We start from the raw sequence: 114,144 nt of genomic DNA on the forward strand, positions 1-114,144 counted from the left end.
GCTGCATGCACGGTTCGATGTCGACATACCAGAATCCGACTACGGCCGCCTCGTCACCCTGCGCGACCTGACCGACTACCTGGCCGCTCGGACACCGGGCTAGAGGGGAAGGTCGTCGTGGCCGATCGAGCGGCGCGAGGGCAACCGGTGCGCTGGCGCCGAGCCCTCGAGCCCGCGCTCCTGGTCGTCACCGCCAGCGCACTCGCGGCCGGCGCCCTCGCCTGGCTCGTCGGTGCATCCACCCTCGCGGACCGGTGCTGGATCGCAGGGACCCTGGCCGCAATCGTCCCGTCCGTCTGGTGGGTCGTCGACGCGATGCGCCGCGGCCGGATCGGGGTGGATCTGATCGCCGTGCTCGCGCTGATCGGCACGCTGCTGGTCGACGAGTATCTCGCCGGCGCACTCATCGCGGTCATGCTGGCGACCGGGCGCAGCCTCGACGCCGCGGCGACCCGCCGCGCGTCCAAGGACCTGCGCGCCCTGCTCGATCGCGCCCCACGCTCGTCCCGCCGTCGTGTCGGGGACGACGTCGAGACCGTGCCGATCGACCGGATCCGAACGGGCGACGATCTGGTCGTCGGCCCCGGCGAGACCGTCCCCGTCGACGGCTGGGTCACCGACGGCCCAGCGGTGCTGGACGAATCGGCACTCACCGGGGAACCCGACCCGGTCGTGCGCCGTCCCGGCGAAGCCGTGCGCTCGGGCGTCGTCAACGCCGGCGACGTCTTCGAGATGGAGGCGGGCGCTACCGCAGACGACAGCACCTACGCCGGCGTGGTGCGGCTGGCACGCGAGGCCGCCGCCGAGTCCGCGCCGGTCGTCCGGCTCGCGGACCGGATCGCCGCATGGTTCGTACCGGTGGCGGCCGCTGTCGCGGTGACGGCGTGGGCGGCCAGCGGCTCCGCGGACCGCGCGGTGGCGGTACTCGTCGTTGCGACCCCGTGCCCGCTGCTGCTCGCAGCGCCGGTCGCGATCGTCTCCGGCCTCTCCCGGGCCTCCCGAATCGGGGTGGTGATCCGCAGTGGGGGCGCCCTGGAGAACCTCGGCCACGCGCGCACCCTGGTGATGGACAAGACCGGCACCCTCACCACCGGGCGACCCACGGGCACCGACATCGTGGCGGCCCCCGGCCAGGACCGCGCCGAGGTCCTGCGACTGGCCGCATCCGCCGACCAGCTGTCGCCGCACGTCCTCGCCGCCGCCCTGGTGCAGGAGGCAAAGGTGCGGAAGCTGACCTTGTCGTATCCCGCCGACGTCGTGGAAGAGGCCGGCACCGGAGTGACCGCGACCGTGGATGGTCGCCGGGTGACCGTCGGCGCCCGGCCACTGCCGCCCGACGCCCCCGGCTGGGCCCGCGCGACCCTCGCCCGCAGTGCCCTCGACGGCGTGGGCGTCGCGTGGGTGACCGCGAACGACGAGCTGCTCGGCGCCCTGTTGTTCGCGGACCCGCTGCGTCGAGATGCACCTCGCACCCTGCGCCGACTCCGATCGGCCGGACTGAGCAGACTCGTCATGCTCACGGGGGACCGGCGCGAGCCCGCCGAGGAGATCGGGAAGGTCCTCGGCCTCGATCAGGTGTACGCCGAGCAGAGCCCGTCGGACAAGGTCGCAGGTGTGCGCCGGGAGCGGGAATCAGCGGTGACGGTGATGGTGGGCGACGGCGTCAACGACGCTCCCGCCCTCGCCGCGGCAAGCGTGGGAGTCGCGATGGGTGCTCGTGGCTCGACGGCAAGTTCGGAGGCCGCGGACATCGTGTTGACCACGGACCGCCTCGACCGGCTGGCCGACGCAATGGAGATCGCGCGCCGCTCACGCCGCATCGCGGTGGAAAGCGCGGCGGCGGGCATGGGGCTGTCCCTCGTCGCCATGGGTTTCGCCGCGGCCGGGTGGCTCACACCTGCCCTCGGGGCGCTGCTGCAGGAGGCGATCGACGTCGCCGTCATACTCAATGCACTTCGCGCCCTCCGCGGCGAACGCGCACCGGACAGCGCGGTACCGGTGCAAACCGATCGGCTGCTGCACCGCTTCTCCGCCGAACACGAAGCGATGCGCGACAAGCTGGCCCTGCTGCGCGACGTCGCCCAGTCGGTGTCCGCCGGCGATCAGGCACACGCGGTGACCTCGCTACGCCGAGCCGACGACTTTCTCACCGGAACGCTCCTGCCGCACGAGCGCGCCGAGGAGACGGAACTCTATCCGGCGCTCGCAGGCCCGCTCGGCAGCGGGGAAGCCACCGCCACCATGAGCCGGATGCACGCCGAGATCGACCGGCTCGGTCGCCGGCTGCACTCCCACCGACGACGGGTCGACGCGCGGGGGGGACTCGACCCCGACCAATCCGAGGACCTGCTGGCCTGCCTGTACGGGCTGTACGCATTGCTGCGACTGCACTTCGTCCAGGAAGAGGAGAGCTACTTCACCCTCGCCACCCAGGGAGACGACCCCGGCTGCCCCGGATGACGGTGCCCGCGACTCCCGCCGTCACCGGCGACCCTCGCCCGGTACCACGGTGAACACCGAGTCGGTCGGCCGGCGCGGCGTCTGCCGGGGCGGGAGCTCCCTCGTCGCGACGCCCACCCTGATCAGCACCTGCGGGAACCCGCGGTCGGGGAGGAGGCCGCGGACCAACTCCCGGCTCGGCGTCAGCTCCGTGACATGGGTGAGGGGACAGGTCGCAAGCCCGTCGACGGTGGCCTCGAGCAGCACCACCGACAGCGCCTCCCCGGCACGGAGCCAATCCGGCCGGGCATCCGCGGTGGTGCTCAGCACCAGAACGGTCGACCGGTCGACCTCCTCGGCGGAGTAGTCGTCCTCACCGGCGGGAAACTCACGCCCGATGTCCACCCGGGACCGCTCCTCGTCGGTGGCGAGCGCTTCCGGCGGTATCCCGCCCGATGTGAGGAAATGTCCTGCCCACCAGCGGAGTTCGGCCTGGTACGTGGCGTCGTACCTGCGCGCCGAAGCCGTCGCGGCGGTGGCCTCCGCCAACGTCGGCCGAGCGTCCGCGGGCAGGACCGTCAGCTGGACGCCCCGTCGTCCGACCAGATCCTGCAGGTGCGCGGGGAGCCGTTGCTCACCCCCGAGCGGGCCGAACGGCCGACGATCGGAACTGCGGTGGCGGATCGCGGCAACCAGGTCGAAGTCGTGCGAACGCGGACTTGCGTCCCTCTGGAATCGAACGGTCGAGAGGTGGTCCGACGCCGCCCCCTCGGGGAACCGCTCGACATCCGATCTCCAGCGGAGCGTGGTGAGCGCCGTCTCCAGATGCTGCAAGGCCGCACCACAACTGACCACCAACTGCCTGCCCGACGGATCCATCGACGGCAGGAGCCTGGCACGCTCGGCATACAGCTCCAGCCGGCCGCCCGAGTACGTCCACTGCCACGGCTGACTGTTGTGAACCGAAGGCGCACGCCCCGCGAGATCCACAGCGATTCGGACCACGTTCACGTCGGGAAAGGTGTTCACGATCGTCTCCACTTCCGCCCGATGCGCGGACACGGCCCATGCCGCGGAGCGGGCCCATGCAGTCAGTGTCCCGCCAACCCGGTGCGCCGGGTTAGGGCCGATTGTCACTCGGTGAACGGGCGCGTTGCCGCGGCGCGGATCGGGATCGATGACGTTTGTCCCTTGATCCAGGTCGGTTCGCGCCGCCGCGATCGGGGAGACCACTCGGATTCGCGCGCAGGGCGTGCGGGGGAGGGAATGGCGGGTGAGCGCATCCACGAAGAGCAATTTCCCGCTATCGCCGGTAGCGGCAATTCCTGCCAACTTCCTGCCAGTCGCCTGTCGGTCCGGACCGAGGGTGGGCGTGTGGAATACGCTCCGACCCGGCGTCTCGGCCGAGCGCGGATTCCGGACAGAATGCGCGCGTCGTGACGGCGCGAGGACGACAGAAGGGTGGAAGGAAGTGCGAAGGTCCACGATGGGCAGAGTTGTCACGCTCGCGGGAGCGGCAACACTGGTCGTGCTGTTCGGGCGGCGGCGCGACCGGACCGGCAACATGTCCACGGGGTTCGGCTTCGGTCCGAATGAGTACGGACTCGGTTCGGGGACAGACGATTTCGGCGCAGACCCCGACAGCGACCTGCCGGAATCCGGCCCGGGCCGGCAACACGGCGAGGCATGACGACCCGTCACGACCGACGGGCAGACATCAATCCGGGGGCTGCGGTAAGGATCCATTACCGCAGCCCCCGGTTTACGTTGTGTCGCCTAGCCTTCCAGGGTGGTCGGCGACTCCGAGTCGGAGCTCCCGTCACTGATCTTGGAAATGATGTTGATCAAACCCGAGACCGCCTGGAACAGGCCGATGATCTCCGATGAACCCATGATGAAACCCCCGATGTGCGATGTGAAGTGCGCCGGAACCGGCGCCGGGCAAAGTGTAAGTACGCGCTCCGATCCGTCGCACGACCTAGCTCGTGGAGTGCGACGCGGATCATAACGGCCGGTGAATGTGACAGTGCCCGAACAAGGACACCGCCGCACCGAGGACCGACTCGGGGGCGGTTCGACACTCAACGCGGTTCGGCGTCCTGGTTCCCCCACTTCAATACGTCACTGTGACGTATTGAAGTGGGGGAACCGGAGGCAGGGAGCGAGGGCCGAGGAACCGGGATACCGACTCGGTCACTGTGTGCCGACCAGAGAGGGCGAGACCGACATGTTCGGCCGTGGCGACACAGCCGGCCGAGCCGCGGCCAGGCGCCGCTACGAAGGCCGGCCGGAGCGACGGGTCGGCGGATGCGGTGCGCGACGCACGCCGGTTGCCAACGGCGCCCACGGAGGCCGACGCAAGGACCATCGGACGAACTCCGGCAAGGAACACGTCGACGGCCGCGAACTGCGGATAGCCGGTCGTCACCGAAAGGCCGATTATCACCGCAATTCATGCCCACCCGATAAGGAACATTATGTCAGTTTGAATGGATCAAGGTGTCCCCACGCAGGGCTGCGCACCGAACGTCGGGTATCGGCACCCAACCCGCGGGTCCGTCGTCCAGTCGTCGCGCTCGGACCCGGCCCGGAGGTCCCGACCGCCGGGCCGGCCCCACGACCGAAGTCACACGGACCGAACCGACCCGACGCCCGAGTCGACACGCCCAAGCCACCTGGACGTCGTTGTCATGCACATGCGAGATCTTTCGGGCCGACATCCGGACGGCCGCCGCATCGGCACCGGAACGCCGGACGCGGCTACGCTCCCCACGTGGAGGCCCGGGACCTCGACCGAGTTTCATGGATAATTGCGATTATCCATGAAACATATTGCGCAGCAACAGTATTCACTCATCGTGACTACCCGTGTGAATCGCCGGCATAGTTGGCCAATTGTCAAGATAGTTAACCAACCTCAGATTGCGGGGCAATCATGACGGTCCCAGCGAACTGGCAGTCGTAGCGCACTCGCATACTGTGCGGGTGCGATCTGAGGTGCCCCCTGCCGCTGCACGCACCCTCCCGGGGAGCGTGACCCGCCGGACCATGTCCCGAACAGGCGAAGGATCGCAATGATGAGCCCGAGACGTAGCGTGCGTCAGGGGGCGGCTGGTGTGCTTGCTGCGGTGAACGCGCAGCTGGGCCGTCCGATCTCGACACCTCTGGATGCTGAAGCCATCGCCCGGACTGCGTTCCTCGAGCTTGATCAGCTACCCGTGGCGGACTTGGCCCCGTTGTCCGAACTGTCGAACCTGACCGAACTGCGATTGCATGGGGAGGTAGTGATCGATCTTCGCCCGCTGTCGACGCTGACCGCGTTGCAGAGGCTCGACCTACGCTGGTCGCCTGTGCGGGACGTGTCCCCGTTGGCGGGCCTGAACGGTCTCACCCACCTCTACCTCAGCGCAACGGAAGTCAGTGATGTGTCCCCGCTTGCCGGTCTGACCGGACTGGAGTTTCTGGATCTGCGCTGGACGCCACTCCGGGACGTCGAGCCCCTGGGGGGCCTGAGCGGCCTCACCTGCCTCAAACTCGCGGAGACCGAGGTGGTCGACGTGGCTGCGCTGGCGGGCCTGACGGGCCTGACCTGGCTCGACCTCGAGGGGACCTCGATCACGGACGTCTCGCCACTGGCCGGCTTGCCGCTTCTGGGAATGCTCGAACTCTCCGGATCGCACGTCACAGATGTTTCCTCGCTGCGCAGCATGGCCAACCTGACCATCATCGACGGGTGAGTGGACGGAAGGACGACTGGGTGCGCCAGTGCCGGAAGTCGCATTGGGCCGCCATCACCAGGACTGGAACCCGCGCCTGCGTCAGAGCGAGAAATGAGTACGAGAAAGCCGGCAATGAGCACGATGGCGACTACCAATTTTCCCCGGTGGATCACCTGCAGCGGTGTGCAGGTGATCCACGCAGCCCCACATTCGAGGCTTCCGAAGCCGGCTACGAAGGCCTTTGGTCGTCGATTACCCCGCGACGTCGCGGCGGCGGAATCCCGGTAATGCGACAGCGAGGAGGACCGCCACCGTACCCAGGGAGACCAGGACGGCTGGCACGGATAGTCCGTTGCGGAGGGGATCGTGTCCGGCGTACTGAAAGAACGGCGAGAACCTCTGCCACGGCTCGAGCCAGGACACGACAGGACCGAGGCCATTGACGACGTACGCGAGGACGGCCGCGACGGCAGGCACGGCACGACTGACCATGGTGTGCCCGGTCAGCGCGCCGAGCATGGTCGCGAGTGTGCCGTACACGAGGGCGAGCAGCGACAGGTGCACCATCGTCGCGGCGACGTTGCCGGCGGGCAGGTCCATGTCGACCAGACGTCCCTCCGCGATCAGAGCGACTCCGGTGACGATCCCGAGCAGCGCGACTCCCACCGCCATCGCGGCGAACTTCTCCACGACGATTCGGCTACGGCCGATCGGGCTGGACAACAGCAGGCCCAGGGTGCGACGCTCCTCCTCCCCCGCGACCGCTGCGGCGCCGGTGGCGATCGCGTACAGCAGCAGTAACAGCGGGCCCATGAACGAGAGTAGTTCCACCTGCACGTAGCCGACTGGGGTGGACATGTCCGCACCGGACATCACGAACAGCGCCCGCATCGCCTCCGGCATCTGCTCGACGAAGTCACTGATCGACGGTTGGTCCCGCACGCTCGGCCAGATCGCGACGTACATGGCGACAAGCAACACCAGCCCCACCGCCCAGGCGGGCAGCGACCGCCGCTGATCCCACAGAGATTTGGTGAAGACGGTGCGGGTGGCCACTGCGCGGCTGAAATCGATGTCCGGCATCACGGATCCCCCGAGCCGTACAGCGCGAGGAAGGTCTCGTCGAGGCTCGCCTCAGCGCATTCGAAATCGATGAGGGGGTACCGCGCTACGTGTTTGACGAGACCATCCAGCGCAGACTGCGGTGCGCTACAACGGAAGACAGTTCCATCGATCACGACATCGCGCACGTCCTCGATGCGCCGGAAGTCCTCGACCTCCACCGGATCTGCAAACTCGGCGACCACATGATGCAGCGACTTCGCCTGGAGGTCCTCGAGTGTCTCGACGGCCACCAGATGGCCATCGCGCAAGACACCGACACGGTCCGCGACCCGCTGCACCTCGCTCAGAACGTGGGAGGAAAGCAACACTGTCCCTCCCGCGGTCGTGTGCTCGCGCAGAATCGCGTAGAACTCCAGTTGCACGAGCGGATCCAGGCCGCCCGTCGGCTCGTCGAGGATCAGCAACTCGGGGCGCGTCATCAGCGCGAGCACCAGTGCGAGCTTCTGCCGGTTGCCCTTGGAGAGTGCACGTACCGTCTTGCCGAGTTCCAGATCGAGTCGGGCGGCCATGGCATCTGCGTACTGCGTGTCACGGTCCCTGCGAAGGTTCTGCACGTAGTCGATATGTTGGCGCCCGGTCATTCGTGGATACAGGGCGAGCTCGCCGGGAACATACCCGACGCGTCGACGGACGGATGCCGACGACGTGAACGCATCGATTCCGAACAACTCCGCGGTCCCAGAGGTGGGGCGCAACATCCCCATCAGCAAACGCAGCGTGGTGGACTTCCCGGCACCATTGGGGCCGAGGTACCCGAATACTTCGCCGCGCTCGATACAGAGGTCGACGGCGGAAAGGGCCGTGAGCCGACCGTAGGTCTTTGTCAGCTTCTCGGTCCGCACCATCACATCCGACGCGGAGGCCATTACACGACTCTGTCAGCTTCCACGCAGGGCAGGCCAGAGGCTTTCGGCCTCTCCCGTGATCGGCACCAGGACACCTCGTCGGGAGCTTCGAAACGGGCCCTGTCGTCGTGGCGTCTCATCTCACGGACCATCCAGGTGACGATCCGAAGCCTCTCCACTCTCTGTCCCATTGCGCCAGTCGCAGTTTCGTGTGCAAACTGTGCAGCCCCAGATTCAGACCGGTGCACACCACAGCTGCCGTCACCCACAGCGCGATCGAGTCGTCGATCGCGGCAGCAGCGTTCTCCGCTCCGGTCCGCGGTGCATCGACGGGCGTTCCGCTCCCGTCCACCCAGATGGATACGGTCTGCGCGGCTTTCGCACCGGGCCCGACCGTGATGGTGTCGGAATGATCGATACCGCGCACCTGCCATCGCGCGCGGGCGTGCCCTTGGCCGGCGGCGGTTCCCGCCACAGTGCTCACTGCCACTGCCACGCTGTTGGCATCCTCGAGAAGCACCGCCTGGACTTCACTGTGGGTAGAGCGTTCGGTCCGAGCCTGATCGGTCAAGCGGGTGTAGGTCGCGGTACCGATTGCGGCGAAGATCGGGACCAGGAACAGCAGGATGGCTACGGAGGCGAGAACGGCCCACGCCTCGAGTCGATCGCTACCGCGCATGAGCCGATTGCTGTTCCACGGACGCAATCGCCACAATCGCGCCGGCGTGGTGTTGACCTCCATCATCCAGTTCTTTCACCTCATCCGATTCGAGCGTGAGACTCCCGAGCGGTTATGCATCGAGGTGGACCCGTTCGTGAGTGACTGCCTCGAGATCTGTGGCCGCCGTATCGATCAGCCGATGAGCCAGGTCGGCGAGTGCGCGTGCGACGGCCAACTCGTCGCCGATCTCTGGGATGTCGGCGTCACGTGGGTTGCGACGTGCCACTCCGATGCCGACCAACGATGTGGCGTCCTTCGTTCGGAGCCGGGCCTCCGCCCGGGTCCGGGTTTCACCCGTCGTGGAATCGTGTTCGTCGATGATGATGTCCACCGACCACTTCTTCTCGTGCAGATTCATGATGGCGGTGTCACCTCCCTGCCATGTCAAGGAAAATGCCGAGTCCAGCATGGAGGCATGGCCGTCAGGTGAATAGAGTCGAAGGACCATCTTTGGTGACCTGTTCCTCTGACCACGGCTGGCAACGACGATCAGGTCGGCCGACCGTTGCTCCGGACGCTCGTGGCGGCACATCCGCGGCGTGGACAATGTCGTTGATGCCTTACCCTGCGAGACAGGGCCCGCTGCCGAGGACAGTCAGCGGAGTTCCCCGGCGATCCTGCTCGCCCACGTTGCCACGTCGGCGAAGTCCCGATTGTCACCGTAGTGTGCCCCCAGCAGCCGGATGATCAGCCGTGTACGTCGCTCGGGCGGGCGTTCGAACACCCCAGCAAAGGCGTGATAGTCGTTGACGCCCAAAGTGTCGCGGATTCTGGCGATCGGTTTCGGCACCATCCGCCCCAGTCGTGCGCCCACGGGGCCACGAAGTGCGGGCCCCATGCCCACGCTGAACAACCATGTCGGCCGCGTCGACAACGCAGTATGACGGCGATCGAGATACGCGCGGAACGCGGGAAGGAAGTCTCGGTCGTGGATTGCGCTTCCGAGCACGACCCCGCCGAACGAACGCGGATCGGGGTCCTCGTCCACCGAGGCGGTGTGCACGGATACGTCGGCGGCCGTGAGCGTGGCGGCTATGTGGTTGGCGATCGTGGCTGTCGAACCGTGTGCGCTGGCGTAGACCACGAGAACGTGGGGGTTTTCGCTCATCGCCGCGAGCCCCGTGCCGAGAGACCGCGACGGCTGCGGGTCATGTGCGCCGGGGCGGCCGACTCCCCCTTACGATGGCCCGTTGGACCTCGGCAATCCTGTTCCGTTTCCGGGCGTCTTCCCGTTCCATGTCGGCTGCCGGAACGACGTGCGCGTCCGGGCCGGGGAAGACCAACGCCTCGTGGCCGTCGCGCAGCCATTTGACCAGGTATGGCGGTGTACCGTCCTCCCGTCGCACCCCGAGGATCTGTCCGACCTCGTCTGCGGCACCGACGGTCGTTCCCTTGACGACGAGCCAGTCTCCCGGTACGGCGTACACACCCTTCTCCCTGTCGTCTCCAGCGACACCCTGTCATCGGAGCCGCGGTTTGTGCTGCTCCCCGCGCCGACCAGGTGGGTGCCGGCGGACTGGGCCGGTCGGGCGACAGCATGCCCACGACTTCCTCCCCCACGTCACTCCCCCGACCCGCGTTGGAGTAGGGCCGAGAGTCGTCGGACAGACGACACACGTCACGGTGGAATCGAGAGATCGTCCTGACGTCCGGTGGGAACGCTCGTCAGTGCGCGTGGACGATCAGTAGTGGACGGGCGATGGCGTGCAGTAGCGCCCGGCTCGTGGAGCCGAGCAGAAGGCTCGCGAATCCGCCCCGACCCCGACATCCGACAACCACCAGTTGCGCATGGTCCGACAGCTCGGTCAGCTCGCGAGCGGGCTGGTCCTTGACGACAACCCGAGTGACACGAACGCCCGGGAAGTCCTCGCCGAGACCCGCGAGGCTCTCCGACAGCTGAGCTTCTTCTCGCTCCTGGATCGACAGCCAGTCAAGTCCATGGTCGGCAGTGAAGAGGCTCCCGATGTTGGTGTCGGACCACGCGTGGACCGCGACGAGTTCGGCCCCGCGGAGCGACGCCTCGGTGAACGCCTCCACAAGCGCCGGTTCACTGTGACGGGTCCCGTCCACGCCAACCAGCACCGAACCGCCTTCAGGACCTTCGGGGTCCGCAAGCTCTCGGATCACCGCAACCGGACAGCCAGCGTGAGCAGCGACCGTCGCACTGACCGACCCCAGAAGGCCGCCCGACACCTCCCCGAGTCCCCGAGATCCGACCACCAACATCCGCGCGGCGTGCGCCCGCTCCAGCAGAAGACCGCCCGGGTGACCCCACACCAGCTCTGAATCAACCGCCAGTGGGTGGGGCAACGCCTCCGCACGTGCCACCTCGAGTGCCCGCGCCAATCGGCGCCGTCCGACAACCTCGTGGTCGTCGAAATACGCCGGTGGCAGGCCGACCGGAACGCCGTAGGTCCCTGCGACATACATCGTCGAGACCAGATGCAGGGGTGCGGAGCGGCGAACCGCATCGCGGGCGGCCCAGCGAACCGCGTCGTTGGAGGACTCGGATCCGTCGACGCCTACCACGATCGGGGCATTGGCATCCAATGTGGACTCCTCGGTTCGGGCAAGCGCGTCTGCCTCGAGTTGGGTGTCACGTCATCTTCGCAACGCGGGAAGACACCGCCCAGGGGCGAAGGTCCCTCATCCGGTGGTCATCAGTCGACAGGGTGCAAGGCGATGCACGTGTAGGACCAAGGCTGACGGGGAACGTTCCCGACAGGTCCATAGTCGAGTACTCGGAGGACGTCATGGGTTACGGAAAAGATGTCCAACAGGAGCTACGCGCCCCAGCCCGCGCGTTGCGTCAAGCGATTCCGCAGGTCTACGAGAGTTTCGGGCAGCTCTACGCTGCGTCCTTGGCACCTGGAGCGCTCGATGCCAAGACCAAGGAACTGATCTGCCTGGCGATCGCGGTGACAACGCAATGCGACGGATGCATCGCCACACATGCGCGGGGAGCCGCTACGCAGGGCAGCACCCCAGAGGAAGCAGCAGAGGCCATCGGTGTCGCGATCATGATGGCCGGTGGACCGGGAACCGTGTACGGTCCCCGCGCATTCGCTGCATTTAACGAGTTCCTGGCGGAGCAGCCGTGATCATCGGAATCGACACCGAAGGCGCGTTCGTCTGGACCGAGGCAGCGATCACGCACTGCCACCACCGGTGCCGGGCAATGCGGCCAGGTGGGCGGTGAACCAGTCACAGGCCAGTGCAGCGACTTCTTCGAGTGTTCCAGGCTCTTCGAAGAGGTGCGTAGCCCCTTCGACGATTGTGAGTTCGCGTTCACACCGAAGTCGGTTGAGTGCTTGACGGTTGAGCGCGACGACGGCGTCGTCCCGTCCGCCGACGATGAGCAGCGTCGGGCAGGTGACCCCGTCAAGCCTGACGGCAGCGAGGTCGGGGCGCCCTCCGCGGGAGACGACTGCGAACGGCCCGGCGGCGGGATTGGCGGCAGCCCACAGTGCAGCGCCGGCGCCGGTACTCGCGCCGAAATAGCCGATCTGTGCGGTGGCGGTCTCGGGTCGACGACGCAGCCATTCGGTGACGTCGAAGAGCCGGCGCGCGAGCAGCGTGATGTCGAAGACGCAGCGTCGGTCGGTTTCCTCCTCCGGCGTGAGCAGGTCGATCAAGAGGGTGCCGATCCCGGCCTCGTTCAATGTGCGCGCGACAAACCGGTTCCGCGGGCTGTATCTGCTGCTGCCGCTGCCGTGCACGAACACCACGATCCCGGTCGAATCGGCCGGCAATGCCAGGTGCCCGGAGAGCCAGGCGTCGTCGGTTTGTATGACGACGTCTTCATCCAGGTCCTGCGGGGCATCTCCCGGCGGGGTCACCGGCGTCGGGATCCGATCGGGGGTGGTGCGTTGGAGCAATTGCGCAACCTCAGCGTCCGATACCTGCGGAAAGTGTTGGTACCACTGACCGACGGCATCGAAGGGCGTCGGTGACGCCAGGCACACCACATCGTCGGCGAACTGGAAGAGGTCTGTGGCCGCGACGGGGGGTGCTGCCGGTACGGCGACCACGATCCGGGCGGCGCCACGCGCCTTCACCACCTGACACGCCGCCTTGGCGGTCGATCCCGTCGCCGCGCCGTCGTCGACCACAATGACCGTCTTCCCAGAGAGTGAGATTGCGGGGCGCTCAGGCCGGAAACGGTGCACACGCCGTTTCAACTCGGCACATTCGACACTCACGGCGGCGGCGAGTTCCGCGGGGGTGATTGCGGCCTTGTCGATCACGGACTGGTCGAGCACCTGCACATCGCCTTCTCCGATCGCGCCCATGGCCAGCTCGGGCTGAAACGGCACGCCGAGCTTGCGGACGACGATGACGTCCAGCGGGGCGCCGAGCGCCCGCGCGACCTCCCACGCGACCGGCACACCACCTCGCGGCAGACCCACGACGACGACATCTGGACCGTTCAGGTGTCGCAGTGCCCTTGCGAGTCGAATACCCGCATCGGCTCTGTCTACGAACATCACCCTCGCCTCCTTGCGCACCGCGGTACGGCTGTAAGGGTCGCTGATCCGTCTCACCGACCATCGTCGCCTCGACCTCGATGCGATGCCAGGGCCAGAGTGCCCTTGTGTGGCCCCCGGAGCCCGAGTTCGGCGCCGCCGTCGACGCGGGCCCCCCGACAAGCTGCTGCCTGCGAATGGACCTGTCAAGCGACTTTGTGCCCTGTCATCTCTCGCGGCCGGAGGGAAGGCTCACCGGCAAATCGAGGCGAGAACCCGGACAGGACGTCAGCTCCGGGACACGCCACGCATCAGCCCACCAGATTGACGCGATGACAGTGGCGGCTCCACGCGACGCGTTCGGCCGGATCCGCGGCGTTCGATGATTGCTGGCGAACGTGCCGCCGAGCGGAAGTGCGTAGCCGCTGTCTCGGGTCTTCGCGCATGCCTGCGATGCCGGTGACACCCGTACGGTCAGTCCACGGTCTCGAGGGTACTTGCGCGGCACCCATCCGATTCGTCTGTCGCTGCGAACCGTTCATACGAGAGATCTGGTCATTTCGGTCCCAGCAACGGGAGGAGCCCCGATGATCGACATGCAGCGCGAGCTGACGACCGAAGCGTCAGCCGGCGCGGTGTTCGCGTACCTCGCGGACTTCACCACCACCGAGCGATGGGATCCTGGCACGATCCGCACCGTGCGGATCTCAGGCGACGGCGGCGTCGGAACCCGGTATGCGAACACGTCCCGGTTCGCGGGCCGGACCAGCGACCTGATCTACGAGGTCGTCGCCCTGACACCCGGCAGGTCGATCGAGTTGCGCGGCGCGAACGTCTCGCTGATCGCACTCGACACGATCACCGTCACCGCGCATCCGAGCGGTCGCTGCCTGGTCACCTATCGGGTCCGATTCGCGTTCCAGGGATGGCTTCGATGGGCGGAACCGTTGCTCAGGCGGGCCGTGGCACACCTGCTCGACAGGGGCGCGCAGGGGCTTCGTCGGGAGCTGGCGCAGATCTGACCGTCGGCGGCGGCGTCGAGCCGACGGGCCGAATTTGGTGACCATCGGCCCTGTCGATGCCACCGGAGCGTCCGAGATCATGACGGTGCCGACCCGCGCCTACTTGCGCCAGCGGCCGCGCGTCAGGGCCACGAAAGCCACCGACGCGGCGAACACCGAAATCTGGAGGAAACTCGTGACCATCGCACGAGAAATCATGCACAACGGAGCCACCTGCATCGGTGAACACGACACCCTCACCACCGCAGCAAGGCACATGCGAGACCTCGATGTCGGCGCGCTTCCGATCTGCGGCGACGACGGCCGACTATATGGCATCATCACCGACCGCGACATCGTCGTTCGATGTATTGCCAACGGCCAGGACCCGTCGGCAACCACCGCGATCGAACTCGCTCAGGGGCACATCCACTACATCGATGCGGCAGCGCCGGCCGAGGAGGTCCTCTCGCTGATGGAGGAGTACCGGATCCGTCGGCTTCCCGTCCTCGACGACCACCAACTGGTCGGGATGATCAGCGAGGCAGATCTGGCCCGGCACCTTCCGGAACCCACGGTCGGTGAGTTCGTCGAGTCGATCTGTGCGGCCGGGGAGCTGTCCGGGAAGTGATCGACCCGGGCCGCCCAGGGAATGGGTCACGCGGGGCCGCACTGGTGCCCCCCGGTCGCCCGTCCATCTGCGTCCATGTCACCGATGCTCGGCGCGCCCTCGGGAGCCTCGAAGACCACGTTCGTGATGATCTCGCCGAACGAGCGGGGATCATCCATCAGCCAGGCATGCCCGCCGGGTACGGTGATGGTCCGAGGCTCCCCCAACGCAGCACGCAACGACATGGTGGTGGCCATCGGGATGACGTCGTCTCGGAGGCTCCAGACAACGAAGATGGGCAGTCGCCGGTCCGCGAGGGCGCTGAGTTCCCTGGTGAGGTTTGCGGTCCTCGCGATGCGGGCGACTTCCCACACTCCAACGGGATTTCGCAGCACGTTGGGAACCGCGTCCCGAAGGGCCACCGGTAGCACTCGAGCGACCTGGCGTCTCGGAAGCAGATCAGCGGGAAGGTGCAGACCCCAGTCCCACAGGGGCCTGTCCCGGATGGCGTGTACGAGTCCGCGCCGTCCACCCACGCCGACCCAGATCGAATTCACGAGAACGAGCCGCTCGGCGAGATCCGGCGACCTGTACGCGGCGGCGACGGCGGCGTATCGGACCGGTCGGCCGCTGACGGTGGTCCGGCGCCACCGCACGCGCGGCGCCACGCTGTCACCACGATCCGTGTTCACATATTCGAGCAAACGCTGATCGAACCCATCGCGCACAGAGCCTCGGGCCACAATCCCGCGTGGCGTCGAGGCCGACATTCGGGCCGAAGGCCCCTACCACGTGTGACCGCGGGCCCTACTGATGCCGGCGACTGCACGGTTCACTGAGTCCGATCACACGCTCGGGCCCACCGGGAGAACAGATGTACCGCAGACCAGTTCGCAACGATCAGCCAGTCAACGAGTCAGGTCCTGAGCCGGACGTCGTGTGGCCGGACCCGAGCCCGCTCAGCGGCTGGTGGCAGAGCGTGATGTTCCCCGAACCCATGGCCAGACCGTCGACCGTCCACCGAGCGCACCCGGCGTGACCGAACTCCTGTGGCCCGCCTGGTCGAGCCGAAAATCACAATCCGTTCGCCGCCGGCATTCGGAGAGCACTCGCCCTGTGCGACAACCCAACTGGTGACCTTCGAGTGCCACCAGAGGAGGAGCGATTCATGTTGTCGACGCCGCGGCGCTGGAGGCTATCGGCCGCTGCGGCGATGATGGCTTCGTGCCTGACACTGGGGCCCTCCGTCGCAGTCGGGGCACCGACCGAGGTGTCGTTCATCGATGCCTGCCGGGCATCTTCCGTCATCGACGTCGACGATCTCGGGGCGGATGCGGTCACCGTCGAGGCGCCGGCCACCGTCGAACCGGGACAGCGGTTCACCTATCGAATTCAGACCGGTCCGAGGTCCTACCCGTCCTCGAGTTCGGGGGCGACCACTGTCAGCGTCTCCCGCCTGAAGAACGACTTCGAGATCCCGGCCAACGCGGTGTTCGTCGACGCCACGGTGGTGCCTGGCACGGGCTTCAACCTCGACAACGTGGCACCGAACGTGCTTCGCGTCGACGACAACGGTGTCGCCGACGACGTCTCGGGTGGCGTTCTGCGACTGTCCGGGAACAACGAGGTGATCGGCAACAGCCCAACGTCGAGCACCGACACCGAGGGCGGCATCCTGGTTCCCAAGAACTCCAAGAACCTCGACGGCTCGACCAACCCCAACGGGGACACCTGGTTCCGGATGCCCGCCGTCGAGGTTACGATGACCGCCGGCCAGTCAGGCGTTGTCACACCGAAACTCAGGACTGCGGGCGCGGCCGGAGACTTCGACAACGACGCGAACTTCAACACCTCGCTGGCCAAGGCATCGATGTTCGGGACCCGGTGGGCTGCGACCCGGTGTACACCGCGAGACACGCCCACCGGACCACTGAACGCCGGCGCGGATCCCCTGGCGACCATCACCATCTCGAGCCCGACCGATGTGAGAACGTCGACGGTGATCTCCGTACCGGAGTCGGTGCCCGCCGGGACGTCGATCACCCTGTCTGCCATTGTTTCTCCGACGCCCGGTGGCGGCACTGTTCAGTTCCGCTCGGATGGCGTCGATCTGGACGCCCCGGTCGGTGTCGTCGACGGCCGGGCGTCGGTGTCCCACACCTTCGCCCAGGCCGGGGACCACAAGGTCGGGGCGGTGTACTCGGGCGCTCCCGGGGTCACCGCGTCCACATCGGAGGTGCGCACCGTGACAGTGACGGCTGCAGGCGAGCCGAGCACGAACCGAATTCCGAAGACCGCACAGTTGATCGCCCTCGGCGCCGCCGCCGTCGTGACGCTTCTCGTGATCGCCCGGTCCCGGTCACGCGGAATGTGAGTGCAGGCCGCGCCTCGCCCGGACCGTGGCGGACGAGGTCACAGTCGGCGTGCGATGGACTGCGCGTGCGCGCCCAGCCGCATCATCCGTAGGTCGGTCAACGGGGTGAGCGCGTTCCCCATCCGATTCGTCACGAAGGCCAGTGCCAGACCGGACTTGGGGTCAGCGAATGCGCCGGACCCACCGAGTCCGTAGTGACCGAAGGCTTGTCCATACTGCGTCCGGCTGGCGACAAGGCCGGCGTGATAGCCGAGCCGCCAGTTCATCCTGATGCCGAGGACATAGTCACGGTCAGTGGTCTGCACCTCGCTCAATTGCGCGACGGTCTCCGGTCGCAGGAACTGGATGCCCTCGACGCTGCCGCCGTTGGCGAGCGCCGCGTACATCTTGGCGAGCGCGCGAGCGTTGAAGACACCGTTCCATCCCGGCATGGCGAAGTCGTGGATCGCTGGGTTGCGCACGAGTTCGTCGAATCCCTTCGGCATTCCGGCATCGGCGACGCCCCTGAGCCCCGGGATCCAGGAAAGCGCGAACGAGGTCGTCTCCCACGACAGCCGGAACGGATTGATCCGCGGGAAGGTCTTGGCGATCCGGTATCGCTCCTCCGGCGGAACGACGAACCAGAACTCGGGGACGCCGAGCGGCTCGGCAATCTCCGTGCGCACCAGCTCGGCGAACGGCTTCCCCGTCGCTCGCGCGGCCAGCTCCGCGACCAGCGTGCCGTAGGTGACCGCGTGATACCCGGGCAGCCTCGGACTGCGGGGGTCCGGCGCGCTGGCGGCCAGTGCGGTGGTGACGGCGGTGTGGTCCAGCAACCCCAGCGGACCGGGAACCAGGCCCCGCACCCGGTGCAGCCCGGCGCGATGGCTCATCAGGTCCCGGACGGTGATCGCTTCCTTACCTGCGGCGGCGAACTCGGGCCAGTACAGGGCGACGGGGGCGTCGTAGTCGATGATCCCCCGCTCGGCCAAACGATGCAGCACCGTGCTGGCGACACCCTTTCCGGTCGAGAAAGACAAGGCGACGGTGTCCACCTGCCACCGGTCGACCGGTGTCGCCCACCCCGCCCACACGTCGAGCACCGGCTCACCGTGCAGGTAGACGGCGAGTGCACCACCGCCGTCCTGTGTCTTCTGGAACAGGTCGAAGAACTGGGCTGCCAGTGTCCGGAATCCGGGGTCGACGCGCATCGCGTCTGTCACGAGCGGCGGCGCTGGCACCGGGGTGGGGCGGTCGGGGTGAACGGCCGGGTTGTTCATCATCCATCCACTGCTGTCGCGGTTTCGAGGTCGCACAATGCTTCCTCGAGCACTTCAGTCAAACGCTCGATGTGCGGAACTGATTCCGGTGCCCCGATACAACCGAACTGGAGCTCGTCCGCGTAGTGACAGACGGTGATGTTCAGGTCGATACCGTCGAAGACGACGGAGACCGGGTACAGCTGCCGCAACGGCGCGCCGTTCCAGTACAACCGCTGCCGTGGACCGGGAACGTTCGAGATCACCAGATTGAATGTGGGCCTCAGGTGAGGGTCGATCGGCAATATCGTGGTCAGGTTCGGGACGAGGTCCGGAACTGCCGTCATCAGGGACGGGTACAGGCCCTGCTCGTGAATCCGATTCTTGGCGGCGGTCATCGACCGCACGATCAGGTCCAGTCGATCGAGTGGGTCTGCCAAGTCCGTTCCCAGGTTGCACAGCGCCACCCCTACCGAGTTTCCACCCGAATCGGCGTCCATGCGCCTGCGCTGCGCCACCGGCACCAAGGCGATCAGCGGCGCATGCGGCAGCTCGCCCCGCTCGAGCAGACAGATGCGCAGCGCGCCCGCGCACATCGCGAGGATCACATCACCGCAGGAAGCGCCGGTCGCATCCTGAACGGCCCTGATCCTCGCCTTCGGCCACGACCGGGCAGAGAAAGCCCGCGCTGAGGTGATCTTTGCGTTCAGGACACTCCGAGGGGCCTGCATCGGCAACACCGTGGCCTCGGACCTCAGACCTGCTACGACCTTGCCCGCCTCTCCGAACAGGGCCTTGCCGAGGATTTCCATCGCGGCGACCATCCCCTCGGCGAGGTCGCGGGCCCGGCGGCCGGAGCCGATCAGCCCCCACCCGTCCCGGACAGGACTCTTCACTGGCTCTTCGCCATCGAGCATGAGCGGAACCGGCTTGCCGCGTTCGAGCGGATCGGTGCTCAGCGAACGCTCGATCAGACGTATCCCGGACATGCCGTCGAGGAGCGCGTGATGGATCTTCACGTAGAGGGCGAATCGCCCGCCGGACAGACCCTCGATCAGATGGGCGTTCCACAGCGGTCTGGAGCGGTCGAGCTGGCTCTCGTGGAGACGTGCGACCAATTGGTACAGCTCCGCGTCTCCCGCCGGAGGAGTCAGCACCGACCACAGCAGGTGCCGGCTCATGTCGAGACGGTCGACCGTCTCCCACGTGGGCAGACCGGCCGTGGACAATCGTGCGACAGGCCTGCGCATGAGCGCCGGGTGCACGGTGGTGTAGGTCTGGGCTTGCCGGTAGGCCGCTTCGACGAAGGTCTCGTCCTGGTCCTCGGCCGCGTCGAACACCATCAGGGCAGCGACGTGCAGGGTGCGCGAACCGATCTCTCCCACGAGCAACGCCAGGTCAACGGGTGACATCAATTCCATCAGGCACCTCCGCGGTGCGCACGCATCGCTCCTCAGCTTTACACCCTCGGACTTCTTCCGTCCAGAACTACGGCAACGCACTCATCCGGCCGGCGATCGCCCACCGCCTCCAGCCGGACCGCCCGGACCCGAGGCGGCGGCTCACACCACCAACTCGGTCAGCTGCGGCGGAGTCCACACGGGCCAGCTGATCTCGCCGACCGCGTCCCCGTCGGCGAACTTGGCGACGATCCGCGTGACGTCGGCCGCGGTGTTGTCGTACACGCTCGCGTGGTCGACTCTGCCGATCGCCTCCACCACCAGTGACCACAACCGCCCGAACCGCTCCCGGATCTTCTCCTCCGGAACCCGGTGCCCACCCTCGACGACGCGCTCGGCGACACGAGCGACCGACAGCTCGACCGGCACCAGGACCACGTGCAGCACGACGACGTAGCCGGCCCGGCGCGCACGGTCGATCAGCTCGAGCTTCGACGGGTGTGAGAACACCGTCTCGGCGATGAACGACTCCCCCTGCTCTATCAAGGCGTCTCGGATGGTCGCCGCAATCCGTGCCGCCTCGTACGAGTGCTCCTCGGCGCTGTCTGGCCAGCGGTCCTTCGCGATCATGTCGGCGTTGACGAAGACACTGCCCGGGAGAAGCGGCGCGAGACGCTGCTCGACGAAGGTGGACTTGCCGGCACCGTTCGGCCCGACGACGAGGTCGAGACGCCTCACAGAATGATCTGGGTGCCGTCAGGCAGGTGCTTGACGACGCGGCCCTGCTCGTCGAGCACGATCGTGGCGCGGCCCTGCGCGGCGCGATCGGCGACGTGATTGCCGGTGGCCAGTGACTCCTCGAGCGCGGCTGCGATCTCGGCGTTGAAGACCACGCCTTCCTCGTCGGACAGCTCGCGCAGCGGCAGCCGTCCGGCCAGCGCGGCCTCGACGCGACGGCGCGCCACCTGGCGCTGGTTCGACACCTCGCGACCCACCCGGGCCCAGTGCTCGAGCTGCTGGCGCGCCGAGCGGTTCTCCCGCTCCCCCTCGGCCGCCGCCGCATCGACGAGTTCCGACGAGAACCTGGTCACCTTGTCCGCGACATTCGTCATGACTGCTCCTTCGGGCGACGCCTCACAACTGAATCCAGTGTAGCAATCTGCTACAAACTCGCCCTGGAGGCGGCTCCGTCACGCATCGCGACCGAGGGATTCGCCCACCGTCGGTCACCGACCCTCGAGTTCGTTGCGCAGCTGCGCGAGGGTTCGTGACAGCAACCGGGACACGTGCATCTGCGAGATCCCGACCCGTGTGGCGATTTCCGTCTGCGTCATTCCTCCGAAGAACCGCAGGATCAGGACCGTCCGCTCGCGCTCGGGCAGCCGTTCCAGCGCCGGTCCCAGCGCCACGAAGTTCTCCACCTTTTCCAGCGCGGCGTCATCGGCGCCGATGGTGTCGACAAGTGGAGCGTTGTCCTCGTGGTCGCCGATCGGGGCGTCGATCGACATCGTGTGATACGCCCCTCCGGCGAGCAGTCCGTCGGCCACCTCGGATACGTCGAGTCCGAGTTCGTCTGCGATCTCGCGGGCCGACGGCGCCCGTCCCAGCCGTTGCGAGAGCACGCCGACCGCCCTGGTGATCTCGAGGTGGAGATCCTTCATCCGGCGGGGCACCCGCATCGCCCATCCGACGTCGCGGAAGTGATGGCGCACCTCCCCCATGATCGTGGGGACGGCGAAGGAAACGAAGTCGGTACCGCGGGTGACGTCGAACCGGTCCACCGCGTTGACCAGCCCCAGTCGTGCCACCTGGAGCAGGTCGTCGTACGCCTCGCCGCGGCCGCGGAACCGGCGGGCGATGTGCTCGGCCAAAGGCAGTGCGCGCGTGACGATTTCTTCCCGAACGGCGTCGGTGTCGGTGTCCGGCCGGCACATCTGCACGAACAGATCCGTCAGATTGTCGTAGGGGTCGGACGTGTCTGTTCCGTGCCCCTGCCCGACGACCGCCACTAGGCGTCGCCGCCCATCCTCTTCGTGAACACGATCGATGTGCGGTAGCCGCGGTCATCGGATCCCAGTGGCAGGTGGCTCACCGAGATATCGTCGGTCAGTTCCTGCAGCACATGCCATCCGAACCCGCGCTCATCCGGGATCGTGCGGGACGATGTGTCCACGCACGCCTCGACCTCGATCGCGCCCCCTGCGACGACGAATTTGCAGATCAGGGCGGCGCCGGTGAGTGCGTCCTTGATCAGCTGAGAACAGACCTCGTCGACGGCCAATTTGATGTCGGACACATCGTCGAGATTGAAATCGGCCAGCACCGCGATGGTCTCGGCGACTGCCCGCAAGACGGGCAGACGACCGAAGTCGGCAGCCACCGTCACCTCGACCGGCGAGGTGGCGATCGCGCCGTCCCCCATCGTGACTCCTTCCAGTCCAATCGCCCACTGTCCCACTGCTACCTCCATGTGGTGGGGAGATCAGGTGCGCAAGCTGCCGATTCAGTAGTAATGAGTGCGGCCGCCCACCGCGTGCCCGGCCGCCCCGAGAATCCACAGGATTGCGCCGATGACGATCAGCACGATTCCGATGGTCCACAGGATCGAGATTCCGAACACGAACCCGAGGATCGCGAGAATGACTCCGAGAATGATCACGACCTGACCTCCTTGCCCGCGGGCCGAACTTGCCCGGTTCGCGATCGATTTCCCCGAACCGGCGGATCACAAACCTCGTGCGGCCGAGATCCGCCCGATCACGGAAGTGGCAGTTTTCACCACGGCAACCGTGGGCACCCGGTGGCCATGACCACGATTGCGTCGCCGGCCACGACGAGGACGATCCCCTCGGATCCGATCCCCCAGCCACCCGTGCCCACGCCACCGCCACCCACTCCGCCACCGATCCCGGATCCGGAACCACAACCCCACCCTCCCGGACCTCAGCCGCCGTCGCCTGAACCGGTCCCCGGGCCGGGCCCGGATCCGATTCCACCGGCACCGCCGCCTGCCCCGGGACCTCCGGTGCAGAGTGGGCCCCGGTGAGAACGTCTCTGCGGGACAAGGCTTTCGATGAGTAGTTCGATCGCGGACGCGGCTAACCCGCGAGTCTCGCGGGTCCCACGCACACGCTTTCCACGGCTTCCCGGACCGATCCGAATCGGAGGAAGCGGTCCAGCTGCCCCGCTACGGTGAGCGGCCGGATCACACCACGACCTCCCGGCACGAGAAGCATCTCGACAGCGCTGCGCTCGGCACGGATCTTCTCCACCGCCAGCGCTTGCACCCCGGAGAGACCCAGAAACTCGACGTTGGTCAGATCCACGATCACCGAATGCGACGCTTCTGCAACCCCGGCTTCGATTCGGTCCGTGAAGTTGGCCACCGCCGGTTCGTCGACGTCGCCGGCGACACTGACAACCGTGATTCTCGGCGAGCGCCGCTCCCGGACACCCAGGCAGACATCGAGTGGGTCGTAGCGAAGCGTCTGGATGTGCACGGCTGACCTCCGTGATCGGTTGCGCGTGACTGCGAGCCCCTGAAACGCAGCGAACTGTCGGTTCCATGTCACTCCGGTAACCCGCCCGTCGCGGCGCTCGGCCGGCGGAACGATCAGGGGCAACCTCCTTCTCTTCCTATCACGAACGCTGCAAGGGTGCTCGTCACAGAATCAGACCGACGATCACGATCACGAAGATGACGACGATCGCAGCCACCGCGATCAAGGTGGCCACGCCCGTGGGCGGGAAGCGCTTCCGGGTGCGCGGTTCCGGTTCCGACAGCCCCGAGGTCTGGGCCGATTCCGGCGGAGTCGCGCCGGGCGGAACACCGCCGCCGGAATCCAGGTCAGGGGTACGGGCCGGGTCGGGATCGGGAGGGGGTGTGGTCACGGCGGACCTCCTTCGCTGACAGCTTCTCGGGTACCGGGTACCCAGTTCGGCCGCGAACACACGTCGCGGTTGCTCCTGGACGATCACCCCGAGAGCATCCGGATCACGGCACGCTCGACGATCGCTCGCTCGGCGTCCTCGGACGGCGCCTGCCGCGCGCGCTGCAATGCGTCGCGGATGGTCGTGTTCCGTTCGTACGCCCGCAGGACCCGCGGGTCGACGTACGACTTTCGCGCGACCTGAGGCGTGTTTCCGAGCGCCTCGGCCACCTCCTTCATCACGGCGTTCTCTGCCCGACGTGCTGCGCGCTGAGAGCGGGCAGGCTCGGTGTCGGCCAGGCCGACCGCGGCGATCACCGTGGCATGCCAGGTTCGCAGATCCTTGGCGCTGCAATGCTCACCGCCGAGATCCTCGAATCGGGCGTTGATCTCGGCGGCGTGTAGTTCGTGCCACCCGTCCTCGCCTCTGAAGACGAGCAGACGCTCCGACGGCGACGGACTCCGCAACAGGGACCGGATCGCAGCGGCGAGCGGTTCGTCCTCGACACCGATCCGGCGTCGGATCCCACTCTTGGCCGGGAAGTCGAGGCGGACCTCCCCGCCGTGCACGCTGACGTGGTCGCGTAAGAGCGTCGCAGCCCCGCGAGTGCCGTTGTCCTGCGCGTACTCCTCACCGCCGATGCGCAGCACCCCTCGATCGAGAAGGCGTAGCGCCGTCGCCTCCACCCTGGCGCGGCCCCGGCCACGCAGCCGAAGGTCGCGGTCCACCTCTTCGCGCCACGCGGGCAAGCCGACCGCCATCGCCAGCACACGCTCGTGCTTCTCCTCGTCCCGCCGTGCGCGCCACCCCGGGTGATAGAGGTACTGCCGCCGGCCGGCCACGTCGGTTCCGACCGCCTGGATGTGACCGGCCGAGTCGGGGCAGATCCACACGCGGCGCCAGGCCGGCGGGATCACCAGGGCGTCGATCCGCTCCCTGTCGTCCGCCGACAGCTCCGTGGAGCCCGGACACTCGTAGGTGAAGCCGCGACCACGCCGCCGACGCACGATTCCCGCAGTGGCCGGATCGCTGCGCCGAAGTCGCATGTGCCCGCCTCCACCTGGCGAAATCGCTTCAAGCCCCACGAATACCCACAGGAGTTCGGGCTCACACCGGTGGCCGGGCCCCGTGTCGCGGCACGCGTCGACCGCTCGAGGCGTGCGAGGCTGGGGCGAGTGTTCTTGCGAGAGGAGACCGCACGTGAGCTCAGGACGATCGAGATTGCGGCATCCTCGCCGGCTGCTGCGCGAGGTCGACGCCGAGTTGATGGCCCGTAGTGCCGGACTGGACCCCTCCCCGGCGGACCGGGGCCTGCGGCATCTGAGCCGCGCAGCCAACCACAGCAAGCTCTGGTGGGGTGTATCCGTGGTGCTGGTGGCCGCGGGTGGTCGACCACGCCGGGCCGCGGTACGTGGGCTCCTGGCGGTGGCGGGCGCCAGCGCATTGACCAACGGACTGCTCAAGCCGATCCTCCCTCGGCATCGGCCCGACCTGACGAACCTGTCGGTTCTGCGACGGGCCCGGTCGCTCCCCCGCTCGTCGTCGTTCCCCTCCGGCCATTCGGCGGCCGCGGCCGCGTTCGCCACCGGTGTGGCGCTCGAGTCCCCCGCGGCGGGCGTGGCGGTGGCCCCGCTGGCCGCGGCCGTGGCGTATTCGCGGGTGCACGTCGGCGTGCACTGGCCGTCCGATGTCGTCGCCGGAACCGCGGTCGGGGCGGCGGTCGCGCTCGCGACCAGACGATGGTGGGCGGTGCGCACCGACGAGCCCGCCGAGCTCGGACCTGCCCTCGACGGGCCGCCACTTCATCAGGGACTGGGACTGCTTGTCCTGGTCAATCCAGGTTCCGGCGGCAACGACGACGATGTCCTCGGCCGGATCCGGGACGAGCTGCCGAAGGCGTCGATCGTCGAGATGGATCCGGACCGCGACGTCGGCGAACTGCTCGACGACCGGATCGGATCCGAATCCCCGACCGCACTCGGTGTCTGCGGCGGCGACGGTACGGTGATCGCCGCCGTCGATGCGGCCCTGCGCCATGACCTGCCGCTGACGGTGTTCCCCGGGGGCACCCTCAACCACTTCGCCCGGGACGCCGGCGTCGCCGACGTGCAGACCAGCGTCACCGCCCTGGAGAAGGGGCGGACTGCGCTCGTGGACGTCGCCGAAGTCGCCGTCGGCGGCGCCGACCCGCGGCCGTTCGTCAACACCGCCAGCCTCGGCGGGTACCCCGACTCGGTGCGGCTACGAGAGAAATGGGAACCGCGCCTCGGCAAGTGGCCTGCGGCTGCCGCCGCGATGATCAGGGTGCTGCGCACGGCCGAACCGATCACCCTGACGATCGACGGCGAACGGTTCGACGTCTGGATGCTGTTCGTCGGGAACGGCCGCTACTCTCCTGGCGACCAGGTCCCGATGTCGCGTCCGGATCTGCAGGGCGGCATCCTCGATCTGCGGTATCTACGCGCCGACGTCCCCCTGTCCCGCCTTCGCCTCGCCGCCGCGGCGGCGACCGGAACCCTGGGCGGCTCCCCCACCTACGTGCGCCGCACCGTCGATGCCGTCGACGTCGAGGTACGCGGGCTCGCCGTCGCACTGGCCACCGACGGCGAGGTCGTCGGCGAGGGCACCACTTTCCGATTCGTGAGCAAGCCGAAGGCACTGACCCTGTACCGCTGATGCGGTCGAGTGCCTCCGGTGCGATGAGGTCCGGGCCGAATCCGAGTCGATACAGGTGAATCCCATCGATCCAGGAGGACAACCATGCTCGACCTTCGACCCGCCACGCACGCGGTCGCCGATATCGTCCGAGGTGTCCGTGACGACCAGCTCAGCGCCCCGACGCCGTGCCGCGAGTACACCGTCGCGGATCTGCTCGACCACATCGACGGTCTGGCCCTCGCGTTCACGCTCGCTGCCCGGAAGCAGCCACTCGAGGTCGGTCCGTCCGGGCGCGGAGACCGGCTCCCCGACGACTGGCGCGACCACATCGCGACCCGGCTGGACGAGCTCGCGCAGGCGTGGCGGGACGAGGCCGCATGGTCCGGAAACACCCGCGCCGGCGGGGTCGACCTCACCGGAGGCGAAGCCGGTCGCGTCGCGATGAACGAGGTCGTGGTTCACGGCTGGGACGTGGCCCGCGCGACCGGACAGTCCTACCTCGTCGACGACGCCTCGGTGAACGGGGCGCGGGACTTCGTCGCGCAGTTCAGCGGTCCCGGCACCGAGGAGGCGCGCAGCGGGCTGTTCGGCCCGGAGGTCGCCGCCCCCGCGGATGCCACGCCGCTCGAGCGACTGATCGCACTCACCGGCCGTGACCCGCGCTGGACCGGATAGATCACGCCTGGCGCGGGTGTCGGGGCGAGGCGGGTAGCCGGAGGACGACCACAATGACCCTGTGGATCTCACCCTCATAGCCATCATCGGCGTAGCCAGCATCGTTGCCGTATCGGCCTTCTCACAGCGTCTGGGTCTGGCCGCTCCCCTGAGCCTGGTCGTCGTCGGAATCGGACTGAGCTTCGTCCCCGCGGTGCCCGACGTGGACGTCGAGCCGGAGTGGATCCTCGCCGTGGTCCTGCCTCCCCTGCTGTACTCGGCAGCGGTGACGATGCCCGCGCAGGACTTCCGCCGGAACTTCAAGGCCATCAGCGGGCTGGCTGTGCTGTTGGTGCTGGTCACCACCGCCGGCGCCGGCGCGCTGTTCCACCTGCTGATTCCCGACCTCGGGTGGGCGACGGCGTTCGCGCTCGGCGCCGTTATCAGCCCGACCGACGCCGTCGCCGCGACGTCGGTCGGCCGCAAGCTCGGCCTGCCGTCCCGGCTGCTGACCGTCCTCGAGGGCGAGGGCCTGGTGAACGACGCGTCCGCCCTGGTGCTGCTGCGGTCGGCGATCGCCGCGATGGCGGGTGCGGTGTCGCTGTGGCACGTGGCCGGCGACTTCGTGTTCTCGGTGGTCGTCGCCTCGGTCGTCGGCGTCGTGGTCGGTGTCGTCAACGTCCGCGTGCGGAGCTGGATCAACGACACGGTGCTCAACACCGCGATCTCGTTCGTGGTGCCGTTCGTCGCTTTCGTGCCCGTCGAGGAGTTCGGTGCCTCGGGCGTGCTCGCGGTCGTCGTGACCGGACTGGTCACCGGGCACCTCAGTCCCCGCTTCCTGCGTGCCCAGGACCGCATCACCGAGGAGATGAACTGGCGCACGATCGCCTTCCTCCTCGAATCGGCGATCTTCCTCATCATGGGCCTGAGCCTCGAACACCTCCTCGACGAGGTCCAGGACGCGGGACTGCCGTCCGGGCAGGGCCTGCTGTTCGGTCTCCTCGCCTCCGCCTTCGTCATCGCCGCGCGGATGATCTTCGTGGTTCCGCTGGTGGCCGTGCTCCGCCGGGACGAACGCCGAGCAGCGGCGAGGGCACCGCGCATCGAACGATGGCAGGAACGTCTGCGTGACCTCGACGACGTGGAGAGGCTGAGCCCTGGCCGCAAGGCACTCATCCGCCGCCGCGTGACCCGAACCAGCGCGGACATCGACTTCCTGCTCACCGAGACCCTCGGCTGGCGGGGCGGAGTCGTCCTCGCGTGGTCCGGGATGCGCGGGGCCATCACCCTGGCTGCCGCCCAAACGCTCCCCCACGACACCCCGTACCGCGCCGAGCTGATCCTGATCGCATTCGTCGTCGCGGTCACCACCCTGCTTCTGCAGGGGCTCACGCTGCCGTGGGTGATCCGCTGGGTGAACGTGCCCGCGGACGACACCGCCCGGCTGCGCGCCGAGTACGGCAAGCTGCTCGAGGAGCTCGCGGATGCGGCGGAGGCCGCCCTCGCCGACGCCCCGCACGAGACCGACCCGGACGTGCTGGCCCGCGTCCGCCAGGACAGCCTGATCGGCAAGCGCGAGGCCCGGGGCGGATCCTCCCCCGATCCCGAGCACGATCTGCGCCGCGAGGAGTACCTGCGCGTGCGCCTGGAGACCATCTTCGCCGAGCGCGCCGCCCTCCTCCACGCCCGCTCCCGCGGTACGTACAGCTCCCAAACCCTCGAGGCGGCGCAACGCCGACTCGACCTCGAAGAGACGCGCCTCGAGGCGCTCGGCGAGCAACAGGCCCACTGACCGCGCGCCCCGAGGGCCCGCCCCCTCGGGGCGGGTTCTCGGTCGGCGAGGTTCGTCGGGTTCGAGCCACCCGTAATGCCGATAAGCTGCGTTATGACATTATTTTGCGGGGCCGCGTCGGGGATCTGGAACATATCAGCAGGTCAGACGCACAAATATCGGCGAGGAACGTCCTGCCGCACGGATGGCGGAGAATGACCGTCATGAGCAGGACTGCACTCGTCTGGTTCCGGCGTGATCTGCGACTGACCGACCTCCCCACCCTGCTGTCCGCCGCCGACGACGGCGACTCCGCCGTGGCCCTGTTCGTTCTCGACGACGCGCTGCTCCGCCCCTCGGGCGCGCCGAGGCGCAACTTCCTGATCGAATGCCTGCGCTCCCTCGACGAGGACCTCGGCGGCCGGTTGCTCGTCACCACCGGAAATCCGACTGCGGTGGTTCCCGCGCTGGCGCGGGAGTTCGACGCCGCGTCGGTGCACGTCACCGCCGACTACGGCCCGTACGGCACCCGGCGGGACGACGCGGTCGCGGCCGCACTCGGCGACGTCCCGCTCGTCGCGACGGGCTCCCCCTACGCGGTGGCACCCGGCCGGATCCACAAATCGGACGGCACCGCGTACAAGGTGTTCACACCGTTTCGCAGGGCCTGGCTCGAGCACGGCTGGCGCGCTCCCGCCGCCACCGGACCCGACACCGTCGACTGGATCGACCCGGAAGGTGTCGCGGCGCGGGTACCCGTGCCGCCTCCGCACGACGGGGACGGCCCCCTCCTCCCCCGCGCCGGCGAGGACGCCGCCCTGCAGCGCTGGGCCGACTTCCGGGAAGGCGACCTGGCCGCGTACTCGAGTGACAGGGACCGTCCGGATCGCGACACCACGAGCCGCCTGTCGCCGTACCTGAAGTTCGGCTGCATCCACCCCCGCACCGTCCTGCACGACCTCGCGGGCCGGTCCGACGAGAGCGCGACGACACTGCGCAGCGAACTCGCCTGGCGCGATTTCTACGCCGACGTCCTGTTTCACCGACCCGACACCGCGCGCGGCAACTACAACCCGCGTTTCGATCACATCGCCTACGACACCGGCGTGGACGCAGACCGCGCTTTCACGGCATGGGCCCAGGGGCGCACCGGGTTCCCGATCGTCGACGCGGGCATGCGGCAACTGCTCGCCGAGGGGTGGATGCACAACCGGGTGCGGATGATCGTCGCGTCGTTCCTGACGAAGGACCTGCACCTGCCGTGGTGGCGGGGCGCGCGCCACTTCATGACACACCTGGTGGACGGCGACCTGGCGTCGAACCAGCACGGCTGGCAGTGGACCGCAGGCTCCGGTACGGATGCCGCGCCGTACTTCCGGGTCTTCAACCCGACCGCGCAGGGCGAGAAGTTCGATCCGACGGGCGACTACGTGCGCCGCTGGGTGCCTGAGCTGCGCGCAGTCGCGGGCAAGCGGGTGCACCGGCTCCCGGACGGCCCCCCGGCCGGCTATCCGCACCCGATCGTCGATCACGCGCACGAGCGGCTCGTCGCGCTGGAGCGGTTCGGGCGGATCAGCGGTCCGAGCTGACCCGTCCGAACGGCGGTCGGCACCGAATTCCCGGAACGCACGATCGGAAGGAATTCGCATGGGAATCGAGTACGCGAGCATCGTGTCCGCTCCTCGCCGGGAAGTGTTCGACTGGTATGCCCGGCCCGGCGCGCTGCACCGTCTACTCCCGCCCTGGCAGCCTGTCGGGGCGATCTCGGAGGCCGGTTCGCTCGCCGACGGGCGCGCCGAGTTGTCGTTGCCCGGTGGCCTGCGGTGGATCGCCCAGCACGACGCGTCGGCGTACGACCCACCGCGCCGGTTCGTCGACCGGATCGCGCGGGACGGCCTTGCCTCCCTACCCGCCGGGATGCTGGTGCCGTGGCGACACGTCCACACCTTCGTGGAGGTCGACGCCCGGACCACGCGCGTGGTGGACGACGTGCAGACACCGGTACCCGCGTCGATGCTCCGCCAGATGTTCGCGTACCGGCACCGGCAGCTCGCGGACGACCTGGCCGCGCATCAGGAGGCCCGGGACCGCGGGACCCGGCCGATGACCGTCGCGGTGACCGGCGCCTCCGGTCTGGTCGGGTCCGCGCTGACCGCCTTCCTGAGCACCGGTGGGCACCGGGTGCTGCGCCTGGTGCGTCGGGCGCCGCGGAGGCCCGACGAACGTCAGTGGTTCCCCGCCGCACCCGCGCCGGATCTCCTCGACGATGTCGACGCAGTCGTGCACCTGGCGGGTGCGTCGATCGCAGGCCGGTTCACCGAGGCACACAAGGCCGCGGTCCGGGACAGCCGGATCGAGCCGACCCGCCGGCTCGCCGAACTCGCCGGCACGGCCTCGGACGGACCGACCGCCTTCGTCTGCGCCTCCGCGATCGGCCTCTACGGGTACGACCGCGACGATGAACCGCTCCGCGAGGACGCCGGCCGGGGCTCCGGATTCCTCGCGGACGTCGTCGCCGACTGGGAGGCCGCGACGTCGCCCGCCTCCGACGCCGGGATTCGGGTGGTGCGGGTGCGCACCGGCATCGTGCAGTCTCCCCGAGGCGGGACGTTGCGGCTGCTGCGACCGCTGTTCGCCGCCGGACTCGGCGGCCGCGTCGGTTCGGGGCGCCAGTGGCTGTCGTGGATCGACCTCGACGACCTCGTCGACATCTATCACCGCGCACTGACCGATCCGCGGCTGTCGGGCGCGGTGAACGCGGTGGCACCGGAGCCGGTCCGCGCCGGGGAGTACGCACGGACCCTGGCCCGGGTGCTGCACCGCCCCGCGCTGCTGCCGGTGCCGGGATTCGGGCCGCGGCTCCTGCTCGGCGCGCAGGGCGCGCGGGAGTTGGCGACCGCCAACCAGCGGGTGGTGCCACAGACCCTGCTCGATGCCGGCCACCGGTACCGCCGCCCCACGCTGGAGCCGTCGCTGCGTCACCAGCTCGGGCACATCGCGGAGCCGACGTGACCGCGCCGCTGTGCATCCTCGTCACCGGCGGGACCGGATACATCGGCGGCCGATTGGCTCCGCGCCTGGTCCGGTCGGGGCATCGGGTCAGGGTGCTCGCGCGGACGCCGGACAAGCTCCGCGACGTGCCGTGGGCCGACGACGTCGAGGTGGTGCGCGGCGACCTCGACGACCCCGAGTCGCTGGCGCGGGCATGCCGCGACGTGGACGTGCTGTACTACCTGGCGCATTCGATGGGTGGTCGGGGACGGTTCGAGGACACCGAGCAGCGGTGCGCCCGCAACGTGGTCGCCGCCGCCCGCGATGCGGGAGTGCGCCGGATCGTGTATCTCGGCGGGCTGCACCCGGACACGGGCACGCTGTCCCCGCACCTGCGATCCCGGACACGGGTCGGCCGGATCCTGCTGGACTCGTCGGTGCCCACCCTCGTCCTGCAGGCCGGCGTCGTGATCGGATCGGGGTCGGCGTCGTTCGAGATGATCCGCCACCTGAGCAATCGATTGCCGGTGATGACGACGCCGCGTTGGGTGAACAATCGCATTCAGCCGATCGCGGTCCGCGATGTTCTGCACTACCTGGTGGGCGCGGCGACGGCGCCGTTGCCGCACAGCCGAACCTACGACGTCGGCGGTCCCGACATCCTGCGGTACGGCGAGATGATGCAGGTGTACGCGCAGGTCGCCGGGTTGCGGCGACGGCGGATCCTGGTCCTGCCGGTGCTCACGCCGCGGTTGGCCGGGCTGTGGGTGGGCCTGGTCACGCCGATTCCCCCGAAACTGGGTCGCGCTCTGATCGAGTCGGTCAGCACGGACGCGGTGATGCGTGACCACGAGATCGACTCGGTGATCGCGCCCCCACCGGGCGGGTTGACCGGCTACCGGGAGGCGGTGCGCCTGGCACTGCGCCGGATCGAGCGTGGCGACGTCGAAACCACCTGGGCGAACGCCTCGCCCGTCGGTGCACCCGCCGATCCGTTGCCGTCCGACCCGGAGTGGGCCGGCGATCACGCATTCGTCGACGAGCGGCACATCGACTGTCCCAGCGACCGGGCGTCCGTATGGTCGGTCGTCGAGGCCATCGGCGGGGAGAACGGCTGGTACTCGTTCCCCCTGGCGTGGTCGGTGCGCGGCTGGCTGGACCGCGCGTTCGGTGGGGTGGGGCTGGTGCGGGGGCGCCGTCATCCGCACACCCTGCACACCGGCGATGCGCTCGACTTCTGGCGGGTCGAACGCATCGAGCGTCCGGTGCTGCTGCGGTTGCGGGCGGAGATGCGCGCCCCCGGACGCGCGTGGCTCGAGTGGGACCTGACCACCCTCGGCCCGGATCGGACCCGGCTCCGGCAGCGTGCGGTGTTCCTGCCGAAAGGTGTGGCAGGACGGCTCTACTGGTATGCGCTCGTGCCGTTCCACCGAGTGATCTTCGCGGGGATGCTGGAGAACATCGCCGGCGCCGCCGGGCGGAGCGGGTCACCGCACAGCGGCTCCCCCCATCGGGAGCCGCGTCACCGGCCCGTGCACCGGTCCTGAGCCCGTTCCGGGCCCGCGCGCGGAATGGACCGACCGGTCCGGGAGGCCTTGCCAGGAACTCCGTCGAGGCGTTTGACTGGAACGCGGACCCGAGGGCGTGGCACGGCACACGATGTCGACCGCGGCCCGCCGCGACGAACGTTCCATCGAGGATGCGTCATGCCCACTCATCGAGCAGTGCACGTCCAGTCCCCCGGCGGCGCGTTGACCCTGACCGAGGTCGAGACGACGCCACCCGAACGGGACCACGTCCGCATCGCCGTCTCCGCGTGCGGAGTCTGCGGCACCGACCGCGCGTTCGTGGGCGGCGCCTTCCCGGACATGACGTGGCCGCTGACGCCCGGTCACGAGATCGCCGGAACGATCGCCGAACTCGGCCCCGGCGTCGACGACCACGCCGTCGGCGACCGCGTCGCCGTTGGCTGGTTCGGCGGCCACTGCAACGAGTGCGTGCCCTGCCGCCGGGGCAGCTTCATCCACTGCGAGAAGCTGCAGATTCCCAGTTGGCAGTACCCCGGGGGTTACGCCGAGTCGGTGACGGTGCCGGCCAACGCGCTCGCCCGGATCCCGGACGAGCTGTCCTTCACGGAAGCCGCGCCGATGAGCTGCGCGGGCGTCACCACTTTCGATGCTCTCCGGAAGACCGGGGCGGCGCCCGGCGACCGGGTCGCGGTCCTCGGGATCGGTGGGCTCGGCCACCTCGGTGTGCAGTTCGCCCGGGCGATGGGCTTCGAGACGATCGCCATCGCCCGTGGCGGCGACAAGGGCGAGGACGCCCGACAGCTCGGGGCCCACCACTACGTCGACTCCACGGAGGGCGACGTCGGTGCGGCCCTGCGGAAGCTCGGTGGCGTGTCGGTGGTCCTCGGGACCGCGGCGAACTCGACGGCGATGGCCGACACGATCGGCGGCCTGCAACCCGAGGGTGAACTCGTCGTCGTCGGCGTCACGGCCGACCCCCTTCCGATCAGTCCGCTTCAGCTGATCCAGCCCGGGCTGACCGTGACCGGGCATCCCTCCGGTACCGCCCGCGACGTCGAGGAGACGATGGACTTCGCGGCCCTGTCCGGTGTGCGGGCCCGGATCGAGGAACGCCCCTTGGCCGAGGCGGCGGACGCCTACGGCGCGATGGCGGAGGGCCGGGCCCGCTACCGCATGGTCCTCACCACGCGGTAGCGGCGGAGGTGCCGGGCCGTCAGAGGGTGCAGAGGGGCCGGATGTCCGCGAGCCCGGTGCTGGTCGGCGAGGTCAGCATCAGGCACGAGTTGTAGCCGTTCGCCTCCACGACCTGCCGGATCTCGTGCCAGCGGCCCGGGTCCGCCACGGGACTGCGCGACAGGACGAAGCCGGACAGCCGGGTCGGGTCGCCGACCAGCGCCCACGAGTAGTCGCCGGCGAGGTGGGCGATCAGGTAGTTGCTCGGCCCGTCCGGGTTGTCCTGCCCCGGTACCGACGGGAACGAGACGTGCAACTCGGCCGGGCCGTTGACCCGCGCGTTGCCCACGATCCCGCGGCGGGCACCGGTGACCGTGGTGCACGAGTTCTCGACCCGCACGTCCCGATCGTCGACCGCGCTGTACCGGGCGGTGGTGTCGCGCACGCAGTCCAGGTTGAACGGGGCGGGATTGGCGGCCAGCTGATGCCACGTTCCCAGGTAACGCGTCAGGTCGACGCGGTCCACCGGTGTCAGGGGGCCCAACGGTGCGGCTGCGGTCGTCGACCCCGGCAGCACGACCGCCGCCGCGGCGGCACAGGCCACCGCGACGGTTCGCATCGTCGATCTCATGAATGTCTCCTCGCTGTCGTCTATTGGGGGGATCGGCTACTGGGGAGACAGGACGGAGTCGATCAGGTACACGGTCGCATTCGCGGTCTGGATGCCGCCGCAGATGACGCCCGCCTGATTGACCTTCCAGTCGTCGCCGGATCCGGTGACCTCGACTGTGCCGCCCTGGACCGTGGTCTGGGTGCCCGCGATGTCGGCGGGTGCGATCCGGCCCGGAACGACGTGATAGGTCAAGACATTGGTGAGGGCGGCCGCGTCCGTCTTCAGGGTCTCGAGAGTGGCCGGGTCGACCTTCTCGAAGGCCGCGTCGACAGGGGCGAAGACGGTGAACTGGCCGCCGTTGAGGGTGTCGACGAGGTTGACCTGCGGATTGAGCTGACCGGACACCGCCGCGGTGAGCGTGGTCAACATCGGGTTGCTCGACGCTGCGGCGCCCACCGGCTCCTGCGCCATGCCCTCGACCGAGCCGGGGCCGGTGGGGACCTGCTCCGCGTAAGCTGCGCAGCCCGGTCCGACCAGCGACGCGGACTGCGCGTTCGGCATCGCCGAATCCGTTGCCATCGGCTGCGTCTCGGAGGTCGCCGGGGACTCCGGCGCGGAAGACGTGTCGTCCGAGGAACAGGCGACGGCGCCGAACAGGGCGATCGCCCCCGCCCCGACCAGCGCCAGATTCCTGCGTGTGCTGATTCCCATGATGTGGGTCCTTCCGTGTGGCGGCGGCCGAGGTGCCGCCGACGAGGTTGTGTCGGCTGCGATTCGGGGCCGCTCCGGACCCGGATGGGTCGCGCACCGAGAAAATGTCCGACCCATCCGGACCGGTCCCTGTTCCGAACACCGGTCATGACGACCACTTCGCGTCCCCGCGTTCCGGCGCCCGTTCCCGAACCGCCCGAGCGAGTCGGGCGACGTTCGGTGGCGGTGATCGGCAGTGGGATCGCCGGACTGGCCGCGGCTCACGAGCTGGCCCGACGCGACCGGGTGACGCTGTTCGAGGCGGACGACCGGCTCGGCGGCCACGCCCACACCCACGCCCTGGATCTGGGCGCCGGCAGGCGGGTCGACGTGGACACCGGGTTCATCGTGCACAACGACCGCACCTACCCGACCCTCTGCGCGCTGTTCGACGAGCTGGGCGTCGCCACCCAGGCCACCGACATGTCGATGTCGGTGCGCTCGGACGCGAACGGCCTGGAATACGCCGGCGGAAAGGGGATTTCCGGGCTGCTGCCGACCGTGCGCACCGTCGGCCGCGGCCGGTACCTGCGGATGCTGGGCGAGGTGCCGCGCTTCCACCGGGCGGCGCGGGCACTCCTCGACGACGGACCGGCGGAGACCGAGGAGACTCTCGGGCAGTTCCTGGACCGGTTGAAGTTCTCCCGGTACTTCGTCGATCACTTCACGATCCCGCTGGTCGCGGCGGTGTGGTCGTGCGACCCGGACGACGCGATGCGGTACCCGGCGCGCTGTCTGCTGACCTTTCTCGACCACCACGGCATGCTCACGGTCTTCGGGTCACCGCCGTGGCGAACCGTGACAGGCGGCTCGGCCCGCTACGTCGAGAAGATCGCCGCCGCGCTCGACGAGGTGCGAACCGGCACACCGGTCGAACGCCTCGTCCGCAGCGGCGGCGGCGTGGTGGTCACGGCAGGCGGTGCGCCGCGCCGCTTCGATGCGGCGGTGGTCGCGGTACACCCGCACCAGGCGCTGCGCCTGCTCGCCGAACCGACACCGGCCGAGTCCGCTGTGCTCGGCGCGATCACCTACTCGACGAACCGGGCCCGGCTGCACACCGACGAATCGGTGTTGCCCCGCGCTCGGGCGGCGCGCGCGTCGTGGAACTACCTCGTTCCGAGGGCGGGTGAACGGGCACCGGGCGTCATCGTCACCTACGACATGACCCGGCTGATGCGACTGCGCGAGGCCGGAGGTCGGCGGCTGCTCGTGACCCTCGGCGGCGCGGACCGCATCGACCCGTCGACCGTGCTCGCGGAGATGACGTACGAACATCCGCTCTACACACCGGAATCCGTGGCCGCGCAGCGGCGGCTGCCGGAACTGGACTCCGACACCGTGGCGTTCGCCGGCGCCTACCACGGGTGGGGCTTCCACGAGGACGGCGCCGCGTCCGGAGTGCGCGCGGCCCGCCGGATCGGCGCCCTCGACGGCATCGCGGTGGGAGCGCGCGCGTGAACACCCCGGCGATCTACCGCACTCGGATCCGCCACGTACGCGCCGGCCCGATCCGGCACGCCTTCGACTACCCGGGCTACAGCTGGTTCGTCGACCTGGACGAGTTGCCCGGCCTGCCGGTGTGGTTGCGGCCGTTCGCCCGATTCGACGTGCGCGACCACTTCGATCGGTCGCCGGCGCCGGGCACCCTGCGGGCCGGGCTCGACGCGGTTCTCGTCGACGCCGGCATCGATCCGGGCGGCCTGCGGGTCACCGCGCTGCTCGGTGCCCGCGTGCTCGGGCACGCCTTCAACCCCCTGAGCCTGTATTGGTGCCACGACCGCGACGGCATCGTCGACTGTGTGGTCGCGGAGGTCCACAACACCTATGGCGGCAGGCACAGCTATGTGCTGCGCCCGGATCCCACGGGGCGGGCGGAGGCGGCGAAGGCGTTCTACGTGTCGCCGTTCAATCCGGTGGCGGGCCACTACACGCTTCGGGTCCCGGAGCCTGCGGAGCGACTCGCGATCTCGGTGACCCTGCACCGGGACGGGCACGCACCCTTCGTGGCGACGATGCACGGGAACCGCGTGCCGGCCACCGTCGGCGGGGTGGCAGGCACCGTGCTGCGGGCACCGCTGGCACCGCACCTCGTGTCCGCGCGGATCCGGATCCAGGGCATCGCGCTCTGGCTGCGCGGCCTGCCCGTCGTCCCGCGTCCCCGGTCGTCGTCCACGGCCACCACGTCCCACCCGAAGCCGGAGGTCCTCCGATGAGCGTCACCCGCACCGACGGCGCACCGGCCCTGCCGGGACCCGATCCGGCTCGGTGGCCGGACGTCGCGCGCCGACCGACCGGTGCGATCGCGCGGTTCGGCGCGCCGGTCGCCGCCCTCCTGTTCCGGCGTGCCGTGGCCCGGCTCGACGTACGGGTCGACTATCCCGACGGGACGGTCATCGGCTCACGTGATGCGCACGCGCCGCGCATGATCGTGCATCGCCCGGACGCGTTCGCGCGCCGGGTGGCCGCCGACGGGCTGATCGGATTCGGCGAGGCGTACATGGCGGGCGACTGGAGTTCGCCGGATCCCTCCTCCGCGCTGACACCGTTCGCGGCGTCCGCGTCCACACTGGTCCCGGGCGTCCTGCAGGCCCTGCGTCCGCTGGTGGCGCGTCGTCGCCCCTCCTGGGAGCGCAATTCGCGGGAGCAGGCCCCCTCGAACGTCTCCCACCACTACGACCTGTCCAACGACCTCTTCCGCCTGTTCCTCGACGAGACGATGACCTACTCGAGTGCGCTGTTCGACGGCTGGACCCCCGGATGGGACACCCTGACCGAGGCGCAGCACCGCAAGATCGACCGGCTGCTCGACGCCGCCCGCGTCGGCCCGGGTACCCGGCTGCTCGAGATCGGCACCGGGTGGGGAGAACTCGCGATTCGTGCCGCACGGCGCGGCGCGACGGTCCGGTCGGTGACCCTGTCGGCGGAGCAGCAACAGCTGGCGCGCCGGCGGGTGGCGGACGCCGGGTACGCGGACCGGGTGCGCGTCGACCTGCTCGACTACCGCTCGGTGCGCGGCGAATACGACGCCGTCGTCTCCGTCGAGATGATCGAGGCGGTCGGGTACGAGTACTGGCCGGCCTACTTCGCGGTGCTGGACCGGGTGCTGGTCTGGGGCGGACGAGTCGCACTGCAGGCGATCACCATGACCGATGCGCGGATGCGCGCCACCCGCAACACGCACACCTGGATCACCAAGTACATCTTTCCCGGCGGCCTGATTCCCTCACCCGAGGCGCTCGAGGCCGCCGCCGCGACCACGTCCCTGCGGATCCGGGCGCGGGACCGCTTCGGGGCGGACTACGCGGACACGCTCCGGCTGTGGCGGCAACGGTTCGTCGCCAACGCGGCGGCCGTGGACGCGCTCGGATTCGATGCGACGTTCCGCCGGATGTGGGAGTTCTACCTCGCGTACTCGGAGGCGGGGTTCCGGTCCGGCTACCTGGACGTCCAGCAGATCGTTCTCGCCAAGGACGGGGGTCCGCGATGAGCGCGTGGTCGACCTTCGCGGTGGTCGCGGTGACCGCGCTGGCCGCTGTCGCGGTGGTGCAGGCGGTCGCGTTCGCGGTGAGCCGCCGACTCGACCGCGTCAACGTCGTCGACGTGGCCTGGGGTGCCGGATTCGTGCTGGTCGCACTCGCCGCGGCGGTAATCGGGGACGGCGCAGCCGGGAGACGGTGGCTGCTGTTCGTCCTCGTCGCCGTGTGGGGTCTACGGCTGAGCGTGCACATGTATCTCAAATCGAAGGGCCGCGGCGAGGATCCGCGCTACCGCGACCTGCTCGACCGCGCCGGGGGCGCGAGTACCCGCACCGTGGTGACCCGGGTCTTCGCGACGCAGGGCGCCGCGCAGTGGTTCGTGTCGCTGCCCCTGCAGGTGTCGGCGGTCCTCGGCCCGACCGAGGGTGTCGGTTCCCTCGCCGTCGCCGCGGGTGTGGCGCTGTGGGTGACGGGAGTGACGTTCGAGTCCGTCGGAGATCGGCAGTTGGCGCGCTGGCGTGGTGACCCCGCGAACCGGGGACGCATCATCGACACCGGCCTGTGGGCGTGGACCCGGCACCCGAACTACTTCGGGGACGCGTGCGTGTGGTGGGGCCTGTGGCTGATCTGCGCCTCGGTGTGGCCGGGCGCGCTGACCGTGGCGTCACCGGCCCTGATGACGTACTTCCTGGTGTACGCGACCGGTGCGCGCCCGCTGGAGAGGACGATGTCGCGGCGCCCGGGATACCGGGACTACCAGCGCCGCACGGCGTTCTTCGTGCCGCGACCACCGCGGCGGTGAGGGTCGTGTTGGACAGGAGCACGGCGGATGCCGCCTTGAGCGCCCGGATACCCGCCGATAGGCTTTCGTGCGATGAGTGGACAGGGCCGATGACCGGCGTCAGCGGGGACACCGACACGCTCGCGGCGCTGCTCCAGCGGGTCGCGGACCGGGACGAGTCGGCATTCGCCCGCTTCTACGATCTGACCCGCGCCCGGGTCTACGGGATGGTGTTGCGGGTGCTCCGCGATCCCGGGTACAGCGAGGAGACGACGCAGGAGGTGTACCTGCAGGTGTGGCGGACGGCCCCCGCGTTCGACGTCACCCAGGGTTCCGCGCTGTCGTGGGTGATCACCCTCGCCCACCGGAGGGCGGTGGATCGGGTGCGCGCCGAACAGTCGGGCTCGGATCGGGAATCCCGGTATCGGGCGAGCACCGTCGAGTCACCGTTCGACACCGTGACCGAAGAGGTGACGCGGCGTGAGGATCGGCGCATGGTGGTGCGGTGCCTGGGCACCCTGACCGACCTGCAACGCCAGTCCGTGGAGCTGGCCTACTATCGCGGCCTCACGTACCGCGAAGTGTCCGAACAGCTTTCGGCGACGCTTCCCACGGTCAAGTCCAGGATCAGGGACGGGTTGCTCCGCCTCCGGAACTGTCTCGGAGGTGAGCGGCAATGACCGACGATGCGGTCCCCGGTGTCCGGGGCGTGGAACGGGACTGGCTCGAGCTGGCCGAGGTGTACGCCCTCGACGCCGTCTCGGACACCGAACGCGCACGGATCGAGGCCCGGCTGGTCGTGGCCGGGCCGGCCGAGAAATCCGAGTTCGAAAGCCGCGTCCGCGACGCCCGCGAGACGATGGCCGACGTGGCGGCGGCGACCGCAATCGAACCTCCGGAGCAACTGCGCGGCCGGGTACTCGACGCGATCGCGGACCGGCCCGATGCCTCACCGAACCCGGCCCCACTCGATCTGGACGCACGGCGCGCCGCCCGGCGCCACCGGCTGCGGAACGGGTTGCTGGCGGCGGCCGCGGCCGTCGTGGTCGCGGTGGGAGGCGTCGCCGTGGGTGCGCGGATGTGGTCGTCGGAGCCCGCCCCCACGGCGGAGCAGGTGTTCGCCGCCGACGACGTGCGCACCTCGTCCGGGTCGATCGAGGGCGGTGGCACCGCGACCGTCGTCTACTCGAAGGACGTGGATGCCGGTGTGCTGGTGATGAACAACGTCGCCCCGCCCCAGGAGGGCACCGTCTACCAGATGTGGCTGATGAACGATCAGGGCAGCGCCCAGCCGGCAGGCACGATGGACGCCACCGCGGTGGCCCCGTCGACGACGGCGGTCCTTCAGGGCATCGGGGACGCGACCGCCCTCGGCTTCACCGTGGAACCGCCGGGCGGCTCGACCCAGCCGACCGGGCAGGTCTTCGCCGAGTTGCCGCTGACCTGATCATCGGGCGGGTCGAGTCGACAACGACCGCCGCTGCCATGCCGGTCGGCTGCCACGACGCGCTGCCAGACGGTCCAGAACGTGACATCGTGAATCCGCCGGAACGACCGCTGCACGTGGACCTACCGGCGCCGGACGATGGTCAGGCTCACTGACAACCCCCGTCTGGCCCCGGAAGCCCGGTCAAGACGCCGCAAACGTGGAGGTGGGACAACTTCCACTCGTTGTCGGAACGCACGAAAGGAATTGGCCCCACCGGATACGGGGCCATGCCATCGACGTAGCCCTGCCCACTCGCATTGACACGGTCCGGTCCGTCAGGTTCCACGGTGGTGAACTGGATGTATTGGGGCATGGGCAGTGCACCCCAGGACCGCGCGATCTGCAAGGTCTGATCGCTTGGACCATCCAAGAGTCGAGACCGATCCTCCTCCCGTATCGAGTAGTTGGTAGTGGCGTTGTACAGCGTGGTCAGCTGCTCGGCGGTGGGAACGAGATCGGTAATCGGCGACGGCGGCGGCGCGAACTGTGTTGATTGGATGAGAACGGTCGGAGATGGCGATTCGTGGTCATCGACCGGCGAACAGGCGCTTGCGGCGGCGATCGCGACAAGGGCACCGGCACACCTGGCGGCTTTCCTCACCATGACAGTGTGCACCGAGAAACGACCGATTCGGCTCTGATCGAACGTCCACAGCCGGGGCGGACCTTCCCAGGTCAGCACAGCGACTTCACAACCTTCACCGGTCAGCGACGGAGTGCCGCCACGCCCGCACCGGTCAGGCCGCTACCGGCGGCGGTACGGCATGTCTGACCGACACCCGTGACTGCTGCCGAGCCTCTCAGCGGCTGACGGCCTTCTTGTACCGGCGAATCGCGAACGGCACGAACACGATCAGCGTCAGCGCGATCCACAGCAGCGACGCCAGGACCGGGTTCTGCAACGGCCACGCCTGCGGCGGCGGCATCATCGGATTGGTGTTGCCGAACAGCTCACGCACCGCCTGCGTCAGCGCGGACACCGGGTTCCACTCCGCGATCACCCGCAGCACCGTGGGCATCGAGGACGGGTCGACGAAGGTGTTCGCGATGAACGACAGCGGGAAGATCACCATGAAGCTCGCGTTGTTGAACACCTCCGGCGTGCGAATCCACATGCCCACCACCGCCATCACCCACGACAGGGCGTACGCGAACAGCAGCATCAGCACGTAGCCGGCGATGGCCTCCCCCAGCGACGAGTGGATCCGCCACCCGATGAGCAGGCCCGTCAGCGTCATCACCACCAGGCTGATCACGTTGATCAGCACGTCGGTGGACGTGCGGCCGATCAGCACCGCCGACGGTGCCATCGGCAGCGACCGGAACCTGTCGATGATGCCTTTCTGCAGGTCCTCCACCATCCCGAGCCCGGTCCACGTGGCACCGAAGATGACGGTCTGCGTGAAGATGCCCGCGATGAGGAACTCGCGGTAGGACATCCCGGGGATCTCGATCGCGCTGCCGAACACGAACGCGAACAGCAGCACGAACATGATCGGCGAGAGGGTCGTGAAGACGATGAGATCGGGAACCCGCTTGATCTTGATGATGTTTCGCTTCGCGATGGTCAATCCGTCGGACGCCACCATCTGCATCGCGTTCATCGAACCACCTCCTCGTCCACGTCCACGTCCTGCGCCTCGTGCCCCGTCAGGGAGAGGAAGACGTCGTCGAGGGTGGGTTTGCGCAACGCGACGTCGGTGACCCGGATGCCGGCCGCGGACAGCCGGGCGAGCGCCGCGGCGAGGGTGTCCGCTCCGCCGCTGACCGGGACGACCACCTTCCGGATACCGGACTCGACCTGGATCTCCCCGGCGGACAGCGGCGCGAGTTCGGTCCGCAGATCGGGCAGCCGTGCGGCGTCCACCAGCCCGAGTTCGATGCGCTCGCCGCCGACCTGGTCCTTGAGTTCGTCGGCGGTGCCGCGCGCGATGACCGCGCCGCGGTCCATCACCGCGATCCGATCGGCCAGCCGCTCGGCCTCGTCCATGTACTGGGTGGTGAGCAGCAGCGTCGTCCCCTGCGCGACCAGTTCGTCGATCACGTCCCACAACGCGAGCCTGGCGCGCGGGTCGAGGCCGGTGGTGGGTTCGTCGAGGAACAGCACCGGTGGCTGCGCGACGAGTGCGCCCGCGAGGTCGAGGCGGCGGCGCATGCCCCCGGAGTAGCCCTTGACCGGGCGGTCCGCGGCGGCGACGAGATCGAACTGCTCGAGCAGTTCCCTGGCCCGGTCGCGGCTGCGTTTGATGCCGAGGTGGTAGAGCCGGCCGACCATCTCGAGGTTCTCGAATCCCGTCAGGTACTCGTCGACGGCCGCGTACTGACCGGACGCGCCGATGCGTGAACGCAGTTCCTGGGCGTCGGCGACCACGTCGAGCCCGTCGACGCGGGCGGTGCCCCCATCGGGAACCAGCAGCGTGGTCAGCACGCGAACCGCGGTGGTCTTGCCTGCCCCGTTCGGCCCGAGCAGAGCGGTGACCGTCCCCGCTGGGACCGTCAGATCGATTCCGTCGAGGGCCGTGACCTTGCCGTACCTCTTGATCAGACCTTCGACGACTATGGCATCGGCCATGAGTCCTCCCCGTGTCCGGTGGTTTCGACTCCCAGTGTGCCCGAGGTCACCGACAGGTTTCGACCGCTGGATCGGCGGGGCCGTCGTGGAAGGCCCGGGCCGCGCGATGCAATTCACCGCTCACCGCGGCGAATGCCGGCTGGGATCCGCTGCCGCGGCGGTAGGCGATCCGGGTCCGTCTGCCGATCGGAAGGGCGGTGAGCACCACACCGTCCGGGACATCGGTCGCCCCGAGCCGGGGAACGAGTGCCACACCGGCGCCCGCGGCGACGAGGCCGAGGACAGCGGCGAAATCGTCGACGCGGTGGGCGACGAGTGGCTCGAAACCCTGGGACTGGCAGGTGCGCACCGTCATGGTGTGGCAGAGGGTGTCCGGGTTGCCGACGATCCACCGGCTCCCGGACTGGCTGCGGACCACATCGGCGGCGGGTACGCCGGGCGCGGCGGACGAGGCCAGGTACACCACCTCGTCCAGCAGCGGTTCCAGTTCGATGCCCGCCCCCACGGTGGAGGGGACGTTGTCGTACTCGTGAACCAGCGCGAGGTCCAGTCGGCCGCCGCGAAGAAGGTCCGGCACGTCGGCCGGATCGGCCTCCGTCACCGTCAGCTCCAGGTTCCGTTGGGCGCGAGCGAGTTCCGTCATCGCGGGCAACACGATCGTCCGCAGGGCGGTGGGAAACGCGCCCAACCGAACCGATGCCGACAGGCCGGCGCCAGTCGCGGCGAGCGCCGCTTCGGCGCGCTCGAGGTCGGCGAGAACCACCTCGGCGTGCTCGACGAGCACGACCCCGGCGGGAGTGAGGCTCACCCGACGGCCCGTCCGCGTCAGCAGGGGTTGGCCGGCCTCCCGTTCGAGCGCCGCGAGCTGTTGCGACACCGCGGACGGCGTGTACGCGAGCGCGTCGGCGACGGCCGCGATGGTCCCGCGATGGGCGAGTTCGCGAAGAAGCCTCAGCTTTCGAATGTCGAGCATCAGTTCAGCTTACGGACAGACGAAGAAACAGTAACTGGATCTTGACTGTACGGACGGTGAGAGTGGGAACATGACCTTCCACCCGTCAGGACTCCTCGTCCCGCTCGTCACGCCCTTCACCGACGGCGGCAAGCTCGCGGTCGCCGACCTCGAACGCCTCGCCCACGACACGATCGAGGACGGTGCGGCCGGGATCGTCGCGCTGGGGACGACCGCGGAGCCGTCCACGCTGAGCCCGCAGGAACGTCGAGAGGTCGTGCGGATCTGCGGCAGGGTGTGCCGCGAACACGGTGTGCCACTGATCGTCGGTGCGGGAGGCAACGACACCGCGGGCACGGTCCGAGCCGTCGAGGAGCTGAACTCGAGCGTCGACGCCGCGGCGGTGCTGACGGTTGTCCCGTACTACACCCGTCCGTCCGAGGCCGGCGTCGTCGCGCACTTCGAGTACGTCGCCGACCGCAGCCCACTCCCGCTGATCGTCTACAACGTTCCGTATCGCACCGGACAGCAGCTCGGCTGGGAGTCCCTGACGCGCCTGTCGCGGCATCCGCGAATCGTCGGCGTCAAGCAGGCGGTCGGCGTGGTGGACACCGACACCGCGCGACTGATCGCGGAAACGGCCTCCCCCGGTCGCCCCGCAGGCTCCGCTCCTGCCAACGCGTTCTCGGTGCTCGCGGGCGAGGACACGCTGGTCTCACCGCTGTTGGCGATGGGCGCGGCGGGCGCGGTCCTGGCGACCGCGAACGTCTGCGGACGCGAGTTCGCCGAGCTGGTCCGGTTGTGGCACGAGGGACGTCTCGAGGAGGTACGCGCGCTGGGAAGTCGACTCGTCGGACCCGCGTCCGCCCTCATGTCCGAACCGAACCCCACGCTCCTCAAGGCCGTTCTCCACGCGCAGGGCCGGATATCGACACCGAACGTCCGGTTGCCGCTGCTTCCGACCACGGCGCCCGCGCCGATCCTCGACGCGCTCCGGGACCTTCGCGCCACCGACGCCATTCCCCGAGACGAGCGCCTGAGCCTGGATCCACCGGTGATGTGACGCCTACTCGCCCAAGGCGATCGGTACCGCCCGAGGCGTCGGGGCGAGTGGCCGGGTCCTGGCCCGCGCGGGGTCGGCCTACTTCGGGCACACGTTCGTTTCCGCCGCCGCCGTCCGCGCCGAGCCTGGTTCTCAGGGGACCGAGAGGATGAACCCACAGATCCGGGCCGCGATTGCATCGATCGACGAGACCGCGTGGGGCGGCCGCGGATGCGCGGCACCGCGATCACGTGATCAACATCCCCGCCCGGATCGCATCGCCAGGCCGGAGACTGACGCTGGAATGTCGCACCGCGGAAGCCGAGCCCGTCGAACCCGGACTGCGGACTCCTTCTCAGTGTCCACCAGCGGTCGACTCGGCCAAGCTCTTCACCACATCGGCACAGGTGCCAGGGTGCAACAGATGCACGTCGAAAATCGAGTAGCCGCATACTCGCGCCACCAACGTGCCCGACGACGAACCTCTCAAGTATCGATCGCTCGACGCCGCATCAAGTCCGCCAATAGGAGGGGACATGTCATTCGTACTGATCAAGGGCGCATTCCGAGCCAAGGGGGCCCAGCCTGACGGGGACTCCGTCCGGTTCATCCCGGACGCGCCCGCCGAGTGGGAACTCGTCGGCGGACCGCATCCGGTCAAACGGACCGCTTCTGGGGCAGCGCAGCTACGCCTGGATGGAATCGACGCCCTCGAGACCCACTACACGCCCAAACACGGCACCCGCACCCACCAACCGCTGGGATTGGGGCACGCCGCAGCCGAAGAGCTGCTCGGCTGGCTCGGTTTCACCAACGTCGAACGCAACAGCGCCGAGACGGTCACCGCTTGCACTCCCGATACCGTCAACGGGTTCATACTGACTCGCGGCGCCGATTTGTACGGCCGCTGCGTAGCATTCGTCTGTCGCGGCGCACCTCCCACCACATCCGGAAGCCCTGTGTTCGTCGATACCACCCTGCTGCGCACCACTCTCAACCATCACCTGCTCAGTACCGGGCTGGCATACCCCACCTACTACCGCAACCTGTTTCCCGCCCTACGCAACGAATTCACCGCCGCAGTCGAGAGTGCACACGCCGCCAAGGACGGGGTGTGGGCCGTCGACGCCACCACCAGCGGCGCAGTGATCGACACGGCAACCACCCTCACCGAGGACGTTGTCATCCTGCCGAAACTGTTTCGCCGCCTGGTCGATTACTTTGAGCTGGATCCCGGCAACCTGTCGTTGGCCGGGTTTGCCTCCTTCCTCTCCCAGGCCCAGGACAAGTTCTTCGTACTCTCCACTGGGCACTCCACCACCGGACTCGACGCCATCGTCGATGTCCAGGCAGACACCGTCCGCCTCACGCACCCTCCAACTGACCTCGTCTTTGACGAGAAATGAGGACGGACGCCAATCCAACGTCCTACCTCATTCGTCGATTGGAGCCCGGAATGTCGTAGACCACTGCGCGGGGACGGACGCAGGAATGGACAACACGGTCGTCGTCGCCATCTACGGACAGCCGGGCTGACAGGAAGAACCAAGAACCCCGAAACGCCTGCAAAGTCGAGTACTCGACTACGCGTGTGCGGCGATCCTCCAGCGCCATACGCTTCGCGATGTGGCCCACACGGCCAATACACAAGACAGACAAGTCGGAGGGACAACCATGTCTGCAAGCTTCAAGCATGCGCTGCTGCCCTTGTCGATAGTGGGGGTAAGCCTGCTGGCGGCGACTACTGGTACGGCGCCGGCCCACGCCGACCATGACCTGCCCTACGGGCCCGACACCTGCGTCCAGGGCTACGTATGGCGGGAGGCTCGGGTCGGTGACACCGTCTGTGTGCCGCCGCAGGTCCGGTCACGCACGGCCCAGGAAAACGCAACGGCCGCAGATCGGGTCCAACCCGGCGGCGGCGCGTACGGGCCGAATACCTGCAAGCAAGGATTCGTCTGGCGGGAGGCCTTCAACGGTGACGTGGTCTGCGTGACTCCCGATATTCGGTCGCAGACCTGGGCCGACAATGCCGCGGCCGATTCGCGCTATCAGCGCAACCAACCCAATCGCCACCCGCAGCAACAGCCCGGTGGTGATCAGGGCGGCGCGGTGCTCAACCTGATCAACCAGCAGCGCGCAGCGAATGGTTGCGGTCCTGTCGCATCCAACGGCCAGCTCGCTGCGGCCGCCAGTCGGCACGCGACGGACATGCTCAACAGTGGTGTGACGGGCCATACCGGTTCGGACGGCTCGTCTCCAGATGCCCGGATCGCGGCCGCAGGCTACGCTCCCGTCGCGCGGTGGGGCGAAATCGTCTACTGGGGTACCGGCGGCGGTGCAACACCCGAGGCGGCGGTCAACTGGTGGATGAACAGCCCGGGCCATCGTGCCATCATCACCAACTGCGCTCTTACCGACGCCGGCGTCTCCACCTCTTCGGGCAACGGCAAAATGACCGCGGTCGGTGACTTCGCCACACACTGACCTGATGCGTCCAACGCTCCAGCAGACCGGACTGTTGGGTGGCGTACTGCCACTTCTCATCGATCGCGACGCCCAAGTCTGGGGTGCACCCGGGAATCATGGAAATCCCGACGCGGGGCGGACCGGGCTCCGGCTTTGGGCGGCGAACCGCGCACTTGTCGACTCCGAGTGACCCGCGCTGTTCCAGCTGTACTGCCCAGGGACATTGGTCATGCGGCTGCCCCACACGCGTGCCTCACCGACGTCCGCGGCTCACCGACGTCTCGGTCAGTCCTCGGCCGGGGCGGTCGCCAGGCGCGCGGTCCACCGCTCCTCGATGTGCCCGTACCGCCAGATCGCCAGCGCGGCGACCCAGGTGACCACGAACAGGGCGACGACGAGGTAGCCGAGCAGGTTCAGGTTCAGGCCGGCCAGCCGGTCCCAGACGCCGCCGGTCCAGCCGAGTTGTTCGGCGAGCAGGCCGAGCAGCTCGACGGTGCCGATCAGCAGCGCGACCGCGACGGACAGGAAGGTGATGGTGAGGTTGTAGTAGACCTTGCGGACCGGGTGGGAGAACGCCCAGCCGTAGGCGAAGTTCATGAACGAGCCGTCGATCGTGTCGAGCAGACTCATCCCGGCGGCGAACAGGATCGGCAGGCACAGGATCGCGTACCACGGCAGACCCGCGGCGGCGCTGGTGCCGGCGAGCACGAGCAGCGCGATCTCGGTGGCGGTGTCGAAGCCGAGCCCGAACAGCAACCCCACCGGGTACATCTGCCAGGGCCGCGTGATCGACCTCATCACCCGGCCGAGGACGCGGTTCATCAGCCCCCTGGCGTTCAGTTGTTCCTCGAGCGCGGTCTCGTCGAACCGACCGGCGCGCATCTGGCGGAAGACCCGCACGATCCCGAACAGGATCACGACGTTGATCGCCGCGATCACGTACAGGAAGGTGCCCGAGACGGTCGTGCCGATCAGCCCGGTGTAGTGCTGCAGGGCGGAGTCGTCGTCCTGCACGGGGCCGACGATCGCCTTGATGCCGATCGAGATCAGCACCGCCAGCCCGAACACGATCGTGGAATGTCCGAGCGAGAAGAAGAAACCGACCGACAGCGGCCGCTGGCCGTCGTTCATCAGTTTCCGGGTGGTGTTGTCGATCGCCGCGATGTGGTCGGCGTCGAAGGCGTGCCGCAGTCCGAGGGTGTAGGCCGTCAACCCGACTCCGAGCCCCAGGGTCGTCGTGCCGAGGCTGTAGTGCTGTGGGGCGACGACGAGCGCCAGAATTCCCCATCCGAGCACGTGCAGCACGACGATCACCGCCACCATCGCCGCGACCCGCACCCATTCGGCGGCGGTGAGCCCGGACCGGATTCGGGCCATCCGCGACGTGAAGGGACGGCCGGACGGCGTGGTGGTGTTGCCGGAGGCGGGCATTGATGTCGTCATCGCGATCGTGTCCTCTCCGCGGGAGTTCACGGCACATCCGTCGTCGCCGGTTCGGCGGCGAGTCGTTCGTTCGTGCAGGCGAGCTGGCGGACCGTCCCGGCCGCGAGACGCTCGGCCTCGTCCCCGGTCAGCCGATCACACAGGAAGCCCCAGTGCATCGCGACTTGCTCGCCCACCCGGAGCGCGGGCACGAACGTCCCCGACGCGGTCCGTCGCTGCACGCGCTCGATCCGTTCGGTACCGAGATCCAGACGGGCGCCGTCGAACTCGAGCGGCCGGGTGCGCACGGTGGCCGACGCGGCATCGACGTCGAGCACGATGCCCCAGCGGATCCGGCAGGAATCGAGCACCTGCAACGGCTGCGGCATGCCCGTGTCGAGCAACCGCGACCACGGATACACGCCGAAGACGTGGAAGGCGTGCGTGGGCGCCGCCTCGTCGATCAGCGCCGGCGTCAGGTGCGTCCAGTAGTGCGCGGCCGCGGACCCGAGCCGCTCCAGCAACCGGGTCCCGAACACATGCGGGTCGACGCGGTCGGTCAGGTCGCTCCCGGTCCAGTAGGCCCGGACCACCCGTACGTCGAGGGGGTCCGCGATGCCGGTCAGCTCGGCGAGCAGTTCCTGATAGGGCCAGGCACCGCTGAACCTGCGTGCCGCGTCGGTGACGGCGCCGCCGTCGCCCGCACCGCACGCGGCGTGCTCGAGCGCCGCCACCCCGGCCGGACCGCAGAATCCGAGCGCGTTCGGGGCATGGGCGTAGCGGGCGAACAGCCGCTGACCATCCGTCGGCTCGGTCATCGGTCAGACCGTCTCGCCCTGACCCACCAGCGGCTGCCCCGCCGCGCCGCGCCGTCCCACCAGCTCCGCCGTCTCCCGGTGCAGGCGCCCGAAGTTGTAGTAGGCCGCGCACGCCCCCTCGGGTGAGACCATGCACGTACCGATCGGGGTCTCCGGGGTGCAGGCGGTGCCGAACACCTTGCACTCCCACGGCTTGATGACGCCCTTGAGGACCTCACCGCACTGGCAGGCCTTCGGATCCGCGACCCGCAGACCGGGCATCGAGAATCGCTGCTCGGCGTCGAAGTCGGCGTAGTCCGGGTGGATGCCGAGCGCGCTCTGCGAGATGAATCCGAGCCCGCGCCACTCGAAGTGCGGGCGCAGGGTGAAGGTTTGCGACATCAGGCGCAGCGCCTGCACGTTGCCGTCCGCGCGGACCACGCGGCTGTACTGGTTCTCCACCTCGCACCGCCCGTCCCGGATCTGCCGCAGCAGCATGTGGACCGAGGCCAGGATGTCGAGCGGCTCGAAACCCGCGACCACGATCGGCTTTCCGTACACCTCGGGAACGAAGCGGTACGGCCGCAACCCCACCACCGTCGACACGTGTCCCGGGCCGAGGAACCCGGACAGTCGCAGGTCCGGTGACTCGAGGATCGCCTTGATCGGCGGGACGATCGTCACGTGGTTGCAGAACACGGTGAAGTTCTCCAACCCCAGTTGCCGGGCCCGCACGAGCGTCACCGCGGTGGACGGCGCGGTGGTCTCGAAGCCGACGGCGAAGAACACGACGTGCTTGTCCGGGTTGTCCACGGCGATCTTCAGCGCGTCGAGCGGGGAGTACACGAAGCGGACGTCCGCGCCGCGGGCCTTCGCCTCGATCAGGTTTCCGCGGGATCCGGGCACCCGCATCATGTCGCCGAACGTCGTGAACACCACGTTCGGCTGTTCGGCCAGCCACATGGCGTCGTCGATGCGCCCCATCGGGATCACGCACACCGGGCATCCGGGGCCGTGCACCAATTCGACCGACGGCGGCAGGAGATGTTCGATGCCGTGCCGGTAGATGGTGTGGGTGTGGCCGCCGCACACCTCCATGAACTTGAACTCGTCGGCGGCCGCAAGTTCGGTGATCGACGCCACCAGGGCGCGGGCCGCGGCCGGGTCTCGGAACTCGTCGACGAATCTCATGTCGCTGCCCTGCCTTTCACGCGATGTCCGACGCGTTGAAGGCGTCGATCTCGTTGACGTAGTCGGCGCCCATCCTGCGGACCTGGTCGAGCGTCACCTGCGCTTCGGCCTCGTCGATGCGCGCCATCGCGAATCCGACGTGCACCAGCACCCAATCGCCCACCTGCAGTCCGCTGTCGGCGAGCAGCCGCACGCTGATCGCGCGCTGCACCCCGCCCACGTCCACCTTCGCCAGATGTTGCGCGGGATCGACCATGTCGACCACCCGGCCGGGGATACCCAGGCACATGACGTGACTCCTTTCACCCCGGCAGATCCGGGTTCTCAACAGATACGGGGCAGCGGATCACCGACGAGCATGTCCACGATCCGGCTGCCGCCGAACGCGGTGCGCAGCGCGACGATCCCCTCCGGTTCGGCGAGGATCTCGCCGACCACCGTCGCCTCGGCACCGCCCGGGCAGGCCCGCAGCGCGGCGACCGCGGCGTCCGTCTCGTCCGGGGACACGATCGCCACGAACTTGCCCTCGTTCGCGACGTACAACGGGTCGATGCCGAGCAGGTCGCACGCACCGACCACCGCGGGCCGGATCGGCAGCGACGCCTCGTCCAGGATCACGGCCAGGCCGGTGGCCTGCGCCAGTTCGTTGCACACGGTGCCGACGCCGCCGCGGGTGGGATCGCGCATCCACCGGGTCGACGGTGCCGCCGCGAGCAACGCCTCCACCAGCGAGTGCACCGGGGCGGTGTCCGAGGCGATGTCCGCCTCGATGGCCAGGTCGCCGCGGGCCAGCATCACCGCCATGCCGTGATCCCCGATGGTCCCGGAGATCACCACCCGGTCGCCGGGCCGGACCAGGTCGGCGCCCAGGCGTCGACCCTCGGGCACGATCCCGACGCCCGCGGTGCTGATGTACAGCCCGTCGGCGGCGCCCCGGCCCACCACCTTGGTGTCACCGGTGACGATCTCGACCCCGGACGCGGTGGCCGCGGTCGACATGTCGGCGACGATCCCGCGCAGCCGGTCGATCTCGAAGCCCTCCTCGATGACGAACGCCGCCGACAGCCAACGCGGACGGGCCCCGGACACGGCCAGGTCGTTGACGGTGCCGTGCACGGCCAGATGCCCGATCGAGCCACCCGGGAACGACAGCGGCTGCACGACGAACGAGTCGGTCGAGAACGCGAGCCGCTCCGCGGGGCCCGGGCGCACGGTCGCGGCGTCGCCGAGCTGCTCGAGTTCGGTGTTGCGGAACGCGTCGACGAACACCGCATCCACCAGCGCGGCGGACGCCTTGCCGCCGGCGCCGTGCGACAGCGAGATCACCGTGTCCCGCAGTCGTGGCCGACGCCGCCGGAACGCCTCGATCCGTTCGAGGACCCGGTCCTCCCGCTCGGCCTCGGTACTCATGGTCGACCTCCTGCCTCGGTCTCGGCGCTCATGGTCGACCTCCCACGTCGGTCTCCGCGCTCATGGTCGACCTCCCACGTCGGTCTCCGTCAGGGCTGCCTGCGCGACCGACCACAGCCGGTACCCGAGCAGGGCGTGGCTCTCCTGGATCCGGTGGATGCTCTGCGAGCGGACCGTGAAACAGAAGTCGAGGTGATCGGTCGCGGCCATCCGGCCGCCGTCGTGTCCGGCGAAACCGATCGTGAGCAGGCCGCGGGAACGCGCCTCGGTCAGCGCCGTCATCAGGTCGTCGGAATTGCCGGAGGTGGACAGGGCGATCGCCACGTCGTGCTCGTGGGCGTGCGCGATGAGCTGCCGCGAGAAGATCAGGTCGAAGCCGACGTCGTTGCCCAGAGCGGTCACCACCGCCTGGTCCGCCGCCAGCGACCAGGCGGGTACCGCCCTCCCCCGCGCGGGCCGGCTGAACAGGGTCGCCAGGGTCGCCGCGTCGGTCGAGCTGCCGCCGTTGCCGAAGGTGTAGAGGCGTCCACCACGAGCAAAGCGCTCCGCCATGCGGCGGCCCGCCACGGCGATCGCCACCCCGTACTCGTCGAGCGAGACACGTTGCAGGCGCGCGCTTTCGGTCGCCTTCCCGCGAGCCGACGCGGCGAGGTCGCGCAGCAGCGCGGTGGCATCACGCTCCTGGGCGTCGATGAACGGGTAGAGGAAGTCGGTGTTCTCCGGCGCAGTGTTCGCCGTGTTCTCCGGTTCGGTGGTCACGGCTCCTCCCCACTCCCGCTCGGCCCGGCCTCGAGGTCCCCGGTGTCGAGTCGCGTGATCGCCACCCCGCCGTGCACCAGCACCAGGTCGCCGGCGGCGACGCGGCCGAGCAGCGAGACATCGACCTGCTCCTGCCCGTCCGCGGTGCGCACCGGCGCGGTCCCGGTGTCGTCGGCCACCCACACCACCTCGCCGAGCCTGCCCTCGTCGCTGCAGGTGACACACACCTCGTCGGTGCAGTCGGGAGCGGTCAGCAGTCCGGGATGTTCGAAGCACACGTGGGTCAGTTCCCACAGCAGGTGATAGAGCAGCACGAACCGGCCGGTCGCGGGGACCATCGGGTCGTCCGAGTCCACCCACAGCACGTGGGTGGCGGCGCCGGGCGCCGGGCGGGGACCGCAGCCGATCCAGATCGTGTCGGCGCCCCACGCGGGGGCGCGCCGCACGATCTCGCGGACGGCCTGCTGGTCGGCGGAGGCAACGGCGAGGATCACGTCGCCCGGACGGGTGGCGACGCGACACTGGGCCACGGGGTCCGGCTCCACCAGCGACACCGACGGCAGCGCGCGTTTGCCCATGATCACCGGGTGCACGAACTCGACCGCCACGTGGTGGGCGTGCGGTTCCCACTGCGGGGAGACCACCCACAGGGTGGCGCCGGCGTGGAATCGGCGGGCCAGGGCCAGCGCGGTGTCGGCGAGATCGGCGGCCAGTTCCGGCCCGATGGGGTCGGGGTCGGGGCCGGTGGTCCGGTCGGTCGCGGTCATCGCGCTCGCCCCCTTCCCTCGCGCTCCGCTACCCGACTGCGCGCCCAGGCGGCACCGAGCGCGGCCTGACCCAGCGAGAGACCACCGTCGTTCGGCGGCACCCGCCTGTGGGTGAGGACTTCGAACCCGTTGTCCTGCAACATGCTTCGGATCGCACTCAGCAGCACCCGATTCTGGAACACGCCGCCCGTGAGCCCTATCGTGTGCACCCCGGCCGCGTCGGCCGCCCGGGTCGCCAGCTCGGCCGTCCCGGCCGCCAGCGCGAGGTGGAAGCCCGCGGCGAGTGTCGCGGCGGGGATACCGTGCCGGACACCGTCGACGAGGTGGGCGACGGTGCCCGTCCAGTCGAGTTCCTCGCCGTGCACCGCCCACGGGAGCGCCACCGGGTCCGCGGCGCTGCGCGCCAGTGCCTCGAGCTCGATCGCGGCCTGCGCCTCGTAGCTGATCCGGTGCCGCACGCCCAGCACGGAGGCCGCCGCGTCGAACAGTCTCCCGGCGCTGGTGGTGCGCACGCAGCCGACACCGGTGGTCAGTTGCGAGTCCACCAGCGCGCGCTCGTCCGCGCCGAGCGCGGTCGCGGGCGGCAGGTCGTCGATCTCGGTGATGCCTGCCTCCCGCAGCACGGCCAGCGCGACGCGCGCCGGGGTGCGCACCGCGATGTCGCCGCCGGGCAGCGGGAACGGGCGCAGGTGTCCGACCCGGCGGGAGTCGAGGGGGTCCGGGCCGACCAGCAGCAGCTCACCGCCCCACACCGTGCGGTCGCAGCCGTATCCGGTGCCGTCGAAGGCGATCCCCAGGACCGCGGTCCCGAGCCGCCGGTGCTCGGCGAGCAGGGAGGCGACGTGCGCGTGGTGGTGCGCGGCCGTGTGCAGGTCCAGGCCGTGGGCCTCGGCATGACGTTCGGCCCACTGCCGGGTCGTGTAGCCGGGATGCGCGTCGGCCACCACCACCTCGGGAGTGACCCCGTGCAGCGCGGTCAGCTGCGCGACCGACATCTCGAAGGCCCGCCTGCTCTCGACGGTGCCCATGTCCCCGAGGTGGGCCGAGCAGAAGGCGTAGTCCTGCCGCGTCAGGCAGAACGTGTTCTTCACCTCGGCGCCCACCGCGAGCACCACCGGCGCCGGTTCACCCAGCAGCACCGGCATCGGTGCGAATCCGCGGGAGCGGCGCAGCGGCAGTTCCGCGCCGTCGGCGACCGCGACCACCGAGTCCTCGCAGGGCACGGCGATGTCCCGGTCGTGCAGCAGGAACAGGTCGGCGATCGGTCCGAGCCTGGTCCGGGCGTCGTCGTTGTCGGTGCACAGCGGTTCGCCGGACAGGTTGCCCGACGTCGCGACCAGCAGTCGCGGCACCCGGGCGTCACGGTCGGGCACCGGCGCGAAGAGCAGGTGGTGCAGCGGGGTGTACGGCAGCATCACCCCGAGTTCGTCGAGTCCGGGCGCGACCGCGTCGGCGACCACCGCGCCGGGGCGCGTCCGCAGCAACACGATGGGCCGGGCCGGGCCGGTCAGCACGGCCTCCTCGGCATCGGACAGCGCGCAGAGCGCGGCGACCGCGGCGACGTCCGGCGCCATCACCGCGAACGGCTTGCAGGGCCGGTGCTTGCGGTCCCGCAGACGCGCCACGGCCGCGGGGTTCGTCGCGTCGCACAGCAGGTGGAAGCCGCCGATCCCCTTGACCGCCACGATGTCTCCGGCGGCGAGGGCCGTCTGGACCGTGGTCAGCACCGCGTCGTCGCCGTCGATGCGGATCCCGTCGCGTTCGGCGAAGATCCGCGGCCCGCAGTCCGGGCAGCAGATCGGTTGCGCATGGTAGCGGCGGTCGGTGGGGTCGGCGTACTCGCGGGCACAGTTCGGGCACATCTCGAATCGCGCCATCGTGGTGGCCGGCCGGTCGTAGGGCAGGTCGGTGATCACCGTGTAGCGCGGACCGCAGTTCGTACAGTTGACGAACGGGTGCCGATGGCGCCGGTCGGTGGGGTCGTGCAGTTCCCGCAGGCAGTCGGCGCAGGTCGCCACGTCCGGCGGGATCAGGGTGCGCGCACCGTCGGTGCGGTGGCTGTCCACGATGCGGAAGTCGCGCTCACCCCGTGGGGGTCGCGCCGCGCCGGTCACCTCGGCGAGCAGCGCGAGCGGCGGCGCATCGTCGCGGAGGCGGCGGGCGAACTCGTCCAGATCCGCCGCGTCGCCCTCGATCTCGAGGAACACCCCGCCGTCGTCGTTGCCGCAGTACCCGCCGAGGCGCAGCTCGCGGGCCAGTCCGGCGACGAACGGCCGGAACCCGACGCCCTGGACCACGCCACGGACCGTCAGGCGCCGTCGCTCGACCAGCGACTTCACGGCGAGGTCCCCGGCTCGTCACGCGGGCGGTGCCCCTGATCGCTTCGGGGGCGCCCGATCAGTTCGAGCCCGGCCATCGCCCGCTGCGCGCCGGCCTCGTCCACCCGGTCCATCGCGAAGCCCATGTGGATGACGATCCAGTCGCCCGGGCCGAGGTCGGGGTCGTCGAGCATGCCGATGTTCACTTTGCGCTGCTCACCGGCGACGTCGACGAGGGCGAGTTGCCCGGCGTAGCCGTCGAGCTTTCGGATCACCTGCCCCGGGATGCCCAGGCACATCGGTCAGCCCTCTTTCCCGCCGGCCGCGGCGACACCGACGGTGCCGCGGTCGTCGAGGAGCTTCAGGGTCCGGTGGACGGCGGCGACGGCGGGGTCGACGGCTGCGGCGACCGCGGGCGAGAGGCCGAGGGTCTCGGCGACGTTCGCGACCTGGCACCCGACCACGACGGTGGGCGGCGGGTGCCCGCCGAGCGCGGCGAGGCCGGCGAAAACGGCTGCCGGGTCCATGGCGTGGGCGTCGAGGCCACCGCCGCCGCGGTCGGTGGTGTCGGCCTCGAAGACGCGCAGCGCACCCGGGTCGCCGGTGTCGGGGACGGCGTCGACGAGGACGAGGGCGTCCCACCCGTCGAGCAGGTCGTAGGCCAGGTGCATGCCGCGGATCCCGTAGTCCACCACACGGGTTCCGGGTGCGATCGCCTCGTGGGTGCCGGCCGCCAGCCGTCGCACGACCTCCGGGCCGAAGCCGTCATCGCCGAGGAAGATGTTGCCGATGCCCGCCACCAGGATGCGCACGCGCAGGTCCTCACATCTTCCGGATCCGCAGGTACCGCTGGATGTCCGGCAGCGACTGCACCGTGACGGCGACCGCGGCGGCTGCGGCGGCGGCCAGGGCCAGGGTGGTCAGCTTTCCCATGAATCTCATGACTCCCCATTCCTTGTGATCGGCTCGAGCTCGTCGGGTGCGAAGTACAGGTAGCGCCCGTACCAGTCGTGGAGGTCGGCGGCCGGATCGTCGACGAGCACGACCCCGACATGGGTGTCGCCGTCGACGTCGGCGTGCACGGTGGACACCCGCGCGATGCGGCCGGCGAAGAACAGGTCCTGGGCGTCGGCGCGGCGCGAGGGGTGCAGGCGCACCAGGCTGCCCTTGGCGACGCGCACACCGCCGACGAGCACTCCGTCCGTCTCGGGTCGGACGCTGGTGTCGGCCTCGGGTGTCCACCAGTCGACACCGTCGGGCACGTCGGGAATCAGCCCGCCGTCACCGTGCGGGTCGCACGCGATGTCACCGTGCGGGTCGCGGAGGATGCCGTGCAGGGCCTGCATGTCGGCGGGGGTCATCTTCTCGCAGCGGTCGACGATCCGGCCGGCGCGGGGATCGGTGGCGCGGGCCTCGGCCTTCTCGTCGTCGGTGAGGGTCAGGACCCGCAGGGTGAGGATCTCGTCGATCTCGGTGGCGTCGAACAGGTCCCCGCCGCTCTGATCGGCGATCCGGGGGTGGTCGTACAGGATGATCGGCGACACCAGCATCGTCTCGGCCTCGCCGGGGGTGGCGGGGTCGTGGTCTCCGGCGAGGACCGGGAAGCAGCGCGAGTGCGTGCAGCCGGTCGCGAGATCGGCGGCGTCGGTGGGTGGTTCGAGCAGCGAGATGAACCGCCCGGCGCCGGCGGTGACGATCAGGTGTGCGCCGAGCAGCGACCGACGCAACGCGTCGGTGCCGTCGCCGGGCGGCGCGCCGGTGTTCTCGACGGTGAGGTCCAGTCGCAGCGGGGCGCCGGAACCGTCCGGGGCGGCGGTCTCCACGCGGAGCACGGCACACAGTGGCCACCGCCGGCGCAGCACGCGGCCGGCCGGCGTCCCGTCCGGCGCGGTGAGCGGTTCGACGTCGTCGCCGCCGGGGACGGCGATCGCGATCGTGTGCACCGCCGGTTCGGTCGTCACGGGCAGGGGGCCGATGGGGACCTCGACCTCCACGGCCTCGTCCCAGCCGATCCAGGTTCGGTTCGCGACGGTCAGTTCGTCGACGGTGACGTGGCCGTCCCCGTCCAGGCGCTGCACCGTCCGTGTCTGCAGCTGCAGGAAGCGGAGCGCCACGTCGATCGTCGTGCCCGCGCCGAGTGGGCGCAGCACGCACTGTGCCGCCAGTGTCGGTTCCTCGCCGAATCCGGCCGCGGCGGCACCGGGCGGGCCGAGCACGCCGAACTGCCACCGCGAGTGGTTCTTACGGGAACTCGCCCGGTACGGGTAGAGCAGGTAGCCCTCGTAGAGCACGGCATCGGCGACGGCGCGGACCGGGTCCGGAATGGAGCCCGCGGAACGACCGGCTTCCGGAGTGGCTCCCTTCACGACGCCACCTCCCCCGGTCCCCGCGCCGTGCTCTCGGCCAGCAGGGCGGAGACCGCCGCGTCGAAGTCGGTGTGACCGTGCGCGACCTTGTATCGGGTCAGCGCGGCCAGGGTGTCGTGGCCGAGGCGGGCGAAGCCGGTCGCCGGGAAGTGGGCTCGCACCATCTGGTGCCACACCGTCACCGGCATGTCGAATCGGGCCTCGCGGTCCCAGGGCACGGGCTCGACGACCGTCCCGGTCGGCCCCTGGGTGAACACCATGCCACTGAACAGCAGCAGCAACGGCACCGCGCCGTCGGGCAGAGCGTTCAGATACCGGGTCGCCGCGACCTCGAAGTCGTAGGTGCACGGCAGCGGCAGGTTCGTCTCGCACTCGTCCTGGAATCGGGGCACCATCGTCGCGGTCTGCAGCCACGAGAACGACGACAGGGTGCCGCCCCAGCGGTCGCGGGTGCCGAACAGGTCACCCAGGGTGTCGGCTGCGTCCGGCTCGTAGCGGCGACGTCCCGGTTCCAGACGCACCTGGCAGCGCAGCGCGACGCTGTGCACCGCCGCGCCGGTCGTTTCGCGGATGCGGATGCGGGCCACCAGGTTCGGGGTGGCGGCATACGGTTCGGGCTCGATACGAGAGACCTCGAACTCCAGGGATGTCACGACGGGCCCCTGGCCGGGACGGGCCGGCTGCGCCGCGCGATCTCGGCGAAGAAGGTGTCGAGTTCGGCGCGGGCGTCGGAGCCGCCGTCGAAGCCGCGCCAGACGCGGCGCAGCCGACCCACCAATTCGTAGCAGGCGTCGATGGGCACCAGGTGGCAGTCGGCGGCGCCGCGGCGGGGCGCTCGCAGGAGCAGTGCCTCGACGTCCGGCTGCGGGGTCACGAGCGACGGGTTGTCGGCGCGGACCCGCTCCCAGGTGTCGAGGGGCAGTTCCGATTCGGTCGCGCCGGCCGGTCCGGGGTAGAGCGCGACGGTCCTGCCGAGGACCGAGTTGTGGAAGAAGAACGCCAGGCCCACGGGGATCTCGAGGGCCGCCCACTGTCCGGAGGCCAGCGCGAAGTCCGGGAAGGACAGGTAGCGCTCCGGCACCGCCCGGTAGTGCAGGTCCGCGTCGGGGTCGGTGAACAGCAGATAGCAGGGCCTGCACACGCACATCAGCTGCCGCGCCCGGACGTCGACGACGTGGGCGTGCCCGGCGCCGACACCGACCGCGCACATTTCGCAGCGCTCCCCGGCCGGGCGCGGCGCGGACAGTCGCTGCAGTACCTCGAACGGGGACGACATCACGGCACTCCGGCGGGCATCGCGACGGACAGCACCCCGTCCCGCACCAGGACCGGCACCGGGTCGAGGTGGTCGTCGGTGCCGGCGTCCAGGCGTGCCCCGGCGCCGCGGACGTCGAAGTGCGCCGAGCAGTGCGGGCACCGCAGGACGGCGGCGCCGGCCAACGCTCCGCGGTGCAGCACCGCCCCGGCGAACGTGTGGGTGCATGCCGGGCAGCGGTCGCGGTAGGCGAGGATCTCACCGGAGAGACGACAGGCGAGCACGTGCTGTCCCGCGACGGCGAAGCCTCCCACGTCACCCTCGGCGAGCCGGTCGAGTTCCGGTGCCGCGCACCAGGTTCCCCCGGAGCCCGCGTGCACCCGGGTGAACAGCGCGTCGGCCGGGATCACCGCGGGATCCGGGGCGGCGGCCGTCTCGACCTCGAGTTCGGTGACCTCGGGCGCCGCCGCTCGCACCGCGTCCTGCACGGCGAGTTCGAGGGTCACCGCGGACGACGGGCAGCCGTGGCAGCTGCCCAGCAGACGCAGCCGGGCCACACCTCCACTGACCTCGACCAGTTCCACGTCACCGCCGTGCGATCCCAGATAGGGGCGCACCGCGTCGAGTGCGGTGCGGATCCGGGTCGGCGCGTCGTGCGGGTGCAGGCCGTGTACGAGCAGCAGGCTGGCGACGAGGTCGTCGCGGGCGAGTTCGTCCGTCAACTCCGGGTCTCGGGCCGCCAGGTCGCGGATCCTCGCCAGCCCCGCGCCGTAGAGGCCCATCACCTCCCGGACGAGGTCCTCGGCGCGTTCCCGGGCCGCCGGCCCGGCGGCGGAACTCGCGTCCAGCAACGCCTCGATTCGTTCACCCGACTCCCGCCACCGCTCCATCCGTCACTCCCCGGTGAGCGACTGGGTCGGCGAGTGCAGCTTCTCGAGGGTCTTCCCGCCACCGAGGTACATGTGCACCCCGCAGGGCAGGCACGGGTCGAAACTGCGCACCGTGCGCATGATGTCGATGCCCTTGAAGTGCTCGCGGTCGTTCTCCTCGAAGATCGGCTGCCCCTGCACCGCGTCCTCGTACGGACCGGGGGTGCCGTAGCTGTCGCGGGGGCTGGCGTTCCACGGCGTCGGCGGATACGGGTGGTAGTTCGCGATCTTCCCGTCGCGGATCACCATGTGGTGCGAGAGGACGCCGCGCACGGCCTCGGTGAATCCGCAGCCGATGCCCTCGTCGGGCACCTCGAAGGTTTCCCAGGTCTTGGTGCGGCCGGCCCGGATCTCGGTGAGTGCCTGCTCCGCGAAGTGCAGCGCACACGCGGCGGCGTATGCCTGGAAGTACGTGCGGGCCCGGTTGCGTTCGAGGGTGTTGCTGCCGTGCTCTGGGATCTTCCACTCGAGGGTGACCGGTCCCTTGAGCGCGGTCTTGGGGAGGTTGATCTGCACGCTCGAGCCTGTGGACTTGACGTAGCCGATGTCGACCAGCCCGGCCAGCGCCGTCGACCACAGCCGGGCGAGGGGTCCGCCGCCGGTGTCGAGGGCGAGGTGATCGGTGCCGTCGAACCAGCGCGGCGACATCACCCAGCTGTACTTGTCCTCCAGGTCTCGCTTCTGCGGACGCGGGTTCGTGTGCTGGTTCCAGGGGTGACGTCGGTCCACCGGGTTCCCCAGCGGATCCGTCGCGACGAAGGTCTCCTGATCGGACCAGTCCTCGTAGTACGACGAGCCGAGCAGGATCCGCAGGCCGAGGTTGATGTCGACCAGCGAGGTGGTCACCAGTTTCCCGTCGACGACCACGCCCGGGGTGACGAACATCTTCCGGCCCCAGTCCTCCATGTCGCGGTAGGCGAAATTGCACGCCTCCGGGTCCTGGAACGACCCCCAGCAACCGAGGAGGGTGCGCCGCAGGCCCACCTTCTCGTAGCCCGGCAGCGCCTCGTAGAAGAAGTCGAACAGATCGTCGTGCATCGGGACGACCTTCTTCATGAACTCGACGTAGCGCATGAGCCGGGTCATGTAGTCGGTCATCAACTGGACCGTCGCGACGGTGCCGACCCCGCCCGGGTACAGGGTGGACGGGTGCACGTGCCGTCCCTCCATGAGACAGAACATCTCCCGGGTCGAGCGGCTCACCTGCAGGGCCTCGCGGTAGAACTCCCCGGTGAACGGGTTGAGGGAACGCATGATGTCGGCGACGGTGCGGTAGCCGTGCTGGTCCTCGCGCGGGGCACGGGTGTTCTCGGCCTTCGCCAGGACACCCGGGTTGGTCTCGGACACCATCTTCTCGCAGTAGTCGACGCCGACCAGGTTCTCCTGAAAGATGTTGTGGTCGAACATGTACTCCGCGGCCTCGCCGAGGTTGACGATCCATTCCCCGAGGTGCGGCGGCTTGACCCCATACGCCATGTTCTGCGTGTAGCAGGAGCAGGTCGCGTGGTTGTCACCGCAGATCCCGCAGATGCGGCTGGTGATGAAGTGGGCGTCCCGAGGATCCTTGCCCTTCATGAACAGCGAGTACCCACGGAAGATCGACGAGGTGCTGTGGCACTCGGCCACTTGCTTGTTCTCGAAGTCGATCTTGGTGTAGATGCCGAGGCTGCCGACGATGCGGGTGATCGGATCCCAGGCCATCTCCACGAGGCCGCCGGAATCCGTCTGCTTGTGCGACGGCTCGGGGATGATCTCGGTCATCGATCTGCCTCTCGAGAGGTCGGTCTACCAGGTACGTACTGCTCCCGTTTCCAGCGTCGAGCCCGGGGTACGCCAATGCGGCTCGTCATCCAGCGTGCGAGCGGTGATGCTGCGCAGACGCCGAATGACCGATCCGTACACACCGGAGGCCGTACTCGAGAGCAGGCCACCGGGCGGCTCGTCCATGAACGGCATGAACTTGTCCGGGAAGCCGGGCATGGTGCAGCCGATGCAGATCCCGCCCACATTCGGACAGCCTCCGATGCCGTTCATCCAGCCACGCTTGGGCACGTTGCACTTGACGACCGGACCCCAGCAACCCAGTTTCACAAGGCATTCCGGGGATCCGTACTCGGTGGTGAACTCACCCTGTTCGTAGTATCCGCCGCGGTCGCAGCCCTCGTGCACCGTGGCACCGAACAACCACTGTGGACGCAGCGCCTCGTCGAGCGGGATCATCGGGGCCTGGTCGGTGGCCATGTACAGCAGGTACGTCAGCGTCTCCGACAGGTTGTCCGGCTGGATCGGGCATCCGGGAACGCACACGATGGGGATGCCCGCCTTCGACTTCCATTCCCAGCCAAGGTAGTCCGGCACGCCCATCGCTCCGGTCGGATTGCCTGCCATCGCGTGGATCCCGCCGTACGTGGCGCACGTGCCCGCCGCGACGACCGCAGTGGCCTTGGGCGCGAGCCGGTCCAGCCACTCGCTGGTGGTGATCGGCTGACCCGTCTCCTCGTTGTTGCCGAAGCCGCACCAGTAGCCCTCGTCGTGCAGCTTCTCGTTGGGAATCGACCCCTCGACCACCAGCACGAACGGTTCGAGTTCCCCGCGGTCGGCCTTGCGGAACCATTCGAGGAAGTCGTCCGCGCCGCCCTCGGGGCCGCACTCGAAGTCGATCAGCGGCCAGTGCACCGCCACTTTCGGCAGTCCCGGCAGCGCGCCGAGCGCGATCTCCTCCACACTCGGCTGAGTGGCCGCGGTCAGTGCCACGGAATCGCCGTCGCAACTGAGCCCGGCGTTGATCCACAAGACGTGGATCAGGGTCTCTTCGGCCGCCTGAGCTTGTGATGTGGGCATGCCGACCACCTTTCGGAGCGCACAGCACTCCTACGTTCACTTCGCCGGAGTCGATCATCGAACTCCCTGCGCAACGCTCCTTCTATTAAGGCCCTCGTCGACGGTGGATGTCAACGAATCACGTGCTCGCCCCGCACCCGTCGGCCAGCCAGCGGTACCACCGGTCGAGGCCTTCGCCGGTGGTGGCGGACAGTGCGATCAGCTCCACCTCGGGATTGACCGATCTCGCGTGGCGCGTACAGGTTTCGAGATCGAAGTTCACGTACGGCAGCAGGTCCACCTTGTTGACGATCACCAGATCCGCGGCCGCGAAGATGTGCGGGTATTTCAGCGGCTTGTCCGTTCCCTCGGGTGTGGAGATGACCACCACCTTGGCCCGCTCCCCGAGGTCGAACAGCGCCGGGCACACCAGGTTCCCGACGTTCTCCACGAACAGCAGTGTGCCCGAGGCCGGCTCGAGTGCGGCGAGAGCATCGTGCATCATCTGCGCGTCGAGGTGACAGCCGGCGCCGGTGTTGACCTGCACCACTGCGCAACCGGTGGAGCGGATGCGTTCCGCGTCGAGCAGGGTTTCCTGGTCGCCCTCGATCACCGAGATCTGTGTCGTCGCCCGCAGGTCACCGATCGTCCGTTCGAGGAGCGTCGTCTTCCCCGCCCCGGGCGAGCTCATCACGTTGACCGCCGTCACGCCCCGATCGTCGAGCCAACCGCGGGTACGCGCGGCGAGCAGGTCGTTCTTCGCGAGTACCTGCTGTTCGAGCACGACGGTCTCGGTCCGGGGCCGCGAATGGTCGTGCTCGTGGCCGTGGCCGTGGTCGTGGTCGTGGTCGTGGTCGTGCTCGTGCTCGTGCTCGTGCTCGTGCTCGCCGGGAACCGTCACACGCGGTCCCGCCTCCTCGCCGCAGCCGCAGGTGGCACACATCGCTTCAGCTCACTTCCATCGACACGATTCGCAGCTCCCGACCCGACCGAACCTGGACATCGGCACTTCCGCAGGCGCACAACAGAATCGGATCGGACAGGGGAAAGTCCGAACCGCACGCGCGGCAGTGTCCCGCCCCCGCAGGGGTGTCTATGTCCAGCCGGGCGCCCTCGGCGACGGTGCCCGCGGTGACCAACTCGAAACAGAACTGCATCGAGTCGGGGATCACCGCGCACAGCACTCCGACCTCCACGCGCACGCTGTGCACGCGACGGTCGCCTGCGCGCTCGCACACCGCGTCCACGACGCTCTGCGCGATCGACAATTCATGCATCCGCGGCCCCACTCCACCCGATTTGCCGCTGGTGTCCACGATAGGCCCGACACCGGCACCGGTTACCCGGAATCGCCCTCCGGGTCTTCGGACCCGCGGGCGCGGGCGGCGATCACGCGGTAGTCGGCCCGCCGGTGCGCGATGTGCGAATCGACGCGCATGTGATCGCGCATCGTCGGGATGGCGACGGTGTCGTCCACCGCGACACCCCGGCGGAGCAACCATGCCTGCACCTCACCCCACAGCCAGGTCTGGCCCAGCGTGAGGTTGAACGGCAACGGAAACGGGTCCCCCTGGTGCCGCTGCCCGTTCACCCACAGTGCGACCGCCTGCCTCGTGCAGCCGGCGCGCTGCGCGATCAGCCGACGGTCCACCAGATCCGGTTGCGTGCGTTCGACGTCGACGCCGAGCTCGCTGAGCCGTGCGACGAGGTCGATACCGGCGGCGTATCCGCGATTCCCCTCCCCCGCGACGGTCACCACCTGCAGTTGCCCGTGGTCGTCGATCCCGGCGTCGAGGTCGGCCCGTACCCGTTCCTCGACGCGAGGCGCGATCACCGCGGTGACGAACGAATAGCGAAACCGGTGCGGGTCGAGGTCCATTCGGCGATCGTACTGTTGACAGTCGTCAACAGCAGGCGCGGTATGTGATTCGCCGGTGATCGTGATCGGCATTGACCCGCACAAGTCCACGCAAACCGCCACCGCGGTCGACCCGGACGCCAACCGGGACATCGGATCGGTCCGGACCCGGTCGTCGTTCGAGGACTACGCCCAGCTCATAACCTGGTCCAAGGCATGGCCCGACAGGATCCGGGCCGTCGAGAACGCATCCGGGCTCGGTCACCACCTCACCCAATGGCTGATCAGCCGGGGTGAAGCCGTCGTCGACATCCCGTCGGCCGCGACCGCCCGGGCGCTCGAGCTCTCCCGTGGCGGCCGGCGCAAGATCGCCCGCATCGTCCCCCACTTCGTGGGAGGCATCCCCAGCCGCCGCCGCGGCGTGCGTGGCGTTCAGCCAGGGCGACTTCCGGCCGGTCGCCCAGAAGGCCACACCGACGTCCTCCGAATCCTCCTAGTTCTGGCCCTTGTGCTCGTCCACGCCGGGAATGGGGTGCTCAGGCTGCCGGGTTGGGTAGTGCGGCTCGGTAGCGGTTGTGGAAGTGCGGCCTCTTCGAAGTGACACGGAACGGTGCTTCCGGCGTATGGCCGACTCGCCCTTGCGACCGGCTCGTTGTAACAACAGCAGCACTATCACCCCAGCGACTACGATGCCGATCAGATTGACGCCGAGTTGCGCGAGCGAGCTCAGCACGACATTCCACTTCCCCGCGAACACCGCGACGACAGCCAAACCGGCAGCCGGCACCGTCGTTACCGAGATGAACACGCCCACCAGGGCAGTGGAGGCGTAAGTGACCAGGGCCAGCATGCCTGCCGCCCCCGCCAGCAGCGCCACCACCAGCGAGAATGGCCCCACCTCGTAGATGAAGTCGAAGACGCGAGCGTTCTCGACATCGCCGGTCCCGACCCAGTCGAGACGAATCCACAGCAGGGTGGCCAGCGCGGTGAGCACCATCGCGGCCGGGAACGAGATGGCCAGTGTGCGTGCCGAATTCCTCACGAGCCCGATATCGCGGCGAACCAGCCCCACCGAAAGCGCCGCCAGTGGTCGGAACTCGGGCCCAACCACCATCGCTCCGACCAGGGTAAGCGGCGAGGCCGTCGCCACGCCCACCGCCGACAGCAAGAGCGCGATCGTCAGAAACACCATGAATGTGGGCGTCAGTCGGGCCCCCTCACGCACCTGATCGAGCAACTGGGCCCACACCACAGCTTCTGCAGGGCGTGTAGGAGCCGCAGCTTCCGCCCGCTCCCCGGCGCGGGAAAGCACTGTCCCCGTCTGCTCGAACGAAATCCCGCCTGTCCGCACCAGATCCAGGGCGGTCAACGCCGCAAGCACATCATTCGCGCGGGCACGTGCCACATCCGCCTCGATCACATCGCCGGGCGGATCGACAGCGGCACCGAGTGCGAGCGTCACATGGGTGGCGCCGGGTTCGGCGGCCAGCGTGTCCAGGACTTCTGCGGAGCGGTCGCTCGGCGAAATGACGCGTAGATGCAGCACAGCATTGCCCCCTCTGGCCGGCGGTGGTGTGACCGAGCGACGGCCAGTTCTCGCCAGCAATCGTAGCGGGGCCACCTGGCCACCCTGACTTCGCAACCTGCGCCAGAGAAAGGGCAACCGGTGCGGGCCGACGCTTCCCTCGTCGACCCGCACCGAGACAACGCGGCCTTTGCTCGAATGATCCTGGGCAGACAGCACACGCAGGCCCCTCGCGCCCCACCCACCCCATCCGGCACAATCGAACACGTGACCGAATCCCTGCACGACTGGTTCGAGGAGTTCCTCGTCTACCGCAGCACGGCCAAGCCGTCACCGAACACCCTGCGGGCCTACCGGCAGGACTACCGGGCGGTGGCCGACTCGCTCGCCCGCCTCGCGGGCACCTCCGCCGCGCGGCTCACACCCGACGTCATCGACAAGGCGGCACTGAGAACCGCGTTCGCCGAGTACGCCGACACCCGGCAGCCGGCCTCCATCCGCCGCTGCTGGTCGACCTGGAACATGCTGTGCGACTTCCTGTTCGCCGCAGACGCGATCGTCGCCAACCCGATGTCGTCGGTGTTGCGCCCGAAGGCGCCGAAGACGGTGCCCAAGGCGTTCCATGCGGACGCGGTCGAACGCCTCGTGACCACCCTGCAGGCCCCCGACGAAGGCGCCCGCGCGTGGCCGGAACGCGATTTCGCGCTGATCCTCACCGGCCTGCTGACCGGACTGCGCTCCGCGGAGTTGATCGCCATCGACCTCGGCGACCTGCGCGACGCCGCCGACCAGGCCAAGGTCATCCACGTCCACGGCAAGGGCAACAAGCAACGGGTGGTCACAGTCGAGCCGGTCGTCGTCGACGTCCTCGGCGACTACCTGTCCAGCCGCGCGCAGCGGTTCCCCGGCACCGCGCGCCGGCGTGCGGATGCCGGGCCGTGGCAGCGCTTCGCGGCCTCGGACCCGATGTTCGTCGGGCGCGACGGTTCCCGGATCACCCGAGGCACCCTCCAGTACCGCGTCGAGCGGGCGTACCGTCGCGCGGGGATCAACGGCGATCGCGCGAAAGGCGCTCTGGTGCACCAACTTCGACACACCTTCGCGACGGCGATGGCCGATCAGAACGTCAGCGTCTACACCCTGATGCGCATGCTCGGTCACGAGTCGATGACCACCACACAGCGGTACACCTCGGGTGCGGGCACCGAAGTCAGGGGCGCAGCGGCCCTGAACCCGGCGTACAACCTCGTGAGCCGCACGGCCGGGAACTGAACCGTCGGAACCGAGCGCTCCGGTCGGGTTGCGATCCGGGCGATCTCGGCGATCCGGGCGATCTCGGCGATCCGGGCGATCTCGGCGATCAGGGCAGGCTGGCGACGAATTCGAACACCGCAGGCTGGACCGCGGGGTTCGCGTTCACCACACCGGTGACGGCGCCGATGGTGCCACCGATCGCGGCGCCGAGGGGACATCCGACGAAGAGGAACAGGACGCACCCCACCACCAGACCGATCACGGCGCCGGTGTTCGCGTTCAACTGTCCGCCGTTCAACCAGCCCTTCTGGATCTCGGCGACCATCTTGTCGTAGGCGGCCTGGCTGTACGCGGGATGCACACCGACCGGCGGCATCTGCGGTGTCAGGGTCAGTTCTCTGCCGCCCTGTCCGATGGTGGCGCCGATCGGGACGAGATCGTCCCCGACACCGTAGGCGAGGGGCACCCGGGTCAGGGCGGTGCCCGCATCGTTGACGACGTCGACGGCGGTGCCACCCGCCGCCAGCCGGAAGGCTCCCGAGTCGAGAACGGTCGCCACCGAGCGACCTCCGGGGAGGACCGAGGTCTCGTATCCGACCTGTGTGTCACCTGGCGCCGGAACCGCACTGGCATAGGAGTTGCCTGCGCCGACACCCATCGCTGCAACCACGGCCACGGACAGCACCGCGGCCTTGTGAAGTTTCATGGTGGGGCTCCTACTCCGAAAGCTCGGTGATTCGGTCACCGATTGCGGGAAGACGGCCCCCGAAACGGATTCGTAGACCGTCAGGAACACCACCTAGAATAGAGACCGAACGGCCTCCCGTCTGCCCCCTTTACGGCGTTGACGTGCCGATATACCTGACGAACACCGAAAGGCGCCGGGCGGATGCCCGGCGCCTTTCGGTGTTCGTCTGCGGGGCGGCGAGGCCCCTCACGAGATGCGTGTCAGATGACGCCGAGCGCGAACATGGCGTCGGCGACCTTGACGAAGCCGGCGATGTTCGCGCCGAGCACGTAGTCGCCGGGCTTGCCGTACTCGTCGGCGGTGGTCACGCAGCGGCGGTGGATGTCGCGCATGATCTTCGACAGCCGCTCGTCGGTGTACTCGAAGCTCCACGAGTCACGGGAAGCGTTCTGCTGCATCTCCAGCGCCGAGGTGGCGACGCCACCGGCGTTGGCGGCCTTGCCGGGCGCGAAGGCGACGCCCGCGTCCCGGAAGACCGCGATGCCCTGCGGGGTGGTGGGCATGTTCGCACCCTCGGCGACGACCTTGACGCCGTTGTTGACAAGGGTCTTGGCGGAGGTCTCGTCGAGCTCGTTCTGCGTCGCGGACGGGATCGCCACGTCACAGGGCACGTTCCAGACGTTGCCGCCGGCATAGAACTGGGCGTCGGCGCGCTCGTCGGCGTAGTCGGAGATGCGTCCGCGACGGACCTCCTTGATCTCCTTGAGGAGGTCGAGGTCGATGCCCTTGTCGTCGACGACGTAGCCGGACGAGTCCGAGCAGGCGACGACGGTGCCGCCGAGCTGGTGCACCTTCTCGATCGCGTAGATCGCGACGTTGCCGGAGCCGGAGACCACCACGCGACGGCCGTCGAGGCTGGTGCCTGCGGTCTTGAGCATCTCGGCGACGAAGTACGCGGCGCCGTAGCCGGTGGCCTCCTTGCGGACCATCGAGCCGCCCCAGGTCAGGCCCTTGCCGGTCAGCACGCCCGACTCGTACGAGTTGTTGAGGCGCTTGTACTGCCCGAACAGGTAGCCGATCTCGCGGCCGCCGACGCCGATGTCACCGGCGGGCACGTCGGTGTACTCCCCGACGTGCCGCTGCAGCTCCGTCATGAACGACTGGCAGAAACGCATGATCTCGGACTCGGACTTGCCCTTGGGGTCGAAGTCGGAGCCACCCTTGCCGCCGCCGATGGGCAGACCGGTGAGCGAGTTCTTGAAGATCTGCTCGAAACCGAGGAACTTCACGATGCCCAGGTTGACGCTCGGGTGGAAGCGCAGGCCACCCTTGTACGGGCCGAGCGCGCTGTTGTACTGCACCCGGAAGCCACGGTTGACGTGCACCTGGCCGTTGTCGTCCTGCCACGGCACCCGGAAGATGATCTGCCGCTCCGGCTCGCAGAGACGCTCGATCAGCGCGCCGTCGGCGTAGTTGGGGTGCCGCTCGAGCACGACCGTGAGCGACTCGAAGACCTCGGCGACCGCCTGGTGGAATTCCGGCTCGCCGGCATTACGGCGCACGACCTGGTCGAAGTACTGGTCGACGCGCTCACGGACCTGCCCACTCACAGACAGCCCTCCTCAAGGTGTGAAGAATTGGAAACACAGAGTTAACGCCAAGGTAAGCACACGGCCCGCCTTGATCACCAACCCGGGATGGGTGAAATTTCTCTGATGTGAGATTTCAGTCATCTCCCCGAAGATCGCGACACGCCGCCCACGCGTGCGCTCATCCGGCCACGCGAACGGTCCGGTACTAGCGTTGGCTGCGTCGTCGGCATCTGCGCGAGGAGTGTGCACATGAGCGTCAATTCGGTGGAGTCCCCCCGGCACCGCGTGGTGGTCATCGGCTCGGGATTCGGCGGACTGTTCGGCACCCAGGCACTCAAACGCGCCGACGTCGACATCACACTGGTCGCCCGCACCACCCACCACCTGTTCCAACCACTGCTGTACCAGGTGGCCACCGGCATCCTCTCGGTCGGCGACATCGCACCGGCCACGCGGCTCGTCCTGCGCAAACAGAAGAACGCCCGGGTCCTGCTCGGCGACGTGCGAACCGTCGATCTGACGGCCCGCACCGTCACCTCGCGACTCCTCGGCCGCGACACCGTGACCGAGTTCGACAGCCTCATCGTCGCCGCCGGTGCCGGGCAGTCCTACTTCGGCAACGATCACTTCGCGAAGTACGCGCCCGGCATGAAGACGATCGACGACGCACTCGAACTGCGCGGGCGGATACTCGGCGCGTTCGAGGAGGCCGAGCTGTCCGACGATCCCGCCGAACGTGCCCGGCTGCTGACCTTCGTGGTGGTCGGTGCAGGCCCCACCGGCGTCGAGCTCGCCGGTCAGATCGCCGAACTGGCGAATCGGACGCTCGCGGGCGCGTTCCGGCACATCGACCCCCGCGAGGCCAAGGTGATCCTCCTCGACGGCGCCCCGACCGTGCTGCCGGTGTACGGCGGCAAGCTCAGCGCGAACGCCGCGGCCAGGCTCGAGAAGATGGGCGTCGAGATCCAGCCGAACGCGATGGTCACCGACGTCGACGCCGACGGCCTCGTCGTCAAGGACAAGGACGGCACCGAGCGCCGGATCGACTGCCAGTGCAAGGTGTGGTCCGCGGGCGTGCAGGCCAGCCCGCTCGGCAAGCAACTCGCCGAGCAGTCCGGCGCCGAGATCGACCGGGCCGGGCGGGTGCACGTCAACCCCGACCTGTCGCTGCCCGGACACCCGAACGTCTACGTCATCGGCGACATGATGGCCCTGGACAAACTGCCCGGCCTCGCCCAGGTCGCGATGCAGGGCGGCAAGCACGCCGCCAAGCAGATCAAGGCGACCCTCGCGGGAACCCCGCCGGAGGAGCGGCAGCCGTTCAAGTACTTCGACAAGGGCTCGATGGCGACCATCTCCCGGTTCAGCGCCGTCGCCAAGGTCGGCAAACTGGAGATCACCGGGTTCCTCGGCTGGATCATGTGGCTGGTGATCCACCTGATGTACCTGGTCGGGTTCCGCAGCAAGTTCTCCACGATCCTGTCGTGGACGGTGACGTTCCTCGGCCGCGGCCGGGCACAGATGGCCTCCACCGAACAGCAGGTGTTCGCCCGCACCGCGATCGAGGACCTGCAGGACTACGAGCGGGCGCGGGCGGCGGGCCTGATCGGCGATCCGAGCGCGGTGTTCACCGGGGAGGAACGCGGCAAGGCCGGGTAGGGCGGTCGGACCGCCTTGGCGGTGGTCCGGCAGGTCGAGGTGAGCACGATGCAGCAGTCACGGGATGCGATGCGAGCGCGGTTGCTGCGCGGCTTGCCCGTCACGAGCCGGCACGTCGACATCGCCGGCATCTCGACCCAGGTACTCGAGGGCGGGCAGGGTCCGTCGATGCTGTTGCTGCACGGCGGAATCGAATCCGGCGGCGTGTATTGGGCGCCGGTGCTGTCCCGGCTCGCGGCCCGACACCGGGTCGTCGTGCCCGACCTGCCTGGGCTTGGCGAGTCCGCACCGCTCGTACGTCTCGACGCCGGCTCCTTCGCGATGTGGCTCGCGGCACTCCTGCGCCGGACCTGCCCGGACGGCGCCGCACTGGTCGCACACTCCCTCACCGGCAGCCTTGCCGCCCGATTCGCCGCCGACCACGGCGACCGCCTGCGGCACGTCGTGATCAGCGGCGCTCCCGGCCTCGGCCCCTACCACCTGCCGCCCGGGCTGGCCGTGGCGGCGTTGCGCTGCGCGATCCGGCCCACCGAGCGCGACCTGCAGCGGTTCCTGCCGTGGCCGTTCCTGGATTCGCAGCGGACCGCGGCGCAGGATCCGGAATGGTTCGAGGCGTTTGCCGCATACCTCGTCTCCCGGCAGCGGGTCCCGCACGTCAAACGCGCGATGCGCCAGTTGCTGAGGGCGGGCACGACGAGAGTTCCCGATGATCGACTGCGTCGGATCGCCGTTCCGACGACCCTCGTCTGGGGCCGACACGACCGGATGGCCCCACTGCGGCTCGCCGAGGGCGCCGGCACCCGGTTCGGCTGGCCGCTTCACGTGATCGACGGCGCCGGACATGTGCCGTTCGTCGAGCGGCCCGCCGCGTTCCTGGCCGCGCTCGAGGAGGCGGCCGGGAACTGATTCGGCGCGGCTAGCCGTTCGCGAGCCGGCCGGTGTCCTCGATGTTCGCGAGGCGCACCTGGCCGCGCGCGACGAGCCGCTCCTGCTCGTCGACGATCTGCACCTGCCACAGCTGCTGGGTGCGGCCGCGATGCACGGGTGTCGCGGTGGCGGTCAGGGTGCCGTTGCGGCTGGCGCGCAGGAAGTCGGTGTTGTTGTTCACCCCGACGACGTGACCTCGGTCGCCGAGCCACACGCTGCCGCCGATGCTGGAGAGGGTCTCGATGACCGTGCAGTGGACGCCGCCGTTGACGATGCCCGCGGGCTGGAACAGGTGCGGGCCGACCTCCCAGCGGGCGCACACCCGGTCGCCGGTCACCTCCAGGTACTCGAGCCCGATCGCTTCACAGAATCCCTGGTTCAGGATCGGAGATGCGTCGGCCGGCGTCATCCGCGTCAGTGCGTCCTCCATCGACGGCGCCGTGGCTGCCTGCGAGGTGGTCGATTCACTCATGTGCACTCCCGTACGTCCCGTGCTCGAACAAGATCATGGGCGCCACCTCCGGCCGGGGGCGCAGCCCAAGTCAAACACGCCTACGCCAGCGGGCCCCGCACCGGTGATCGGTGCGGGGCCCGCCGTGGAAGGGACCGGGAGTCTCTGCAGCCCTCAGGACTCCGGCGCGGTCCGGTGGTTCATCACGCCTACGACTATAGGCAAGGCTGCCCTAACTAGCAAGGGCATGCGTCGGGACACGCCGGAGGACGGGCCTGCCGGCCCGTGACCGCACCTGCAATCCCGCGGTCTCGAACGCGTCGAGCAGGGCCTGCCCGCGACGATCGGCCACCGACGGCGCGAGGCCGCTACGCAACGGCACCAGGGTCGCCGCACCGAGCACGGCCTCGCCGACCATCGCCCACAGCGTCGTCCGATCCAGCGGCACCCGGCGGTCGAGCGCGTCGAAGATCGCGGTCAGCGCCGACCGGCACCGGCAGGCCGTCCACATCGCGAGCGCACGCTCGCACGGCAGGGTGACCGCGCTCGGCGACCCGTCCCAGCGATCGCCGGGCAGGACCCGCAGCACGGGGTTCCACACCCCGGCCCAGTCGATGCAGCCGTCGCTGTCCATGTGGATCGACAGGTTGTCCAGTCCGGCGTCCCACGCGCGCCCCTCCAGCACGACCAGCGCGGCGACCCGTCCCACGACGGCGTGAATCAGCGCCGACGCCACCGAGATTCCGGCGGCCTCGCGATCCGGAATGTCCTCCAGGGCACGGGCGAGCATCCGGTCCAGCCGGTCACCCCGGATCCCCTGCTCGACAGCCCACCAGCGCCGCTTCGGCTGCTCGGCCATCTGCGCGACCGCGTAGACCCGCGGATATTCCGGATGCAACGACCGCAGGCGCGTACAGGACTCGACGAGGGCGGCAGCGCCCGCAGCGGCGCGGGTGCCACGCATCGCGATGGCCGGTGCGGGGTCGAGCAAGAGGGTCGTCGGCACTGCCCACTCCTTCGTCGTCGAGCAAGATCGAATGTAGGTTAGCCTAACCACAAGTCAATTGGGCGCTGCGAGCCGGGGTCCCTGGTTTGGATAGGGTTACGTAACCTGAACAACCGTCCCGACTTCAGCCGACGAGGAGCACGCCCGTGACCACCATCCCCGGCGACGTGGACTACGCGGTCCGGGAGGTTCCACGCGGCCCGGCCCCACGCTCCCGACGTGCACTGGCCACCGCGATCGACCTCGCGACAGTCGCCCTGCCGCTGGTCATCGGCTGGTTCATCGTCGACTCGCTGCGCGACACGAACGGCGGCGGCCAGATGGACCGGCTCGTCTTCGGCGTCGTCGCGGTCGCCGTCGCCGCCGGACTGCTCGTCTGGAACCGCGGCGTCCGGGAGGGAACGACCGGCGCCGGCCTCGGCAAGACCTGGCTCGACCTGATCGTCCGCGACGCCACGACCGGCGCCCCACTCGGCACCCGCCGCGCCCTGCTCCCCCGCACCGGCGTCGAAGTCGTCCGCCGCGCCACCGCCCTCGACGAGGGCTTCGTCCCGATCCGCGCCGACAACTCGATCACCGCGATCCGCCGGCGACGCCTCCTCGGGCTCGCGGTCCTGCTGCTGCTCCTGCTGGCGACCGTCGTCGCCTCGATCGCGGTCGGGGCACGCCCGATGGACTTCGGCGAGATCTTCCACGCCCTGTTCCAGGCCACCGGCACCGACACCGACCTCGTGGTGCGCACCCTGCGGATCCCGCGGACCGCGCTGGCCGTCGCCGTCGGCATCGCGCTCGGCATCGCCGGCGCCCTGATCCAGGGCCACACCCGCAACCCGCTCGCCGACGCCGGCCTGCTCGGCCTCAACGCCGGTGCCGCGCTGTTCGTGGTGCTGTCGATCTACCTGCTCGGCTACTCCACCCCGAGCCAGTACCTGTGGTTCGCGTTCGCCGGGTCACTCGCCGCCAGCGTCGTCGTCTTCGGCATCGCCTCCATCGGCGGCAACCGGGCGAGTCCGCTGAGCCTCGCCCTCGCCGGCGCGGCTGTCGCGATGTTCCTGCAGGCGATGACGCAAACCGTGATCCTGCTCGACCAGACCAGCCTCGACGGCTACCGGTTCTGGGTGGTCGGCTCGGTCGCGGGCCGCGGCACCGACGTGCTGTGGCAGGTGCTGCCGTTCCTGGTGATCGGCGTGCTGATCGCCCTGGCCGGCACCCCCAGCCTGAACGTCCTCAGCCTCGGCGACGACGTCGCGCGGGGCCTCGGCACCAACGTCGCCCTCAGCCGCGCCATCGGCATCGTCGCCATCACCCTCCTCACCGGCGCCGCCACCGCAGCCTGCGGACCCATCGCCTTCGTCGGCCTGGTCGTCCCACACGTCGCCCGCTTCGTCACCGGACCCGACTACCGCTGGCTGGTCCCCTACGCCGGACTGCTCGGCGCGATCATGGTCCTGCTCGCCGACGTGATCGGCCGCGTCGTCGTCCGACCGGGCGAACTGCAGGTCGGCATCGTGCTGGCGATGTTCGGTGCGCCGTTCTTCATCGCGCTGGTCCGGCGCAGGAAGCTGGTGTCCCTGTGAGCCTGATCGACGCGAAGACGGGAGCCGCCCCGGAGAACGGGGCCCCGCCGCTGCCCACCACCGTGCCGTCCCGGCCCGCGTTCCGGGTCGGCAACATCTCCCTGGTCCGACGGACCGCGATGGTCACCATCACCGCCGCGCTGCTGGCGGCGGCGTTCGTACTGCTGTGCGTCAACATCGGCCGCGGCGAATTCTCCGTCCCCGTCCCCACCGTCGCGGAGATCCTGTTCGGCGGCGGATCCAAGGTCGAACGCTTCATCGTCATGGATCTGCGCCTGCCACGCGGCCTGACCGCACTGCTGACCGGCGTGGCTCTCGGCATCGCCGGCGCGATCACCCAGTCGATCCTGCGCAACCCGCTCGCCAGCCCCGACATCCTCGGCATCACCGCGGGCGCCAGCGCGGCCGCGGTCACGCTGATCGTGGTCGGTGGTGGCGGCAGCTTCGTCGGCGCGCTCGCCGTCCTCGGCATCCCCCTCGCAGCACTGCTCGGCGGCATCGTGACCGCCGCCGTGATCTACCTGCTCGCCTGGCGCGGCGGGGTCCAGGGTTACCGGATCGTGTTGATCGGCATCGGCGCCAACGCGATGCTCGTCGCGCTCGTCCAGTGGCTCCTGATCTCCGCCGACATCAACGACGTCGCCCGCGCCCAGGTGTGGCTCAACGGCTCCCTCAACGGCAGCGACTGGGCACAGGTGTGGCCGGTTGCGATCGGTGTCGCGGTCGTCGGCACCGCCGCCGTCATCTCGTCGTTCAACCTCGGTGCACTGCGACTCGGCGACGACAACGCCCGCGCCCTCGGGGTTCGCCTGCAGACCGGGCAGGCGGTGCTGCTGCTGGCCGCGGTCGCGCTCGCCGGCATCGCCACCGCCGCCGTCGGCCCGATCGGATTCGTCGCCCTCGCGGCCCCGCAACTGGCCATGCGCCTGCTCCGCACCCCCGGACCACCGATCATCGCCTCCGGGCTGATGGGCGCGGTGCTCGTGCTCGGCAGCGACGTCATCGGACGCACCATGCTGCCCGTCGAACTGCCCGTCGGCATCGTCACCTCCGCGCTCGGCGGCCCGTTCCTGATCTACCTGCTGATCCGCAACAACCGAAAGGTCACCGCATGAGCGCCGACACAGCCAACCGGCTCACCGCGGAAACCTCCGAGGGCGCCGAGACGACCGGGCGGCTCGCCGCCGAGACGACCGGGCGGCTCGCCGCCGAGAACCTCGTCGTCGGCTACGGCGACCGGGTCATCATCGACGGCCTCGACCTGCAGATCCCGGCCGGCGTGGTGACCACGATCATCGGCCCGAACGGCTGCGGCAAGTCCACGCTGCTGCGGTCGCTGGGCCGGCTGCTCAAGCCGCGCAGCGGGCGGGTCCTGCTCGACGGCAAGGCGATCTCGCAGATGCGCACCAAGGACGTCGCGCGGACCCTCGGCATGCTGCCGCAGGCACCGGTCGCGCCGGAGGGGCTCACCGTCGCCGACCTCGTCTCCCGCGGTCGGCATCCGCACCAGTCGTGGCTGCGACAGTGGTCCTCCGACGACGAGGGCGAGGTCGCGAAGGCGCTGGCGCTGACCGGGGTGTCCGACCTCGCGGACCGGGCGATCGACGAACTGTCCGGTGGGCAGCGGCAGCGCGCCTGGATTTCGATGGCGCTGGCGCAGGGCACCGACATCCTGCTGCTCGACGAACCGACCACCTATCTCGACCTGGCGCACTCGGTGGAGGTCCTCGACCTCGTCGACCGCCTGCACTCCGAACTGGGCCGGACCGTGGTGATGGTGCTGCACGACCTGAACCTGGCGATCCGGTACAGCGACCGCCTCGTGGTGATGTCGAAGGGCTCGGTCGTCGCGTCCGGCACGCCGAGCGAGGTGATCTCGCCGGAACTGCTGCTGGAGGTGTTCGGTCTCGAGGCACGGGTGATCGACGACCCGGTGTCCGACCGGCCGCTGATCGTGCCGGTCGGGACCCGGCACGTGTACGGGACCGCAGGCGGACCGGAACAGGTCACGACGCCCTAGGCGGCCCCGGGCGCCGCGGCGTCACCTGCTGCGGATCATCGTGCGCACCAGGCGCAGGCCCTGACCGAACGACACGTCCGGCAGGTAGGCACGCCCGACGGCGTTACCGATGCTCGGCAACGCCGCCGGATCGGCGAACGTCATGTACATCGGCACGTACTCCGGCTGGAACTTCGCCTTGAACGCGAGCAGCGACCGGAACCCGTACACCGGTTCGAGGGTGCGGCCGAGCAGATCGAGCACGGTGTCCGTCACCGCGGCGAACGCGCTCCGCCCCTGCGCCTCCGCCGTGTCCACGGCATCGGTGCCCGCGCCCTCGGAGACCTTCGCCAGCGGCGCCCCGGACAGGCTGACGAACTCGGCGCCCTCCTCCTTCAGCGACAGCGCCGCCGACGCGATCAGGAACTCCATCGCGGGCCGGAACCCCTCCGCCCGACGGCGCATGAAGTCCAGCGTCCATCCGACGACGCGGCCGTCGCGGTACACCGGCATCCACGACGTGACACCGTGCACCGTGCGATGCTCGTCGACGGCGATCAGGCAGCGGACCCGGGGGTCGTCGATCTCGTCGAGACCGCCGAGCGTGAAGCCCATCTCCGGCATACCCTTGTCGGCGACCCACTCCTCCGAGATGGCGGTGATCTGGTCGGTCAGTGCGAGCGGGGCGTCGGGGAAGCGGATCCATTCCGCGTGCACCCCCGACTTCGCGGCGCGGTTGAGGGCGGTGCGGACGTCCTGGAACTTCTTGCCCTTGAACTCGAGGTCGTCGAGGTGCAGCACCGTCTCCTCGGCGACCTGCAGGCCCGACCAGCCGAGCGCGTCGGTGACCGCGCGCAGCTCACCGGTGACCGAGTAGAAGCAGGGGGTCCAGCCGTTTCCGGTGGCGAAGTGGGCGAAGCCGGTGACGGTGCCGGGCAGCGACGTCCGTGGCCCGACCGGATCGCCGGTGGTCAGTGCGACCCCGGAGATCACGCGGTACGCGACGTAGCTGGCCCCGTCCGGCGCGAACCAGTAGCGGTTGCCGCGCCAGGTGGTCATCCAGGACAGCGGGCTGCCCGTGCCCGCCGTGAGCAGCCGCCGGGCGCGTTCGACGTCGTCGGTCCGCGCGCCGTACGCCGGTGTGAGGAAGGTGGCCGCCACCGCGACGCACACCACGATCCAGAACAGCACGCCGGTCCACTCGTAGAGCAGGGTCGTGATCGCGTCGTCGGGCAGGAACCGGGGGTCGAGCCACTGCAGGTAGACGGGCGGGACGAGTCGCTGTGGGTAGTCGGCGAGCAGCGACGCGACCGTCGGCTCCCGGTCGAAACCGCTGCGTACGAGCATCCCGAGGGCCACGTAGACCGCGCCGAGGACCACCGTCGCACCCGCGAGTCGCGACCACAGCCGCCGATAGGTGCCCCGCGGCGCCGACACGGTGAAGAACCGGCGGGTGGCGAGCAGCACCACGAGGACCGCGACCGGGGCGAGGAACGGCGCGAGCGTGCGGTACACGGTCGGCGAGTCGAGCCCGTAGAACAGGGATTCGCCCGGGACGAACCCGACGTAGCGGACCGCGAAGTTCACCAGCGACAGCGCCACCAGCACGACCTGCGCCACGCACGCGGCCAGCCACGCGAACCGGCGGCCGCGACGCAACCCGTCGGCGAGCACCAGCAGCAGCAGTGAGGGCATCAGGCTCAGGATCGTCGGCCCGACCCCTCCGAGCCGCAGGGCGAGTAGCCCGTGACGGCAGTCCTCACCGGTCCGGTTCTGCGCGCACAGGTCGCGCACCTCGGCAGGCGTCAGCCCGACCTCGCGGAACAGGTCACGCAGCACGGCCAGTGGGCCCACGGCGTTCGGGGACAACGCGGCAAGCACCGGGCCCAGCGCGCCGGCCGCGACGACGAGCGCCACGAGGACCCGACCCTCGCGTCGGGTGCCGGCCAGGTGCTCACCGCGCGCGGAGCGGCCGACGATCACGGGTCCGAGCAGGAGCCCGACCACCGCGGCGCAGAGCCTGATCATGTCGAGGAGATGGCCACTGAACAGTGCGAGGGTGATCAGCAGCGCGAGTGTCCCGACGCGGAGGCGGCGCCGCCACAGCGTGTTCATCGAGGAACTCGCCACCATCGCGACGCCGACGATCCACGGGGTGGGGCTCATGGCGGTGCCGATGTGCAGCCGGAAGCCCCAACTCTCGTCGACGACCTTGACGGCCTCCGACACGCCGAGCGCGATCAACGTGCCGAGGACCTGGGTGGCCACGGCAGCGACCGCGAACCGGGCCGATCCGATGCGGTGTTCGATCGGCGCCGCCACCAGCAGGATCGCCGCTGTCGCCACCAGATGGCCTGCGAGGCCGTTCGCCCACAGCCCGGAGGTCAGTGCCGTCCAGACGCGGCCGTGCTCGAACGCCATGATCCCGGCGGCGAACTGGTGGATCACGCGCCGATCGGGCGCGGATCCGAGACCGCCGGTGGCCGCGCCCAGTACCCACAGCAGCACCAGCATCGCGATGCTCACCGGCGCCCCGGTGACACCGAAGCGGACGAGTTCGGTCAGTCGCCGCGCTTGCCTGCGGACGGCGGGCAGCACTGCGGTCACGAGATCAGCCCCACTCTCCGGGAGATCCATTCGAGGTTGTCCGCGAGTCCCGCCGACCACACCGCGAAGCTGTGGCCGCCCGGCAGTTCCCGCAGTTGCACGTCCATCCCCGCCTTCCCGGCGGCAGCGTAGAGGGTGTGCACGCCCGGCGAGAAGTCGTGATCGTCGCTGCCGACGACGAACACACCCGCGCTGCCCGGATAGGTCCGGGTCGCCATCAGGTCCATCGGGTTGACCGCGGTGAACGCCGCCTGATCTCCCCCGAACGCGGCCTCGACGGTGCGCTGCCGGTCACCGAGGGTCGGTTCGAGCTGCCCGGACAGGTCGAGAAACGTCGGGTACGCCTCCGGATGGTTGGTGGCCATCTGCAGCGCGCAGGTGCCGCCGTAGGACAGTCCGCCGATCGCCCACGCCCGAGGATCCGGGTCGACCTGCAGGTTGGCCTTCACCCAGGCGGGGACGTCGGTCGCGAGGTAGGTGGCGACATTGCCGAGCTTCGAGTCGAGGCACAGCGGGTTCGCCAGCGTGGAGCCGGTCCCGTCCGCGACCACGACGATCGGGGCGAGGCCCTGGTGCTGCGCGGCGAATGCGTCCATCGTCTGGGTGAGCCGGCCCCCGGCGAACCAGTCGCCGGGACTGCCGGGCTGCCCGGCGAGCAGCACCAGCACCGGAAGCTGCGGACGCGGGTCGGCGAAGTAGGCGGGCGGCAGGTAGATCTCGGCGTCGCGGGCCGAGAATCCGGACACCGTGCCGGGAATCGGGACCGTCACCACGCGGCCGGCGGAGGGTAGGTCCACGGGCTCGGTCCACTTCGCGTCCACGGGGGTTCCGACGACGGGATCGGCGACCGGCGGCGGGACGTCGGCGAAGGCGATCGCGTTCGCCGCGGGCAGACCCAATGCGTCCCGCACGGTCGGGTAGGCGTCGAAGACGAGATTGACCTGCACCGCGGCGACGGCCACGACGGCGAGCGCGCCGAGTACGGAGGTGACGGCGCGGGTCAACCGCCGGTCGGTGACCAGTCTCACACCGGCGAGGACGATCGCGAGCAGCCCGCACCCGATCCACACGTAGACCCGGAGTTCGACGGGGTCGGGGAACGGGCGCCACCACTTCTCCACCACGACCCACCCGAGGGCGGTCAGTGCGAAGGCGATCGTCGCGCAGACCGGAAGCACGCGCAGCCGGTAGCGGCGGGTGTTGCCCGCCGGCCCGAGCAGCAGCCACAACGCGCCGGCGATCGCGAGTGCCGCCACGACCCAGGGCAACGGCCCCGAGATCAGCGACCGGTCGTAGACCCATTCCACGTGAGCGCCTCTCCACATCTCGCCTGCATGTGCGCATCGTCCCACCCCGCGGGAGGACGTAATCATTAGTACGCCGCAAGAACTACGACTACGAGTAGTACGCACCGGCGTCGGACAGTACGTAGGATGGACCGTATGGCAGGACTTGGCGAGCTCGAGCGAGCAGTGATGGACCACCTGTGGTCCAGTTCCGAACCCCAGACGGTCCGTCAGGTCCACGAGGCGCTGGCAGCCCATCGTGAGCTTGCGTACACCACCGTCATGACCGTGCTCCAGCGGTTGGCGAAGAAGAACCTGGTGATCCAGCAGCGGGACGACCGCGCGCACCGCTACCTCCCCGTGCAGGGCCGCGACGAACTCGTCGCCAGCCTGATGTTCGACGCGCTCGACCAGGCCGACGCGTCCGACGGCCGGGTCGCGGCACTGGTCCACTTCGTGGGCAAGGTGGACGCCGACGAGGCCGCAGCGCTTCGCGAGGCCCTCGCCGCACTGGAGTCGACCGAGGCGAACACGCGTCACCTGCGCAGCATCGACGCCGGTTCCGATCGCGCCAGCTGACCATGCACGTAGTGCATGATGGGTAGGCCATGAACCCCACCACCGCACTGGCCTTCGCCGTGATGGCCTTGCTTCTCGCCGGCCCGGTGCCCGCGCTGCTCGCGCGCGCCACCTGGCCATTCCGCGCCCCCGGCGCGGCACTCGTGCTGTGGCAGGCGATCGCGATCGCCGCGGTCCTCTCGGCATTCAGTTCCGGCCTCGCGATCGCGTCACAGCTGCTCGTACCCGGCCACGACGGCCGGCCGACGACCGCTCCCCTCGAGGAGATCGACGCGCTCGGCCTCCCCCTGTGGATCGCGTACGTCGTGGTGTTCGCACTCACCGTCCTCATCGGCGCGAAGCTCATCTTCTCCATCGCCGCGGTCGCGGTGCAGACCCGGCGGCGGCGCTCCCGCCACCGGATGCTCGTCGACCTCCTCGACCGTGGCGAACCGCACCGCAGCCGCACGTCCAATCTGCGTGTCCTCGACTCCGCAGAACCGATCGCCTACTGCCTGCCCGGACTGCGGCATCGGGTGGTGGTCAGCGCAGGCACCCTCGACAGTCTCGGCCGCGACGAGATCACCGCGATTCTCATGCACGAACGCTCCCATCTGCGGTCCCGGCACGACCTGGTGATCGAGGCGTTCACGGCGGTCCACGAAGCCTTCCCGAAGGTGGTGCGCAGCAAGTCCGCGCTCGGTTCCGTTCAGCTGCTCGTCGAACTGCTCGCCGACGACTCCGCGGTCAAGGTGACGGGTCCGACACCGCTGGCCCGCGCCCTGGTCACCTGCGCCGGATCCAGCGCCCCCGACGGCGCCCTCGCCGCAGGCGGACCGCACACCCTCACCCGCATCAAGCGACTCGCGGATTCCGGCACCGTCCTCCCGATCGCCGTTGCCGCGTACCTGGCATCGGTGGCAATCCTCGTGGTCCCGACGATCGCGGTCGCGGTGCCGTGGCTCGTCGAACTCGAACGACTCTTCCGGGGCTGATCTCCGGCGACGCCGGAAGCGGCTGATCTCCGGCGACGCCGGAAGCGGCTGATCTCCGGCGACGCCGGAAGCGGCTGATCTCCGGCGACGCCGGAAGCGGCTGATCTCCGCCCGTCGCCGCTGAGTCGGACCTCACGTCGCCGCGGGGCACGGGCACACCCCGCGGTCCCGTACACTGGACCGCGGCCCATTTCGCGGCCCATTTCGATTGTTAACCACACTTTCGGCACAGCCATGCCCCGAACCCGGGGCGCGCGTGCCCGGCTCGTCTCTTCTGCGCGGCTGTTGTTTCAGGCTGCACTCCGCGACGCGCCCAACGTCCGGAGAGGTATATCCGCGTGACCGACGCCGTCCCATCTTCTGCTGCCCTCGATCAGGCCACCGCCGATCAGGCCCCGCAGTCCACCTTCGCCGAGATCGGCCTGCCCGCCCCCGTCGTCGCGGCTCTCGCCCGCGACGGCATCACGGTGCCGTCGCCGATTCAGGCGATGTCGATCCCCGATGCGATCGCCGGTCGCAACGTCCTCGGCCGCGCACAGACGGGCTCCGGCAAAACGCTGGCGTTCGGGCTTCCGATGCTGGCCCGCCTGGCCGGACGCGACGACCGGCCCGCGCCGAAGCGCCCGCGCGCCCTGGTGCTGGTCCCGACCCGCGAACTCGCGGTCCAGGTCGTCGACTCCCTGTTCCCGTACGCGTCCGCGGTCGGTCTGCGTGTCCGCTCCGCGGTGGGCGGCATGGTGTTCACCAAGCAGGTCGAGCAGCTCTCCCGCGGGGTCGACATCCTCGTCGCGACACCCGGCCGCCTGGGCGATCACCTGCGGCAGGAGACCTGCATCCTCGACGAGGTGGAGATGACCGCCCTCGACGAGGCCGATCAGATGGCCGACATGGGCTTCCTCCCCGAGGTCCGCTCGATCCTCGAACAGACCCGCCCCGACGGACAGCGGTTGCTGTTCTCGGCGACTCTCGACCGGGAGGTGCAGTCGCTGGTCCGCCGGTTCCTGTCCGACCACGTCGAGCACGCCACCGAGGACGGGCGCGCCAGCGTCGACACGATGGAGCACTACGTGCTCAATGTCGACCGCGGCCAGAAGGACGCGGTGCTCGCAGAGATCGGATCCCGTGAGGGCGGCCGCACGATCATGTTCGCGCGCACCAAGCTCGGCTGCGAGGGCATCACCGAACGCCTCCGTGAGGTCGGCGTCGCCGCCGAGGCACTGCACGGCGGCAAGGCGCAGAACCAGCGCACCCGGGTGCTCGAACGGTTCAAGGCGGGGCGCACCCCGGTTCTCGTCGCCACCGACGTCGCCGCGCGCGGCATCCACGTCGACGGCATCGACCTGGTCGTGCACGTCGACCCGCCGGCCGATCACAAGGACTACCTGCACCGTGCCGGCCGCACCGCCCGCGCCGGCGAGAAGGGCACCGTCGTGTCCGTCGTGCTGCCCAACCAGCGCCGCATGGTGCGGCGGCTCACCGGGGCTGCCGGCGTCGACGCCACCGAGGTGAACGTCGGCCCCGGCTCCGAGGAGCTCGCCGCCATCACCGGTGCTCGCACGCCGAGCGGGGAACCGGTGCGCGAGCGGCGCAGCGAGCGGTCCTACGGCGACCGCCCGCGCCGGGACGGCTACGACCGGCCCCGCCGCGACGGCGGCTACCGCGGTGACCGGCCCCAGCGGGACGGCGGATACCAGCGATCGGGCGAGCGCTCGTACGGCGACCGCCCGCAGCGCGACGGCTTCCGCAACGACCGCCCGCAGCGCGACGGCGGATACCAGCGCAGCGGCGACCGCCCCTCCTACGGCGACCGCCCGCAGCGCGACGGCTACCGCAACGACCGTCCCCAGCGGGACGGCTACCGGTCCGACCGCCCGCAGCGCGACGGCGGCTACCAGCGCAGCGGCGACCGCCCCTCCTACGGCGACCGCCCGCAGCGCGACGGCTACCGCAACGACCGTCCCCAGCGCGAGGGCGGCTACCAGCGCTCCGGCGACCGCCCCTCCTACGGCGACCGTCAGCGCGAGGGCGGCTACCAGCGCTCCGGCGACCGCCCCTCCTACGGCGACCGTCAGCGCGAGGGCGGCTACCAGCGTTCGGGCGACCGCTCGTACGGCGACCGCCCCCAGCGGGACAACCACCGGTCCGAGCGCCCGCAGCGCGAGGGCGGCTACGAGCGTTCCGGTGACCGCTCGTACGGCGACCGGCCGCAGCGGGACCGCGGCTACCAGCGCTCCGGCGACCGCCCCTCCTACGGCGACCGCCCGCAGCGGGACGGTTACCGCAACGACCGTCCGCAGCGCGACGGCGGCCACCAGCGCAGCGGCGACCGCTCGTACGGCGACCGCCCGCAGCGCGGTGAGCGCAGCGGTGCCGCCGGCGGGTTCCGCTCCCGCACGGAGCGCCGCTCCTACGACGGCTTCGACGGTCCGCACCGCGACCGCTGACCGCACCACTCGACGCGATAGCACCGACGCCGCCACCCGCCCCGCGGGTGGCGGCGTCGCGTTTCCCGGCGTCCGGCCATCCCAAGGTGCGAGACCCTGAAGTTTCGCTCGTTCACAGGGCAGGGAATGCTTGACCGCATGACCGACAACACCTCCTCGACTGCGCGGGCCCAGATCGGCGTCACCGGACTTGCCGTGATGGGTTCGAACATTGCCCGCAACTTCGCTCGCCACGGGCACACGGTTGCCCTGCACAACCGCAGCGTCGCCAAGACCGACGCCCTGATCGCCGAGCACGGCGCCGAAGGCGACTTCGTCCGCACCGAGACCGTGGAGGAGTTCGTCGCGGCTCTGCAGCGGCCGCGGCGCGTGCTGATCATGGTCAAGGCCGGCGAGGCGACCGACGCGGTGATCGAGGAGCTCGCGGCGGCGATGGAGCCCGGCGACATCATCATCGACGGCGGAAATGCGTTGTTCACGGACACCATTCGTCGTGAGTCCTCGCTCCGCGAGCGTGGCCTGCACTTCGTCGGCGCCGGCATCTCCGGCGGCGAGGAGGGTGCACTGAACGGGCCGTCGATCATGCCCGGCGGCCCGAAGGAGTCCTACGAGTCCCTCGGCCCGCTGCTGGAGTCCATCGCCGCGGTCGTGGACGGCACGCCGTGCTGCACGCACATCGGCCCGGACGGCGCGGGACACTTCGTGAAGATGGTGCACAACGGCATCGAGTACGCCGACATGCAGCTGATCGGCGAGGCGTACCACCTGTTCCGCGACGCGCTGGGCTTCGACGCCGCGCAGGTCGCGAAGGTGTTCGGCGAGTGGAACACCGGCGAGCTGGAGTCGTACCTGATCGAGATCACCGCCGAGGTGCTCTCGCAGGTGGACGCGAAGACCGGCAAGCCGCTGGTGGACGTGATCGTCGATGCGGCCGAGCAGAAGGGCACCGGACGCTGGACGGTGAAGTCGGCGCTCGATCTCGGCGTCCCCGTCACCGGTATCGCCGAGGCCGTGTTCGCGCGCGCCCTCTCGGGCTCGCGCGAGCAGCGCAAGGCCGCGCAGGGGCTGGCGTCGGGCGTGCTGGGTGACAAGCCCACCGATGCGGAGCAGTTCACCGAGGACATCCGCCGCGCGCTGTACGCGTCGAAGATCGTTGCGTACGCGCAGGGCTTCGACCAGATCCGTGCCGGCAGCGTCGAGTACAACTGGGACCTCACCCCCGGGGACATGGCCACCATCTGGCGCGGCGGCTGCATCATCCGGGCGCGATTCCTGAACCGGATCAAGGAGGCGTACGACACCAACCCGGAGCTGACGTCCCTGATCGTCGAGCCGTACTTCAAGGATGCGATCGAGAACGCGATCGACTCGTGGCGTCGCGTGGTCGCGACCGCGACGATGCTGGGCATCCCGGTTCCGGCGTTCTCCTCGTCGCTGTCGTACTACGACGGCCTGCGCGCCGAGCGGCTGCCGGCCGCGCTGACGCAGGGGCAGCGGGACTTCTTCGGTGCACACACCTACGAGCGCACCGACCGCCCCGGCAAGTTCCACACCCTCTGGAGCGGCGACCGCAGCGAAGTCGAGGCCTGAGCGACGTGAACACGCGGCCCCGGGGCACCCGCCCCGGGGCCGCTGACGCACCGTCAGGACGCCAGGCTCCCGCCCGCCGGCATGCCGAGCAACGGTTGCACCACGTCGCCGCCCGGTTCCCCCTCCCACGGCAGCCGGCCGGCGCAGTCCGCCCACACGGCCTGCAGGGCGCGCACCCGGCGACGCCCGTAGAGGTCGGTGGCTCGCAGCAGCCACTGTTCGGGCCGGCGCACCTCGACGAGATACACGTCGAGCCCGCCCACGGTGAACGTGTCCCCCGCCGCCAAGGGCGGCCCGTCTCCCATCAGGGAGCAGAGACCGCCCAGGACTTCGGCCGACTGATCGGCGACCCGGCCGGTGATCACCAGCTCGGGCCACTCCTTCGCGGTCAGTCCCACCGAGTAGCAGTAGGCCGGATGTATCCCGCTTTCGTCGATCGCCGATTGCACGTACTGCAACGCCCAGCCGTACCGCTGGATCACCCGCCGCAGGTCCTTGCGAAGTCGCGCAGGCGACTTCCCGTCACACATCTCGCACATCTGACCACACCCCCATCGCTCGAATAATCGAAACTGTGTTCGAGTTTCGAGTGTGCCCCGGGGCACCGACACGATTCATGTCCCCCGTACCCGTGTGCGCCAACGCCCGGCGGTGACGCTTGCCGAACCGAGTAGTCTGATGTTGCTGTCGCCGTCGAGGTGATCACACGCACAAGGCACCGTGGGGAGGTCCCGGTGACCGAAGCACATCCACCGGACTCGAATCCGGCACACGATGCGAAGACAAGGCCGAACGCGCAGGCCAGGCCGGAGATCTGCGATGTCTGCATCGTCGGTGCCGGTATCGCAGGCCTCAATGCCCTGTTCGTCGCCGGCCGGTATCTGACCCGCGATCAGCGAGTCATTCTGATCGAACGCCGCCAACGTGTGGGCGGCATGTGGGTGGACACCTACCCGTATGTACGCCTGCATCAACCGCACGGCATGTTCACCGCCGGCAACATCGCCTGGACACTCGACCGCAGCCCGTCCTACTTGGCCACCAAGGACGAGGTGCTCGACCACTTCGAACACTGCCTCGACGTGATCAAGGAGCACGTGCGGGTTGACGAATTCTTCGGCTGGTCCTTCGACTCCTGCGACGAATCCGACGGGATCGTGCGGATCTCCTGCAGCTCGCCCGACGGGCGGCGACAGGTCGTCCTGGCGAAGCAACTGATCAAGGCCTACGGCTTCGACGTCACACCGAACGATCCACTCGCGGTGTCGAGTTCCCGGGTCCGATCGGTGTCCCCCGACCACTGCGACGTACGCGTGGGAGAGATGCGGGAGACCGCCACACCGGTCTGGGTGATCGGTGGCGGCAAGACCGCGATGGACACCGCGTACGCACTCGTCACCGAGTATCCGGGCCGGGAGGTGAACCTGGTGGCCGGCGACGGCACGTACTTCATCCGCCGCGACCGGACCTTCCCGCTCGGGGCCCGGCGTTGGTGGCGCGGCCCCCTACCCAACGCCGTGGCCGCGGAGACGGCGCGACGATTCGACGGAACAAACGAGATGGACGTCGCGCGTTGGCACTGCGCAGAACACGGCATCAGTCTCGTCCCGGGGGCCCGAAACTTCCTGCTGGGCATCCTGTCGGAATCGGAGAACAGGGCGATCGCCGCCGGCGTGAACGACGTGATCATGGATCGGTTCGTGGACGCCGTCGATCGCGACGGCGCCACCGATCTCGTGCTCCGGAGCGGCGCGACGAAGACGATCGAACCGGGAAGCTGGATCGTGAACTGCACGGGGTACGTGAGGTTCGACCGACCCTACGAGCCTTACATCTCCGGCACGGGGTCGGTCGTGTCGGTACAGGCGCGCTCCGCGATCCTCCACCTGCCGTCGTTCATGGGCTACTACCTTGCGCACCTGTTGTTCTCGGGCAGGATTCGCGAGATCCCGCTGTACGAACTCGACGTGGGTGGCCTGCTGAGAAATGGCGGGAAGCCGGTGTTCTCCTACACCGTGATGACGCTGGCGATGTACAACCTCGGCCTCATTGCAGACGCACTGCCGTCCCGAGTGTTACGCGACTGCGGGCTCAACTTCGACCGCTGGTATCCGATGCATCGCCAACTGCAGGGGGCAGCGCGGTTCGCGGTCACCAGTCACCGGGACCGCGAGCACCACCGCCGGACGTTGGACACAGTTGGTGAGCGGTTCGACATCCGGTGCGGCCCGCTGATCCAGGCCTGAACACCGCGTCCAGGTCGGAACGTCGGTTCGGGTGTCGGTAGTGTCGACCTGCGACGATCACTCGTTCCCGGCTTCCAGGAGATTCCATGCCCACCTTCGCCGACCTCGGCCTGCCCGCGACGCTGGTGCAGTCCCTGAGGCGCGAGCAGATCGTCGACCCCTTCCCGATCCAGGCGCTGGTGATCCCGGACATCCTCACCGGCCGTGACGTGCTCGGCCGCGGCCCGACCGGTTCCGGCAAGACCCTCGCGTTCGGCCTGCCGATGCTCCTGCGCCTGAAGGGCTCGTTCAGCGCCCCGAAGCGGCCTCGAGGGCTGGTGCTCGCCCCGACCCGGGAGTTGGCGACGCAGATCGAGCGGGCCCTCGACGAGTCCGCGCTCGCGCTGGGACTGCGGCTGGCGTCCGCGACCGGAGGGGTCGCGACCAAGGGCCAGGCCCAGCGACTCGCGCGCGGGGTGGACCTGCTCGTCGCGACGCCGGGGCGGGCGCTGGACCTGCTGCGGCAGGATGCGCTCGCACTGGACGACGTGGTGGTCACCGCGATCGACGAGGCGGACCACCTCGCGGAGATCGGCTTCCTTCCGGAGGTGACCGCGATCCTGGACCTCACCCCGGAATCTGGTCAGCGGCTGTTGTTCTCGGCAACCCTCGACGAGGACGTGGACACCCTGGTGCGCCGCTACCTGCACGACCCCGTCACCCACGCGACCGCGGCCGCCGCGGCGCCGGTGTCCGCCGGCGACCACCACGTGCTGTTCGTCGACCGGACGGACAAGGCCGCGGTGGTGGCGGAGATCGCGTCCCGTCCCGGCAAGACGTTGCTGTTCGTGCGCACCCAGCACGGCGTGGACCGCCTGGTCGCACAGCTCGCCGCGGTCGGGGTGCGGGCCGGGACCCTGCACGGCGGCAAGTCGCAGGCCTTCCGCAGGCACGCGCTGTCGGCGTTCACGTCGGGGCAGGTCCCGGTGCTGGTCGCCACGGACGTCGCGGCGCGCGGGATCCACGTCGACGACGTCTCCCTGGTCGTGCACGTCGATCCGCCGGCGGACCCGAAGGACTACCTGCACCGCGCGGGCCGCACCGCACGCGCCGGTGCGGAGGGGCGGGTGGTGACGCTGGTGACCGAGGACCAGCACGACGAGGTCGCGTCGGTGATGACCCGGGCCGGGGTCGATCCGGAGGGTGTCCCGGTCCGGCCCGGCAGCCGAAAGCTGGTGGCGCTGACCGGTGCCCGCCGACCGTCCGGGGTGCCGGTCCGGGACGAGGTCCCCCGCCCCGAGCCGACGGCGACCGCGGCCCGGCCCGCGCGCGGCGGGCGGCCCGCCTCCCGGAACGCCCCGTCGGGTCGATCCCGAGGACAACAGCGGCGCGGCAGAGGAAGCTGAGTGCATGCCCGACCTGCCGCTGCCGGCCATCGTCTGCGCTCTCGTGGGGGCGCTGCTGTTCGCGGTCGGCTCGGTGGCACAGCAGTCCGCGGCTGCGGGCGTCGAGGAGGGCGACGCCCTGCTGGGCGAACTGGTGCGCTCCCCACGCTGGTGGGTCGGTGTGGGCGGCGACCTGGGCGGCTACGTCTTCCAGGCCACGGCCCTCGGGTTGGGGTCGGTGCTGGTGGTCCAGCCGCTGATCGTGAGCACGCTGCTGTTCGCGCTACCGATGTCGGCGCGATTCGCGGGCACCCGGATGACGACCCGAACGTGGGTGACGGCGATCGCGTTGGCCGCGTCGCTGGCGGTCTTTCTGGTCGTCGGCAACCCGACCGAGGGCACGGTGACGGCGACCCTGCGGCACTGGGCGATTCCACTGACCGTGGTGGTCGGCGGCTGTGTGCTGGCGGTCGCGGTGGCACTGACCCGGATCCCGTCGGGTCCCCGCGCACTGCTGCTGGGTTCGGCGTGTGGCGCGATGTACGGCGTGGCGGTCGCGTTGACGAAGCCGGTGCTCGACGAGTTCGCGCACGGCCCGGCGGCGGTGCTGACGTCGTGGGAGCTGTGGGCCCTCGCGGCCGCCGGGGCCACCGGGTTCTACCTGCAGCAGCGTGCGTTCCAGGCCGGGTCGCTGGCCGCGTCGCTGCCGGCGATCACGATCGGTGAGCCGCTCGTCGCCGCCTACCTCGGATTCACCGTGCTCGGCGAGCGACTGCGGACAGATCCCCTCGGTGTGGTGGTGGTCGTCGCGGCGGTGATCGTCATGGTCGTCACCACGATCGCGCTGTCCCGGTCGCAGGCGCACGCGAGCGCGGGCGGACCGGCCGCGGAGCCGGTAGCGTCCGAGGCGTGCGCTTCCTCGACGGACAGACCCCGCCCTACGACCTGACCTACGACGACGTGTTCCTGGTGCCCAGCCGCACCGACGTGACGTCCCGGTTCGACGTGGACCTCGCCAGCAGGGACGGATCCGGCACCACGATCCCGATCGTGGTGGCGAACATGACCGCGGTCGCGGGCCGTCGGATGGCCGAGACGGTCGCGCGGCGCGGCGGCATCGTCGTCATCCCGCAGGACGTGCCGGCGGCCGCGGTCGCGGAGACCGTCGCGTTCGTCAAGAGCAGGCACCTCGTCGCGGACACCCCGGTCACCCTCGGCCCGGACGCCTCCGTCTCGGACGCGCTGGCGCTGTTGCCGAAGCGGGCGCACGGCGCGGTGGTCGTCGTCGACGGCGATCGACGCCCCGTCGGGGTGGTGACCGAGGCGGCCTGCGCCGACGTCGACCGGTTCACCCGCCTGAGCGCGGTGGCCGTCACCGACTTCGCGGTCGCGCCGGTCACTGCGTCGGCGCGGGAGGTGTTCGGACTCCTCGAGTCGCGGCACGATCCGATCGCGGTGATCGTCGACGGCGACGGACGCCTGGAGGGCGCGCTGACGCGGACCGGCACCATCCGGGCCGGCATATACGCCCCGGCCCTCGACGCCGACGGCCGGCTGCGCATCGCGGCGGCGGTCGGCATCAACGGCGACGTGGTGGCGAAGGCGAAGGCCCTGGTCGACGCGGGTGCCGACGTGCTGGTGATGGACACCGCGCACGGGCACCAGGAGAAGATGCTCGAGGCGCTGGCTGCCGTTGCGGCGCTGGACCTCGGGGTGCCGCTGGCCGCGGGCAACGTCGTCTCCGCCGCCGGCACCCGGGACCTGGTCGCCGCCGGCGCGAGCATCGTCAAGGTCGGGGTCGGCCCCGGCGCGATGTGCACCACCCGGATGATGACCGGGGTCGGGCGCCCGCAGTTCTCGGCGGTCGCCGAATGCGCGGCGGCGGCACGCGAACTCGGCGCCCACGTGTGGGCCGACGGCGGCGTGCGGCATCCCCGCGACGTCGCGCTGGCGCTCGCGGCGGGCGCGTCGAACGTGATGATCGGCTCGTGGTTCGCGGGCACCTACGAATCGCCGGGCGACCTGCGGTTCGACGAGGAGGGCAACGCCTACAAGGAGAGCTTCGGGATGGCGAGCAAGCGGGCGGTCGCGGCCCGCACCGCGTCGGACAGCGGGTTCGACCGGGCCCGCAAGGCGCTCTTCGAGGAGGGCATCTCCAGTTCCCGGATGCGCCTGGATCCGGTCATGCCGGGCGTCGAGGACCTGATCGACCACATCTGTGCCGGGGTGCGCAGCACCTGCACCTATGCCGGGGCACGCACCATCGAGGAACTGCACGACAAGGCGGTGCTCGGGGTGCAGTCGGCAGCGGGGTTCGCGGAGGGGCGGCCGCTCCCGGCGGGGTGGTGACGGGGTCCGGTCACGGCGAGGCCGCCACGTGACGCGGCTCGCCGTGACCGGACATATCGCCGGCTGTCGGTAGAATGGTTCTCTCGACCAGTGTGCGCCCGGGTCAGCCGGGCACGACGAAAGGACCAAGGTGCCCGAGGCACCCACTTTGACCCGCGACGCCGAGTCCGGCGACGACAGCTCCACGACGGAGGGCTCCTCTACCGAGCCGGGCGACAAACCCGGCGACCCCTCCCCGACCCCCGTACGGGGGCGATAGACCATGCAGATCGCAGTGACAATCGTCAGCCTGCTCGGGTTCCTCGCCCTGACCGCGGGAACCGCCGTGTTCGTGGCGGCGGAGTTCTCCCTGACCGCGCTCGAGCGCAGCACGGTCGACGCGCATGCCCGCGACGGCGATCGCCGCGCGCGTCAGGTCCAGCACGCGCACCGCACCCTCTCGTTCCAGCTGTCCGGCGCTCAGCTGGGCATCACGATCACCACCCTGATCACCGGCTACATCGCCGAACCCGTTCTCGCTCAACTGATCACGCCCGGCCTCAAGGCCGTGGGCGTCTCCGAGTCGGTGGCGTCGGGCATCTCGCTGGCGCTGGCGCTGATCATCGCGACGTCGCTGTCGATGGTGTTCGGCGAACTGGTCCCGAAGAACCTGGCCATCGCGCACCCGCTGGCCACCGCGCGCGCCACCGCGGGCCTGCAGGCGTGGTTCTCGACGGTGTTCCGGTGGGCGATCAACGGACTCAACGGCACCGCCAACTGGGTGGTGCGCCGGCTCGGTGTCGAACCGGCCGAGGAACTCCGGTCCGCGCGTTCGCCGCAGGAGCTGGGCTCGCTGGTCCGCATCAGTGCCCGCAGCGGCACCCTGGACCCGGGCACGGCGCTGCTGGTGGACCGGTCGCTGCGGTTCGGTGAGCGCACCGCGGAGGAACTGATGACCCCGCGCGTGAAGATCGAGACCCTCGACCTGCACGACACCGTCGCCGACCTGATCGACGCCGCGTCCCGCACCGGGTTCTCCCGGTTCCCCGTCGTCGACGGTGACCTCGACGACACCATCGGCGTCGTGCACGTCAAGCACGCCTTCACCGTGCCCGCGTCCTCGCGTGCGACCACCCAGCTGATGGTGCTCGCGCAGAAGGTGCCCGTGGTGCCGTCCAGCCTGGACGGCGACGCACTGATGGAGCAGGTCCGTGCCGACGGCATGCAGGTCGCGCTGGTCGTCGACGAGTACGGCGGTACCGCAGGCCTGGTGACCATGGAGGATCTGATCGAGGAGATCGTCGGTGACGTCCGCGACGAGCACGACGATCCGGAGATCGACGTCCAGCGCAGCGGCGACGGCTGGATCTGCGCGGGCCTGCTGCGGATCGACGAGGTCCGGCAGGCCACCGGGTACGCGGCCCCCGAAGGCGAGTACGACACCCTCGGCGGGCTGGTGCTCGCGCGGCTGGGCCGGATCCCGGAGGTCGGCGACGAGGTGGTGCTGCCCGATCCCGACGGCTCCGATGTCCGGCGCGCGGTCGGCGGCGACGCCTCGGCCGGGGGCTGGATGGCCCGCGTCACCGAGATGGACGGCCGGCGGATCGACCGGGTCGTGCTGACCCCGGTCCCCGCGGAGACGATCGCGGCGCACGTGCTGCGCACCGGCCAGGAGGCGGACGATGAATGACCTGCTGGCCGTCGCGCTGACGGTTCTCCTGCTGGCGGGCAACGCGTTCTTCGTTGCGGCCGAGTTCGCCCTGATCTCGGCGCGCCGTGACCGCCTCGAGGCGCTCGTGGCGCAGGGCAAGACCCGGGCCCGTACCGTGATCCGGGCCGGTGAGCACCTGTCGCTGATGCTGGCGGCAGCCCAGCTGGGCATCACGATCTGTTCGATTCTGCTCGGCCGGGTCGGCGAGCCGGCCATCGCGCACCTGATCGAGAAGCCCCTCGACCTGGTCGGCCTGCCGGACCAGCTGCTGCACCCGATCGCGTTCACGATCGCGCTGGCCCTCGTGGTGGTCCTGCACATCCTGCTCGGCGAGATGGTGCCGAAGAACATCGCGATCGCCGGACCGGAGCGGGCCGCGATGCTGCTCGTGCCGATCCACCTGGGCTTCATCAAGCTGGCGAAGCCGCTGATCGCGTTCTACAACTGGTGCGCGAACTCGGTCCTGCGCCTGCTGCGGGTCGAGCCGAAGGACGAGCTCGACACCACCGTCTCCGAGATCGAGCTGACGGAGATGATCGGCGAGTCCCGCTCGGAGGGGCTGATCGACGCGGAGGAGCATCGCCGGCTGACGCAGGCGCTGCACACCACCGGACGGACCGTCTCGGACGTGCTGATCCCCCTCGACAAGGTCCGGACGGTGCCGCTGACGGACCGCGGCACCACCCTCGGCGCGATCGAGAGGGCGGTCGTCGAGACCGGCTACTCGCGCTACCCGGCGGCCCTGCCGGACGGCACCCTCGCCGGCTACCTGCACCTGAAGGACGTGCTCGACGAGGTGCTCGACGAGTCCGCCGGACCGGACACGGTCGTCCCGCGCGCCGATGTGCGGCCGTGGCCGCGACTGCAGGTCCAGACACCGCTGGACGAGGCCCTCGCCGTGCTGCGGCGGGCGAGCAGTCACCTCGGTGAGGTGGTCGACGCCGACGGCCGGTGCCTGGGCATCGTGGCGCTCGAGGACCTGGTCGAGGAGTTCGTCGGCACCGTCCGTGACGGCACCCACCGGATCACCGACGCCGTGCCCGGCCAGCGGACGCCGTGACACAGGTCCGGACGCGGCTCGGCGGTCCGCTCGTTCTCGCCGAGGACGAGTGGACCGCCGCGCGGGACGCCCACCAGGCCCGGGTGGACGCGCTGATCGGTCCGCATCTGGGTCGGCAGGCCCGCGGGGTGAAGCACCCGGTGGTGGACTTCCTGTTCACCTACTACAGCCTGCGGCCGGCGCAGCTGCGCCGGTGGCATCCCGGCTTCGGGGTGCTGCTCGCCGGGCCGTCGGCCCGCGACTACGCGGAGTTCTCCGGGTACCGCGAACAGGGTGACGGGGTGGGTGCCGACCCGGCCCTGCTCGACCGGCGACGCTCGATGCTCGAGTTCACCGAGCGGGTGCTGGCGGGGACCGCGTCCCGGCCCGCGCAGCTCGGCTGCTTCGGCCTGCACGAGTGGGCGATGGTGTACCGCGGCGGCGAGGAGGCGGTGCGCCATTCCGGCGTCCCGCTGCGGCTCGGCCCCGACGGCACCGACGCCGTCGTCGAGTCGATGAACCTGCGCTGCACGCACTACGACGCGTTCCGGTTCTTCACCCCGGATGCGGTGGGCCGCAACGATGTTCCCCTGTCCCGTGACGATCAGGCGGTCCGCGAGCAGCCGGGCTGCCTGCACGCGGGCATGGACCTGTACAAGTGGTGTTACAAGCTGGTGCCACTGGTCGACTCGGACCTGCTGCTGCGCTGCTTCGAGCTGGCGATGGCCGCACGGGAACTCGACATGCGGGCCAGCCCGTACGACCTGCGTGAGCTCGGGTACGGCCCGGTTCCGATCGAGACGCCGTCCGGCCGCGCCGAATACGTGCGCGCGCAGTCCGCGCTCGCCGAGCGGGCGGCGCCGCTGCGGGCCGAACTGCTGGACACGTGCCGGGCCCTCCTCGACCGATAGGGTCTGGTCCGTGTACACACCCGCAGCATTCGCCCTGACCGAGGACGAGACCGCGTCGGCTCTGCGCCGCGGCGGTTTCGCGCACCTGGTCAGCGCCGGGCCCGGCGGGCTGCTGACCACCTCGCTGCCGCTGCTCTACGACGAGTCGCGGCACGCCATGGTCGGGCACATGGCGCGGGCGAATCCGCACTGGCGTGACGGCGCCGACGCGCAGACGGTCGCGATCTTCTCCGGCGTGCACGGATACGTCTCCCCTCGCTACTACCCGGCGACGGCGCCGACGACGCGGATGGCGCCCACCTGGAACTACGAGATCCTCACGGTGCACGGGCGGCTGGTCGTCCACGACGACCCGGACTGGCTGCGCACGCACGTCACGGCGATGACCGAGGAGCACGAGCGCGGACGCGACAAGCCGTGGCGGGTGACCGAGGTCGAGGAGGAGAACGTGACGGCGATGCTGCGCGCCATCGTCGGCCTGGAACTGCCGATCGAGCGGGTCGAGGCCAAGGCGAAACTGAGCCAGAATCAGCCCGACCGGAATCGGCAGGCCGTGATCGACGCGCTGGCGGTGTCGGACGATCCGGGTGACCACGCGCTCGCGCACCGGATGACCGCGGAGCAGCCACGGAATCCCTGACCGCCGCCGAATCGCTGTCCACCGCGGTGGACCCGAACGAGAACATGAGCCCGGAGGACGTCGACCTTCTCGAACTCGAGGATCCGGCCGTCGACGGCGGATGAGCCCGCGTCACATCCCGGCGTGCGAGAACCTGGTCCGATCGCCGAGCGGCAGCAGCTAGATTCGGGCGCGAGGAATCCGATCGTCCCCGAGCGAAAGCAGCGCAGGTGAATCTCACCCACGAAGACATCGACCGCGACGAGCACGAGCGGCGCAAGGCGCTGTACGGCCCGCTCGCGGAGGCGGTGCGCGAGCTCGTCGACGCGACCATCCGCACCGAGGTCGAGGATGAGGTGATCCGCGAGGTGCATGCGGAGGTCGTCGCCGCCACCGCGAAGCTGCGCACGAGGCAGCTCGAGGGCGCGTTCGGGATGCGGATGACCGCCACGGGCGAGACGTACTCGTGGGGCAACGCCGGTGTGGGACTGCGCAACGCCGTCGCGCCGCCGCTGGTGATCGAGCGCGACGACACCGGTCGGCACTGGACGGACGTCACCCTCGGTGCCGCGTACGAGGGCCCGCCCGGCCTCGTGCACGGCGGTATCTGCGCGCTGGTCCTCGATCACGTGCTCGGCATGACGGGTAGCGCGGAGGAGCGCCGCCTCACGGGCACCCTGACGCTGCGTTACCTGCGCGGCACCCCACTCGGGCCGTTGCACTGCGAGGCGCAGGTGGTGAGCGTGGACGGGCGGAAAGCGACGGTGCGCGGCACCCTCTCCGACGCCGAGGGCGTCACGGTGGAGGCGGAGGGAATCTTCGTCTCACCCTCCCGGTAGCCGACCGGGGACGGTGGCCCGCGCGTACCAGGCGCGGGCGTCGAGCGTGAACGGGCCGTCCGGGAGCTCGGCCCGGCACGCGTCGCGTACCGCCCGCTGCCCCTCCCTCGACAGCTCCCGCAGGTACTGGCCGGCCGGACCGACCGCGAAGGTGAAGGGTTGCCAGAAGTCGTCGAAGTCGAGGTAGCCGACCCGGGCGGTGAGCGCACCGGAGACCACCTCCGACAGTCCGGCGCGGCGCATCCGCGCGGCGATGTCACCCTCGGCGGTTCCCGCCATCGCGGACTCGCCAACGGCGTCGGGGTCGTGGATGCGTACCGCCGTCCAGAACAGGCGGAGCATGGTCATGCCGCCGGCGGTGGTGTCCCACATGCAGGCGGCGACGGCGCCCCCGGGCCGGGTCACGCGGGCCATCTCGCGCACCCCGCGGTCGGGATCGCGCATGAATCCGACCACGAGCGCGGACATCGTGGCATCGAATCGTCCACTCTCCCAGGGCAACTGCTCCGCGACCCCCTCCCGCACGTCCGCTCCCGGGTTCCGCTGACGGCAGGCCGCGACGAACTGCGGCGCCGGATCGATCGCGGCGACGTTCGAGGCTCCGACCCGGGCCACGAGTTCCCGGGTGAGCGCGCCCGGGCCGCAGCCGACATCGCAGACGTGCCAACCGGAGGCCACCCCGGCCGCGTCGGCGAGCGCGGGCGCCAGAGACGCCCCGTAGCGTCCCATGTAGCGGTCGTACTGCTCCGCCGGTGCGGCGAACTGCATGTCGCCAATCAACCGCGCCTGCGGCGCACCGTCAAGTGCTGGACAGCACCGGCGCACCCGCCTAGATTCACACAACAGTCCAGACAGTTGTCCAGAACATCGGTTTGTCCAGAAAACTTGGGAGGTTCGGTGCGGTTCACGCTCGAGGACATCGACGCCGAGGAGATCACCCGCCGCGAGACGGTCTACGGCCCGCTCGCGAACGCGGTTCGCGAGCTGATCGACGCAACGATCCGCACCGAGGTCGACGAGGACTCGATCCGTGAGGTGGAGGACCAGATCCGGTCCGCGACCGCGCGACTGCGCGACCGTCAGATCGACGGCCCCTTCGGGGTGCGTTTCACCCAGGACGGCCACCCCATGCCGTGGGGCAACGCCGTCGTCGGCTTGCGCAACGCCGTCGCTCCCCCGCTGACACTCGAGCGGCACCCGGACGGCTCCTGCACGAGCGAGTTCACCCTGGGCGCCGCCTACGAGGGCCCGCCCGGGCACGTGCACGGCGGCATCTGTTCCCTGGTGCTCGACCACATCCTCGGCATGGCCGCCGCACCCGCCGACAAGCCGAGCTTCACCGGCACGCTGACCCTGCGCTTCCGCCGGGCCACCCCACTGGGACCGCTGCGCGCCGAGGCCCACATCGACCGGGTCGAGGGCGTGAAGACCTTCGTCGTGGGAACCCTCTCCGACGGCGACGGCGTCACCGTCGAGGCCGAGGGCGTGTTCATCCTGCCCGCGTGGGCACGGGAGGCCACCGAAGGCTGACCGGCACTCCGCCCGAGCGTGAGGCGGTCACGGCACCCGGTGGGTCCACTCCGCGGCCGCGAACTTGGTCCGCACCAGCTCCCGCGCGGCGTCCAGTTCGGCGTCGGTGTAGACGCCCGGTCGGGTGTCGTAGCGGGCGCGGAAGTGCGCGGTGAAGGCGGCGATGATGTCGGCGCGGGCCATGCCGGTCTGCGAACGCATCGGATCGACCCGCTTGCCGGAGCTCGTGATGCCCTTGTCGGAGATCTTCTCCCGTCCGATACGCAGCACCTCGGTCATCTTGTCGGCATCGATGTCGTACGCCATGGTCACGTGGTGCAGCACCGCCCCGGCCGAGAACCGCTTCTGCGCGGCACCGGCGATCTTGCCCTGTTCGGAGGCGATGTCGTTGAGCGGCACGTAGCGAGCCTTGATGCCGACGTCGGCGAGCGCGCCCATCACCCACTGGTCGAGGAATTCGTACGAGCGCTCGAAGCTCAGACCGTCGACCAGCGACGTCGGCACCGAAAGGGAGTACGTGATGCAGTTGCCGGGCTCCATGAACATCGCGCCGCCACCGGAGATGCGGCGGACGATCCCGATGCCGTGCCGGGCCGCGGCGTCCTCGTCGACCTCGTTGCGCACCGACTGGAAGGACCCGAGCACCACCAGCGGCGAATCCCAGTCCCAGAACCGCAGGGTGGGAGGGCGCGTGCCTGCGGCCACCTCCCTGGTGATCACCTCGTCGAGTGCGACGTGCAGCGCCGGATCGAGCACCACGGGTTCGATCACGTCGAAGGTGTGGTCGTGCCAACTGGTGGCATGGCCGAGCGCGCGGCGGATCGCGACACCGACGGACTCGGGCGTGAATCCGATCATCGACACGTCGTCGCCGATCTTCTCCGAGATCGCCCGGCCGAGCCGAGCGGCGTCGGCCGTCGCGGGAAGGCCGGTCACCGCGGCGGTGATGTCCCCGAGCGCCTCGTCCGGCTCGAGGAAGAAATCTCCGGACAGCGACACCCGCGACAGGTGCCCGTCGCCCACCTCGACATCGACCACCACGAGTTTGCCACCGGGAACCTTGTACTCACCACGCATGACCGTCAACCCTAGGCGAGTCGGTCCCGGGGTCCGCCGCGCCGGGTCCCGACGGGCAGGACCGGACACACCGGACCGTCCGGGCAACCTCTACGTTGACTGCGGAAGAGGCGCGGCGAGAGGAACGGTGGGATGACGGACGTGACACGGGACGCGGTGGAGGATCTCCAGGCGACGATGTTCGACCTGCTCGGCCGAATCGCCGCGCTGGAGCAGGACGTGTTCCGCACCGTCGGAGGCGGCGGTCCGGAGTTCGAGGCCGCGCATCGTGCCGTCGTCGACTTCGCCGAGTTCACGCTGCGACCGTGGCATCGGGCGGTCGAGGAGTCGCTGTATCCGGCGGCGGCGCCCGTGACGCGGGCCCAGTTGCTGGTCGAGGGCCTGCTCGGCGAGTGGCAGATGGTCGAGCAGGCCTACTCGCGGCTCTCGTGCGTGAGTACGGACCGAGTGCGGGTCGCCGCCGACATCAGCTCCCTGCGAGTCCTGCTGGTGGCGTTGCTCGGCAAATGCATGGACCTGCTGGTTCCCGCGCTCGCCGAGGACGGCGTTCCCCTCGCCGACGCGGCCGGGAAGGTGGCGGTGTCGGTGACGGAGCAGCATCGATAGGGCGGCCGCACGACAGGTCACGGACGGTCGAGCCGAAGGCAGATGTGGCGGCCACGGCTCGGCCCGCCGTGACGCATTACGCCCTGCGACGTCGGCCGCTTGAGTAACATCCGCATGAGCTGGATCCCACGGATGTCGTCACGCAGCCAAGGAGTTCGACGATGGAGCTCTCACGACGTGGATTCTTCGGTCTGGCAGGCTCGGTCGCCGCTGTCGGCTGGCTGGGCGCACCGTCGGCCTCCGCCAGGCCGGGTGTGCCGATACCCCCACCACCGGTCCCGATCCCGGACCTGCCGCCGGCGGGCCCGTTTCCGCTGAACTTCGCGTCGCCGCCACTCCGCCGCTTCGTCACCGACCTGCCGCGCCTGCCGACCGCCGCGGCGTCGGGAACGCTCACCGCGCAGTCCAGCATTCACACGTACCACCCGGATCTTCCTGCGACGACGGTCCTCGGCTACCACGACGGCATCCTCGGCCCCACTCTCGAGGCCCGTCTCGACGTGCCGACGACGGTGTCGTTCGTCAATTCGATCGACGTCAATCCTCTGGGCGACGCCGTCGATCTGACGATGGAGGGTGCCACCGAGGAGGATCGGACGAATCCGCGGACGACGGTGCACCTGCACGGCGCCCGGAGCCGACCCGACTCGGACGGGCATCCGTTGATCACGTGGCGGCGTGGCGGTGTACAGACCAACCACTACGCCAACGACCAGGAGGCCGCGACCCTCTGGTACCACGACCACGCAATGGCGAACACCCGCCTGAACGTGCAGGCCGGACTCGCCGGGTTCTATCTGCTGCGCGACGAGTTCGACACCGGCCGCGCCGACAATCCCCTGGGCCTGCCTGCCGGGGAGTTCGAGGTGCCGATCGTGGTGCAGGACCGCACCTTCAACGCCGACGGAACGCTGCAGCCGATGCTGGCCCGCTACGTGCCGAGCGGCTACAACCAGGGCGGCCAGTTCGGCGACGTCGCCGTGGTCAACGGAGTGGCGTGGCCACGGATGACGGTGCGGCGCACGCTGTATCGGCTGCGGCTGCTGCAGGGCTCGAACTCGCGCACCTACCGGTTCGCGTTCTCGAACGGGATGCCGTTCACGGTGATCGGTGGCGACCAGGGCCTGCTCGACGAGTCCGTCCGCACCGACCACGTCGTGATGACCTCCGGGGAGCGCGCCGACCTGCTGGTCGACTTCGCGGCGCTCGCGCCGGGCGAGTCGGTGACGCTGGTCAACACCGCCCTCAACAGCGTCGGCAATGCCGTGATCGCGATCCCGCCACTGCCCGAGATCATGCGCTTCGACGCGGATCGGGCCGTGGCCGAAACGGTCCGGGTGCCGGCGCGGCTGCGTGGCGGGCCGGGGCTCCCACCGGCGATCGCGCCCGCCACCACCGACGGTGTCGCCCGTACCCGGGTCATGACGTTCCTGGCACGCTTCGACCTGGACCGGACCGCCGCGGTGTTGCCGCTGATGGGCTCGATCAACAATCTGCCGTTCCTCACCGACGACATCGACGTCGCCGGGGCAGGGACGACGGAGATCTGGCACGTCGTCAACACCTTTCCGTTCGAACATCCGGTGCACCTGCACCTGGCCCGGTTCCGGGTCCTCGGCAGGCAGAAGCTGTGGACGGCCGGCTACATGGCGACCTGGCCCCCGCCGCTCGAGGACGGCGTCCGCTGGGCGCCGGACCCGGCGCCGTTCCTCATCGGGGAGCGCGCGTCGCCGGCGTCCTGGGAGGCGGGCTGGAAGGACACCACGCTCGTCGAGTCGGACTCGGTGCTCACCCTGCTCGTGCACTGGCCCTCGGTCGCGGACCTCGGCTTCGATCCGGACGCGCCGATCCCTGTCCCGGCCGATGCTGCGGGCGGCCACGGCGACCACGAGGAGGTCCGCGGGTACACGTGGCACTGCCACAACCTCGAACACCAGGACCACGACATGATGCAGCAGATCCGGGTGCGCGGGTAGGAGCGCACCACCCGTACGCGCTTCGATCCGTGCGCACCGTTCGCCGCATCCTCGCGACCGCTCGCCGCTCCGGACCGGGACCCGACCGCCCGTGTCGCGGTGCCGCGTGTCCGAGATCCTGACCAAACCGTATGATCTGTTTCCGACGGCCGACTCGCCCGTCATGATCGAGACCGTGGCCGGACGCGCACCATACGTCCGCAACGGCCGGCGCCCACCTCACGCGCCTCAGCACCAGTGCTGTTTTCGTCGATTTCCGCCCCGGCTGCGGCCCGGCCCGATCTCCCCGGGAAGCTACCGCCGGGTAACATTGTTGTCGTCCCGTGTAGGCGTCCCGCTGGGCCGCCGCTGGTACCGGAAAAGTGAGGCTGTTCAAATGACTGAACGCGTGCAGGTCGGTGGTCTTCAGGTCGCCAAGGTGCTCTACGACTTCGTGAACAACGAGGCCCTTCCCGGCACCGGCGTGGACGCCGACGCCTTCTGGGCCGGCGCCGTGAAGGTGATCGAGGACCTCGCCCCCAAGAACAAGGCACTGCTGGCAAAGCGTGACGACCTGCAGGCACAGATCGACGGCTGGCACCGCGAGCGCGCCGGACAACCGCACGACGCCGCCGCATACAAGGCCTTCCTGCAGGAGATCGGCTACCTCCTGCCGACGCCCGAGCCGTTCCAGGTCACCACCGCGAACGTGGACGCCGAGATTGCCACCACCGCAGGCCCGCAGCTGGTCGTGCCGGTGCTCAACGCCCGCTTCGCACTGAACGCCTCCAACGCCCGCTGGGGCTCGCTGTACGACGCGCTGTACGGCACCGACGCGATCTCCGAGGCCGGTGGCGCCGAGAAGGCGCCCGGAGGAAAGCCCGGCTACAACAAGGTTCGTGGCGACAAGGTCATCGCCTGGGCCCGCAACTTCCTCGACACCGCCGCCCCGCTCGCGAAGGGCACCCACGCCGACGCCACCCGCTACTTCGTCGACGGCACCGAGCTGAGGATCGAGCTCGGCTCCGAGGTCGTCACCACCCTCGCGCAGCCGGAGAAGTTCGTCGGCTACCTCGGCGAGAAGGACACGCCGACGTCGGTGCTGCTGCGCAACAACGGCCTGCACGCCGAGATCCAGATCGACGCCACCTCTCCGATCGGCTCGACCGACGCCGCCGGCGTCAAGGACGTCGTGCTCGAGTCCGCGATCACCACGATCATGGACTTCGAGGACTCGGTCGCGGCCGTCGACGCCGACGACAAGGTCGTCGGCTACCGCAACTGGCTCGGCCTGAACCGCGGCGACCTGTCCGAATCGTTCGACAAGGGCGGCAAGACCCTCACCCGCACCCTGAACGGCGACCGCACCTACACCGCCGTCGACGGCTCCGAGCTGACCCTGCACGGCCGGTCGCTGCTGTTCGTCCGCAACGTCGGTCACCTGATGACCAACCCGGCGATCCTCGACGCCGACGGGGGCGAGGTGCCCGAGGGCATCCTCGACGCCCTGGTCACCAGCGCGTGCGCGGTCCACGGCCTGACCATCGACGAGGCCCACGGCCCGCTGGACAACAGCCGCACCGGCTCGATCTACATCGTCAAGCCGAAGCAGCACGGCCCCGAAGAGGTCGCGTTCACCACCGAACTGTTCGGTCGGGTCGAGCAGGTCCTCGACCTGCCCGCCAACACCCTCAAGGTGGGCATCATGGACGAGGAGCGCCGCACCACGGTGAACCTCGCCGCCTCGATCAAGGAGGCGTCCGAGCGGGTCGTGTTCATCAACACCGGCTTCCTCGACCGCACCGGCGACGAGATCCACACCTCCATGGAGGCCGGCGCGATGGTGCGCAAGGCCGAGATGAAGAAGCAGCGCTGGATCGCCGCCTACGAGGACTGGAACGTCGACACCGGCCTGGCCGCCGGTCTGCAGGGCAAGGCGCAGATCGGCAAGGGCATGTGGGCGATGACGGACCTGATGGCCGACATGCTCGAGCAGAAGATCGGCCACCCGAAGTCCGGCGCCAACACCGCGTGGGTGCCGTCCCCGACGGGTGCCACCCTGCACGCCACCCACTACCACCAGGTGGACGTGTTCGCGGTCCAGGACGAGCTGAAGGGCAAGCCGCGGGCCACCGTCGACGACATCCTCACCATCCCGCTCGCCCCGTCCACCGACTGGTCGGACGCCGAGAAGCGCGAGGAGCTCGACAACAACTGCCAGTCCATCCTCGGCTACGTGGTGCGCTGGATCGACGCCGGTGTCGGCTGCTCGAAGGTGCCGGACATCCACGATGTCGCTCTGATGGAAGACCGTGCGACGCTGCGGATCTCGAGCCAGCTGCTCGCCAACTGGCTGCGCCACAGCATCGTCACCGAGGCGGACGTCGTCGCCTCGCTCGAGCGGATGGCCCCGGTGGTGGACCGGCAGAACGCCGGCGACGCCACCTACCGGAACATGGCCCCGGACTTCGACTCCAACATCGCCTTCCAGGCGGCGAAGGAGCTGATCCTCGAGGGCGCCAAGCAGCCGAGCGGCTACACCGAGCCGATCCTGCACCGCCGCCGCCGCGAGTACAAGGCCGCCAACGCCTGATCCGGCTCGGTCGACCGACCCGCACCGCCGTCCGAGACCCTCGGACGGCGGTGCCGTCGTTCACGGCCGCCCCCGCGGCGACGCTCGTCCGTCAGGCATGTCTCCGGGCGTCCGTAGACTGGCCGCCGTGGGTCAACATCGCGGCAGTGGAGACGGCAGTGGCAGCGGCGGATTCCGGGGCGTCAGCAAAGGCCCGGTGATCGCCGTCGGCACGGTGCTCGTCCTCCTTCTCGCCGTGCTCGGCTGGTTCCAGTTGCGGGACAGGATCTCCGACCAGGGTGACCAGGCGGCCCGCACCTGCGTCGAGGGAGAGGCGAGCCTGAACGTCACCGCGGATCCCGACATCGCCGCGGTGGTCCGCGATCTCGCCGCCGGATACACCGACACCGCGCCGGTGGTCCGCGACCACTGCATCACCGTCACCGTCACGGACGAGCCGTCCCGGGTCACGGCCGACACGCTCGCCGCGAGCGCAGGCGGAGCATGGACTGGCCCGACTCCCGCACCGGCACTGTGGATTCCGCAGTCGAGCTGGTCGATCTCCACGTTGAACGCCCATCCCGGGATGATCGACGGGCAGCCGAAGCCGATCGCGTCCGCGGCGGTCGTCATCGCCGCGCCGACCGTGGTGGCGCAGGCGATGTCGCGCCCCCTCGTCGGATGGCAGGACCTGCCGCGCATGCAGTCCGATCCGGAGGCGTTGACGACGGCGGGACTGCCGCGCTGGGGCACACTCCAACTGGCGATGCCACCGGACTCCGAGCCGACGATGCTGGCCACCGAAGCCGTCGCAGCCGCGGTCGCCGGGGTAGGCGCGGGGCCGGTCACGGCCGAGCAGGCGTCGTCGCCTCCGGTCAGGTCGGCGGTGACCACCCTCGCCCGCGGCTCCGCGGCGATCCCCGATTCGCCGTCGACCACCGCGGACGCCCTGGCCGCCCTCGGCGCGCAGAAGGAGCCCCGCAGCGGTGCGCTGCACGCGGTCCCCGCCACCGAGCAGCAACTGGCCGCGGCGATCGCGGCGGGCGCGCAATTGCGTGAGGTCGTCCCCGCCGGCGCCACCCCGGTCGCCGACCACCCCGGTGCGGTCCTCGCGGCGGGCTGGACCGACGAGACCCAGCGCCGGGCCGCCGCCGACTTCGCCGACTTCCTCCGCCAACCCGAGCAGGTGGACGCGTTCGTCGCCGCCGGGTTCCGGGCCGGTGACCGTGCCCCGGCCTCGACACCGGAGGTCGCCTACGCGCCGATCCAGACCCCGCTGGTGCCTGCCGCCCCGGAGGTGTCCGCGGAACTGCGGCAGATGATCGCCGCGCCGACTCGGCCCGGCCGGACGACGCTGCTGCTCGACGTCTCGCGCTCGATGAGCAATGTCGAGGGGTCGGGCACCCGGCTGGCGAACACCGTCGCCGCGCTCACCGAGGCGGTCCGCGCCACCTCGGACGACGCGGAACTCGGCCTGTGGGTGTACTCGCGCGGCCTCGACGGGTCGAAGGCCTACAAGGTGCTCGTGACCACGGGACCGGTCGACGAGAGCGTCGGCGGTGTCCCGCGCAGGCAGGCGATCGCCGATGCTCTGGCGGCGGTGACGCCGGCCACCGCGACGTCCACGTACCCCTCGGTGCAGGCCGCCTACTCCAGCGCGGTGAGCAGCTATGCCGCGGACCGGCCGAACTCGGTGCTGCTGGTCACCGACGGACCCAACGACGACACCAGCATCAGCAGCAGCCAGTTCCTCCGGTCGATCGCAGGAACCGCAGACACGGCAGCACCCGTCCGCGTCGACGTCGTCACCATCGGCGAGAACTCCGACGCGACCACCCTCACCCAGCTGGCCGAACGGACCGGCGGGACGATGACGGCGGTGCCGAGTTCGGACGCACCGGAACTCGCGCAGGCATTCACGTCGATGATGCGCTGAGCAATGCTGCGGATCCTCCTGTTCGGTGTGCTCCTGGCGCTGCTCACCTGGTGGCTGTATCGGCGCCTGACCCGTCCGACCGCGCTGGGTGCCCACGGCCGACGCGCCGTCGCCACGGCCCTGGTCGTGCTCACGGCGCTGGCCGTTGTCGCGGCGGGCACCGGTGAGGTCGTCGATCCGACGTGGGCCAGGGTGCCTGCGTTCGCCGGTTGGGTGTGGCTGGCCGTGGTGCTGTACCTGACGCTCGGCCTCGCCGCGGTCGCGGTGGGCGCCGTTCTCGCACGACGGCTCCGGACGTCACGGGCCGACGACCCGCCCGCCGACCCGTCGCGGCGCCGCGTGCTGCAGGGCGCCACCGCCGCCGTGGTGGTCGGCTCGCTGGGCGCGGTTGGATACGGCGTCGCCGAGGCCGCCTCACCCCGCGCGGTCCAGGTCCGGATTCCGTTGCGCCGCCTGCCCGCCGAGTTCGCGGGCACCCGGATCGCGCTCGTGACGGACCTGCACGTCGGACCGGCACGCGGCGTCGAGTTCACCCGCCGCGTGGTCGACGCCGTCATGGCCCGGCAACCCGACCTGATCCTGCTCGGCGGCGACCTCGTCGACGGCACCGTCGCGAAGGTCGGCTCGGCGTTGACCCCGCTCGCGGATCTCCGTGCACCGCTGGGAGTCTTCGGGGTCAGCGGCAATCACGAGTTCTATGCCGGTGACGGTGGCCGCTGGCTCGACCTGTGGGACCGGCTCGGCATCCACACCCTGCGCAACTCACGCGTCGAGTTGCGACGCGGCGGAGCGGTGATCGACCTCGCCGGGGTGCACGACCACAGTTCACCCGCCCCGTTCGCGCCGGATCTGCCCGCCGCGTTGGCCGGCCGCGACCCGGAGCGCGCGGTCATCCTCCTCGCCCATCAGCCGAAGCAGGTGGAGCAGGCCGCCGAACTCGGCGTCGACCTGCAACTGTCCGGGCACACGCACGGCGGCCAGATGTGGCCGTTCCGCTATCTGGTGCCCCTGCAGCAACCATCGGTGACCGGACTCGACCGATTCGACGAGACCGTGCTCTACACCAGCCGCGGCGCGGGCGCGTGGGGGCCACCGGTACGGCTCGGGGCACCCCCGGAGATCACCTTCGCCGAACTGGTGCGAGGACCCGCGGGCGCAGGCTGAACACGCCCGGTGGACGTTCGGTGCACGAGCGGCACCGGGGCCCGTCCGGAACCGAATTCGGTTGTCCCGATTCGGGGCGTGGCACCCTCGGTTGATTGCTACCTTTCGAGAAAACCGGGAGGTGGACACCATGCAGACTTCAGACGCACCATTCGACCTCGTCGTGCGCGGCGGGCTCTGGTTCGACGGCACCGGCGCGCCCGGCGCGGTGCGCGACCTGGGCATCCGCGGCGGGCGGGTGGTCGAGGTCAGCTCCGCTCCGTTGCCCGCAGGTCCGGACACCGAGGTGGTCGAGGCCGCCGGCCAATGGGTGATGCCGGGATTCATCGACGTCCACACGCACTACGACGCCGAGGTGCTGGTGGCGCCCGGGCTGAACGAATCGGTCCGGCACGGCGTGACCACGGTGCTCGTGGGGAACTGCTCGCTGTCGACCGTGTACTCCGACCCGGTCGACATCGCCGACATGTTCAGCCGCGTCGAGGCGTTGCCCCGCGAACACGTTCTGCCCGCGCTCACCGACGGAAAGTGCTGGCGGACACCGCAGGAGTACATCGAGGCGATCGAGGCCCTACCGCTCGGCCCGAATGTCGCGTCCTTCCTGGGGCATTCGGACGTCCGCGCCCATGTGATGGGCCTGGGCCGGTCCACCGATCCCGGCCAGAAGCCGGACCGCGCCGAGATGCGGAAGATCGAGCGTGCCGTCGAGGACGCCATCGACGCCGGGTTCCTGGGGCTGTCCACGATGACGAATCCCTGGGACAAACTCGACGGCGACCGCTACCGGTCCCGATCACTGCCCTCCACCTACGCCCGGTGGAGCGAATTCCGGCGCCTGCACCGGGTGCTGCGTCGGCGGGGCGCCGTCCTGCAGACGATCCCGAACCTGAACACCAAGTACGACATCGTGTTCTTCGCGGCCGCAAGCACCGGGATCCGGCGCAAGCCGCTGAAGCTGTCGGTCCTCGCAGCCGCCGACCCGAAGGCCGAACCGTGGCTGTACCGCATCTTCGGTCCGATCGCGCGGCTGACGAACGGCCTCGGCAAGGGCGCGCTGCGCTGGCAGCACCTGCCGACACCGTTCCAGGTGTACTCGGACGGCATCGACCTCGTCGTGTTCGAGGAGTTCGGCTCCGGTCGGGCCGCCCTGCATCTGAAGGAGGAGATGGGGCGTAACGACCTGCTGCGCGACGAGTCGTACCGGCGGTGGTTCCGCCGTGACTTCGAGAAGAAGTTCTCGTCCCGTATCTGGCACCGCGACTTCGACGACGCCCACATCACCGAGTGCCCGGACGACACTCTCGTCGGCAAGACGTTCGGGCAGGTGGCGCGCGAGCGGAACCTGCATCCGGTGGACACCTTCCTCGATCTCGTCGTCGAGTACGGCACCGCGATCCGGTGGACCACCGTGATCACCAACCACCGACCGGAGATCCTCAACCATCTGATCCGTCAGCCGGGAGTCACCCTCGGCTTCTCCGATGCGGGCGCGCACCTGCGCAACATGGCGTTCTACAACTACGGCATCCGGTTCCTGCGCCGCATCCACGAGTTCGCGGGCCGCGGCGAACCCGTGATCCCCACCGAGACCGCGGTGTACAAACTGACCGGCGAGATCGGGGACTTCTACGGCCTCGACGCGGGACGGCTCCGCAAGGGCGACCGCGCGGACCTGGTCGTGATCGACCCGGCCGGCCTCGACGAGGAAAGCGAACGCTATGCGGAAGCACCGATGGCGGAGTTCGGTGGTCTGCGCCGCATGGTCAACCGCAACGACCGGGCGGTCACGGTCACCGCGGTCGGCGGCAGGGTCGTCTACCGCGCCGGCGAATTCACGCCGGGGTACGGGCGGACCGCGGCCACCGGACGTTTCCTCCGCGGCGGCGAGGCCCACGGCACCGTCCGGGAGGCTCCGTCGCCCGTCAGAGGCACCAGCTGATGTCGGCGGACCCGGGTAGCGGCACGACGAAGCAGATGTTCAGCGAGCCGTTGCCGAGCTCGCGCCGCTCGACGGCCGACGCCGACGGCGCCACCACTGCGCCGAGCGTGAGAACGGCCGCGGTGACGGCGAGGGCACGTGCGATCTTGGCAGGCATTTTCCCGACCTCCGTTGATGGGGTGAGGCGGGGACGGCGCCCCGCCGGGAGACGCGAGATCATCGTCCTCCCGGCGGGACGCCGCGCACAACGACCGTGAGCAACGCTCACGGCCGGGCGATCAGTTGCTGAACGCCTCGATCGGCGGGCACGAGCACACCAGGTTGCGGTCGCCGTGCGCCCCGTCGATACGGCGGACCGGCGGCCAGATCTTGTCGGCGGTCCCGGCCGGGAACACCGCCAGTTCCCGCGAGTACGGGTGGGTCCACTCGCCGACCAGGCAGGCCGCGGTGTGCGGGGCGCCGCGCAGCGGGTTGTCGTCCACCGGCCACTCCCCCGACCCGACGCGGTCGATCTCGCGGCGGATGGCGACCATCGCGTCGCAGAACCGGTCGATCTCGGCGAGGTTCTCCGACTCGGTCGGCTCGATCATCAGCGTTCCCGCGACCGGGAAGCTCATCGTCGGCGCGTGGAAACCGTAGTCCGCCAACCGCTTCGCGACGTCGTCGACGGTCACACCGGTGTCCTTGGTGATCTGCCGGAGGTCGATGATGCACTCGTGGGCGACCATGCCGTTCTCGCCGGTGTAGAGCACCGGGAAGTGCTCGTCGAGCCGGCGGGCGATGTAGTTCGCGGACGCGATCGCGGTCAACGACGCCTCACGCAGCCCCGTGGCCCCCATCATCCGGATGTACGCCCAGGTGATCGGGAGGATCGACGCGCTGCCGTACGGCGCCGCGGAGACGGTGGGGCCGTCGCCGAGTTCCGGGGCGAGCGGGTGACCGGGCAGGAACGGCGCCAGGTGGGAGCGGACCGCGACCGGCCCGACTCCGGGACCGCCACCGCCGTGCGGGATGCAGAACGTCTTGTGCAGGTTCAGGTGGCTGACGTCGCCACCGAACCGGCCCGGCCGAGCCAGGCCGACGAGCGCGTTCAGGTTCGCGCCGTCCACGTACACCTGGCCCCCGGCGTCGTGCACGGCGGCACAGATCTCGGCGATCTCCTGCTCGTACACGCCGTGCGTGGACGGGTAGGTGATCATGATCGCGGCGAGGCGGTCGGCGTGGTCGGCGATCTTGGCGCGCAGGTCGTCGAGATCGACGTCGCCGTTCGGGCGGCAGGCGACGACCTCGACGCGCATACCGGCCATCACGGCCGACGCGGCGTTGGTGCCGTGCGCGCTCGACGGGATCAGGCAGGTGTCGCGATGGTCGTCGCCGCGCGAGAGGTGGTAGTTGCGGATCGCGAGCAGGCCCGCGTACTCGCCCTGGCTGCCCGCGTTCGGCTGCAGGCTCACCCGGTCGTAGCCGGTG

The 114,144-nt window shown here is 69.7% G+C and carries 107 protein-coding genes and 1 pseudogene (2 of these 108 cut by a window edge); 50 read left to right on the top strand and 58 right to left on the bottom strand.

Annotated features, from left to right (window positions below; all coding sequences use genetic code 11):
- Positions 1-103, top strand: partial view of an acyl carrier protein gene (locus ACWDUM_RS21465; RefSeq protein WP_450113631.1) — the end only. Its footprint begins 146 nt before the window's first position; only the last 103 of its 249 coding nucleotides appear in the window; the start codon falls outside the window, past its left edge; it ends in the stop codon at positions 101-103.
- Between the two features lie 14 nt (positions 104-117).
- The gene (locus tag ACWDUM_RS21470; protein WP_450135516.1) at positions 118-2,460 is read left to right on the top strand and encodes a heavy metal translocating P-type ATPase; all 2,343 of its coding nucleotides are present in this window, start codon (positions 118-120) and stop codon (positions 2,458-2,460) included.
- 21 nt (positions 2,461-2,481) lie between these two features.
- On the opposite strand, the gene ACWDUM_RS21475 is transcribed toward ACWDUM_RS21470, so the two are convergent.
- Positions 2,482-3,471, bottom strand: a complete 990-nt coding sequence (locus ACWDUM_RS21475; RefSeq protein ID WP_450135689.1) for an Acg family FMN-binding oxidoreductase — start codon at positions 3,469-3,471, stop codon at positions 2,482-2,484.
- 2,096 nt (positions 3,472-5,567) lie between these two features.
- Between ACWDUM_RS21475 and ACWDUM_RS21480 the strand changes: the two genes are divergently transcribed.
- Positions 5,568-6,176: a leucine-rich repeat domain-containing protein gene (locus ACWDUM_RS21480; protein WP_450135517.1), complete on the top strand. Its 609-nt coding sequence runs from the start codon at positions 5,568-5,570 to the stop codon at positions 6,174-6,176.
- Between the two features lie 234 nt (positions 6,177-6,410).
- Here the strand turns inward: ACWDUM_RS21480 and ACWDUM_RS21485 are convergent, their stop codons facing one another.
- The 7 genes from ACWDUM_RS21485 to ACWDUM_RS21515 all read right to left on the bottom strand — a co-directional run bounded on the left by ACWDUM_RS21485 (position 6,411) and on the right by ACWDUM_RS21515 (position 11,399).
- Positions 6,411-7,241: an ABC transporter permease subunit gene (locus tag ACWDUM_RS21485; RefSeq protein ID WP_450135518.1), complete on the bottom strand. Its 831-nt coding sequence runs from the start codon at positions 7,239-7,241 to the stop codon at positions 6,411-6,413.
- Positions 7,241-8,149 carry an ABC transporter ATP-binding protein gene (locus ACWDUM_RS21490; RefSeq protein WP_450135519.1) on the bottom strand — a complete coding sequence of 303 codons (909 nt, stop codon included), beginning with the start codon at positions 8,147-8,149 and terminating at the stop codon, positions 7,241-7,243. The genes ACWDUM_RS21485 and ACWDUM_RS21490 overlap by 1 nt, the downstream gene beginning before the upstream one ends.
- Positions 8,150-8,264: 115 nt before the next feature.
- The gene (locus tag ACWDUM_RS21495) at positions 8,265-8,873 is read right to left on the bottom strand and encodes an Rv1733c family protein (RefSeq protein WP_450135520.1); all 609 of its coding nucleotides are present in this window, start codon (positions 8,871-8,873) and stop codon (positions 8,265-8,267) included.
- A gap of 46 nt (positions 8,874-8,919) precedes the next feature.
- Entirely contained in the window at positions 8,920-9,207 is a 288-nt protein-coding gene (locus ACWDUM_RS21500; protein ID WP_450113701.1) for a DUF1876 domain-containing protein, read from the bottom strand.
- A gap of 237 nt (positions 9,208-9,444) precedes the next feature.
- On the bottom strand, positions 9,445-9,933 hold the full coding sequence (locus tag ACWDUM_RS21505) for a flavodoxin domain-containing protein (protein WP_450135521.1): 489 nt from the start codon (positions 9,931-9,933) through the stop codon (positions 9,445-9,447).
- 64 nt (positions 9,934-9,997) lie between these two features.
- Positions 9,998-10,276 carry a DUF1918 domain-containing protein gene (locus ACWDUM_RS21510; RefSeq protein ID WP_450135522.1) on the bottom strand — a complete coding sequence of 93 codons (279 nt, stop codon included), beginning with the start codon at positions 10,274-10,276 and terminating at the stop codon, positions 9,998-10,000.
- Between the two features lie 238 nt (positions 10,277-10,514).
- Positions 10,515-11,399 (bottom strand): universal stress protein, encoded by an 885-nt coding sequence (locus ACWDUM_RS21515; RefSeq protein WP_450135523.1) that lies wholly within the window; start codon positions 11,397-11,399, stop codon positions 10,515-10,517.
- A 203-nt stretch (positions 11,400-11,602) separates the two neighbouring features.
- Here ACWDUM_RS21515 and ACWDUM_RS21520 point away from each other — a divergent pair, with 203 nt between their 5' ends.
- Positions 11,603-11,950, top strand: coding sequence for a carboxymuconolactone decarboxylase family protein (locus tag ACWDUM_RS21520; RefSeq protein ID WP_450135524.1), 348 nt, complete (start codon positions 11,603-11,605; stop codon positions 11,948-11,950).
- A gap of 48 nt (positions 11,951-11,998) precedes the next feature.
- Here ACWDUM_RS21520 and ACWDUM_RS21525 read toward each other — a convergent pair whose 3' ends face one another.
- Positions 11,999-13,336 (bottom strand): phosphoribosyltransferase family protein, encoded by a 1,338-nt coding sequence (locus ACWDUM_RS21525; protein WP_450135690.1) that lies wholly within the window; start codon positions 13,334-13,336, stop codon positions 11,999-12,001.
- Between the two features lie 566 nt (positions 13,337-13,902).
- Here ACWDUM_RS21525 and ACWDUM_RS21530 point away from each other — a divergent pair.
- Together ACWDUM_RS21530 and ACWDUM_RS21535 are read left to right on the top strand one after the other, a co-directional pair.
- Entirely contained in the window at positions 13,903-14,337 is a 435-nt protein-coding gene (locus tag ACWDUM_RS21530) for an SRPBCC family protein (protein ID WP_450135525.1), read from the top strand.
- A gap of 175 nt (positions 14,338-14,512) precedes the next feature.
- Entirely contained in the window at positions 14,513-14,947 is a 435-nt protein-coding gene (locus tag ACWDUM_RS21535) for a CBS domain-containing protein (RefSeq protein ID WP_450135526.1), read from the top strand.
- Between the two features lie 26 nt (positions 14,948-14,973).
- Here the strand turns inward: ACWDUM_RS21535 and ACWDUM_RS21540 are convergent, their stop codons facing one another.
- Entirely contained in the window at positions 14,974-15,594 is a 621-nt protein-coding gene (locus ACWDUM_RS21540) for an alpha/beta fold hydrolase (protein WP_450135527.1), read from the bottom strand.
- 500 nt (positions 15,595-16,094) lie between these two features.
- On the opposite strand from ACWDUM_RS21540, the gene ACWDUM_RS21545 reads away from it, so the two are divergent.
- Entirely contained in the window at positions 16,095-17,300 is a 1,206-nt protein-coding gene (locus tag ACWDUM_RS21545; RefSeq protein ID WP_450135528.1) for an Ig-like domain-containing protein, read from the top strand.
- Between the two features lie 38 nt (positions 17,301-17,338).
- Here ACWDUM_RS21545 and ACWDUM_RS21550 read toward each other — a convergent pair whose 3' ends face one another.
- The 10 genes from ACWDUM_RS21550 to ACWDUM_RS21595 all read right to left on the bottom strand — a co-directional run bounded on the left by ACWDUM_RS21550 (position 17,339) and on the right by ACWDUM_RS21595 (position 24,914).
- A complete protein-coding gene (locus ACWDUM_RS21550; RefSeq protein WP_450135691.1) occupies positions 17,339-18,490 on the bottom strand; it encodes a serine hydrolase domain-containing protein in 1,152 nt (383 codons plus the stop codon).
- Positions 18,491-18,558: 68 nt separating this feature from the next.
- Positions 18,559-19,959: a WS/DGAT/MGAT family O-acyltransferase gene (locus tag ACWDUM_RS21555; RefSeq protein WP_450135529.1), complete on the bottom strand. Its 1,401-nt coding sequence runs from the start codon at positions 19,957-19,959 to the stop codon at positions 18,559-18,561.
- Positions 19,960-20,100: 141 nt separating this feature from the next.
- Positions 20,101-20,676, bottom strand: a complete 576-nt coding sequence (locus tag ACWDUM_RS21560; RefSeq protein ID WP_450135530.1) for a zeta toxin family protein — start codon at positions 20,674-20,676, stop codon at positions 20,101-20,103.
- Positions 20,673-21,050 carry a TA system antitoxin ParD family protein gene (locus tag ACWDUM_RS21565; protein WP_450135531.1) on the bottom strand — a complete coding sequence of 126 codons (378 nt, stop codon included), beginning with the start codon at positions 21,048-21,050 and terminating at the stop codon, positions 20,673-20,675. The genes ACWDUM_RS21560 and ACWDUM_RS21565 overlap by 4 nt, the downstream gene beginning before the upstream one ends.
- A gap of 114 nt (positions 21,051-21,164) precedes the next feature.
- Positions 21,165-21,872 carry a SigB/SigF/SigG family RNA polymerase sigma factor gene (locus ACWDUM_RS21570; RefSeq protein ID WP_450135692.1) on the bottom strand — a complete coding sequence of 236 codons (708 nt, stop codon included), beginning with the start codon at positions 21,870-21,872 and terminating at the stop codon, positions 21,165-21,167.
- Positions 21,873-21,946: 74 nt separating this feature from the next.
- Positions 21,947-22,360 (bottom strand): ATP-binding protein, encoded by a 414-nt coding sequence (locus ACWDUM_RS21575; RefSeq protein WP_450135532.1) that lies wholly within the window; start codon positions 22,358-22,360, stop codon positions 21,947-21,949.
- An 81-nt stretch (positions 22,361-22,441) separates the two neighbouring features.
- A complete protein-coding gene (locus ACWDUM_RS21580) occupies positions 22,442-22,597 on the bottom strand; it encodes a DUF6131 family protein (protein WP_450135533.1) in 156 nt (51 codons plus the stop codon).
- A 439-nt stretch (positions 22,598-23,036) separates the two neighbouring features.
- A complete protein-coding gene (locus ACWDUM_RS21585) occupies positions 23,037-23,561 on the bottom strand; it encodes an STAS domain-containing protein (RefSeq protein WP_450135534.1) in 525 nt (174 codons plus the stop codon).
- 40 nt (positions 23,562-23,601) lie between these two features.
- On the bottom strand, positions 23,602-23,829 hold the full coding sequence (locus tag ACWDUM_RS21590) for a DUF6480 family protein (protein ID WP_450135535.1): 228 nt from the start codon (positions 23,827-23,829) through the stop codon (positions 23,602-23,604).
- An 83-nt stretch (positions 23,830-23,912) separates the two neighbouring features.
- Positions 23,913-24,914, bottom strand: coding sequence for a DNA topoisomerase IB (locus ACWDUM_RS21595; protein WP_450135536.1), 1,002 nt, complete (start codon positions 24,912-24,914; stop codon positions 23,913-23,915).
- Between the two features lie 220 nt (positions 24,915-25,134).
- Between ACWDUM_RS21595 and ACWDUM_RS21600 the strand changes: the two genes are divergently transcribed.
- From ACWDUM_RS21600 to ACWDUM_RS21630, 7 genes are all read left to right on the top strand, one after another.
- Entirely contained in the window at positions 25,135-26,544 is a 1,410-nt protein-coding gene (locus tag ACWDUM_RS21600; protein ID WP_450135693.1) for a bifunctional phosphatase PAP2/diacylglycerol kinase family protein, read from the top strand.
- Between the two features lie 84 nt (positions 26,545-26,628).
- Positions 26,629-27,201 (top strand): TIGR03086 family metal-binding protein, encoded by a 573-nt coding sequence (locus ACWDUM_RS21605; RefSeq protein ID WP_450135537.1) that lies wholly within the window; start codon positions 26,629-26,631, stop codon positions 27,199-27,201.
- Positions 27,202-27,262: 61 nt separating this feature from the next.
- Entirely contained in the window at positions 27,263-28,972 is a 1,710-nt protein-coding gene (locus ACWDUM_RS21610; RefSeq protein WP_450135538.1) for a cation:proton antiporter, read from the top strand.
- Positions 28,973-29,175: 203 nt separating this feature from the next.
- Complete coding sequence (locus tag ACWDUM_RS21615) at positions 29,176-30,540, top strand: cryptochrome/photolyase family protein (protein ID WP_450135539.1); 1,365 nt, start codon at positions 29,176-29,178, stop codon at positions 30,538-30,540.
- Positions 30,541-30,598: 58 nt separating this feature from the next.
- The gene (locus tag ACWDUM_RS21620; protein ID WP_450135540.1) at positions 30,599-31,963 is read left to right on the top strand and encodes a TIGR01777 family oxidoreductase; all 1,365 of its coding nucleotides are present in this window, start codon (positions 30,599-30,601) and stop codon (positions 31,961-31,963) included.
- Positions 31,960-33,489, top strand: coding sequence for an SDR family oxidoreductase (locus ACWDUM_RS21625; RefSeq protein WP_450135541.1), 1,530 nt, complete (start codon positions 31,960-31,962; stop codon positions 33,487-33,489). Before ACWDUM_RS21620 ends, ACWDUM_RS21625 begins: the two co-directional genes overlap by 4 nt.
- A gap of 159 nt (positions 33,490-33,648) precedes the next feature.
- On the top strand, positions 33,649-34,665 hold the full coding sequence (locus ACWDUM_RS21630; protein ID WP_450135542.1) for an alcohol dehydrogenase catalytic domain-containing protein: 1,017 nt from the start codon (positions 33,649-33,651) through the stop codon (positions 34,663-34,665).
- Between the two features lie 19 nt (positions 34,666-34,684).
- Here ACWDUM_RS21630 and ACWDUM_RS21635 read toward each other — a convergent pair whose 3' ends face one another.
- Positions 34,685-35,275: a lipocalin family protein gene (locus ACWDUM_RS21635; RefSeq protein ID WP_450113658.1), complete on the bottom strand. Its 591-nt coding sequence runs from the start codon at positions 35,273-35,275 to the stop codon at positions 34,685-34,687.
- Between the two features lie 36 nt (positions 35,276-35,311).
- Positions 35,312-35,968, bottom strand: coding sequence for a fasciclin domain-containing protein (locus ACWDUM_RS21640; RefSeq protein ID WP_450135543.1), 657 nt, complete (start codon positions 35,966-35,968; stop codon positions 35,312-35,314).
- A gap of 147 nt (positions 35,969-36,115) precedes the next feature.
- Here ACWDUM_RS21640 and ACWDUM_RS21645 point away from each other — a divergent pair, with 147 nt between their 5' ends.
- The 6 genes from ACWDUM_RS21645 (at position 36,116) to ACWDUM_RS21670 (ending at position 41,711) form a co-directional block, all read left to right on the top strand.
- On the top strand, positions 36,116-37,465 hold the full coding sequence (locus ACWDUM_RS21645) for an NAD(P)/FAD-dependent oxidoreductase (protein WP_450135544.1): 1,350 nt from the start codon (positions 36,116-36,118) through the stop codon (positions 37,463-37,465).
- Complete coding sequence (locus tag ACWDUM_RS21650) at positions 37,462-38,220, top strand: DUF1365 domain-containing protein (RefSeq protein WP_450135545.1); 759 nt, start codon at positions 37,462-37,464, stop codon at positions 38,218-38,220. Before ACWDUM_RS21645 ends, ACWDUM_RS21650 begins: the two co-directional genes overlap by 4 nt.
- Positions 38,217-39,494: a class I SAM-dependent methyltransferase gene (locus ACWDUM_RS21655; protein WP_450135546.1), complete on the top strand. Its 1,278-nt coding sequence runs from the start codon at positions 38,217-38,219 to the stop codon at positions 39,492-39,494. Before ACWDUM_RS21650 ends, ACWDUM_RS21655 begins: the two co-directional genes overlap by 4 nt.
- Positions 39,491-40,285: a DUF1295 domain-containing protein gene (locus tag ACWDUM_RS21660; protein WP_450135547.1), complete on the top strand. Its 795-nt coding sequence runs from the start codon at positions 39,491-39,493 to the stop codon at positions 40,283-40,285. The genes ACWDUM_RS21655 and ACWDUM_RS21660 overlap by 4 nt, the downstream gene beginning before the upstream one ends.
- Before the next feature lie 89 nt (positions 40,286-40,374).
- The gene (locus ACWDUM_RS21665) at positions 40,375-40,944 is read left to right on the top strand and encodes a sigma-70 family RNA polymerase sigma factor (protein ID WP_450135548.1); all 570 of its coding nucleotides are present in this window, start codon (positions 40,375-40,377) and stop codon (positions 40,942-40,944) included.
- Positions 40,941-41,711, top strand: coding sequence for an anti-sigma factor (locus tag ACWDUM_RS21670; RefSeq protein ID WP_450135549.1), 771 nt, complete (start codon positions 40,941-40,943; stop codon positions 41,709-41,711). The genes ACWDUM_RS21665 and ACWDUM_RS21670 overlap by 4 nt, the downstream gene beginning before the upstream one ends.
- A gap of 148 nt (positions 41,712-41,859) precedes the next feature.
- On the opposite strand, the gene ACWDUM_RS21675 is transcribed toward ACWDUM_RS21670, so the two are convergent.
- From ACWDUM_RS21675 to ACWDUM_RS21690, 4 genes are all read right to left on the bottom strand, one after another.
- Positions 41,860-42,435, bottom strand: coding sequence for a hypothetical protein (locus ACWDUM_RS21675; RefSeq protein ID WP_450135550.1), 576 nt, complete (start codon positions 42,433-42,435; stop codon positions 41,860-41,862).
- A 118-nt stretch (positions 42,436-42,553) separates the two neighbouring features.
- Entirely contained in the window at positions 42,554-43,357 is an 804-nt protein-coding gene (locus tag ACWDUM_RS21680; RefSeq protein ID WP_450113666.1) for an ABC transporter permease, read from the bottom strand.
- A complete protein-coding gene (locus tag ACWDUM_RS21685) occupies positions 43,354-44,325 on the bottom strand; it encodes an ATP-binding cassette domain-containing protein (protein ID WP_450135551.1) in 972 nt (323 codons plus the stop codon). Before ACWDUM_RS21685 ends, ACWDUM_RS21680 begins: the two co-directional genes overlap by 4 nt.
- Positions 44,326-44,371: 46 nt before the next feature.
- On the bottom strand, positions 44,372-45,298 hold the full coding sequence (locus ACWDUM_RS21690) for a LysR family transcriptional regulator (RefSeq protein WP_450113668.1): 927 nt from the start codon (positions 45,296-45,298) through the stop codon (positions 44,372-44,374).
- Between the two features lie 70 nt (positions 45,299-45,368).
- On the opposite strand from ACWDUM_RS21690, the gene dapA reads away from it, so the two are divergent.
- The 3 genes from dapA to ACWDUM_RS21705 all read left to right on the top strand — a co-directional run bounded on the left by dapA (position 45,369) and on the right by ACWDUM_RS21705 (position 48,806).
- A complete protein-coding gene (dapA, locus tag ACWDUM_RS21695) occupies positions 45,369-46,340 on the top strand; it encodes a 4-hydroxy-tetrahydrodipicolinate synthase (RefSeq protein ID WP_450135552.1) in 972 nt (323 codons plus the stop codon).
- A 515-nt stretch (positions 46,341-46,855) separates the two neighbouring features.
- Positions 46,856-47,725 (top strand): thermonuclease family protein, encoded by an 870-nt coding sequence (locus tag ACWDUM_RS21700; protein ID WP_450135553.1) that lies wholly within the window; start codon positions 46,856-46,858, stop codon positions 47,723-47,725.
- A 268-nt stretch (positions 47,726-47,993) separates the two neighbouring features.
- Entirely contained in the window at positions 47,994-48,806 is an 813-nt protein-coding gene (locus tag ACWDUM_RS21705) for a CAP domain-containing protein (RefSeq protein WP_450113671.1), read from the top strand.
- Positions 48,807-49,073: 267 nt separating this feature from the next.
- Here the strand turns inward: ACWDUM_RS21705 and ACWDUM_RS21710 are convergent, their stop codons facing one another.
- The 20 genes from ACWDUM_RS21710 to ACWDUM_RS21805 all read right to left on the bottom strand — a co-directional run bounded on the left by ACWDUM_RS21710 (position 49,074) and on the right by ACWDUM_RS21805 (position 66,701).
- Positions 49,074-50,231, bottom strand: coding sequence for a HoxN/HupN/NixA family nickel/cobalt transporter (locus ACWDUM_RS21710; RefSeq protein ID WP_450135554.1), 1,158 nt, complete (start codon positions 50,229-50,231; stop codon positions 49,074-49,076).
- A 26-nt stretch (positions 50,232-50,257) separates the two neighbouring features.
- Positions 50,258-51,028 carry a DUF6390 family protein gene (locus ACWDUM_RS21715; protein WP_450135555.1) on the bottom strand — a complete coding sequence of 257 codons (771 nt, stop codon included), beginning with the start codon at positions 51,026-51,028 and terminating at the stop codon, positions 50,258-50,260.
- Positions 51,029-51,031: 3 nt separating this feature from the next.
- Positions 51,032-52,198, bottom strand: a complete 1,167-nt coding sequence (gene hypD, locus ACWDUM_RS21720) for a hydrogenase formation protein HypD (RefSeq protein ID WP_450135556.1) — start codon at positions 52,196-52,198, stop codon at positions 51,032-51,034.
- Between the two features lie 16 nt (positions 52,199-52,214).
- Positions 52,215-52,487 (bottom strand): HypC/HybG/HupF family hydrogenase formation chaperone, encoded by a 273-nt coding sequence (locus ACWDUM_RS21725; protein WP_450113675.1) that lies wholly within the window; start codon positions 52,485-52,487, stop codon positions 52,215-52,217.
- A gap of 35 nt (positions 52,488-52,522) precedes the next feature.
- Complete coding sequence (gene hypE / locus ACWDUM_RS21730) at positions 52,523-53,608, bottom strand: hydrogenase expression/formation protein HypE (RefSeq protein WP_450135557.1); 1,086 nt, start codon at positions 53,606-53,608, stop codon at positions 52,523-52,525.
- 60 nt (positions 53,609-53,668) lie between these two features.
- Positions 53,669-54,367 carry a D-sedoheptulose-7-phosphate isomerase gene (locus ACWDUM_RS21735; RefSeq protein WP_450135558.1) on the bottom strand — a complete coding sequence of 233 codons (699 nt, stop codon included), beginning with the start codon at positions 54,365-54,367 and terminating at the stop codon, positions 53,669-53,671.
- Positions 54,364-55,134, bottom strand: coding sequence for a HypC/HybG/HupF family hydrogenase formation chaperone (locus ACWDUM_RS21740; protein ID WP_450135559.1), 771 nt, complete (start codon positions 55,132-55,134; stop codon positions 54,364-54,366). Before ACWDUM_RS21740 ends, ACWDUM_RS21735 begins: the two co-directional genes overlap by 4 nt.
- The gene (gene hypF, locus ACWDUM_RS21745) at positions 55,131-57,473 is read right to left on the bottom strand and encodes a carbamoyltransferase HypF (protein ID WP_450135560.1); all 2,343 of its coding nucleotides are present in this window, start codon (positions 57,471-57,473) and stop codon (positions 55,131-55,133) included. Before hypF ends, ACWDUM_RS21740 begins: the two co-directional genes overlap by 4 nt.
- Complete coding sequence (locus tag ACWDUM_RS21750; RefSeq protein ID WP_450135561.1) at positions 57,470-57,751, bottom strand: HypC/HybG/HupF family hydrogenase formation chaperone; 282 nt, start codon at positions 57,749-57,751, stop codon at positions 57,470-57,472. Before ACWDUM_RS21750 ends, hypF begins: the two co-directional genes overlap by 4 nt.
- Before the next feature lie 3 nt (positions 57,752-57,754).
- Positions 57,755-58,264 carry a hydrogenase maturation protease gene (locus ACWDUM_RS21755; RefSeq protein WP_450135562.1) on the bottom strand — a complete coding sequence of 170 codons (510 nt, stop codon included), beginning with the start codon at positions 58,262-58,264 and terminating at the stop codon, positions 57,755-57,757.
- A 10-nt stretch (positions 58,265-58,274) separates the two neighbouring features.
- A complete protein-coding gene (locus ACWDUM_RS21760; RefSeq protein ID WP_450113681.1) occupies positions 58,275-58,394 on the bottom strand; it encodes a DUF6893 family small protein in 120 nt (39 codons plus the stop codon).
- On the bottom strand, positions 58,391-59,818 hold the full coding sequence (locus ACWDUM_RS21765; RefSeq protein WP_450135563.1) for a hypothetical protein: 1,428 nt from the start codon (positions 59,816-59,818) through the stop codon (positions 58,391-58,393). The genes ACWDUM_RS21760 and ACWDUM_RS21765 overlap by 4 nt, the downstream gene beginning before the upstream one ends.
- Positions 59,815-60,471, bottom strand: a complete 657-nt coding sequence (locus ACWDUM_RS21770; RefSeq protein ID WP_450135564.1) for a DUF6084 family protein — start codon at positions 60,469-60,471, stop codon at positions 59,815-59,817. The genes ACWDUM_RS21765 and ACWDUM_RS21770 overlap by 4 nt, the downstream gene beginning before the upstream one ends.
- Positions 60,468-61,094 (bottom strand): DUF5947 family protein, encoded by a 627-nt coding sequence (locus ACWDUM_RS21775; protein WP_450135565.1) that lies wholly within the window; start codon positions 61,092-61,094, stop codon positions 60,468-60,470. The genes ACWDUM_RS21770 and ACWDUM_RS21775 overlap by 4 nt, the downstream gene beginning before the upstream one ends.
- Positions 61,094-61,963 carry a NifU family protein gene (locus ACWDUM_RS21780; RefSeq protein ID WP_450135566.1) on the bottom strand — a complete coding sequence of 290 codons (870 nt, stop codon included), beginning with the start codon at positions 61,961-61,963 and terminating at the stop codon, positions 61,094-61,096. Before ACWDUM_RS21780 ends, ACWDUM_RS21775 begins: the two co-directional genes overlap by 1 nt.
- 3 nt (positions 61,964-61,966) lie before the next feature.
- Positions 61,967-63,763: a nickel-dependent hydrogenase large subunit gene (locus tag ACWDUM_RS21785; RefSeq protein ID WP_450113686.1), complete on the bottom strand. Its 1,797-nt coding sequence runs from the start codon at positions 63,761-63,763 to the stop codon at positions 61,967-61,969.
- Between the two features lie 24 nt (positions 63,764-63,787).
- Positions 63,788-64,843, bottom strand: coding sequence for an NADH-quinone oxidoreductase subunit B family protein (locus tag ACWDUM_RS21790; RefSeq protein WP_450113687.1), 1,056 nt, complete (start codon positions 64,841-64,843; stop codon positions 63,788-63,790).
- A gap of 118 nt (positions 64,844-64,961) precedes the next feature.
- Positions 64,962-65,765 carry a hydrogenase nickel incorporation protein HypB gene (gene hypB, locus ACWDUM_RS21795; protein WP_450135567.1) on the bottom strand — a complete coding sequence of 268 codons (804 nt, stop codon included), beginning with the start codon at positions 65,763-65,765 and terminating at the stop codon, positions 64,962-64,964.
- A gap of 4 nt (positions 65,766-65,769) precedes the next feature.
- The gene (locus tag ACWDUM_RS21800) at positions 65,770-66,099 is read right to left on the bottom strand and encodes a hydrogenase maturation nickel metallochaperone HypA/HybF (RefSeq protein ID WP_450113689.1); all 330 of its coding nucleotides are present in this window, start codon (positions 66,097-66,099) and stop codon (positions 65,770-65,772) included.
- A gap of 62 nt (positions 66,100-66,161) precedes the next feature.
- The gene (locus tag ACWDUM_RS21805; protein ID WP_450135568.1) at positions 66,162-66,701 is read right to left on the bottom strand and encodes a hypothetical protein; all 540 of its coding nucleotides are present in this window, start codon (positions 66,699-66,701) and stop codon (positions 66,162-66,164) included.
- Positions 66,702-66,756: 55 nt separating this feature from the next.
- On the opposite strand from ACWDUM_RS21805, the pseudogene ACWDUM_RS21810 reads away from it, so the two are divergent.
- Positions 66,757-67,173: pseudogene (locus tag ACWDUM_RS21810) on the top strand (IS110 family transposase); the annotation flags it as partial.
- Here ACWDUM_RS21810 and ACWDUM_RS21815 read toward each other — a convergent pair.
- Positions 67,174-68,226: a DUF389 domain-containing protein gene (locus tag ACWDUM_RS21815; protein ID WP_450135569.1), complete on the bottom strand. Its 1,053-nt coding sequence runs from the start codon at positions 68,224-68,226 to the stop codon at positions 67,174-67,176.
- 246 nt (positions 68,227-68,472) lie between these two features.
- Here ACWDUM_RS21815 and ACWDUM_RS21820 point away from each other — a divergent pair, with 246 nt between their 5' ends.
- Positions 68,473-69,477, top strand: a complete 1,005-nt coding sequence (locus ACWDUM_RS21820; RefSeq protein WP_450135570.1) for a tyrosine-type recombinase/integrase — start codon at positions 68,473-68,475, stop codon at positions 69,475-69,477.
- Between the two features lie 88 nt (positions 69,478-69,565).
- On the opposite strand, the gene ACWDUM_RS21825 is transcribed toward ACWDUM_RS21820, so the two are convergent.
- Both ACWDUM_RS21825 and gdhA read right to left on the bottom strand, forming a co-directional pair.
- On the bottom strand, positions 69,566-70,165 hold the full coding sequence (locus ACWDUM_RS21825; RefSeq protein WP_450135571.1) for a hypothetical protein: 600 nt from the start codon (positions 70,163-70,165) through the stop codon (positions 69,566-69,568).
- A gap of 242 nt (positions 70,166-70,407) precedes the next feature.
- Positions 70,408-71,757 (bottom strand): NADP-specific glutamate dehydrogenase, encoded by a 1,350-nt coding sequence (gdhA, locus tag ACWDUM_RS21830; protein ID WP_450116795.1) that lies wholly within the window; start codon positions 71,755-71,757, stop codon positions 70,408-70,410.
- A gap of 231 nt (positions 71,758-71,988) precedes the next feature.
- On the opposite strand from gdhA, the gene ACWDUM_RS21835 reads away from it, so the two are divergent.
- The gene (locus tag ACWDUM_RS21835; RefSeq protein WP_450116796.1) at positions 71,989-73,398 is read left to right on the top strand and encodes an NAD(P)/FAD-dependent oxidoreductase; all 1,410 of its coding nucleotides are present in this window, start codon (positions 71,989-71,991) and stop codon (positions 73,396-73,398) included.
- Between the two features lie 48 nt (positions 73,399-73,446).
- Positions 73,447-74,304 (top strand): alpha/beta fold hydrolase, encoded by an 858-nt coding sequence (locus ACWDUM_RS21840; RefSeq protein WP_450135572.1) that lies wholly within the window; start codon positions 73,447-73,449, stop codon positions 74,302-74,304.
- 10 nt (positions 74,305-74,314) lie between these two features.
- Here ACWDUM_RS21840 and ACWDUM_RS21845 read toward each other — a convergent pair whose 3' ends face one another.
- Both ACWDUM_RS21845 and ACWDUM_RS21850 read right to left on the bottom strand, forming a co-directional pair.
- The gene (locus tag ACWDUM_RS21845; protein WP_450135694.1) at positions 74,315-74,755 is read right to left on the bottom strand and encodes a PaaI family thioesterase; all 441 of its coding nucleotides are present in this window, start codon (positions 74,753-74,755) and stop codon (positions 74,315-74,317) included.
- Positions 74,756-75,008: 253 nt separating this feature from the next.
- Positions 75,009-75,740: a hypothetical protein gene (locus ACWDUM_RS21850; protein ID WP_450135695.1), complete on the bottom strand. Its 732-nt coding sequence runs from the start codon at positions 75,738-75,740 to the stop codon at positions 75,009-75,011.
- A gap of 188 nt (positions 75,741-75,928) precedes the next feature.
- Between ACWDUM_RS21850 and ACWDUM_RS21855 the strand changes: the two genes are divergently transcribed.
- The 3 genes from ACWDUM_RS21855 to ACWDUM_RS21865 all read left to right on the top strand — a co-directional run bounded on the left by ACWDUM_RS21855 (position 75,929) and on the right by ACWDUM_RS21865 (position 79,379).
- The gene (locus tag ACWDUM_RS21855; RefSeq protein ID WP_450135573.1) at positions 75,929-77,359 is read left to right on the top strand and encodes a FecCD family ABC transporter permease; all 1,431 of its coding nucleotides are present in this window, start codon (positions 75,929-75,931) and stop codon (positions 77,357-77,359) included.
- Between the two features lie 62 nt (positions 77,360-77,421).
- Positions 77,422-78,474, top strand: coding sequence for a FecCD family ABC transporter permease (locus tag ACWDUM_RS21860; protein ID WP_450135696.1), 1,053 nt, complete (start codon positions 77,422-77,424; stop codon positions 78,472-78,474).
- Entirely contained in the window at positions 78,471-79,379 is a 909-nt protein-coding gene (locus ACWDUM_RS21865; RefSeq protein WP_450135574.1) for an ABC transporter ATP-binding protein, read from the top strand. Before ACWDUM_RS21860 ends, ACWDUM_RS21865 begins: the two co-directional genes overlap by 4 nt.
- Positions 79,380-79,400: 21 nt before the next feature.
- Here ACWDUM_RS21865 and ACWDUM_RS21870 read toward each other — a convergent pair whose 3' ends face one another.
- Positions 79,401-81,995, bottom strand: coding sequence for a bifunctional lysylphosphatidylglycerol flippase/synthetase MprF (locus ACWDUM_RS21870; RefSeq protein WP_450135575.1), 2,595 nt, complete (start codon positions 81,993-81,995; stop codon positions 79,401-79,403).
- The gene (locus ACWDUM_RS21875; RefSeq protein ID WP_450135576.1) at positions 81,962-83,272 is read right to left on the bottom strand and encodes an alpha/beta hydrolase; all 1,311 of its coding nucleotides are present in this window, start codon (positions 83,270-83,272) and stop codon (positions 81,962-81,964) included. Before ACWDUM_RS21875 ends, ACWDUM_RS21870 begins: the two co-directional genes overlap by 34 nt.
- Before the next feature lie 135 nt (positions 83,273-83,407).
- On the opposite strand from ACWDUM_RS21875, the gene ACWDUM_RS21880 reads away from it, so the two are divergent.
- The 4 genes from ACWDUM_RS21880 (at position 83,408) to gndA (ending at position 88,838) form a co-directional block, all read left to right on the top strand.
- Positions 83,408-83,830 carry a BlaI/MecI/CopY family transcriptional regulator gene (locus ACWDUM_RS21880; RefSeq protein ID WP_450116800.1) on the top strand — a complete coding sequence of 141 codons (423 nt, stop codon included), beginning with the start codon at positions 83,408-83,410 and terminating at the stop codon, positions 83,828-83,830.
- 29 nt (positions 83,831-83,859) lie between these two features.
- Complete coding sequence (locus ACWDUM_RS21885) at positions 83,860-84,804, top strand: M56 family metallopeptidase (protein WP_450116801.1); 945 nt, start codon at positions 83,860-83,862, stop codon at positions 84,802-84,804.
- A 338-nt stretch (positions 84,805-85,142) separates the two neighbouring features.
- On the top strand, positions 85,143-87,248 hold the full coding sequence (locus ACWDUM_RS21890; protein WP_450135577.1) for a DEAD/DEAH box helicase: 2,106 nt from the start codon (positions 85,143-85,145) through the stop codon (positions 87,246-87,248).
- Between the two features lie 138 nt (positions 87,249-87,386).
- Entirely contained in the window at positions 87,387-88,838 is a 1,452-nt protein-coding gene (gndA, locus tag ACWDUM_RS21895) for an NADP-dependent phosphogluconate dehydrogenase (RefSeq protein WP_450116803.1), read from the top strand.
- A 53-nt stretch (positions 88,839-88,891) separates the two neighbouring features.
- On the opposite strand, the gene ACWDUM_RS21900 is transcribed toward gndA, so the two are convergent.
- Complete coding sequence (locus ACWDUM_RS21900; protein WP_450135578.1) at positions 88,892-89,368, bottom strand: DUF4262 domain-containing protein; 477 nt, start codon at positions 89,366-89,368, stop codon at positions 88,892-88,894.
- 204 nt (positions 89,369-89,572) lie between these two features.
- Between ACWDUM_RS21900 and ACWDUM_RS21905 the strand changes: the two genes are divergently transcribed.
- The 9 genes from ACWDUM_RS21905 (at position 89,573) to ACWDUM_RS21945 (ending at position 99,895) form a co-directional block, all read left to right on the top strand.
- Positions 89,573-91,084, top strand: a complete 1,512-nt coding sequence (locus tag ACWDUM_RS21905; protein ID WP_450135579.1) for an FAD-dependent oxidoreductase — start codon at positions 89,573-89,575, stop codon at positions 91,082-91,084.
- Between the two features lie 86 nt (positions 91,085-91,170).
- Positions 91,171-92,469 carry a DEAD/DEAH box helicase gene (locus ACWDUM_RS21910; protein ID WP_450135580.1) on the top strand — a complete coding sequence of 433 codons (1,299 nt, stop codon included), beginning with the start codon at positions 91,171-91,173 and terminating at the stop codon, positions 92,467-92,469.
- Between the two features lie 4 nt (positions 92,470-92,473).
- Positions 92,474-93,397 (top strand): DMT family transporter, encoded by a 924-nt coding sequence (locus ACWDUM_RS21915; RefSeq protein ID WP_450135581.1) that lies wholly within the window; start codon positions 92,474-92,476, stop codon positions 93,395-93,397.
- Positions 93,358-94,797 (top strand): GMP reductase, encoded by a 1,440-nt coding sequence (gene guaB1, locus ACWDUM_RS21920; protein ID WP_450135582.1) that lies wholly within the window; start codon positions 93,358-93,360, stop codon positions 94,795-94,797. Before ACWDUM_RS21915 ends, guaB1 begins: the two co-directional genes overlap by 40 nt.
- Positions 94,798-95,059: 262 nt before the next feature.
- A complete protein-coding gene (locus ACWDUM_RS21925) occupies positions 95,060-96,466 on the top strand; it encodes a hemolysin family protein (protein ID WP_450135583.1) in 1,407 nt (468 codons plus the stop codon).
- Positions 96,459-97,547 carry a hemolysin family protein gene (locus ACWDUM_RS21930; protein ID WP_450135584.1) on the top strand — a complete coding sequence of 363 codons (1,089 nt, stop codon included), beginning with the start codon at positions 96,459-96,461 and terminating at the stop codon, positions 97,545-97,547. Before ACWDUM_RS21925 ends, ACWDUM_RS21930 begins: the two co-directional genes overlap by 8 nt.
- Positions 97,544-98,437, top strand: coding sequence for a 3-methyladenine DNA glycosylase (locus ACWDUM_RS21935; RefSeq protein ID WP_450135585.1), 894 nt, complete (start codon positions 97,544-97,546; stop codon positions 98,435-98,437). Before ACWDUM_RS21930 ends, ACWDUM_RS21935 begins: the two co-directional genes overlap by 4 nt.
- Positions 98,438-98,447: 10 nt before the next feature.
- Positions 98,448-99,077 carry an FMN-binding negative transcriptional regulator gene (locus ACWDUM_RS21940; RefSeq protein WP_450135586.1) on the top strand — a complete coding sequence of 210 codons (630 nt, stop codon included), beginning with the start codon at positions 98,448-98,450 and terminating at the stop codon, positions 99,075-99,077.
- Between the two features lie 209 nt (positions 99,078-99,286).
- Complete coding sequence (locus ACWDUM_RS21945; protein WP_450135587.1) at positions 99,287-99,895, top strand: PaaI family thioesterase; 609 nt, start codon at positions 99,287-99,289, stop codon at positions 99,893-99,895.
- On the opposite strand, the gene ACWDUM_RS21950 is transcribed toward ACWDUM_RS21945, so the two are convergent.
- Positions 99,881-100,663, bottom strand: a complete 783-nt coding sequence (locus tag ACWDUM_RS21950; protein ID WP_450135588.1) for a class I SAM-dependent methyltransferase — start codon at positions 100,661-100,663, stop codon at positions 99,881-99,883. The two genes, ACWDUM_RS21945 and ACWDUM_RS21950, sit on opposite strands and share 15 nt — an antisense overlap.
- 129 nt (positions 100,664-100,792) lie before the next feature.
- Between ACWDUM_RS21950 and ACWDUM_RS21955 the strand changes: the two genes are divergently transcribed.
- Positions 100,793-101,425 carry a PaaI family thioesterase gene (locus tag ACWDUM_RS21955; RefSeq protein ID WP_450116815.1) on the top strand — a complete coding sequence of 211 codons (633 nt, stop codon included), beginning with the start codon at positions 100,793-100,795 and terminating at the stop codon, positions 101,423-101,425.
- 27 nt (positions 101,426-101,452) lie between these two features.
- Here the strand turns inward: ACWDUM_RS21955 and ACWDUM_RS21960 are convergent, their stop codons facing one another.
- The gene (locus tag ACWDUM_RS21960) at positions 101,453-102,502 is read right to left on the bottom strand and encodes a lipoate--protein ligase family protein (protein WP_450135589.1); all 1,050 of its coding nucleotides are present in this window, start codon (positions 102,500-102,502) and stop codon (positions 101,453-101,455) included.
- A 132-nt stretch (positions 102,503-102,634) separates the two neighbouring features.
- Here ACWDUM_RS21960 and ACWDUM_RS21965 point away from each other — a divergent pair, with 132 nt between their 5' ends.
- From ACWDUM_RS21965 to ACWDUM_RS21990, 6 genes are all read left to right on the top strand, one after another.
- Complete coding sequence (locus ACWDUM_RS21965; RefSeq protein WP_450135590.1) at positions 102,635-103,108, top strand: hypothetical protein; 474 nt, start codon at positions 102,635-102,637, stop codon at positions 103,106-103,108.
- 161 nt (positions 103,109-103,269) lie between these two features.
- Positions 103,270-105,084, top strand: a complete 1,815-nt coding sequence (locus tag ACWDUM_RS21970; protein WP_450135591.1) for a multicopper oxidase family protein — start codon at positions 103,270-103,272, stop codon at positions 105,082-105,084.
- Positions 105,085-105,460: 376 nt separating this feature from the next.
- The gene (locus ACWDUM_RS21975) at positions 105,461-107,656 is read left to right on the top strand and encodes a malate synthase G (RefSeq protein WP_450135592.1); all 2,196 of its coding nucleotides are present in this window, start codon (positions 105,461-105,463) and stop codon (positions 107,654-107,656) included.
- Positions 107,657-107,783: 127 nt separating this feature from the next.
- A complete protein-coding gene (locus ACWDUM_RS21980) occupies positions 107,784-109,571 on the top strand; it encodes a substrate-binding domain-containing protein (protein ID WP_450135593.1) in 1,788 nt (595 codons plus the stop codon).
- A 3-nt stretch (positions 109,572-109,574) separates the two neighbouring features.
- Complete coding sequence (locus ACWDUM_RS21985; protein WP_450135594.1) at positions 109,575-110,735, top strand: metallophosphoesterase; 1,161 nt, start codon at positions 109,575-109,577, stop codon at positions 110,733-110,735.
- 130 nt (positions 110,736-110,865) lie between these two features.
- Positions 110,866-112,674: an N-acyl-D-amino-acid deacylase family protein gene (locus ACWDUM_RS21990; protein WP_450135595.1), complete on the top strand. Its 1,809-nt coding sequence runs from the start codon at positions 110,866-110,868 to the stop codon at positions 112,672-112,674.
- On the opposite strand, the gene ACWDUM_RS21995 is transcribed toward ACWDUM_RS21990, so the two are convergent.
- On the bottom strand, positions 112,658-112,831 hold the full coding sequence (locus ACWDUM_RS21995) for a hypothetical protein (protein ID WP_450116520.1): 174 nt from the start codon (positions 112,829-112,831) through the stop codon (positions 112,658-112,660). The two genes, ACWDUM_RS21990 and ACWDUM_RS21995, sit on opposite strands and share 17 nt — an antisense overlap.
- A 121-nt stretch (positions 112,832-112,952) precedes the next feature.
- Positions 112,953-114,144, bottom strand: partial view of an aminomethyl-transferring glycine dehydrogenase gene (gcvP, locus tag ACWDUM_RS22000; RefSeq protein WP_450135596.1) — the end only. Its footprint extends 1,667 nt past the window's final position; only the last 1,192 of its 2,859 coding nucleotides appear in the window; its start codon lies off the right edge, out of view; it ends in the stop codon at positions 112,953-112,955.

It is taken from the genome of Rhodococcus sp. NPDC003322, assembly GCF_053589555.1.

Excerpts from the sequence above, each read along its gene's own strand:
- ACWDUM_RS21870 (WP_450135575.1), bottom strand. The coding sequence starts at position 81,995 with ATGGATCTCCCGGAGAGTGGGGCTGATCTCGTGACCGCAGTGCTGCCC.
- ACWDUM_RS21680 (WP_450113666.1), bottom strand. The coding sequence starts at position 43,357 with ATGAACGCGATGCAGATGGTGGCGTCCGACGGATTGACCATCGCGAAG.
- ACWDUM_RS21545 (WP_450135528.1), top strand. The coding sequence starts at position 16,095 with ATGTTGTCGACGCCGCGGCGCTGGAGGCTATCGGCCGCTGCGGCGATG.
- ACWDUM_RS21605 (WP_450135537.1), top strand. The coding sequence starts at position 26,629 with ATGCTCGACCTTCGACCCGCCACGCACGCGGTCGCCGATATCGTCCGA.
- ACWDUM_RS21910 (WP_450135580.1), top strand. The coding sequence starts at position 91,171 with ATGCCCACCTTCGCCGACCTCGGCCTGCCCGCGACGCTGGTGCAGTCC.
- ACWDUM_RS21965 (WP_450135590.1), top strand. The coding sequence starts at position 102,635 with ATGACGGACGTGACACGGGACGCGGTGGAGGATCTCCAGGCGACGATG.
- ACWDUM_RS21630 (WP_450135542.1), top strand. The coding sequence starts at position 33,649 with ATGCCCACTCATCGAGCAGTGCACGTCCAGTCCCCCGGCGGCGCGTTG.
- ACWDUM_RS21915 (WP_450135581.1), top strand. The coding sequence starts at position 92,474 with ATGCCCGACCTGCCGCTGCCGGCCATCGTCTGCGCTCTCGTGGGGGCG.
- ACWDUM_RS21790 (WP_450113687.1), bottom strand. The coding sequence starts at position 64,843 with ATGCCCACATCACAAGCTCAGGCGGCCGAAGAGACCCTGATCCACGTC.
- ACWDUM_RS21500 (WP_450113701.1), bottom strand. The coding sequence starts at position 9,207 with ATGAATCTGCACGAGAAGAAGTGGTCGGTGGACATCATCATCGACGAA.
- ACWDUM_RS21925 (WP_450135583.1), top strand. The coding sequence starts at position 95,060 with ATGCAGATCGCAGTGACAATCGTCAGCCTGCTCGGGTTCCTCGCCCTG.
- ACWDUM_RS21565 (WP_450135531.1), bottom strand. The coding sequence starts at position 21,050 with ATGACGAATGTCGCGGACAAGGTGACCAGGTTCTCGTCGGAACTCGTC.
- ACWDUM_RS21640 (WP_450135543.1), bottom strand. The coding sequence starts at position 35,968 with ATGGGAATCAGCACACGCAGGAATCTGGCGCTGGTCGGGGCGGGGGCG.
- ACWDUM_RS21785 (WP_450113686.1), bottom strand. The coding sequence starts at position 63,763 with ATGACCGAGATCATCCCCGAGCCGTCGCACAAGCAGACGGATTCCGGC.
- ACWDUM_RS21600 (WP_450135693.1), top strand. The coding sequence starts at position 25,135 with ATGGCCCGTAGTGCCGGACTGGACCCCTCCCCGGCGGACCGGGGCCTG.
- ACWDUM_RS21660 (WP_450135547.1), top strand. The coding sequence starts at position 39,491 with ATGAGCGCGTGGTCGACCTTCGCGGTGGTCGCGGTGACCGCGCTGGCC.
- ACWDUM_RS21865 (WP_450135574.1), top strand. The coding sequence starts at position 78,471 with ATGAGCGCCGACACAGCCAACCGGCTCACCGCGGAAACCTCCGAGGGC.
- ACWDUM_RS21520 (WP_450135524.1), top strand. The coding sequence starts at position 11,603 with ATGGGTTACGGAAAAGATGTCCAACAGGAGCTACGCGCCCCAGCCCGC.
- ACWDUM_RS21985 (WP_450135594.1), top strand. The coding sequence starts at position 109,575 with ATGCTGCGGATCCTCCTGTTCGGTGTGCTCCTGGCGCTGCTCACCTGG.
- ACWDUM_RS21485 (WP_450135518.1), bottom strand. The coding sequence starts at position 7,241 with ATGCCGGACATCGATTTCAGCCGCGCAGTGGCCACCCGCACCGTCTTC.
- ACWDUM_RS21550 (WP_450135691.1), bottom strand. The coding sequence starts at position 18,490 with ATGCGCGTCGACCCCGGATTCCGGACACTGGCAGCCCAGTTCTTCGAC.
- hypD (WP_450135556.1), bottom strand. The coding sequence starts at position 52,198 with ATGAGATTCGTCGACGAGTTCCGAGACCCGGCCGCGGCCCGCGCCCTG.
- ACWDUM_RS21825 (WP_450135571.1), bottom strand. The coding sequence starts at position 70,165 with ATGAAACTTCACAAGGCCGCGGTGCTGTCCGTGGCCGTGGTTGCAGCG.
- ACWDUM_RS21495 (WP_450135520.1), bottom strand. The coding sequence starts at position 8,873 with ATGATGGAGGTCAACACCACGCCGGCGCGATTGTGGCGATTGCGTCCG.
- ACWDUM_RS21800 (WP_450113689.1), bottom strand. The coding sequence starts at position 66,099 with ATGCATGAATTGTCGATCGCGCAGAGCGTCGTGGACGCGGTGTGCGAG.
- ACWDUM_RS21530 (WP_450135525.1), top strand. The coding sequence starts at position 13,903 with ATGATCGACATGCAGCGCGAGCTGACGACCGAAGCGTCAGCCGGCGCG.
- ACWDUM_RS21645 (WP_450135544.1), top strand. The coding sequence starts at position 36,116 with ATGACGACCACTTCGCGTCCCCGCGTTCCGGCGCCCGTTCCCGAACCG.
- ACWDUM_RS21950 (WP_450135588.1), bottom strand. The coding sequence starts at position 100,663 with ATGCAGTTCGCCGCACCGGCGGAGCAGTACGACCGCTACATGGGACGC.
- ACWDUM_RS21960 (WP_450135589.1), bottom strand. The coding sequence starts at position 102,502 with ATGCGTGGTGAGTACAAGGTTCCCGGTGGCAAACTCGTGGTGGTCGAT.
- ACWDUM_RS21740 (WP_450135559.1), bottom strand. The coding sequence starts at position 55,134 with ATGACCGCGACCGACCGGACCACCGGCCCCGACCCCGACCCCATCGGG.
- ACWDUM_RS21620 (WP_450135540.1), top strand. The coding sequence starts at position 30,599 with ATGGGAATCGAGTACGCGAGCATCGTGTCCGCTCCTCGCCGGGAAGTG.
- ACWDUM_RS21970 (WP_450135591.1), top strand. The coding sequence starts at position 103,270 with ATGGAGCTCTCACGACGTGGATTCTTCGGTCTGGCAGGCTCGGTCGCC.
- dapA (WP_450135552.1), top strand. The coding sequence starts at position 45,369 with ATGACCTTCCACCCGTCAGGACTCCTCGTCCCGCTCGTCACGCCCTTC.
- ACWDUM_RS21760 (WP_450113681.1), bottom strand. The coding sequence starts at position 58,394 with ATGAGATTCATGGGAAAGCTGACCACCCTGGCCCTGGCCGCCGCCGCA.
- ACWDUM_RS21805 (WP_450135568.1), bottom strand. The coding sequence starts at position 66,701 with ATGGACCTCGACCCGCACCGGTTTCGCTATTCGTTCGTCACCGCGGTG.
- ACWDUM_RS21780 (WP_450135566.1), bottom strand. The coding sequence starts at position 61,963 with ATGGAGCGGTGGCGGGAGTCGGGTGAACGAATCGAGGCGTTGCTGGAC.
- ACWDUM_RS21750 (WP_450135561.1), bottom strand. The coding sequence starts at position 57,751 with ATGTGCCTGGGCATCCCGGGGCAGGTGATCCGAAAGCTCGACGGCTAC.
- ACWDUM_RS21615 (WP_450135539.1), top strand. The coding sequence starts at position 29,176 with ATGAGCAGGACTGCACTCGTCTGGTTCCGGCGTGATCTGCGACTGACC.
- ACWDUM_RS21990 (WP_450135595.1), top strand. The coding sequence starts at position 110,866 with ATGCAGACTTCAGACGCACCATTCGACCTCGTCGTGCGCGGCGGGCTC.
- ACWDUM_RS21845 (WP_450135694.1), bottom strand. The coding sequence starts at position 74,755 with ATGGAGGACGCACTGACGCGGATGACGCCGGCCGACGCATCTCCGATC.
- ACWDUM_RS21775 (WP_450135565.1), bottom strand. The coding sequence starts at position 61,094 with ATGTCGTCCCCGTTCGAGGTACTGCAGCGACTGTCCGCGCCGCGCCCG.
- ACWDUM_RS21900 (WP_450135578.1), bottom strand. The coding sequence starts at position 89,368 with ATGTGTGACGGGAAGTCGCCTGCGCGACTTCGCAAGGACCTGCGGCGG.
- ACWDUM_RS21880 (WP_450116800.1), top strand. The coding sequence starts at position 83,408 with ATGGCAGGACTTGGCGAGCTCGAGCGAGCAGTGATGGACCACCTGTGG.
- ACWDUM_RS21885 (WP_450116801.1), top strand. The coding sequence starts at position 83,860 with ATGAACCCCACCACCGCACTGGCCTTCGCCGTGATGGCCTTGCTTCTC.
- ACWDUM_RS21930 (WP_450135584.1), top strand. The coding sequence starts at position 96,459 with ATGAATGACCTGCTGGCCGTCGCGCTGACGGTTCTCCTGCTGGCGGGC.
- ACWDUM_RS21570 (WP_450135692.1), bottom strand. The coding sequence starts at position 21,872 with ATGTGCCGGCCGGACACCGACACCGACGCCGTTCGGGAAGAAATCGTC.
- ACWDUM_RS21725 (WP_450113675.1), bottom strand. The coding sequence starts at position 52,487 with ATGTGCCTGGGTATCCCCGGCCGGGTGGTCGACATGGTCGATCCCGCG.
- ACWDUM_RS21655 (WP_450135546.1), top strand. The coding sequence starts at position 38,217 with ATGAGCGTCACCCGCACCGACGGCGCACCGGCCCTGCCGGGACCCGAT.
- ACWDUM_RS21710 (WP_450135554.1), bottom strand. The coding sequence starts at position 50,231 with ATGACGACATCAATGCCCGCCTCCGGCAACACCACCACGCCGTCCGGC.
- ACWDUM_RS21850 (WP_450135695.1), bottom strand. The coding sequence starts at position 75,740 with ATGCGTGGCACCCGCGCCGCTGCGGGCGCTGCCGCCCTCGTCGAGTCC.
- ACWDUM_RS21715 (WP_450135555.1), bottom strand. The coding sequence starts at position 51,028 with ATGACCGAGCCGACGGATGGTCAGCGGCTGTTCGCCCGCTACGCCCAT.
- ACWDUM_RS21665 (WP_450135548.1), top strand. The coding sequence starts at position 40,375 with ATGACCGGCGTCAGCGGGGACACCGACACGCTCGCGGCGCTGCTCCAG.
- ACWDUM_RS21975 (WP_450135592.1), top strand. The coding sequence starts at position 105,461 with ATGACTGAACGCGTGCAGGTCGGTGGTCTTCAGGTCGCCAAGGTGCTC.
- ACWDUM_RS21690 (WP_450113668.1), bottom strand. The coding sequence starts at position 45,298 with ATGCTCGACATTCGAAAGCTGAGGCTTCTTCGCGAACTCGCCCATCGC.
- ACWDUM_RS21995 (WP_450116520.1), bottom strand. The coding sequence starts at position 112,831 with ATGCCTGCCAAGATCGCACGTGCCCTCGCCGTCACCGCGGCCGTTCTC.
- ACWDUM_RS21705 (WP_450113671.1), top strand. The coding sequence starts at position 47,994 with ATGTCTGCAAGCTTCAAGCATGCGCTGCTGCCCTTGTCGATAGTGGGG.
- ACWDUM_RS21700 (WP_450135553.1), top strand. The coding sequence starts at position 46,856 with ATGTCATTCGTACTGATCAAGGGCGCATTCCGAGCCAAGGGGGCCCAG.
- ACWDUM_RS21840 (WP_450135572.1), top strand. The coding sequence starts at position 73,447 with ATGCAGCAGTCACGGGATGCGATGCGAGCGCGGTTGCTGCGCGGCTTG.
- gndA (WP_450116803.1), top strand. The coding sequence starts at position 87,387 with ATGACCGACAACACCTCCTCGACTGCGCGGGCCCAGATCGGCGTCACC.
- ACWDUM_RS21525 (WP_450135690.1), bottom strand. The coding sequence starts at position 13,336 with ATGTTCGTAGACAGAGCCGATGCGGGTATTCGACTCGCAAGGGCACTG.
- ACWDUM_RS21685 (WP_450135551.1), bottom strand. The coding sequence starts at position 44,325 with ATGGCCGATGCCATAGTCGTCGAAGGTCTGATCAAGAGGTACGGCAAG.
- ACWDUM_RS21670 (WP_450135549.1), top strand. The coding sequence starts at position 40,941 with ATGACCGACGATGCGGTCCCCGGTGTCCGGGGCGTGGAACGGGACTGG.
- ACWDUM_RS21635 (WP_450113658.1), bottom strand. The coding sequence starts at position 35,275 with ATGAGATCGACGATGCGAACCGTCGCGGTGGCCTGTGCCGCCGCGGCG.
- hypE (WP_450135557.1), bottom strand. The coding sequence starts at position 53,608 with ATGAGTACCGAGGCCGAGCGGGAGGACCGGGTCCTCGAACGGATCGAG.
- ACWDUM_RS21575 (WP_450135532.1), bottom strand. The coding sequence starts at position 22,360 with ATGGGGGACGGCGCGATCGCCACCTCGCCGGTCGAGGTGACGGTGGCT.
- ACWDUM_RS21555 (WP_450135529.1), bottom strand. The coding sequence starts at position 19,959 with ATGGAATTGATGTCACCCGTTGACCTGGCGTTGCTCGTGGGAGAGATC.
- ACWDUM_RS21835 (WP_450116796.1), top strand. The coding sequence starts at position 71,989 with ATGAGCGTCAATTCGGTGGAGTCCCCCCGGCACCGCGTGGTGGTCATC.
- ACWDUM_RS21595 (WP_450135536.1), bottom strand. The coding sequence starts at position 24,914 with ATGCGACTTCGGCGCAGCGATCCGGCCACTGCGGGAATCGTGCGTCGG.
- ACWDUM_RS21490 (WP_450135519.1), bottom strand. The coding sequence starts at position 8,149 with ATGGCCTCCGCGTCGGATGTGATGGTGCGGACCGAGAAGCTGACAAAG.
- hypB (WP_450135567.1), bottom strand. The coding sequence starts at position 65,765 with ATGTGTGCCACCTGCGGCTGCGGCGAGGAGGCGGGACCGCGTGTGACG.